102 protein-coding genes and 1 pseudogene (2 of these 103 cut by a window edge) are annotated in these 112,077 nt (G+C 64.2%); 52 read left to right on the plus strand and 51 right to left on the minus strand.

Annotation, left to right across the window (positions count from 1 at the left end; all coding sequences use genetic code 11):
* Together C4S71_RS05570 and zapE are read left to right on the plus strand one after the other, a co-directional pair.
* On the plus strand, positions 1 to 226 hold the final stretch of the coding sequence (locus tag C4S71_RS05570; RefSeq protein WP_086508162.1) for a GNAT family N-acetyltransferase. It extends 248 nt beyond the left edge of the window; only the last 226 of its 474 coding nucleotides appear in the window; its start codon lies off the left edge, out of view; it ends in the stop codon at positions 224 to 226.
* Positions 223 to 1,359 carry a cell division protein ZapE gene (zapE, locus tag C4S71_RS05575; protein WP_086508155.1) on the plus strand — a complete coding sequence of 379 codons (1,137 nt, stop codon included), beginning with the start codon at positions 223 to 225 and terminating at the stop codon, positions 1,357 to 1,359. The genes C4S71_RS05570 and zapE overlap by 4 nt, the downstream gene beginning before the upstream one ends.
* Here zapE and C4S71_RS05580 read toward each other — a convergent pair.
* Positions 1,356 to 2,402: an SPFH domain-containing protein gene (locus tag C4S71_RS05580; RefSeq protein ID WP_086508163.1), complete on the minus strand. Its 1,047-nt coding sequence runs from the start codon at positions 2,400 to 2,402 to the stop codon at positions 1,356 to 1,358. The genes zapE and C4S71_RS05580 overlap by 4 nt on opposite strands.
* A gap of 84 nt (positions 2,403 to 2,486) precedes the next feature.
* A complete protein-coding gene (locus C4S71_RS05585) occupies positions 2,487 to 2,939 on the minus strand; it encodes an NfeD family protein (RefSeq protein ID WP_086508156.1) in 453 nt (150 codons plus the stop codon).
* A gap of 103 nt (positions 2,940 to 3,042) precedes the next feature.
* On the opposite strand from C4S71_RS05585, the gene copM reads away from it, so the two are divergent.
* The 4 genes from copM (at position 3,043) to malG (ending at position 7,588) form a co-directional block, all read left to right on the plus strand.
* Positions 3,043 to 3,588, plus strand: a complete 546-nt coding sequence (copM, locus tag C4S71_RS05590; protein WP_103968479.1) for a CopM family metallochaperone — start codon at positions 3,043 to 3,045, stop codon at positions 3,586 to 3,588.
* Between the two features lie 221 nt (positions 3,589 to 3,809).
* Positions 3,810 to 4,997 carry a maltose/maltodextrin ABC transporter substrate-binding protein MalE gene (malE, locus tag C4S71_RS05595; RefSeq protein ID WP_103968480.1) on the plus strand — a complete coding sequence of 396 codons (1,188 nt, stop codon included), beginning with the start codon at positions 3,810 to 3,812 and terminating at the stop codon, positions 4,995 to 4,997.
* A gap of 61 nt (positions 4,998 to 5,058) precedes the next feature.
* Positions 5,059 to 6,672, plus strand: a complete 1,614-nt coding sequence (gene malF / locus C4S71_RS05600) for a maltose ABC transporter permease MalF (protein ID WP_103968481.1) — start codon at positions 5,059 to 5,061, stop codon at positions 6,670 to 6,672.
* Between the two features lie 25 nt (positions 6,673 to 6,697).
* Complete coding sequence (malG, locus tag C4S71_RS05605) at positions 6,698 to 7,588, plus strand: maltose ABC transporter permease MalG (RefSeq protein WP_086508159.1); 891 nt, start codon at positions 6,698 to 6,700, stop codon at positions 7,586 to 7,588.
* A gap of 69 nt (positions 7,589 to 7,657) precedes the next feature.
* Here malG and C4S71_RS05610 read toward each other — a convergent pair whose 3' ends face one another.
* The 8 genes and pseudogenes from C4S71_RS05610 to tdh form a co-directional block, all read right to left on the minus strand.
* Complete coding sequence (locus C4S71_RS05610; protein ID WP_103968482.1) at positions 7,658 to 8,500, minus strand: ankyrin repeat domain-containing protein; 843 nt, start codon at positions 8,498 to 8,500, stop codon at positions 7,658 to 7,660.
* 9 nt (positions 8,501 to 8,509) lie between these two features.
* Positions 8,510 to 9,571, minus strand: a complete 1,062-nt coding sequence (locus tag C4S71_RS23070) for a Tle-like phospholipase domain-containing protein (protein ID WP_479688558.1) — start codon at positions 9,569 to 9,571, stop codon at positions 8,510 to 8,512.
* Positions 9,572 to 9,589: 18 nt separating this feature from the next.
* Positions 9,590 to 11,620, minus strand: a pseudogene (locus C4S71_RS22690) (type VI secretion system Vgr family protein); the annotation flags it as partial.
* Positions 11,621 to 11,795: 175 nt separating this feature from the next.
* A complete protein-coding gene (ugpC, locus tag C4S71_RS05620) occupies positions 11,796 to 12,911 on the minus strand; it encodes a sn-glycerol-3-phosphate ABC transporter ATP-binding protein UgpC (RefSeq protein WP_103968484.1) in 1,116 nt (371 codons plus the stop codon).
* On the minus strand, positions 12,899 to 14,575 hold the full coding sequence (locus C4S71_RS05625; RefSeq protein ID WP_086508167.1) for an alpha-amylase family glycosyl hydrolase: 1,677 nt from the start codon (positions 14,573 to 14,575) through the stop codon (positions 12,899 to 12,901). Before C4S71_RS05625 ends, ugpC begins: the two co-directional genes overlap by 13 nt.
* Positions 14,576 to 14,704: 129 nt before the next feature.
* Positions 14,705 to 17,410, minus strand: coding sequence for an HTH-type transcriptional regulator MalT (malT, locus tag C4S71_RS05630; RefSeq protein ID WP_103968485.1), 2,706 nt, complete (start codon positions 17,408 to 17,410; stop codon positions 14,705 to 14,707).
* Positions 17,411 to 17,530: 120 nt separating this feature from the next.
* A complete protein-coding gene (kbl, locus tag C4S71_RS05635; RefSeq protein WP_103968486.1) occupies positions 17,531 to 18,721 on the minus strand; it encodes a glycine C-acetyltransferase in 1,191 nt (396 codons plus the stop codon).
* A 1-nt stretch (position 18,722) separates the two neighbouring features.
* Positions 18,723 to 19,751 carry an L-threonine 3-dehydrogenase gene (tdh, locus tag C4S71_RS05640; protein ID WP_086508170.1) on the minus strand — a complete coding sequence of 343 codons (1,029 nt, stop codon included), beginning with the start codon at positions 19,749 to 19,751 and terminating at the stop codon, positions 18,723 to 18,725.
* Positions 19,752 to 19,979: 228 nt separating this feature from the next.
* On the opposite strand from tdh, the gene C4S71_RS05645 reads away from it, so the two are divergent.
* Genes C4S71_RS05645 through C4S71_RS05655 form a run of 3 tightly spaced genes read left to right on the plus strand, consistent with a single transcriptional unit; the run spans position 19,980 to position 22,546 of the window.
* Positions 19,980 to 20,564 (plus strand): helix-turn-helix domain-containing protein, encoded by a 585-nt coding sequence (locus tag C4S71_RS05645; RefSeq protein ID WP_234240582.1) that lies wholly within the window; start codon positions 19,980 to 19,982, stop codon positions 20,562 to 20,564.
* A gap of 49 nt (positions 20,565 to 20,613) precedes the next feature.
* Positions 20,614 to 21,390: a trimeric intracellular cation channel family protein gene (locus C4S71_RS05650; protein ID WP_086508172.1), complete on the plus strand. Its 777-nt coding sequence runs from the start codon at positions 20,614 to 20,616 to the stop codon at positions 21,388 to 21,390.
* 43 nt (positions 21,391 to 21,433) lie between these two features.
* A complete protein-coding gene (locus C4S71_RS05655) occupies positions 21,434 to 22,546 on the plus strand; it encodes a DUF3541 domain-containing protein (RefSeq protein ID WP_103968487.1) in 1,113 nt (370 codons plus the stop codon).
* On the opposite strand, the gene C4S71_RS05660 is transcribed toward C4S71_RS05655, so the two are convergent.
* The 4 genes from C4S71_RS05660 to C4S71_RS05675 are packed head-to-tail and all read right to left on the minus strand — an operon-like array spanning position 22,532 to position 27,768.
* On the minus strand, positions 22,532 to 23,332 hold the full coding sequence (locus tag C4S71_RS05660; RefSeq protein WP_160113358.1) for a PEP-CTERM/exosortase system-associated acyltransferase: 801 nt from the start codon (positions 23,330 to 23,332) through the stop codon (positions 22,532 to 22,534). The two genes, C4S71_RS05655 and C4S71_RS05660, sit on opposite strands and share 15 nt — an antisense overlap.
* On the minus strand, positions 23,313 to 26,150 hold the full coding sequence (locus tag C4S71_RS05665; RefSeq protein WP_103968488.1) for a bifunctional diguanylate cyclase/phosphodiesterase: 2,838 nt from the start codon (positions 26,148 to 26,150) through the stop codon (positions 23,313 to 23,315). Before C4S71_RS05665 ends, C4S71_RS05660 begins: the two co-directional genes overlap by 20 nt.
* 36 nt (positions 26,151 to 26,186) lie before the next feature.
* Positions 26,187 to 27,386: a hypothetical protein gene (locus C4S71_RS05670; protein WP_200825235.1), complete on the minus strand. Its 1,200-nt coding sequence runs from the start codon at positions 27,384 to 27,386 to the stop codon at positions 26,187 to 26,189.
* A complete protein-coding gene (locus tag C4S71_RS05675; RefSeq protein ID WP_103968591.1) occupies positions 27,355 to 27,768 on the minus strand; it encodes a hypothetical protein in 414 nt (137 codons plus the stop codon). The genes C4S71_RS05670 and C4S71_RS05675 overlap by 32 nt, the downstream gene beginning before the upstream one ends.
* 511 nt (positions 27,769 to 28,279) lie before the next feature.
* Between C4S71_RS05675 and C4S71_RS05680 the strand changes: the two genes are divergently transcribed.
* Positions 28,280 to 28,999: a DUF3581 domain-containing protein gene (locus C4S71_RS05680; protein ID WP_103968490.1), complete on the plus strand. Its 720-nt coding sequence runs from the start codon at positions 28,280 to 28,282 to the stop codon at positions 28,997 to 28,999.
* 39 nt (positions 29,000 to 29,038) lie between these two features.
* Here C4S71_RS05680 and C4S71_RS05685 read toward each other — a convergent pair whose 3' ends face one another.
* On the minus strand, positions 29,039 to 29,926 hold the full coding sequence (locus C4S71_RS05685) for a universal stress protein (protein ID WP_160113359.1): 888 nt from the start codon (positions 29,924 to 29,926) through the stop codon (positions 29,039 to 29,041).
* A 67-nt stretch (positions 29,927 to 29,993) separates the two neighbouring features.
* Positions 29,994 to 31,055 carry an acyltransferase family protein gene (locus tag C4S71_RS05690; RefSeq protein ID WP_103968492.1) on the minus strand — a complete coding sequence of 354 codons (1,062 nt, stop codon included), beginning with the start codon at positions 31,053 to 31,055 and terminating at the stop codon, positions 29,994 to 29,996.
* Positions 31,056 to 31,195: 140 nt separating this feature from the next.
* Between C4S71_RS05690 and C4S71_RS05695 the strand changes: the two genes are divergently transcribed.
* Together C4S71_RS05695 and C4S71_RS05700 are read left to right on the plus strand one after the other, a co-directional pair.
* Positions 31,196 to 32,113, plus strand: a complete 918-nt coding sequence (locus C4S71_RS05695) for an alpha/beta hydrolase (RefSeq protein ID WP_103968493.1) — start codon at positions 31,196 to 31,198, stop codon at positions 32,111 to 32,113.
* Between the two features lie 99 nt (positions 32,114 to 32,212).
* On the plus strand, positions 32,213 to 33,445 hold the full coding sequence (locus tag C4S71_RS05700; protein ID WP_103968494.1) for a DUF3422 domain-containing protein: 1,233 nt from the start codon (positions 32,213 to 32,215) through the stop codon (positions 33,443 to 33,445).
* 7 nt (positions 33,446 to 33,452) lie between these two features.
* On the opposite strand, the gene C4S71_RS05705 is transcribed toward C4S71_RS05700, so the two are convergent.
* Positions 33,453 to 34,613 carry an MFS transporter gene (locus C4S71_RS05705; protein WP_086508182.1) on the minus strand — a complete coding sequence of 387 codons (1,161 nt, stop codon included), beginning with the start codon at positions 34,611 to 34,613 and terminating at the stop codon, positions 33,453 to 33,455.
* 107 nt (positions 34,614 to 34,720) lie between these two features.
* On the opposite strand from C4S71_RS05705, the gene C4S71_RS05710 reads away from it, so the two are divergent.
* Positions 34,721 to 35,050, plus strand: coding sequence for an antibiotic biosynthesis monooxygenase family protein (locus tag C4S71_RS05710; protein ID WP_086508183.1), 330 nt, complete (start codon positions 34,721 to 34,723; stop codon positions 35,048 to 35,050).
* Between the two features lie 36 nt (positions 35,051 to 35,086).
* On the opposite strand, the gene C4S71_RS05715 is transcribed toward C4S71_RS05710, so the two are convergent.
* Positions 35,087 to 38,683 (minus strand): S41 family peptidase, encoded by a 3,597-nt coding sequence (locus C4S71_RS05715; protein WP_235014210.1) that lies wholly within the window; start codon positions 38,681 to 38,683, stop codon positions 35,087 to 35,089.
* A 196-nt stretch (positions 38,684 to 38,879) separates the two neighbouring features.
* Between C4S71_RS05715 and C4S71_RS05720 the strand changes: the two genes are divergently transcribed.
* Positions 38,880 to 40,163 (plus strand): acyltransferase family protein, encoded by a 1,284-nt coding sequence (locus C4S71_RS05720; RefSeq protein WP_160113360.1) that lies wholly within the window; start codon positions 38,880 to 38,882, stop codon positions 40,161 to 40,163.
* Here the strand turns inward: C4S71_RS05720 and C4S71_RS05725 are convergent.
* Positions 40,050 to 40,928, minus strand: coding sequence for an alpha/beta fold hydrolase (locus tag C4S71_RS05725; protein ID WP_103968497.1), 879 nt, complete (start codon positions 40,926 to 40,928; stop codon positions 40,050 to 40,052). The genes C4S71_RS05720 and C4S71_RS05725 overlap by 114 nt on opposite strands.
* Positions 40,925 to 42,502 (minus strand): alpha/beta fold hydrolase, encoded by a 1,578-nt coding sequence (locus C4S71_RS05730; protein WP_235014212.1) that lies wholly within the window; start codon positions 42,500 to 42,502, stop codon positions 40,925 to 40,927. The genes C4S71_RS05725 and C4S71_RS05730 overlap by 4 nt, the downstream gene beginning before the upstream one ends.
* Positions 42,503 to 42,731: 229 nt before the next feature.
* On the opposite strand from C4S71_RS05730, the gene C4S71_RS05735 reads away from it, so the two are divergent.
* Entirely contained in the window at positions 42,732 to 43,154 is a 423-nt protein-coding gene (locus C4S71_RS05735; RefSeq protein ID WP_086508188.1) for a CBS domain-containing protein, read from the plus strand.
* A 118-nt stretch (positions 43,155 to 43,272) separates the two neighbouring features.
* Here the strand turns inward: C4S71_RS05735 and C4S71_RS05740 are convergent, their stop codons facing one another.
* Positions 43,273 to 44,223 (minus strand): diacylglycerol/lipid kinase family protein, encoded by a 951-nt coding sequence (locus tag C4S71_RS05740; RefSeq protein ID WP_103968499.1) that lies wholly within the window; start codon positions 44,221 to 44,223, stop codon positions 43,273 to 43,275.
* A gap of 402 nt (positions 44,224 to 44,625) precedes the next feature.
* Between C4S71_RS05740 and C4S71_RS05745 the strand changes: the two genes are divergently transcribed.
* Entirely contained in the window at positions 44,626 to 45,822 is a 1,197-nt protein-coding gene (locus tag C4S71_RS05745; RefSeq protein ID WP_086508190.1) for an alcohol dehydrogenase catalytic domain-containing protein, read from the plus strand.
* Complete coding sequence (locus C4S71_RS05750; RefSeq protein WP_103968500.1) at positions 45,819 to 46,862, plus strand: proline racemase family protein; 1,044 nt, start codon at positions 45,819 to 45,821, stop codon at positions 46,860 to 46,862. Before C4S71_RS05745 ends, C4S71_RS05750 begins: the two co-directional genes overlap by 4 nt.
* Positions 46,863 to 46,879: 17 nt before the next feature.
* On the opposite strand, the gene C4S71_RS05755 is transcribed toward C4S71_RS05750, so the two are convergent.
* The 3 genes from C4S71_RS05755 to C4S71_RS05765 are packed head-to-tail and all read right to left on the minus strand — an operon-like array spanning position 46,880 to position 49,281.
* Positions 46,880 to 47,884 (minus strand): ion transporter, encoded by a 1,005-nt coding sequence (locus tag C4S71_RS05755; protein ID WP_103968501.1) that lies wholly within the window; start codon positions 47,882 to 47,884, stop codon positions 46,880 to 46,882.
* A 50-nt stretch (positions 47,885 to 47,934) separates the two neighbouring features.
* The gene (arfB, locus tag C4S71_RS05760; protein WP_086508193.1) at positions 47,935 to 48,348 is read right to left on the minus strand and encodes an alternative ribosome rescue aminoacyl-tRNA hydrolase ArfB; all 414 of its coding nucleotides are present in this window, start codon (positions 48,346 to 48,348) and stop codon (positions 47,935 to 47,937) included.
* 39 nt (positions 48,349 to 48,387) lie between these two features.
* Positions 48,388 to 49,281 (minus strand): LysR family transcriptional regulator, encoded by an 894-nt coding sequence (locus C4S71_RS05765; protein ID WP_103968502.1) that lies wholly within the window; start codon positions 49,279 to 49,281, stop codon positions 48,388 to 48,390.
* Positions 49,282 to 49,439: 158 nt separating this feature from the next.
* On the opposite strand from C4S71_RS05765, the gene blaOXA reads away from it, so the two are divergent.
* On the plus strand, positions 49,440 to 50,228 hold the full coding sequence (gene blaOXA / locus C4S71_RS05770) for a class D beta-lactamase (RefSeq protein WP_103968592.1): 789 nt from the start codon (positions 49,440 to 49,442) through the stop codon (positions 50,226 to 50,228).
* Positions 50,229 to 50,276: 48 nt separating this feature from the next.
* Here blaOXA and C4S71_RS05775 read toward each other — a convergent pair whose 3' ends face one another.
* Positions 50,277 to 51,044, minus strand: a complete 768-nt coding sequence (locus tag C4S71_RS05775; RefSeq protein WP_103968503.1) for a DUF1499 domain-containing protein — start codon at positions 51,042 to 51,044, stop codon at positions 50,277 to 50,279.
* Between the two features lie 193 nt (positions 51,045 to 51,237).
* On the opposite strand from C4S71_RS05775, the gene C4S71_RS05780 reads away from it, so the two are divergent.
* From C4S71_RS05780 to C4S71_RS05825, 10 genes are all read left to right on the plus strand, one after another.
* Positions 51,238 to 52,821 carry a BCCT family transporter gene (locus C4S71_RS05780; RefSeq protein ID WP_103968504.1) on the plus strand — a complete coding sequence of 528 codons (1,584 nt, stop codon included), beginning with the start codon at positions 51,238 to 51,240 and terminating at the stop codon, positions 52,819 to 52,821.
* Between the two features lie 96 nt (positions 52,822 to 52,917).
* Positions 52,918 to 53,241, plus strand: a complete 324-nt coding sequence (locus C4S71_RS05785) for a thioredoxin family protein (RefSeq protein ID WP_086508197.1) — start codon at positions 52,918 to 52,920, stop codon at positions 53,239 to 53,241.
* A 72-nt stretch (positions 53,242 to 53,313) separates the two neighbouring features.
* A complete protein-coding gene (locus C4S71_RS05790) occupies positions 53,314 to 53,793 on the plus strand; it encodes a DUF3618 domain-containing protein (RefSeq protein WP_103968505.1) in 480 nt (159 codons plus the stop codon).
* Entirely contained in the window at positions 53,790 to 54,182 is a 393-nt protein-coding gene (locus C4S71_RS05795; RefSeq protein WP_103968506.1) for a copper resistance CopC family protein, read from the plus strand. The genes C4S71_RS05790 and C4S71_RS05795 overlap by 4 nt, the downstream gene beginning before the upstream one ends.
* A 148-nt stretch (positions 54,183 to 54,330) precedes the next feature.
* A complete protein-coding gene (locus C4S71_RS05800) occupies positions 54,331 to 55,182 on the plus strand; it encodes a PRC-barrel domain-containing protein (RefSeq protein WP_103968507.1) in 852 nt (283 codons plus the stop codon).
* 202 nt (positions 55,183 to 55,384) lie between these two features.
* Positions 55,385 to 56,017: a PRC-barrel domain-containing protein gene (locus C4S71_RS05805; RefSeq protein WP_160113361.1), complete on the plus strand. Its 633-nt coding sequence runs from the start codon at positions 55,385 to 55,387 to the stop codon at positions 56,015 to 56,017.
* 139 nt (positions 56,018 to 56,156) lie between these two features.
* Positions 56,157 to 57,452: a M20/M25/M40 family metallo-hydrolase gene (locus C4S71_RS05810; RefSeq protein ID WP_103968508.1), complete on the plus strand. Its 1,296-nt coding sequence runs from the start codon at positions 56,157 to 56,159 to the stop codon at positions 57,450 to 57,452.
* A 69-nt stretch (positions 57,453 to 57,521) separates the two neighbouring features.
* The gene (locus C4S71_RS05815; protein WP_160113362.1) at positions 57,522 to 57,920 is read left to right on the plus strand and encodes a copper resistance CopC family protein; all 399 of its coding nucleotides are present in this window, start codon (positions 57,522 to 57,524) and stop codon (positions 57,918 to 57,920) included.
* Between the two features lie 3 nt (positions 57,921 to 57,923).
* Entirely contained in the window at positions 57,924 to 58,808 is an 885-nt protein-coding gene (locus C4S71_RS05820; RefSeq protein WP_200825237.1) for a CopD family protein, read from the plus strand.
* 33 nt (positions 58,809 to 58,841) lie between these two features.
* Positions 58,842 to 59,180, plus strand: coding sequence for a hypothetical protein (locus tag C4S71_RS05825; protein ID WP_103968509.1), 339 nt, complete (start codon positions 58,842 to 58,844; stop codon positions 59,178 to 59,180).
* 21 nt (positions 59,181 to 59,201) lie between these two features.
* Here the strand turns inward: C4S71_RS05825 and C4S71_RS05830 are convergent, their stop codons facing one another.
* Complete coding sequence (locus tag C4S71_RS05830; protein ID WP_086508207.1) at positions 59,202 to 59,414, minus strand: DUF3820 family protein; 213 nt, start codon at positions 59,412 to 59,414, stop codon at positions 59,202 to 59,204.
* 175 nt (positions 59,415 to 59,589) lie between these two features.
* Here C4S71_RS05830 and C4S71_RS05835 point away from each other — a divergent pair, with 175 nt between their 5' ends.
* The 5 genes from C4S71_RS05835 to C4S71_RS05855 all read left to right on the plus strand — a co-directional run bounded on the left by C4S71_RS05835 (position 59,590) and on the right by C4S71_RS05855 (position 65,046).
* Complete coding sequence (locus tag C4S71_RS05835) at positions 59,590 to 60,615, plus strand: SDR family oxidoreductase (RefSeq protein WP_103968510.1); 1,026 nt, start codon at positions 59,590 to 59,592, stop codon at positions 60,613 to 60,615.
* Positions 60,616 to 60,871: 256 nt separating this feature from the next.
* A complete protein-coding gene (locus tag C4S71_RS05840) occupies positions 60,872 to 62,032 on the plus strand; it encodes a GGDEF domain-containing protein (RefSeq protein WP_103968511.1) in 1,161 nt (386 codons plus the stop codon).
* Between the two features lie 104 nt (positions 62,033 to 62,136).
* Positions 62,137 to 62,451, plus strand: coding sequence for a helix-turn-helix domain-containing protein (locus C4S71_RS05845; protein ID WP_103968512.1), 315 nt, complete (start codon positions 62,137 to 62,139; stop codon positions 62,449 to 62,451).
* The gene (locus C4S71_RS05850; protein WP_200825238.1) at positions 62,426 to 63,721 is read left to right on the plus strand and encodes a type II toxin-antitoxin system HipA family toxin; all 1,296 of its coding nucleotides are present in this window, start codon (positions 62,426 to 62,428) and stop codon (positions 63,719 to 63,721) included. The genes C4S71_RS05845 and C4S71_RS05850 overlap by 26 nt, the downstream gene beginning before the upstream one ends.
* 116 nt (positions 63,722 to 63,837) lie before the next feature.
* The gene (locus C4S71_RS05855) at positions 63,838 to 65,046 is read left to right on the plus strand and encodes a DUF1835 domain-containing protein (protein WP_103968514.1); all 1,209 of its coding nucleotides are present in this window, start codon (positions 63,838 to 63,840) and stop codon (positions 65,044 to 65,046) included.
* Here the strand turns inward: C4S71_RS05855 and C4S71_RS05860 are convergent.
* A complete protein-coding gene (locus tag C4S71_RS05860; protein WP_103968515.1) occupies positions 65,032 to 65,445 on the minus strand; it encodes a VOC family protein in 414 nt (137 codons plus the stop codon). The genes C4S71_RS05855 and C4S71_RS05860 overlap by 15 nt on opposite strands.
* A gap of 107 nt (positions 65,446 to 65,552) precedes the next feature.
* Positions 65,553 to 66,020, minus strand: a complete 468-nt coding sequence (bfr, locus tag C4S71_RS05865) for a bacterioferritin (RefSeq protein WP_086508214.1) — start codon at positions 66,018 to 66,020, stop codon at positions 65,553 to 65,555.
* Between the two features lie 281 nt (positions 66,021 to 66,301).
* Between bfr and C4S71_RS05870 the strand changes: the two genes are divergently transcribed.
* Positions 66,302 to 66,784: a metallophosphoesterase family protein gene (locus C4S71_RS05870; protein WP_103968516.1), complete on the plus strand. Its 483-nt coding sequence runs from the start codon at positions 66,302 to 66,304 to the stop codon at positions 66,782 to 66,784.
* A 12-nt stretch (positions 66,785 to 66,796) separates the two neighbouring features.
* Here C4S71_RS05870 and C4S71_RS05875 read toward each other — a convergent pair whose 3' ends face one another.
* A complete protein-coding gene (locus C4S71_RS05875) occupies positions 66,797 to 67,624 on the minus strand; it encodes an SDR family oxidoreductase (RefSeq protein ID WP_103968517.1) in 828 nt (275 codons plus the stop codon).
* A gap of 120 nt (positions 67,625 to 67,744) precedes the next feature.
* On the opposite strand from C4S71_RS05875, the gene C4S71_RS05880 reads away from it, so the two are divergent.
* Positions 67,745 to 68,686, plus strand: coding sequence for a LysR family transcriptional regulator (locus tag C4S71_RS05880; protein WP_103968518.1), 942 nt, complete (start codon positions 67,745 to 67,747; stop codon positions 68,684 to 68,686).
* 4 nt (positions 68,687 to 68,690) lie between these two features.
* Here the strand turns inward: C4S71_RS05880 and C4S71_RS05885 are convergent, their stop codons facing one another.
* Positions 68,691 to 69,308, minus strand: coding sequence for a LysE family translocator (locus C4S71_RS05885; protein WP_103968519.1), 618 nt, complete (start codon positions 69,306 to 69,308; stop codon positions 68,691 to 68,693).
* A gap of 212 nt (positions 69,309 to 69,520) precedes the next feature.
* On the opposite strand from C4S71_RS05885, the gene C4S71_RS05890 reads away from it, so the two are divergent.
* Positions 69,521 to 69,835 carry a hypothetical protein gene (locus C4S71_RS05890; protein ID WP_103968520.1) on the plus strand — a complete coding sequence of 105 codons (315 nt, stop codon included), beginning with the start codon at positions 69,521 to 69,523 and terminating at the stop codon, positions 69,833 to 69,835.
* On the opposite strand, the gene C4S71_RS05895 is transcribed toward C4S71_RS05890, so the two are convergent.
* Positions 69,836 to 70,225, minus strand: a complete 390-nt coding sequence (locus tag C4S71_RS05895; RefSeq protein WP_103968521.1) for a GFA family protein — start codon at positions 70,223 to 70,225, stop codon at positions 69,836 to 69,838.
* 183 nt (positions 70,226 to 70,408) lie between these two features.
* Here C4S71_RS05895 and nfsA point away from each other — a divergent pair, with 183 nt between their 5' ends.
* A complete protein-coding gene (gene nfsA / locus C4S71_RS05900) occupies positions 70,409 to 71,140 on the plus strand; it encodes an oxygen-insensitive NADPH nitroreductase (RefSeq protein ID WP_103968522.1) in 732 nt (243 codons plus the stop codon).
* Positions 71,141 to 71,158: 18 nt separating this feature from the next.
* On the opposite strand, the gene C4S71_RS05905 is transcribed toward nfsA, so the two are convergent.
* Positions 71,159 to 71,935, minus strand: coding sequence for a helix-turn-helix domain-containing protein (locus tag C4S71_RS05905; protein WP_103968523.1), 777 nt, complete (start codon positions 71,933 to 71,935; stop codon positions 71,159 to 71,161).
* Between the two features lie 72 nt (positions 71,936 to 72,007).
* Positions 72,008 to 72,541, minus strand: coding sequence for an Mpo1 family 2-hydroxy fatty acid dioxygenase (locus C4S71_RS05910; RefSeq protein WP_235014214.1), 534 nt, complete (start codon positions 72,539 to 72,541; stop codon positions 72,008 to 72,010).
* 95 nt (positions 72,542 to 72,636) lie between these two features.
* Between C4S71_RS05910 and C4S71_RS05915 the strand changes: the two genes are divergently transcribed.
* Entirely contained in the window at positions 72,637 to 72,999 is a 363-nt protein-coding gene (locus C4S71_RS05915; protein WP_235014216.1) for a DUF427 domain-containing protein, read from the plus strand.
* Positions 73,000 to 73,069: 70 nt separating this feature from the next.
* Positions 73,070 to 73,285: a hypervirulence associated TUDOR domain-containing protein gene (locus C4S71_RS05920; protein WP_103968525.1), complete on the plus strand. Its 216-nt coding sequence runs from the start codon at positions 73,070 to 73,072 to the stop codon at positions 73,283 to 73,285.
* Positions 73,286 to 73,301: 16 nt separating this feature from the next.
* Here C4S71_RS05920 and C4S71_RS05925 read toward each other — a convergent pair whose 3' ends face one another.
* The 4 genes from C4S71_RS05925 to C4S71_RS05945 all read right to left on the minus strand — a co-directional run bounded on the left by C4S71_RS05925 (position 73,302) and on the right by C4S71_RS05945 (position 76,368).
* Complete coding sequence (locus tag C4S71_RS05925) at positions 73,302 to 74,486, minus strand: MFS transporter (protein ID WP_103968526.1); 1,185 nt, start codon at positions 74,484 to 74,486, stop codon at positions 73,302 to 73,304.
* A complete protein-coding gene (locus tag C4S71_RS05930; protein ID WP_103968527.1) occupies positions 74,483 to 75,049 on the minus strand; it encodes a TetR/AcrR family transcriptional regulator in 567 nt (188 codons plus the stop codon). Before C4S71_RS05930 ends, C4S71_RS05925 begins: the two co-directional genes overlap by 4 nt.
* A 199-nt stretch (positions 75,050 to 75,248) precedes the next feature.
* Complete coding sequence (locus C4S71_RS05935; protein WP_086508236.1) at positions 75,249 to 75,584, minus strand: hypothetical protein; 336 nt, start codon at positions 75,582 to 75,584, stop codon at positions 75,249 to 75,251.
* A 445-nt stretch (positions 75,585 to 76,029) separates the two neighbouring features.
* Positions 76,030 to 76,368, minus strand: coding sequence for a helix-turn-helix domain-containing protein (locus C4S71_RS05945; RefSeq protein WP_103968528.1), 339 nt, complete (start codon positions 76,366 to 76,368; stop codon positions 76,030 to 76,032).
* Between the two features lie 155 nt (positions 76,369 to 76,523).
* On the opposite strand from C4S71_RS05945, the gene C4S71_RS05950 reads away from it, so the two are divergent.
* From C4S71_RS05950 to C4S71_RS05965, 4 genes are all read left to right on the plus strand, one after another.
* Complete coding sequence (locus C4S71_RS05950; protein WP_103968529.1) at positions 76,524 to 77,543, plus strand: Acg family FMN-binding oxidoreductase; 1,020 nt, start codon at positions 76,524 to 76,526, stop codon at positions 77,541 to 77,543.
* A 72-nt stretch (positions 77,544 to 77,615) separates the two neighbouring features.
* The gene (gene trxC / locus C4S71_RS05955; RefSeq protein ID WP_103968530.1) at positions 77,616 to 78,050 is read left to right on the plus strand and encodes a thioredoxin TrxC; all 435 of its coding nucleotides are present in this window, start codon (positions 77,616 to 77,618) and stop codon (positions 78,048 to 78,050) included.
* A 115-nt stretch (positions 78,051 to 78,165) separates the two neighbouring features.
* Positions 78,166 to 79,320 (plus strand): Fic family protein, encoded by a 1,155-nt coding sequence (locus C4S71_RS05960; RefSeq protein WP_086508239.1) that lies wholly within the window; start codon positions 78,166 to 78,168, stop codon positions 79,318 to 79,320.
* Positions 79,321 to 79,356: 36 nt separating this feature from the next.
* Complete coding sequence (locus tag C4S71_RS05965; protein WP_200825239.1) at positions 79,357 to 79,698, plus strand: cupin domain-containing protein; 342 nt, start codon at positions 79,357 to 79,359, stop codon at positions 79,696 to 79,698.
* Positions 79,699 to 79,716: 18 nt separating this feature from the next.
* Here the strand turns inward: C4S71_RS05965 and C4S71_RS05970 are convergent, their stop codons facing one another.
* Together C4S71_RS05970 and hmuQ are read right to left on the minus strand one after the other, a co-directional pair.
* Positions 79,717 to 80,370: a 5'-methylthioadenosine/S-adenosylhomocysteine nucleosidase gene (locus C4S71_RS05970; protein ID WP_103968531.1), complete on the minus strand. Its 654-nt coding sequence runs from the start codon at positions 80,368 to 80,370 to the stop codon at positions 79,717 to 79,719.
* A gap of 27 nt (positions 80,371 to 80,397) precedes the next feature.
* Entirely contained in the window at positions 80,398 to 80,730 is a 333-nt protein-coding gene (gene hmuQ / locus C4S71_RS05975; RefSeq protein WP_103968532.1) for a heme-degrading protein HmuQ, read from the minus strand.
* A gap of 159 nt (positions 80,731 to 80,889) precedes the next feature.
* On the opposite strand from hmuQ, the gene C4S71_RS05980 reads away from it, so the two are divergent.
* Both C4S71_RS05980 and C4S71_RS05985 read left to right on the plus strand, forming a co-directional pair.
* A complete protein-coding gene (locus C4S71_RS05980) occupies positions 80,890 to 81,294 on the plus strand; it encodes a GFA family protein (protein ID WP_103968533.1) in 405 nt (134 codons plus the stop codon).
* 87 nt (positions 81,295 to 81,381) lie between these two features.
* Complete coding sequence (locus C4S71_RS05985) at positions 81,382 to 82,653, plus strand: virginiamycin B lyase family protein (protein WP_200825240.1); 1,272 nt, start codon at positions 81,382 to 81,384, stop codon at positions 82,651 to 82,653.
* Here C4S71_RS05985 and C4S71_RS05990 read toward each other — a convergent pair.
* Positions 82,613 to 84,346 (minus strand): PilZ domain-containing protein, encoded by a 1,734-nt coding sequence (locus C4S71_RS05990; protein ID WP_103968534.1) that lies wholly within the window; start codon positions 84,344 to 84,346, stop codon positions 82,613 to 82,615. The two genes, C4S71_RS05985 and C4S71_RS05990, sit on opposite strands and share 41 nt — an antisense overlap.
* Before the next feature lie 133 nt (positions 84,347 to 84,479).
* The gene (locus tag C4S71_RS05995; RefSeq protein WP_234240663.1) at positions 84,480 to 87,050 is read right to left on the minus strand and encodes a sensor domain-containing phosphodiesterase; all 2,571 of its coding nucleotides are present in this window, start codon (positions 87,048 to 87,050) and stop codon (positions 84,480 to 84,482) included.
* Between the two features lie 354 nt (positions 87,051 to 87,404).
* Between C4S71_RS05995 and C4S71_RS06000 the strand changes: the two genes are divergently transcribed.
* From C4S71_RS06000 to C4S71_RS06010, 4 genes are all read left to right on the plus strand, one after another.
* The gene (locus tag C4S71_RS06000) at positions 87,405 to 88,418 is read left to right on the plus strand and encodes a sensor domain-containing diguanylate cyclase (RefSeq protein WP_200825241.1); all 1,014 of its coding nucleotides are present in this window, start codon (positions 87,405 to 87,407) and stop codon (positions 88,416 to 88,418) included.
* A 71-nt stretch (positions 88,419 to 88,489) separates the two neighbouring features.
* On the plus strand, positions 88,490 to 89,353 hold the full coding sequence (locus tag C4S71_RS06005) for a DUF6544 family protein (RefSeq protein ID WP_103968536.1): 864 nt from the start codon (positions 88,490 to 88,492) through the stop codon (positions 89,351 to 89,353).
* A gap of 340 nt (positions 89,354 to 89,693) precedes the next feature.
* Positions 89,694 to 91,061, plus strand: coding sequence for a hypothetical protein (locus C4S71_RS22280; protein WP_146064584.1), 1,368 nt, complete (start codon positions 89,694 to 89,696; stop codon positions 91,059 to 91,061).
* Complete coding sequence (locus tag C4S71_RS06010) at positions 91,058 to 91,918, plus strand: DNA adenine methylase (RefSeq protein WP_103968537.1); 861 nt, start codon at positions 91,058 to 91,060, stop codon at positions 91,916 to 91,918. Before C4S71_RS22280 ends, C4S71_RS06010 begins: the two co-directional genes overlap by 4 nt.
* A 319-nt stretch (positions 91,919 to 92,237) precedes the next feature.
* Here C4S71_RS06010 and recD read toward each other — a convergent pair whose 3' ends face one another.
* The 3 genes from recD to recC are packed head-to-tail and all read right to left on the minus strand — an operon-like array spanning position 92,238 to position 101,994.
* Positions 92,238 to 94,580: an exodeoxyribonuclease V subunit alpha gene (gene recD, locus C4S71_RS06015; RefSeq protein ID WP_103968538.1), complete on the minus strand. Its 2,343-nt coding sequence runs from the start codon at positions 94,578 to 94,580 to the stop codon at positions 92,238 to 92,240.
* Entirely contained in the window at positions 94,577 to 98,359 is a 3,783-nt protein-coding gene (gene recB, locus C4S71_RS06020) for an exodeoxyribonuclease V subunit beta (protein WP_103968539.1), read from the minus strand. The genes recD and recB overlap by 4 nt, the downstream gene beginning before the upstream one ends.
* Positions 98,356 to 101,994 carry an exodeoxyribonuclease V subunit gamma gene (gene recC / locus C4S71_RS06025; protein ID WP_103968540.1) on the minus strand — a complete coding sequence of 1,213 codons (3,639 nt, stop codon included), beginning with the start codon at positions 101,992 to 101,994 and terminating at the stop codon, positions 98,356 to 98,358. Before recC ends, recB begins: the two co-directional genes overlap by 4 nt.
* Before the next feature lie 170 nt (positions 101,995 to 102,164).
* Between recC and C4S71_RS06030 the strand changes: the two genes are divergently transcribed.
* Together C4S71_RS06030 and C4S71_RS06035 are read left to right on the plus strand one after the other, a co-directional pair.
* On the plus strand, positions 102,165 to 103,157 hold the full coding sequence (locus tag C4S71_RS06030; RefSeq protein WP_086508273.1) for a 5'-nucleotidase: 993 nt from the start codon (positions 102,165 to 102,167) through the stop codon (positions 103,155 to 103,157).
* Positions 103,154 to 103,768, plus strand: a complete 615-nt coding sequence (locus C4S71_RS06035; RefSeq protein ID WP_086508274.1) for a flavin reductase family protein — start codon at positions 103,154 to 103,156, stop codon at positions 103,766 to 103,768. Before C4S71_RS06030 ends, C4S71_RS06035 begins: the two co-directional genes overlap by 4 nt.
* Positions 103,769 to 103,821: 53 nt before the next feature.
* Here C4S71_RS06035 and C4S71_RS06040 read toward each other — a convergent pair whose 3' ends face one another.
* From C4S71_RS06040 to C4S71_RS06050, 3 genes are all read right to left on the minus strand, one after another.
* On the minus strand, positions 103,822 to 104,358 hold the full coding sequence (locus tag C4S71_RS06040) for a helix-turn-helix domain-containing protein (protein WP_103968541.1): 537 nt from the start codon (positions 104,356 to 104,358) through the stop codon (positions 103,822 to 103,824).
* 194 nt (positions 104,359 to 104,552) lie between these two features.
* Complete coding sequence (locus C4S71_RS06045) at positions 104,553 to 104,843, minus strand: EF-hand domain-containing protein (RefSeq protein WP_103968542.1); 291 nt, start codon at positions 104,841 to 104,843, stop codon at positions 104,553 to 104,555.
* Between the two features lie 175 nt (positions 104,844 to 105,018).
* Positions 105,019 to 105,618, minus strand: coding sequence for a 2-hydroxychromene-2-carboxylate isomerase (locus tag C4S71_RS06050; protein WP_103968543.1), 600 nt, complete (start codon positions 105,616 to 105,618; stop codon positions 105,019 to 105,021).
* Positions 105,619 to 105,864: 246 nt separating this feature from the next.
* Here C4S71_RS06050 and C4S71_RS06055 point away from each other — a divergent pair, with 246 nt between their 5' ends.
* The gene (locus tag C4S71_RS06055) at positions 105,865 to 108,006 is read left to right on the plus strand and encodes a methyl-accepting chemotaxis protein (protein ID WP_103968598.1); all 2,142 of its coding nucleotides are present in this window, start codon (positions 105,865 to 105,867) and stop codon (positions 108,004 to 108,006) included.
* Between the two features lie 95 nt (positions 108,007 to 108,101).
* Here the strand turns inward: C4S71_RS06055 and C4S71_RS06060 are convergent, their stop codons facing one another.
* From C4S71_RS06060 to C4S71_RS06075, 4 genes are all read right to left on the minus strand, one after another.
* Positions 108,102 to 109,085: a TAXI family TRAP transporter solute-binding subunit gene (locus tag C4S71_RS06060; RefSeq protein WP_103968544.1), complete on the minus strand. Its 984-nt coding sequence runs from the start codon at positions 109,083 to 109,085 to the stop codon at positions 108,102 to 108,104.
* Positions 109,086 to 109,157: 72 nt separating this feature from the next.
* Positions 109,158 to 109,592, minus strand: a complete 435-nt coding sequence (locus C4S71_RS06065) for a carboxymuconolactone decarboxylase family protein (protein WP_086508279.1) — start codon at positions 109,590 to 109,592, stop codon at positions 109,158 to 109,160.
* Positions 109,593 to 109,619: 27 nt separating this feature from the next.
* The gene (locus C4S71_RS06070) at positions 109,620 to 110,567 is read right to left on the minus strand and encodes a D-2-hydroxyacid dehydrogenase family protein (protein ID WP_103968545.1); all 948 of its coding nucleotides are present in this window, start codon (positions 110,565 to 110,567) and stop codon (positions 109,620 to 109,622) included.
* Positions 110,564 to 112,077: the 3' portion of a TRAP transporter permease gene (locus tag C4S71_RS06075; protein ID WP_103968546.1), read on the minus strand. Its footprint extends 448 nt past the window's final position; only the last 1,514 of its 1,962 coding nucleotides appear in the window; its start codon lies off the right edge, out of view — the gene reads right to left on this strand; it ends in the stop codon at positions 110,564 to 110,566. Before C4S71_RS06075 ends, C4S71_RS06070 begins: the two co-directional genes overlap by 4 nt.

The raw sequence follows: 112,077 nt of genomic DNA on the forward strand, positions 1-112,077 counted from the left end.
CTGGCTGGCCTCGGTGTTCGTGCTGCCGGAGTGGCGCGGGCAGGGCATCGCCGCCCGCCTGATTCGCCGCGTCGAGGAGGAAGCCGTGGACAGCGGCTTCAGTCAGTTCTACCTCTACACCCCCGACCAGCAAGGGCTCTATCGCCGCCTCGGCTGGCAGGAACTCGAGGAACTGAGCTACCGGGGTGAGGCGGTCACCATCATGCTGCGCCAGCTCGAGGCATGACGGCGGCCTCGCCGCTGACGCTCTATCGCGAGGCGGTAGAGCGCCAGGGTTTCGCTCCGGATGCGGCCCAGCAGCGCGCTGCGGCTCGGCTCGATGCCTGTTTCCAGGCGCTGCACGACGAGGGTGCTGCGGAGCAGCGCAGGGCCGTACCCGGCGTTTATCTATGGGGGCCGGTGGGGCGCGGCAAGACCTGGCTGATGGACGGTTTCCATCGCCACCTGCGGGTGCCTTCCCGGCGCCTGCATTTTCATCACTTCATGCGCTGGGTGCACCAGCGCCAGTTCCAGCTGAGCGGCACCGCCGATCCTCTCTCCGCACTGGCGCGGGAGCTGGCATCCGAGGTGCGCGTGCTCTGCCTCGATGAGCTGTTCGTCAGCGACATCGCCGATGCCATGCTGCTCGGTCGCCTGTTGCAGGCGATCTTCGAGCATGGCGTGGTATTGGTGTGCACCTCCAATCAGGCGCCGAGCCAGCTCTATGCCGACGGCTTCAACCGCGAGCGCTTGCTGCCGGCCATTGCCGCCATCGAACGCTGTATGGAGGTGGTGGAGCTGGACGGCGGCTTCGATCACCGCCTGCATCCCGGACGGGGGTGTCAGCGCTATTGGATAGCGGAGCCCGGCCGGCCGAGCGCTCTCACCGGCGTTTTCGCGCGCCTGAGCGAGGGCCAGCCGACGAGCCGAGAGCCCATCGAGCTGGGCCATCGCCGCATTGCGGTGGAACGGCGCAGCCAGCGCGTGGTGTGGTGTCGCTACGCCGAGCTGTGCGAGCAGCCGCTGGCCGCGCTCGACTTCATCGCCCTGGCCGACGAGTTCGATCACGTCCTGCTCAGCGAAGTGCCGCGATTGAGCGACATCGCCGCAGCGGGGCGTATCGCCCGTGGCACCGAGGATGGCGCCGAGCGCATCGAAACCGGGGAGCGGGAGCTGCCGCCGCTGTCGCGACGCGACGATGGCGTGCGCCGCTTCATCGCCCTGGTCGACGAGTGCTACGACCGCCGCGTGCCGCTCCATATCGAAGCCGAGGTCGCCATGGACGAACTTTATGCCGATGGCTACCTGGCCTTCGCCTTCCGGCGCACCCTCAGCCGGCTGCAGGAAATGCAGCTGGCGAGGTTTGGGGTTGGCGCTTAGCTGCTGGCCGCTCCTCCGACGATGCCGCTGCGAAAGCCGCTCTGACGCTCGCTGTCGCGCAGGTGCTTCGCCACGGTGTCTTCCGGCGAGCCGGCCATTTCGCGGAACATGCCCATGGAACCGAGTAGGGCGGAGGATTCGTAGGGCACGAACACCCGCTCGCCCTCCTGGGCCATGGTCGGCAGCGCCTTGATGTAGCTCTGGCCGAGCAGGTAGCCCACCACGGTGCGCTTGTGCTCGTCGCTGTCGCCGATGGCGCTCAGCACCAGCTTGATCGACTCCTGCTCGCCCTGGGCGCGCAGAATGGCCGACTCCTTGTCGCCCTGGGCATTGAGGATCGCCGATTCGCGCTGACCCTGGGCCTTGGCGATGGCGGCGGCCTTCTCACCCTCGGCTTCGGTCACGGTGGCGCGGCGCTTACGTTCGGCGGCCATCTGCAGGCGCATGGCGGTTTCGACCTCTTCGGGCATGGCGATGTCCTGCACCTCGACCCGTGAGATCTTCACCCCCCACTTTGACGCGGGCTCCTCCATGGCGGCCTGGATTTCGTTGTTGACCTCGGCGCGGGACTCGAACAGCTTGTCGAGCTCCATCTTGCCCACTACCGAGCGCAGGGTGGTCTTGGCCAGCACTTCCACCGCCTGGCTCATGTTCTCTATCTCATAGACGGCACGGCGCGGGTCGATGATCTGATAATAGAGCGCCCCATTGATGCGTACCGTGACGTTGTCGGTGGTCACCACCGGCTGGCCGGGGAAGTCCATCACCGTCTCCCGGCGGTCGATCCTTGCCTCGTTGGTGGTGATGGGAAAGTACTCCTCGCCACGCTTCTGGTAGCGGATCATGGTGATGGCACGAGGCTGCTCGATGAACGGAATGATGATGTTGATACCGCTCTCCAGCAGGCGATTGAACGAGCCGAGGCGCTCGATCACCATCACTTCCGACTGGCGTACGATCACCAGCCCCTTGGCGATGATCAGGATGCCGATGATGACGACGATGAGGGCGATCAACAGCCCGGGATTGATAGGTAGGTCCATGTTCACGTTACGACTCCTTGTGTCGACGAGTGTGATCCTGACGCTTGGTGGAGCGTAGCGCCCAACGCTGTGGAACGGGTAGGTTCAGCCCTGAGGCACGTGGCTGACGACGGCCGTAGTGCCGTCAAAGTGATGGAAGATCACCAGCGAGCCTTCTGGCAGCTCGGTTTCGCCGGTTTCGGCCACGCGCAGGCGGTAGAAGTCGCCGTTTATCTTGACGCCGCTGGCGCCGTCGAAGTCGCGTTTCAGGGTGGTATAGGTGTGGCCTTTCTCCACGCCCGTGCCGGTGGTGCCGTAGGCCACCCCGGCGGGCGAGAACCACGGGCGGATCACCTTGACCGCAAGCGGGATGAGAATGCCCGAGAACACTCCCATGGCAAGCAGTTGCCAGGGCAGCGTAAGGCCGAGTGCCGCCAGCGCCGAGGTCAGGGCGGCAGCGACGCCCAGCGACAGCAGCACCAGGCCACCGGAGGAGAGTTCGGCCAGGCCCAGCAGCAGGGCAATGGCCAGCCAGATCAGGGCGGGGTTCCAGTCCATGGTAGTCTCGGTAATGAATTGTTTCCCGATGCGCCGCTGCAATGCACTGCGCGGCGCTTGGTTCTATCGTAGTCGTACGACTCACATGGTAAAGGAGAGCAGCATGTCGCACATCCTCACGATACGTACCTGGTCGGCGCTGGCCGTCGTTCTGGCCGGCAGTGCCCTGCTGGCCGCCCCGGCCCTGGCGGCGGAAGAGGAGGCTCAGGCCCAGGAGCAGATCGAGCAGGCCGAGCCGCAGCAGGACGCTGAGATCGACGACGAGAACGAGGCCGCCGATGACGACGAGGCCAACGATGACGAGGCTGATGAGGCCAGCGGCGACGAGGAGGAGGCAACCGAGGAGGACCACGCCCACGTTCATGAGCCCGACGAGCACGCCGACAACGAGGCCGTGCAGGCCTACCGTGAGGTCAATCGGCGCATGCACGAGGACATGGCCGTCGAGTTCACCGGCAACCCCGATGCCGATTTCGCCCGCGGCATGATTCCGCATCACCAGGGGGCCATCGACATGGCCAATGTCGTGCTGATGCACGGCGAGGACGAGGCGATTCGCGACCTCGCTCGCGAGATCATCGAGGCCCAGGAAGAGGAGATCGCCTTCCTGCGCGACTGGCTGGCCCAGCACGGCTTCGAGGCCGAATAGGCAACATCGAATGACTTTCAGCGGGCGGCATTCCCCATGCCGCCCGCGCTGACCTTCGCGATACGCCCGCTGCGCTTCCCGCTACGCCCCACCCATACGCCACCGCTACGCCCCCCGGGGAGGAGGACGCCGCCGCCGCGATTGGCGAGGCTGCATGTGTTCGCTATCGCCGTGCCGCAAGGGCACCGGCGTCGATAACAACAACCCGGAGGTTTCAACTCATGCATCGGACACGCCACGGTGTGCTTCTTCCCGTGCTGGTCGCGCTCGGCAGCGGCCTGGCTTTCTCCACCTATGCCTTCGACGGCGATCGGCTGACGATCTGGATGGGTGACAACAAGGGCTACGACGGCATCCGCGAGGTGGCGCGCCAGTTTGCCGACGACACCGGCATCGAGGTGCGGATCGTCAACCCCGACAACCTCACCGACCGCTTCCAGCAGGCTGCCGGCAGCGGCCAGGGACCGGACATCGTGATCTGGGCCCACGACCGCATCGGCGAATGGGCGCAGAGCGGCCTGCTGGCACCCGTTTCGCCCTCCAGCGACTTCCGCGAGCGCTACTTCGACTTCACCTGGGACGCCACCCTGTGGAGCGGCGAGCACTATGGCTACCCGATCTCGGTGGAGGCGCTGGGGCTGATCTACAACAAGGCGCTGGTCGAAACGCCGCCGGAGAGCTTCGCCGAGCTTGCGCAACTCGATGCCGAGCTGGCCGAGCAGGGCAGGAAGGCGATCCTGTTCGACTACGGCGAGCCCTACTACGGCTGGACCCTGCTCGCCGCCAACGGCGGCTATCCCTTCCGCCAGACCGAGGAGGGCTTCGACGTCGACGACATCGGCGTCAACAACGAAGGGGCCCTGCAGGGCGCCGAGCTGCTGGTGGAGCTGATCGAGAGCGGCGTACTGCCGCGCGGCACCGACTACAGCATCATGGACACACGCTTCAATCGCGGCGAGGTGGCCGCCATGATCAGCGGCCCCTGGGCCTGGAGCAACCTGGAGCAGAGCGGCATCGACTATGGCGTGGCGCTGCTGCCCAAGGTGGGCGAGGAGCGCGCCAAGCCGATGTTCGGCGTGATGGCGGCGATGATCAACACCGCCTCACCCAACGACTTCCTGGCCGTGGAGTTCCTCGAGAACTACCTGCTCAGTGAGGAGGGCATGCGTACCTTCAACAGCGACGGCACGCTGGGGGCGGTGGCGCACATTGCCTATCAGCAGGAGCTGGAGAGCGATCCCAACATCGCCGCCACTCTCGAGAACGCCGAGCTCGGCATGCCGATGCCCAACATTCCCGAGATGGGTGCCTTCTGGGCCGCCATGGAGCCGGCGCTGCAGAACATAGGCAGCGGTCGCCAGTCGCCTCGCGAAGCCCTGGATGCCGCGGCCCGCCGCATGCGCCAGTAACGAACCCGCTCGATGCCTCGGCCGGCGGCAGGCGCCGCCGGCCCGGCCCAGGACGCTACCCATGTACACCACCAATGCTTCCCGGGGGCTGCCGCGCCATCGCTCCCGCTATCCCGCCGAGCGCTACACCCGCTGGGCACTGCGCAGCCTGGTGGCAGCGCTGGTCTTGGCTCTGCTGTGGCTGGTGCTGGCCTTCCATCTCAACGGCCAGCCGATCTTTGCCCTGCTGTTCTTGGTGCTCGGCGCCGCGCTGGGGGTGGTCTTCACCCGCCGCACGCTGATGAGTCACCGCTACATCTTTCCCGCCGTGGCCAGCATGGCGCTGTTCGTCATCTTTCCGCTGCTCTACACCGTCGGCATCAGCTTCAGCAACTACAGCTCCAGCAACCTGCTCAGCGAGGAGCGGGTGCGCGCTCAACTGCTGTCGCGTACCTATCAGGAGGAGAGCGCCACCTTCGGCTTCCAGCTCTACTCGAGTGACGAAGGCGTGCGGCTCTATCTGGAGCGGGAGGGGGCTCCACCCACGACTGGTGAAGCGGAAGCCGAGCTCGAGGAGGCGCTCGAGGGCGTCTCGCGCTTCGTCACCGGGCCGCTGTCGCTGCAGGACGGCGAGCGTCGCCATGTCGCCATTCAGCCCGCCGCGGGAGAGCCGGTGGGCGAGCCGCTGCCCATGCGCGAGGTGATCGCCTATCGCACTGCGTTGCAGAATCTGGTACTGGCGACGCCGGAAGGGCTGGAACTGCGCATGGCCGGGCTGCGCCACTATGCGCCCATGCTCGACCGCTATGAAGTCCGCGCTGACGGTAGCCTGTACGACCGGCGCGACGATTTCCTGTTGACCGCCGATGGAGAGACGGGCTTCTTCGTCACCGAGGAGGGGGAGCGCATCACCCCGGGCTGGCCGGTGGCGGTGGGCCTGGACAACTATGCACGGATATTCCTCGACCCCGATATCCGCGGCCCCTTCATCCAGATCTTCGTCTGGACCTTCGCCTTCGCCGGGCTCACCGTGCTGTTCACCCTGATCGTCGGCTTCGTGCTCGCCTCGCTGCTGCAGTGGGACCAGCTGCGTGGCAAGGCGCTCTACCGCACCCTGCTGATCCTGCCCTACGCAGTGCCGGCGTTCATCTCGATCCTGATCTTCAAGGGCATGTTCAACCAGCACTTCGGCGAGATAAACCTGATCCTCGACGCCCTGTTCGGCGTGCGTCCCGACTGGTTCACCGATCCCTGGCTCGCCCGCAGCATGCTGCTGATCGTCAACACCTGGCTCGGCTACCCCTACATGTTGCTGCTGTGCATGGGGCTGATCCAGTCGATCCCCAGGGACCTCTACGAGGCCTCGGCGGTGGACGGCGGCGGCCCGCTCACCAACCTGTTCCAGATCACCCTGCCGCTGATCATCAAGCCGCTCACGCCGCTTTTGATCGCTTGCTTCGCCTTCAACTTCAACAACTTCGTGCTGATCGCGCTGCTTACCGGCGGCAACCCCGACATCCTCGGCGCCAGTACCCCGGCGGGCACCACCGATCTGCTGGTGAGCTACACCTACCGCATCGCCTTCCAGGACGCCGGGCAGAACTTCGGTCTGGCCGCCGCCATCGCCACGCTGATCTTCCTGCTGGTGGCAGGGCTGGCGCTGCTCAACCTGCGCCTGGCCAAGGTCAGGGTCTGATTCGCAAGGTCACAGGAGAATCGTCATGGCCATGGTTCAACCCCGCTCTCTTCGCTGGCGCAAGCTGGCGGCGCATCTCGCCCTGATCGGCTTTCTCACGCTGATCCTGTTCCCGCTGCTGCTGGTGATCTCGATCTCCTTTCGCGAGGGCAACTTCGCCACCGGCAGCCTGATTCCGGAGCGCTTCTCGCTGGAGCACTGGTCGCTGGCTCTCGGTATTCCCTGGGAGCGCGCCGACGGCACGGTGGTGCAGCCACCGTTTCCGGTGCTGCTGTGGCTGTGGAACTCGGTCAAGGTGGCGATCGTCTCGTCGCTGCTGATCGTGCTGCTCTCCACCACCAGCGCCTACGCCTTCGCCCGCATGCGCTTTGCCGGCAAGGGGCCGATCCTCAAGAGCATGCTGATCTTCCAGATGTTCCCGGCGGTGCTCTCGCTGGTGGCGCTCTACGCCCTGTTCGACCGCCTGGGACAGTTCGTCGGCTGGCTCGGCATCAACACCCATGGCGCGCTGATCGTCGCCTCGCTGGGCGCGGTGGCGCTGCACATCTGGACCATCAAGGGCTACTTCGAATCGATCGACGGCTCGCTGGAGGAGGCCGCCATGGTCGACGGCGCCAGCACCTGGCAGGCGTTTCGCTACATCCTGCTACCGCTGTCGCTGCCGATCCTGATGGTGGTGTTCATCCTCGCCTTCGTCATGAGCATCATGGAGTACCCCATGGCCTCGGTGCTGCTGGTGGATGAACACAAGCTGACCCTGGCGGTAGGCGCCCAACAGTACCTGGCCGACCACAACCAGCGCTGGGGCAACTTCGCCGCGGCGGCGGTGCTCTCAGGCCTGCCGATCACCTTGGCCTTCCTGATCTGCCAGCGCTGGATCATCGGCGGGCTCACGGCGGGGGGCGTGAAGGGCTAGCCGCGGCATTGCGCCAGGGCTCGAACGCCCGCTCGGCTCTGCCGGCGGGCGTTGCTTCGCCGCCGATTCCTAGCGGTCGTGACCGGGCGGCACACGCGGCGTCAGCCCCTCGGCGCGCATCTGCTCGCGCACCTCGACGGGCGAGGGCGGGGGAAATTCGACGCCGCGCTCGATCATCATGTCGCGTACTGATTTGAGGCCTTGGCGAATGTCACCAGGAGGCAAGCGCTGGAGCCTGTCATATACCACCCATGCAGGAGTAACTCCTGTCGCTAACCGAGTATCTAACCTCGCTCCGTTTTCGAGTAGATATGCGGCTATTTCTGGCTTGGTTCCTAGACAAGCATCATGAAAAGCGGACCTGCCTATACTGTTTTGGCTATCAATATCGGCACCGTACTCAATCAACAACCTAATATGTTCCAATGTTCCACTTGTAATAGCTCGGTGAAGAAGGGGAGTGCCGTCACTTGATTCGTCATTGGCAGGTAAGCCACCTTCAAGCATTGCACTCAAGTAACGAGTGTCAGGACTCATCAATGCTGCCCCAAGCGGGGTGCGAGCTTCGGCTCCTTCCATCGGACTTTCACTGGGGTGGACGCCCAGCTCGACCAAGGTGCGTACGGCATCGGGATTCTGCTGAAGCAGGGCGAACCACATCAGGGTCATCTGCTGCTCGCCCCTGGCAGTAAGATCGACCCCATCGGCCCCGTGGCGCAGCGCCGCCATATCGTTGCGTTCGATGGCTCTGGCCAGCTCGAGATGTGGGCCGCTGAAGAGCTCGCCGGCGGTGTGAGTACGTGACATGGTCAATCCCTGAGTTGGCTGGCAGCCGCTGGCAAGGAAGAACAGTACCAGCAACAGAAGTGAGTGATAGCGTGAGTGAAAAGGGCGCTGTGGCTTGGTCTGCATGATGTCTCCCTACGTGCAGTGATGTCCCGTGGCTCCGGCCAGGATACCCTGATCCATCGACTTCTGGGCCTCCAGCCCCTCGATGACTTGCACCATGCTGTGACGCTCGATCGGATTGATGCCCCGGCCGGGAAGTCGATAGGGCGTGCCCACCGCATCCGGCATCAGCGTGGCCAGCAGGGTACTGCCGGCGGCTCCGGCAAAAGCGCCGGTGCCACCGCCCAGTGTCGCGCCCACCCCGGCCGCAGCGAGCGTGGAACTCAGCCGCCGCTCCTGCAGCAGTGTGAGTATCTCTCCCGCGACGCGGAAGGCCTGGATATTCTCAGGCCTGGGCTGATGCAGCGTGCCGCCATAGCGTTCCACGGTATTGGGATGCAGACCTGCGGAGTTGAATGTCGTTGCGGGCAGGCCGCTTGCGCGTGAAGTGGCGGAGACTAGACCACCCCCGAGAGAGTGGCCTGCCAGATGTATATAAGATCCACCTGTCGAAAGTGATTCTCCTATCTTAACTGCCCTTTCATAATAATCTGACGGCAGATTGAGCCCTTGAGCTATGTTGTTGCGGATATCTTCCCGGTTCGAGAAGTCCGTGCCCCTGAAACCAATTGCCGGTGCCAAGGCGTTTCCAAAGACATCTGGGTCAGGTAGATACAGTCCGCCTCTGAAGGAGCTCTCTTCGGGATACAGGTCAGAGGGGGTTAACCCCAATTCTTCCAATAGCTCTGCATCCTTGCTGCTATCCCCCCAGCCCACCGGCACGGGCTGGCTAGGGTCGTAGACATGCTGTGCCAGCCGGGCGTGCTCCACGGCGACGTTGTTGCGCGCGAAGCGCTCGGTGGTGGCGGCCAGGGTGTCGCGGGGGCCGCCCGGAGGCATGGCGTCGAGCTGGTTTCTGGCGGCGGCGATCTGGCCCTGACGGCACTGCCAGCGTGCCGCCTTCTGGCGTCTGGCCTCCTCCAGGTCGTCTAGGCTCGAGTCTGCCGTATCGTCGCTATCTTCAAGCTCGACCTCGCCTTGCCCCGCGGCGGCGACGGCCATGGCCGCCGCCATGAAGCCACCCATGAGCGGCATAGCGCCGGATTTGAGCGTCACGTCCTCGCTCGCTTCCGGTGTGGCGGCACCCGGCAGCAGCGCCGCTGCCGCCCCTTGCCCGCTCCCCGAGCCGGGGCTACCTCCGGAGTTGATCTTGACCTGGGCGCCGACGATGGTGATGCCGCTGGGGTCGAGCTTGAGGAAGCTGCCGCCGGCCTTGAGGGTGATCTCGGCGCCGGCGTCGATCACGGTCTTGCTGCCGGCCTGGTGGTGGATCTCCTGGCCGGCTTCGACGAGCTGGGCGCGGGCGGTCTTTTCGTGGCGCGTGGCGCCGACGATGAGGTGGTCGTCGCCGTCGACCTTGAGGTGGCGCTGGCCACGCACGGTGAGGTGGTCGTCGGCGTGAATCTCGCTGATGCGGTTGCGGTGTACGGTGAGATGGCTGTCGTAGCCGATCTCTTCGGTGCGGTCGTTGTGGGTCAGCAGTTCCAGGTCTTTCTGGGCGTGCAGCCAGATCTGCTCCTGGCCGGCTTCGTCATCGAAGCGCAGTTCGTTGAAGCCTTCGCCCTGGTGACTCTGGGTGCGGATGACGGTGCGGGTCTTGTGCGCCGGCAGTTCGTAGGGCGGTGTACTGACGGCGTTGTAGATCCGTCCGGTGATCAGCGGTTGATCGGGGTCGCCCTCCAGGTAGCTGACGAGGACCTCATGGCCGATCCTCGGAATCGCCATGCTGCCGTAGCCGCCACCGGCCCAGTCCTGGCTCACTCTCAGCCAGGCGCTCGGCGCTCTTTCCGCGGCTTCGCCTTCAGCCCCGGCGGTATTGGGCTCGGCATAGCGATCCCAGGGGAACTGCACCTTGACCCGGCCGTGCTCGTCGCAATGGATCTCTTCGCCTTCGGGGCCGACGACGAAGGCGATCTGGGGGCCGTCGACCCGAGGGCGGGGGTTGGGCTCGGGGCGCCAGGCCTGGTCGGCGGGCATCAGCACCAGTTCGTTGTGGTACTTGGTCATGCCGTCTTGATCGGTTTGCTCGCTGCCCTGAACGAAGCCGTCCTCTTCCAAGGCCTGGGGCTGCTTGCCGTGGTGCACCACGCCGAGCACCTGCCAGTCGCGGTTGAGCTCGTCGAGGTCATGGTCGGTGAGCGTGAAGCGGGTACCCGGGGCGAGTTCGGGCAAATCGCTCTCGGCATCGGCGGTGTTGGCACCGCGACGCAGCGCTTCGAGACGAATGCGAGTGAAGGCCTGGCCGGAGGCATCGGCCTTGTAGCGCCCGGGGTAGTCGTAGTGCTCGTAGTCGCTTCGCTGGCCGTGAGCTTCTAGATCGCGTGCGGCGTGGTCGTGCAGCTGGCCGTAGGCAGGTTTCTTGAACGAGTAGTCCTTGAGCGTGGCCGAGGCCGGGGCGACCCGGGTATGCTGCTGCAGCTTGCGCACATGACGGGCCGGCGGCGTGCCCCCGGCGCGACCGTGGTAGGTACGCTCGCCCAGGTGGCTCAGCACCTGGGGCGCGTCGGCGAACACCAGGCGGTGGGCGGCGCTGGGTGTCTCGCCACCGGTCTCGAAGAACTCATGAAAGTAGAACAGCCCCTCTTCGGCGGCCAGACGCTCGACGAAGGCAAGATCGTCTTCTCGATACTGCGTGAGGTACTCCCGAGGCTCGGGTTCGCGGGTGGCGGCGAAGGCGAGATCGGTCAGGCCGTGCTCGTCGCACAGGGTGTTGAGCACCGTGAGCGGCGAGACCTCCTGGAAGATGCGCGAGTTCTGGCGCAGGCCGAGGCGCCACAGGGCGGGACGGATCTCGATCCGGTAGAAGGTGTGGCGGTGGCCGCGGTCGCCACGGGCGAACTCGCTGACGATGCCGTTCACCTGGCGCAGCATCTCGTCGTCCTGCCAGATCGTCAGGGTGGCCTCGCGGTCGAGGATGTCGCGGGCGGAGAGGCTGCCGTTACGGCTGGCGAAGCGCACCGTGAGCTTGAAGGGGGCGGAGAGCCGTTCCCGGTGGGTGAACTCGATGACCGCCAGGCCCTCGGTATCGGGCGAGCTGGCATCGGCGAGCTGAAGGGTGAAGTGAAGTCCGTTTTCAGAGGCCATGCTTCCTCCTGGAGGCGTACATGGCCGAGTTACAGCAGATGCTGTGCCAGTATTTGGCTAATAAAGTAAAAACAAGGGAATAACAGAGAGGAGGTCCAAAAGGCTAAGTGGACTCAGGCAATCCATTGCCTGAGGCGGGCAAGAAGTTGCCCGTTGGGCAAGTTCTTGCCCGTGCTCAATGAGTGACGCCGGGAACCCGTACCTGCCGCGGACAGGCCGTGCCGTCGGCGGCGAACAGGTGGCAGCGCTCGCCGGAGAGCCCCAGCTCGACCGCCTGGCCGTCCTCCAGGTGGGTCAAGCCGTCGAGGCGCTGGGTCAGGGTCTCGCTGACGCCCTCCACCCGCAGGTGGGCCAGTGTCTCGTAGCCGAGCCTTTCGGCCACCATGAGCCTGGCCGTCAGTCGCGCGTCGGCGTCGGCAGGAGCAACGAAGTCCTCGGCGCGCACGGCGAGGGTGGCCTTGTCGCCCGCACGCAGCCGGGCGCCGTCGACCGCCACGGCCAGCGTCGCGCCGTCGGGCAGGCGTACCGAGGTGCGCTGACGACCGGGATCTAGCACCTCGACCGGTATGACGTTGATGCGCGGCGAGCCGATGAAGCGCGCCACCTCCAGCGTGGCGGGGAAGTGATAGAGCGACAGCGGTGCGCCGACCTGGGCGATGCGGCCGCCGGCCAGCAGCACGATGCGGTCGGCCAGGGTCATCGCTTCCACCTGGTCGTGGGTCACGTAGATCATGGTGGCGCCCAGACGCCGGTGCAGCTCGGCGATCTGCACCCGCATGTCGACCCGCAGAGCGGCATCGAGGTTGGAGAGCGGCTCGTCGAACAGGAACACCGCCGGCTCCTTGACCAGGGTGCGGCCGATGGCCACCCGCTGGCGCTGGCCGCCGGAGAGCTCCTTGGGCTTGCGTTCGAGCAGCTCGCCCAGATGCAGCATCTCGGCGGCATGCTCCACGCGACGGCGGATCTCGGCCTTGTCGGTGCGGGCGAGCTTGAGGCCGAAGGCCATGTTCTCGGCCACCGTCATGTGCGGGTAGAGCGCGTAGGACTGGAACACCATGCCGATGTCGCGCTCCTGGGGCGGCACCTCGTTGATGCGCTCGCCGTCGAGGCGCATCTCGCCGTGGCTGATGTCCTCGAGGCCCGCGATCATGCGCAGCAGGGTGGACTTGCCGCAGCCGGAGGGGCCGACGAAGACGACGAACTCGCCGTCCTCGATGGTCAGGTCGATATCGCGGGAGACCTCGACCCCCGCGTAATCCTTGCCGATGCCGGCCAGTGTCAGACGTCCCATACGATCTCCTCCTGTGCCGGACAGCGGGCGATAGCGATGCCGCAGGGCGGCAGCTGCACCTCGCCATTGGCCCAGACGCCGTTGACCAGCGCCGGGGCGTCGTCGAGCGGACGCGCTTGCCGCGGGGCGGGCAGGGTACGCGGCGCGTCGCTGAAGTTCAGTGCGACCAGAAGGCGCTCGTTGGGCGCGCGCGCGGGGTGGTGGCGCTCCAGGCACAGCACCTCGTCGCGTACCGGGTGATAGCGAACCTCGCCCTTCTTCAATGCCACGTGTTCACGGCGGAAGGCAAGGAAGGCGCGGTAGGCATTGAGCAGCGAATCGGGCGCTTCGTCCTGGTGCCGCATGGCCAGCTCCAGATGGGCCTCGGGTACCGGCAGCCAGGGCTCGCCCTGGGAGAAGTCGCCGTGGCGGGTGTCGCCACACCAGGGGTGGGGCGTACGGCAGCCGTCGCGCCCCTTGTAGGCCGGCCAGAAGGTGATACCGGCCGGGTCGACGAGCTGCTCCAGGGTCAGCTCGGCCTCGGGCAGGCCCAGCTCCTCGCCCTGGTAGAGGCAGACGCTGCCGCGCTGGGTCAGCAGGAAGGCGAGGTAGAGACGCAGCCTGTCCGGGTCGTCCTGGGCCTTCCAACGCGTCGCCAGGCGCGGCACGTCGTGGTTGCCCAGTGCCCAGCACGGCCAGCCGTCGCCGATCTTCGCTTCCATGGCGGTCATCGTCCGATGCAGGAAATCGGGGTCGTGGCGCTCGCCCAGCAGGTCGAAGGAGTAGGCCATGTGCAGGCGCTTGTTGCCTTGGGTATAGGCCGCCATCACGTTCAGCGAGTCATCGTCGCCCACCTCGCCGACGCTGGTGGTGCCGGGATACTCGTCGAGCAGGGCGCGCAGCTTCTCGAGGAAGGCCAGGTTCTCCGGCTGGGTCTTGTCGTGCAGGTGCAGCTGGTAGCCGTAGGGGTTGTCGGGGCGCACGCCGAGAAAGCCTTCCGCCGCATCGCTGCGCGGCGGGTTGTCCACGAGCTCACCGTGGGTGCAGAAGTTCACCGCGTCCAGGCGGAAGCCGTCCACACCGCGATCGAGCCAGAAGCGCACCTCGTCGAGAACGGCCTCGACCACCGCCGGGTTGCGGAAGTTGAGATCGGGCTGGCTGTCCAGAAAGTTGTGCAGGTAGTACTGGCAGCGCCGGGTGTCCCACTGCCAGGCGCTGCCGCCGAACACCGACTGCCAGTTGGTGGGCGGCGAGCCGTCGGCCTTGGCCTCGGCCCACACGTACCAGTCAGCCTTGGGGTTGTCGCGGCTGCCCCGGCTCTCGCTGAACCAGGGGTGACGGTCGGAGGTGTGCGACAGCACCTGGTCGATGGTGACCTTGAGCCCGCGGGCGTGAGCCGCTTCCACCAGGCGGTCGAAGTCGTCCAGGGTGCCGAAGATGGGATCGACGCTGCGATAGTCGGCCACGTCGTAGCCGAAGTCCTTCATCGGCGAGGTGAAGAAGGGCGAGATCCAGATCGCGTCGACGTTGAGCGACGCGATGTAGTCGAGTTTGTCGATGATGCCCGGCAGATCGCCGATGCCGTCGCCGTTGCTGTCCATGAAGCTGCGCGGGTAGATCTGGTAGATCACCGCGCCGCGCCACCAGTCCTGTCCCTGTCTGCCGAAGAGGTGCTGTGCGTTCATGCCTTGTCCTTGTCGTCGTGCCTTACGAAGAAACGTAGGGTCGATGGTGACGCCATGGGCAGTGCAGGGAATCCTCTACGCCCCGGCACAGGGGAGGCGTAGTCGGGGGGCGGAGTCCGGCCGCTTTGCCTACTCCCCCTGGATGCGCGACAGCAGCTCGCCGGCCAGAGCGATGGCCTCATCGCGGCGGCGGATGTTCTGTTTCTGGTAGAGACTGCGAATATGGGTCTTGACCGTAGTGGGGGCGACCGAGAGCTGCTCGGCAATCTGCTCGTTGGAGAGCCCGGCGTGTATCAGGCCGAGAATCTGCCACTCGCGACGGGTCAGCGGCGAAGTGCGGATCAGCTCCGGCACATCGGGTCGCGAGACGATGTCGTCGATCACCGAGTCGTCGAGCATCAGGCGCACGGCGCGACCGAACTCGCGCTGACGGCGGGCGAGGTCGAGCAGTCGTTCGGCATGACCGCGGGCCAGCGGTTCCAGCTCGTGCTCGGCCAGCAGGCGTTCGAGCATCTCCGGCAGCGGCCGACCCAGGCGCAGGAAACTGCCGGCCAGCGCCGTGCGGGTGGCGAGCGTCAGTGCCTGGCGGAGATGCGCCAGCGCTTCGGCGTGCCGGCCGCGCTGCCACTCCAGCCCGGCCAGGCAGATTTGGTTGCGATTGGCGTCGGTGGTAAGCCCCAGTCGCTCGGTCTCGTGCTCCAGCGCGACGAGCAGCGCTTCGGCCTCATCGAAGCGGCCGAGCAGAATCATGGCGCGTGCATGATTGCGCAGGTTGCATTGGGCGAAGTGATTGCTGGCCTGTGCCGGGTCGCCGGGAGGCGCCTCCTGCAGCCAACGGGCCACGGCGTCGAGATCGCCGTTGGCCTGCCACCAGGCGAGCAGGGTGGCATGGGCGTTGGCCTGCCAGTCGATGTGATAGTTGCCCTGCACCAGGATCTTGCGCATGCGGCGGATATGGTCGGCGCACTGGGCCTGGTCGCCCCGCGACAGTGCCACCTTGGCCAGGCCGATGTGGCATTGCAGGGTCCAGCGCTCGCCCTGGGTGTCGAGCACTTCGATGCCTTTCAGCGCCGCCTGCTCCGACGCTTCCAGGCGCTGCCACTCCCACAGCAGCTGGCTGCGGATGCGATAGAGGAATTCACACACCGGCAGGCGGTCGAGGCCGGCGTGTTCGACGTGGGCGATGGCGCGTTCCTGCACGTCGAAGGCGGCCTGCAGGCGGCCCTGTGCCACCAGCGTCTCGGACTGATGGCACAGCGCCCACAGCAGCATCTGCGCATCGCCGACACGATTGGCTTCCCGCTCCACGCTGTGGATGCGCTGCAGCGACTCGTCCAGGTAGCCCTGCACGAAGCGCGCCTCGGCCAGTATCGCCGCGGCGGTCAGCGGGGTCGTGGCCAGATAGCGGGGCGGCAGGGTCAGGGCCTGTTCGGCCAGTGGCGCCGCCCGTTCGGCGTCGCCCTCGTTGATCGCCAGCTGCGCCCGTAGGGTGGCGAACTCGGCGGCCAGTTCGGCCCATTCGGGCAGCTCGAGCTGCGCCTCGATCCAGCCGATGGCCTGGCGGGTGCGGTCGAAATGATACTGGGCATGCGAGGCCCAGCCGTGCAGCAGGGTGAGCCGGGGAGAGTCGACCAGGCGGGTATCGCCGAGCGTGGCGAGCCCGCGTGCCAGCAGTGAGAAGTGGCCGTTGGCCAGCAGCCCGGGCCCTTCTCGCTCGAGCAGCTCGGCCAGCGGTTCGGGGGCTTCGGCTTCGATGGCCTGGGCCAGCGCCAGGGCAGGGTTGCCCAGGCGCAGCCAGGCGGTGCTGGCGCGCTGATGCAGCTCGTGCTGTGTCGTCAGACTGAGCTCGTGGCGGCGGTGACGCAGGTAGCCGGCGAACAGCCGATGAAAGCGAAACCATTGCGAATGAGGTTCGATACGCTCGAGGAACAGACCGGCCCGCTCCAGCGCCTCCAACCGCTGCGAGAGTCGCTCGCCCTCCAGCAGCCTGGCGACCAGATTGGGCGAGAAGCGCTCGAGCACGCCGAGCTGCAGCAGCAGCTGGTGGTCCTGTTCGTCGATACAACGTGCCAGCAACTCGTCGAACCAGGCGACGAAGTCCGGATGGCTGCCATCGAGTCGCTCCAGCAGGGTATCGAAGGAGGCCAGGGTGGTGGTGCGCTCGATCAGCCAGGCCAGTGCCAGCGGCCACCCTTCGGTGCGGCGTAGGGCGCGCTCCAGGCTGACCCGGGTCGGGGGCAGGCTGAGCTGTTCGGCGCACAGGGTCTGGGCCTCTTCCGCATCGAAGGCCAGCTCGCTCAGGCCGATCTCCTCCAGTTCGCCGCGTAGCCGGAGTTCCGGCAGGCCCAGGTCGGGGCGCGTGCGCGAGGCGAGGGTCAGCGTCAGCCAGGACGGCTGGTGGCACAGCCAGTGGCGCAGGCACTCGAGGATCTGCGAGTGCCGGACATGTTGGACGTCATCCAGCACCAGCCGGCCGGGTGCGGACTGCTCCGGCAGCAGCGCCAGCCAGGTCTCCATGGCTTCGGCCAGGCTGCCGGCCACGGGCAGCTCGAGCGTGTGGCCGAGCTCACGGCACAGGCGGGTCAGCGCTTCGCGAAAATAGACGGCGAAGCGGCCCGGTTCGTCGTCGCGGGCGTCCAGACACAGCCAGGCCGAGGGTTGCTCCAGTTGGGTCAGACGCTCGGCCAGCAGCGTGCTCTTGCCGTAGCCGGGCGGTGCCTGGACCATCAGCAGGCGGACCCGCTCGCTGAGCGCGAAGCAGTCGTTCAGCCTTTCTCGGGCCACGACGGTGTCAGGCAGTGCAGGCGGGCGGAGCTTTTCCAGGAGAATGGTCATCGAAAACCGTCGCTGAACCGTTTCAGTTTCCAGTATGACGGCTGGCTCGTCGCCTTTGGGCGCTCTGCGACCAAGGTCGTAGCCAAGGCTGGCCAGGCTCTGGCCCGGCCAGCCAGATCGCTATAGCCCTAGGCGCTCCTTGACCCGACCGAAGGCGGCCAGGGCGAATTCCAGATCGTCGCGGCTCAGCGCGGCTGACATCTGGGTGCGGATGCGGGCACGCCCCTGGGGCACCACCGGGTAGGAGAAGGCGATGACGTAGACGCCCTCCTTGAGCATCTCCTCGGCGAAACGGGCGGCAAGTCCTGCGTCGTACAGCATCACCGGCACGATGGGGTGCTCGCCGGGCAACAGTTCGAAGCCCAGCCGCTCGAGCCCCTCGCGGAAGAAGGCGGTGTTCTCCACCAGCCGGCTGCGCAGCTCGCGGGACTCGGCGGCCAGCTCGATCGCCTTCAGCGCGCCGGCGACCACCGGTGGCGCCACGGTGTTGGAGAACAGATAGGGGCGCGAGCGCTGGCGCAGCAGCTCGATCACTTCGCGCTTGCCGCTGGTGTAGCCGCCGCTGGCGCCGCCCAGCGCCTTGCCCAGGGTGCCGGTGGTGATGTCGACTCGATCCATGCAGCCGCGATACTCGTGGGTGCCGCGACCGCCCTCGCCGAGAAAGCCGGTGGCATGGCAGTCGTCGAAGTGCACCAGGGCGTCGTAGCGCTCGGCCAGGTCGCAGATTTCGTCGAGCCGGGCAATGTAGCCATCCATGGAGAACACGCCGTCGGTGGTGATCAGCTTGAAGCGCGCACCGTCGCGGTCGGCGGCCTTGAGCTGCTCTTCCAGGTCGGCCATGTCGTTGTTGCGGTAGCGGTAGCGCCGGGCCTTGGAGAGCCGCACGCCGTCGATGATGCTGGCATGGTTGAGCTCGTCGGAGATCACCGCGTCCTCGGCGCCGAGCAGGGTCTCGAACAGCCCGCCGTTGGCGTCGAAGCAGGAAGGGTAGAGGATGGTGTCCTCGGTGCCGAGAAAGTCGGTCAAGCGCTGTTCGAGCTGCTTGTGCAGGCTCTGGGTACCGCAGATGAAACGTACCGAGGCCAGGCCGTAGCCCCACTCTTCCAGGCCCGCCTTGGCGGCCGCGTTGACCTCGGGGTGCTGGGCCAGTCCCAGGTAGTTGTTGGCGCACAGGTTGAGCACTTCTTGCCCGGCACTGATGCCGACATGGGCGCCCTGAGGCGTGGTCAGCTGGCGCTCGTGCTTGTACAGCCCGGCCTGGCGAATGGCGTCGAGCTCGCCCAGCAGATGCTGCTTGAAAGCTCCGTACATGTCATGACTCCCAGTTGAGAACGACCTTGCTCGCTTCACCGCTCAGCATGGCATCGAAACCTTGCTGAAACTCTGTGTAGGGCAGGCGATGGGTGATCACTGGCGAAATGTCGAGGCCGGAGTCGATCATCACCGACATCTTGTACCAGGTCTCGTACATCTCGCGGCCGTAGATGCCCTTGAGCGTGAGCATGTTGAAGATCACCGTGTTCCAGTCGATGGCCATCTCCTCGGTGGGAATGCCGAGCATGGCCACCTTGCCACCGTGGCACATGTTGGCCAGCATGTCGCGGAAGGCGGCGGGACTGCCGGACATCTCCAGGCCAACGTCGAAGCCTTCGGTGAGCCCCAGTTCGCGCTGAACGTCGGGGAGCGTCTCGTGGCGCACGTCCACGGTGCGGGTGGCGCCCAGGCGCTGGGCCAGTTCGAGCCGCCCAGGGTTGAGGTCGGTGACCACCACGTGGCGCGCGCCGGCATGGCGACACACCGCCGCGGCCATGGCGCCGATCGGCCCGGCGCCGGTGATCAGCACGTCCTCGCCGAGCAGGTCGTACTGCAGTGCGGTGTGCACGGCGTTGCCCAGCGGATCGAAGATGGCGGCCACGTCGAGGTCGATGCCCGGCTTGTGCTCCCACACGTTGGACATCGGCAGCGCCACGTACTCGGCAAAGGCCCCCGGTCGGTTGACCCCCACCCCGCTGGTATGGGCGCACAGGTGGCGGCGCCCGGCCAGGCAGTTGCGGCAGCGCCCGCACACCACATGACCCTCGCCAGAGACGATCTGCCCCGGGTGGAAATCGTTGACGTTGGAGCCGACCTCGACGATCTCGCCGACGAACTCATGGCCCACCACCATGGGTACCGGGATGGTCTTCTGCGCCCAACTGTCCCACTTGTAGATGTGCACGTCGGTGCCGCAGATGGCAGTGCGCTTCACCTTGATCAGCACGTCGTTGATGCCGACCTGTGGGTCCGGCACCTCTTCCAGCCAGAGGCCGGGTGATGCCTCTTTCTTGATCAGTGCTTTCATGTGGCTACCTTCCTGACTTGTGGTTGGAGGGTTCAGGCGGTTGAGGAGCGATAGGTGCTGGCAATTCCCTGTATGAGGTTTAGTATGAGGGAATGAATTCCAGTATTGCAGAATAAGTCCATCTTGCAAGATTTTTTTCCTTCATAGTGGAAATGGCGCAAGGCCCGCTACCCTAGGCCGGTCCATTTCCATGAAGGGAAACCTCTTTGGGTATAGGGGAAAAGTGAAGTGAGTGACACCACGATGGCAGACGAAGGGCAAACGGAGGCGGGAAGCCTGCCGAGCCGGGTCATCGAGCTGCGCAAGAAACGCGGGCTCACCCTGGAGCAGCTGGCAGCGGCCTCCGGCGTCAGTCGCTCCATGCTCAGCCAGATCGAGCGCGGCAAGGCCAACCCGACGCTGGCGGTGACGCTGCGTATCGCCCAGGCCTTCGGCATGAACATCGGCGATCTGGTCGACCAGCCGTGGACGGCGTCGCGCATCGAGGTGGTGCGCGGCGACGATGCCAGCCAGCTGTTCCGCGACGACCGGGATTGCCGCATCCGCACCCTCTCGCCGCTGCACATGGAGAAGAACGTGGAGTTCTACGAGGTGCGCCTGGCCCCCGGCGCGCGCCTGCTGAGTGCGGCTCACTTCGAGGGCACGCGCGAGCTGCTGACCGTCACCCAGGGGCAGGCGCGAGTCGTGGCAGGGGAAAATCGCTGTGAGCTGAGCCCTGGCGACTCGGCGCATTACCATGCCGACCTGGAGCACGTCATCGAGAACTGCGGTGAAACGGAGCTGGTGAGTTTTCTCGTCGTGACCTATCAGTGAAAGCGCAGTAGTCTGCCCAGCATTGCCATCTGCATTGCAGGAGAACGACTTGACGGCTCTGGTGTACTGGCTGGACATGGCGGGCGTGGTGGTCTTCGCCCTGTCGGGGGTCATTCTCGCCTGCCGCTCGCGCATGGACCCCTTCGGCATGCTGGTGCTGGCAGCGGTCACCGGCATCGGCGGCGGCACCTTGCGCGATCTGGTGCTGGGCGTACGGCCGGTGTTCTGGGTCGCCGACCCCACCTATCTGTGGGTGATACTCGCTACCGTCGGCCTCTCCATCGTCGGTTTTCATTACATCCACCGCCTCTCACGCAGCTTCCTGCCGATTGCCGATGCCTTCGGCCTGGCGCTGTTCACGGTGATCGGTGCGCACAAGGCGTTGCAGCTCGAGGCGCCCGGCGTGGTGGCGGTGTTGATGGGGCTGTTGACGGGGGTGGCCGGTGGCATGGTGCGCGACGTGCTGGCACGCCGTGTACCCATGGTATTGCGCCAGGAGGTGTATGCCACGGCCTCCATTGCCGGTGGCATCACCTACGTGGGGCTGGGAGCGCTGGGCGTGCCGGTCGGCGTTGCCATCGGCCTGGCGCTGGCAGTGACCCTGGGGTTGCGCCTGGCGGCCATCCACTGGCAGCTCACGCTGCCGGTTTTCGCCTGGGTCGTGATCCGTCCGCCGCAAGAGGCTCAAGCATCGGCTGACCCGGGCGCCGAGCAAGGGGTACCCCAAGGTGGGCCGCCGGCACAGCTCAAGCCCCGCACCAAGGTCAGGGTGCGCATGATCTCACCCAGTCAGCAGCGCAGACAGCGAGACAAAGAGAGTGACTGAATCGAGACCAAGGCGAGCTCCAGAGGCAGCGTCACGTCTGCTCATGGGCTGGCTCACCGTGCTGCTGGCGGCGTGGCTGGCGGGCTGTGCCATCGAGCCCCTGCATGATGGACCGGCGCGCGATGAACAGGCTACCGCGCAGGCGCTCCGGGCCATCTATGAAGACGCCCTGCCGGCCATGCCCCTCGACAAGCAACGCCATTATGCCCAGCGGCTCTACCGCATCAGCGGTGATGCGCGCTATCTCGAGCCCCTCGAGGCGCATGGGCGCCTGCTCTTGAAGCAGCTCGGACGCGACATTGCCGGCCTCGAGACGCCCGGCTTCGCGGCGACTCGTACTCGGGAGGTGATGGCGAACTACCCGCAGCGTACCGCCAGACAGCGCGCCCGTGGGGCCATGCTGGCCCAATGGGGCGAGATCGCCTTCGGCCGGCAGCTGCTCTTTCGCCTGATTCAGGCGGACTACTACGGTCTGCTGGACACATTACCCGAGCATGAACGTGCGCTCGACTACCTGGCCAGCCTGGAATGGCAGCGCTTTCTGACCGACCCGGAGGTGATGAGAATCTATGCCGCCCAGGTGGCGAATCAGGCTCATTTCCTTCATCAGCTCGGCATCGTCGATCTGCGGGACGACATGGAAGCGGCGTTCCAGTCCGTCTATCCGGCCGATGCCGTATCGGCCTTGAGCGAGCGTGACTACCGTAACCGGCTCTACGGCATGACGCACATGGTGATCGCCGACAGCCGCTACTATCAGCGTAGGGTATCGGCCGAGCAGCATGCCTGGATCCTTGCAGCCTTCCGCACCGAGATCGAACGCATTCTGGACGAGGCCACGGAGGACATCATGGCCGAAGTCGCGCTCAGCTTTCTGCTGGCTGGCCTGGAAAGCGACCCGACGGTAGCGCGGATACGCCGCCACCTGATGCAGGCCGTGGACCCTCGCTCGGGCATCATCCCATCGCCGGACGGCGATACCGACCTGGAGCGTGGCGAGCACCGCAACGTGCTGGCGATCATGGTGCTCGGCTGGCCGGGGCAGCTGTATGCCGGCCCCGACCTGTCACGAAGGCTCCACCAGCCCCGTGAGGTTCCGGCCGGCCAAGGCATGAGGCAACGTAAATCGCACGTCGCAGTGCTAGAGAACGTTTAGTTCATTCGTCAGCTGCGGGGCAATAGACTCCTTGATATGCCAATAGAGTGGTTGCAGCGGTGCTTGAAGGTCCCTTTCTGCATCACGCTGGTCGATATAGTAGGCCGCCCTAGGCCCGCAGTAGTCGATCACGTCTCCGACCTGGCGGAACTGCAGCCCGGAGATTTTCAGCAGTCTAGCGAAACGAGGCTCCATCATGGCAAAGACCTGATAACGACCGACCAGGCCGACTACGGCTGTGGCAGCCAGGAACAGGCTAAGGGTCACCAGCGGTGAGGGTGGGGGCAACCGGTTCTTTTCCAGCAGTTGAAGGTCCTGCTCACGCAGCCCGAGAGCACAGTCACGCGAACGGCGAAAATCGGGATGCACGGCAAGTCGCGAGACCTCGCATAGGCAGGAGCGCTCGAACTTACTCGGGTGAAGTAGTGGATCGGTCAAGCCGTGGGCACAGCTTTCTTCCAGCGGCAGTAGCCGTTTATCCGCCGGGTCGCTGCTCGCCAGTACTACTCTCAGGCAGCCCGCATCCCTTTTGCTGGTGGTGTGGTGAAGCAGACAGAGAATGGCATGCCGGTCATGCGCGTCCTTTTCGAAGGGGATATCGGCATTTTCGCCCAAACGATAGTTGAGCTCCTCACGGAAGACCTTGTGGCGAAGCGCATAGGCTCGGTAGCGATCGACCTTGGTACGGGCGATGACGAAGCGATATTGCTCGATGAAATCTCGGACTTGGTCATCCAGGGCAGCTTCCGTTCCAGCAGAGTATGAATCACGACGTGGTGTCTCCATGTGATACTCCTGGGATGGCATCTGACAACAAGGCGGGTCGGCCAAGGTGATAACCCTGCCCGTACTCAATACCGTAGGATGACAGGAGTGGAATCAATGCCTCCTGATCGACGAATTCGGCGATGGCTTTCTTGCCGAAGCCAGTGGCGATATCGGCAATGGCCTTGACGATGACCTGACTCTCCGTATTGGTCAGCAGGGTGCGAATGAAGGCGCCGTCGATCTTGATGAAATCGACGGGCAGCTCGCCGAGATAGTGGAAACTGCTGAAGCCGACACCGAAGTCGTCCAGGGCCGTGCGACAGCCAAGGTCGCGCAGGGCCTGAAGAACGCCGCGTGCGCTGGAAAAATCGGTGACGGCAGCGGTCTCGGTGATCTCCAGAATCAAGTAATGGGGGTCTGCACCGCTGGCAGCCAGCTCCTCGACGAGAAACTGCTTGAGCCCTTCGTCGTGCAAGGACTGGCCCGACAGGTTGACGGAAAGACTGATGCCCTGCGCCTGCACGCGGCTCAAAGCGCGCAGACTGTGGCGTAGCACCCAGCGGTCGATCTGTACGACCTGACCGCTGCGCTCGGCCACGGGAATGAAATAGGCCGGTGAGATGAGAGCGCCCTTGGGGCCCAGCATGCGCAGCAGCACCTCGTAGTGCCGGACATCGCCGTCACTCAGGCGCATGATCGGCTGCACCATGAGCTCGAAGCCTTCCTCGTCGATGGCCTGACGAATGCGCTCCACCCAGTAGACGCGCTCCTGCAACTCGTCCTTGGCGCGCTCCAGCGTCGAGAGCAGGTGCCAGCGCTGGGCGCTGCTCTCCTTGGCCTTGTACATGGCCAGGTCGGCGTTGGCCATCAAGTCGGCGGGATTGTCGCCGTGGATCGGGAACAGCGCGATACCGAGGCTGGCCGTGGCCCGGTGGCGCTGGCCGCCGGCATCCAGGCCGGTGCCGTCCAGCAGCGGCGTGATCTGCTTGGCGATGCTGATGGCTTTGCGGGTATCGGCGCCCTCCAGCAGCAGCGCGAACTCATCGCCACCCAACCGCGCAATGATGCCGCAATGGCCGAACTCCTGGAACAGGGTATCGGCCACCATGCGCAGCAGTCGGTCGCCGGTGTGATGGCCGCTGAGTTCGTTGACGTCCTTGAAGTGGTCGATGTCGAGCAGCAGCACCGCCCCGTTACGCCCGCGCTGCGTGACCGCGCCCAGCGCCTCCTGGAAGTAACGTCGGTTGTAGAGTTCCGTCAACGGGTCGCGCTCGGCCAGCCAGGTGAGGCGCGCCTCGGCCAGCTTGCGTTCGGTGATGTCGAGCCCGACCGAGATACGTGCCGCGCGGTCATCGCCGCGCGTTGCCAGCGGCGCGTGATACCAGGCGATGGTGCGCTGACGCCCATCCGCCGTCACCAGGCTGCGCTCCTCCTGAGATGTCACTTCGTCAGTGCCAGTGCTTGGGCGGGGGGTGAAGACATCGTCGAAGCGGCGGCCCAGGAGTCGCTCCTCCTGCATCGACAGGGTGGAAAGCGCATAGTCATTGACGAGGGTGATGCGATCCTGGTCGTCCTGGGTCACGATGAAGACCCGCGCCGTATCCAGCAGGCTGCCGACGAAATCGCGCTCACGGGCCAGCTCCTCGACCCGTTCGGCCAACTGCTGGCCGCGTGCCGTGACTTCGTGTTCCAGCGCCTCCAACTGGTCGGAGAGGGCCAGCGTCGTGCCTTCCAGAACATCGATCTCATCTTCGAGGCGTTGGTTCGGTGGCGGAATCGCGCTGCGGGCTTCGGCGAAGCCGCCGTGAGCCAGCGCGGGGAGCACCCCCGCCAATCGGCGCAGTCTGGCCATGGGCTGCAGCAGAATCGCCAGCAGCAGCAGCTCGGCCGCCAGCCAGCCACCGATGCCTACCAGCAGCAGGCTACGCGTGTTTTCCTGAATGGCGCGTATCTGATGGGTGATATCGGCGGCCAGAAGAAAGAAGCCGCTACTGCGACGAGCCTCATCGGCCTCCATGCGCACGGCGGACAGCTCGTAATCGCGGCCCCGATATTGCAGGCGCAGCGGCGTCTCGAGAATGTCGCTGAGCATGCCTGTCTGCGAGGCCTGGCGAAGCAGCGGAAGATAGTGCTCCGGGCGGGTCATGGCCACTAAGTGGCCGTTCCAGTTCGTCAGGTGACGGTCGGGCATGGCCTCCACCTCGCGCCCCCCGGTGATCAGCAGGGCGACATCGCTGCCGGATACCTGCTGGGCCTGGCGGGTCACGTCGGCCAGGGAGCGAGACAGTATCACCATGCCGACGCTTTCGCCGCCAACCAGAATGGGCACCGCCGCATACTGGCGACAGTCGTTGGCACAGCGAAGCGCCGAAAGTGGAAACTCGGTTTCCATCACCTGGCGTACCCAGTCCTGAACGGGGCGCTCCTTGTCGGCCTGTCCCTCCCCCCAATCGGCCAATTGGCGGCCCTGGGCGTCGAACACCAGTATCTCGTCGATGCCGGCTTCGAGTTGCAGCGTGGGCCACTGGGACGTCAGGGAGTTTATCAGCGCTTCCTGGTCGTTTCCGTCCAGGGCCGGCCCCAGGTCAGGGGAGGCTGCCGTCAGGGCAGCGATCTGCTGCAGGCTCACCTCGGAGCGCTGCAGGGCCAGCTGTATCTCACGGACTTCCCGGTCGTTGCTTTCCCTGCGGCTCTCCTCGAACTGGCGGGTCAGGTTGGCATGGCCGAGCCAGGTGAATAGTCCCGCCAGCACCAGCAGCAGCAGACTGCTCAGCGCCAGCACTCGCCAGGTCAGGCTGAGACGGGGCCGTCGTGCTTGGGAATCGGAGCGGCTCATGCGGACAATCCCTGACCGGTTCGGTGATCGGAGGCTTCAGAAGCGCAGCGAGAGCTGGAATAGCAGCATGTTCCAGCGCTGGCGAGTGTCAGTCGGGTCTGGCTCGTCGCGCAAGGGCAGCCAACCGGTGCCATTGACATGGTGATATTCAGCGGCGAGCAGCACTCGGGGATTGACACGCCACTGTAAGCCGACGGTGATGTCATCGGCGAAGCGTGTATGAGCCGGGCCTCGTCCCTGGGCTTCAAAGGACCGTCCCGAGCGGTCGTTGCGGTCGCTGACCAGGCTGTCGTAACGCACCAGCCATTGCCAGTCATCAAGGAAGCGACGTGTATACTGCACGTACCAACTCTCTCCCGTGACGTCTGAGCTGGGCAGTGGGCCAGTGTCTGTGGTCGAAACCGAGCGCAGAGCGAACTCACCCGTCAGAGCCCAGTGTTCCTTGTCGTATTGAAGCGAGAGAATCCAGGGTTGGAAGTTGAGTTGTCCCTCGTTCGGGCCCAGTTCGAGGTCCAGGTTCACGTCAGCCGCACTGATGGCGGCCGTGAAGTTGCCCCCCGAGTGTTCATAACGAATCTGTCCGATCGACGAGGTGCTGCCGCTGACGTTCACGCCGAGTTGAGCCGGGTATAGCTGACTGTCCAGGTCGCGGGTTGTCGGTACTCCCACACCGGCGATGAAGCGCAGCGTACCATGGGGCAGTCGTTCTTCGGCGTAGACGCTGACTCCATCGGCGGAGAGACCGAGCGAGCGGGTACGGTCGAAGTAAATGGATTGGGGTAACAGTATGCTCGGGCGGGTAAAGGCGACGTCCCGGGTCTGATTGTAGAAGCCGAAAGGGTTCTTGAACCGCCCGAGTTGGATGCCCAGGGTTCGCTGCTGGTTGGAGAAGGGTTGGTAGTCGATGACGCCGTAGTCGAGCGCCGGCCTGGCGTCGCTGCCATCGCCGCCGGCTCGACGGCTGAGCACCTGTGCCGCTAGCAGTACGTCGTGCCTTGGCCGGATCGAAGCATTGGCGCCTATCTCGGTGTACTTGAGGCTGCCGCCACTACTGCTGCTGGGGCCGAAGAAGTCATTATGGTCGGAGACGACGTACGCCTGACTCAGGAACCCGTGCAGCTGCAAGGTATCCATGATGCCCTCTGCCGCCGCGGCCGGTGCCCAGCCCAGGGCCAGCATCAGCAGCAGCGAGCGCGAGCGACGGCTACTCCATGGTAACGACTTGGACTCGATCATCCAGATACTCCCTTTCCAGATACCCAAGGGCGCCAGGCGTGGTGGCGACGCGTTCCAGCATCTCGATCTGATTGTCGACCTGACTGGGTGCCTGCCCTGTACCCGAGAAGACCATACGGTCCCAGGCCAGCTGAAGCTGATGCGGATATACCGTGAGCCGCTCCTTGGCGAAGCGGGCATGAACGGGATGGTTGTTGGGCAGTACGAAGACGCGAACGGCTTGCCCATCCGGCCAGCTGCGCTGCCGCATGGCAAAGATGGCTCGAGTGGTGTCGCGGGTCAGGGCGGTGTTGGCCACCTGAGGGTGGGCGATGAGCACGACCTGACGCTCCTCGGCATGGACCGACGGAGGAAGAAGTGCCACCAGCAGTGGCAAAAGCATCAAACGGATCACCCCGGCCACGCGCCACCTTCCCGAAGGTTGGGCAGATGCGGCGTGGCGAGTGCGAACGGCTGCGACACGATGCCGTCAGACAAGACGACTCTCATGCCTGGCCCATTGGCAGCGGCGGAAAGCCAGGACTTCATGAGCGTATCGATAATGATATCCCCCGATCCCCCTTGCCGAGCTCCACCCCTCTTCCCGGCAAGTCATGCTCCCTGATGATTATGTATCGTACTTTAGCCTCTGGGTGTCGTTGCACAATATAGGCATTTCACCGCCGTGACGAGACCGCCACGGGCCATGGCAGTCATGATGCCACCGACATCTTCTCTGCACAGTAACATAGATTCAACGGGTTATGTGCGGCCGGGCGAAGCGCAGCGCAGCCACGGTCAGCCGACAAGCGCTCTTGCTGTGCCCTGCCCGGCCTGAAGGGGCCTCGTCGAGGAAAAAGTATGGCATCATCGCTATCTTGAGGCATTCCAACCAAGGACAGGCCAGAACTCTCATGTTTCTCGATCCTTACCATACCCAGACGGGCTCACGCGTGCGCATCTCTGCCCAGCAGGCAAGTGACTTTGCCAAGCGCATTGCCGGCGACTTCAACCCGATACACGATGCCGATGCCCGGCGTTTCTGCGTTCCCGGAGATCTACTCTTTGCCCTGGTTCTGAGTCGTTTCGGCCTCTCGCAGCGGATGGATTTCCATTTTCGCAGCATGGTGGGTGACGGCACGCCGCTGAGTCTCGAGGAGAGCGACTCGGGCCAGGTGGAGGTCAAGGACGATGAGGGCAAGCAGTACCTGGAGGTCGGGCGCTCCGGCGCCGAGAACCACGATGCTGCCGCCGTCGAGGCCTTCACGCGCTGCTACGTGGCCTTTTCCGGGAAGAACTTTCCCCACGTGCTCAAGCCACTGCTCGAAGAGCAGGGCGTGATGTTCAATCCCAAGCGACCGCTGGTGATCTACGACAGCATGGGCTTCTCGCTCGAGCGCACCGACCTGACCGGCCCGACCCTGGAGCTGGTCGACTCCCGCCTGGAGGTCAACGGCAAGCGCGGCGACGTGAAGCTCGAGTTTCGCATCACCGACCGCGGAGAGGTCGTGGGCAGCGGATCGAAGAAGCTGGTCGTCAGCGGGCTCAGCGAGTACGACCCGGCGGCCATGGAGGCCATCGTCGCCGAGTTCTACCGGCTCAAGGCTGCCTACGAGAGCGCGCAGGAGGCCTGAAGGAAGTATCGAGGGCACTGAGCGCTGCACCATGCAGCGCTATACCATGACGGTTACCGGGCAGTGGGCCAGGTCGATTACGCGATGGCTCACGCTGCCGACCAGTTTTTCATGCAGAGCGCCCAGCCCACGGCGGCCCATGACGATGACGGGATTGCCGGGAAGGCCGTGGGCGAAGTCGGTGATCGCTACCGCATAGTCCTCACCCACCAGCATGCGAGTGGCGATGCCGGCCGGGACTTCCCCGAGGTGCTGGCGTGCCTGCTCGAAGATCTGCTCGGACTCGCCGCGCTCCTCCGAGGTGGGCTGTGGCGTGTCTGCCGGACGGCAGTACAGCAGTTCCACCGAGGCCCCGGCACGTCGCGCCAGCTCTCCGGCCAAGGCGGCAGCGCGGTTGCTGTGTCGGGAACCATCGATCGGCAGCAGCACGCTGTCCATGCGCTCGCCGCTTGCGGTGGCTTCGGGGTGAACGATGGTGATCGGACAGTCCACCTTGTGCACTACCTCGTTGCTTACGCTGCCCTCCATGAACTTGGCGAAATCGCTGAGGTGGCGCGCTCCGATCACCAGCAGACAGCCCGGCTGGCTACGAGCGTGCTCGATGATGGTACGGGCGGGGTGGCGCACGAAGCCCTTCTCTTCCAGGGTCACTTCCTTCAGCGAAGGTTGGAGGGCCTCGTGCACGAGCCTTTTGGCATGCGTGAAGGCCGCCTGTGCGGCTTCCAGTCGCTGGGAGCGGTCGCGATCCGTCTCGGCGAGGCGGTTGGCCGGCACGTCGCTGAGCTCGGCTGGGTTGAGGGGCATGACATGTACCAACTGCAGCCGTGCCTGCAGCAGTTCGGCGAGCAGTGCGGCATGTCGCGTGGCGGCATCTGCTGCAGGCGAGCCGTCTACCGGTACGATCACGAGTGAAAGAGGCTCACGCATGCGAATTCCCCCGAAGTTCAGTGAGTAAAATGGCTGAACGGCCCATTGACCCTCGCCTTGGCTTAGCCTAGCGCACTTGAGGGGCGGTCGTCTGCTGCTCGGTCGGCACATGCAGGGTCTTGCCGAACAGCATGCCGCCCCAGGGAAACTCGTTGGCAATCCGGCTCAAGGCGATCGAACCGGCCATGCCGACCACGATCAGCAGCAGGGCATAGACGGGTAAGGACAGCGCGACGAACTCACCGGCGAAATCGACGATGGCGAAGAACATGGGATGCGCCAGGTAGATGCCGAAAGAGTAGCGGTTGACGGCTTTCACCATGGGCGTGGCGTGCAGATTGCGCAGACGGGTCACGGCGAACAGCGTGAACAGAATGAAGAGCGGTACCACCCAGGTTTCCTTGGAGGAGTACTCCAGCCAGCCCGGCAGCGTGAGCAGGACGATGACGGCAACGTAGGCCAGCAGCAGCTCCGGTCGCGACAGCCACTTGAGCCAGGGCACTTCTCTCAGATGCTCGGGAGCGAGCTGCGGGTAGTACTTCACCACCAGCATGGCCAGGAAGAACAGGTAGACCCAGCCGAGCGGTGCGATCCACAGCAGGTAGCCCGGCGGTTCGATGCCGAGCCAGCGGGTCAGCCCCCAGTAGGCGATGCCGATGGCGCTACCGATCAGCAGCCAGGGGCCAGGCGGCAGCCAGCGTTCGAGGGCGTAGCGGCAGTAGAGCCAGTAAAAGGCATAGAACTGCATGGCAATGATCAGGAAATAGCCGTGCCAGCCGGCGAAGACGAGGTATTCGGTCAGGTTTTCGACCAGGCCGATCGGTTCCCCCTGACGATGCAGGTTGAGGTACTTCGTCATCGAATAGATCAGGCCGTAGACGAAGTAGGGCACCATCACGTACTGCAGGCGCTTGAGCAGAAAGCCGGAGGGGGGCTGGTTGCCGTAGCGCATCGAGAACAGAAAGATCGAGATGAAGATGAAGATGGGCGTGCCGAGCACGGTCGGGATGCGGGCCAGATCGACATAGACGTTGTCGACATGCTGATTCAGCCGATCGAGAAAGTGAAAGCCGAAGACCGCCAGGCAGCCATAGAAGCGCAGCCAGTAGATTTCTTCGATCCGCTTCATGAATCTCTTGCCTTCCTTGGTCTAGAAAACCCGTGCGAGGAACATCGGCCGTCGACTCAATGTCGGACCATGTCGAGACGGAAAGATTCCATTATCACGCTAGCGAACGTTCGCGCTGCGGCACAAGGAGCAGGAGTGCCATGACGATCAGACATACCCTTGCCGCTCTGCTGGGCCTGGCTCTGCTCTGGATGGGCAAGCTGCAGGCCGGCGAGGTCACCTACCATCGTTTCGCTTCGGAGGTTCTGGGGCGCGACTACCCCTACGCCCTCTACCTGCCGGAAGGCTATCACGAGAGCGAGCAGGCCTACCCCGTCCTGTATCTGTTGCATGGCTCCTTCGGCAGCGAGCGAGACTGGGTCGAGAGCGGTGGTCTCAGGCAGACCGCCGACCGCCTGATTCGCGAAGGGCGTATGCCGCCCATGGTCATCGTCATGCCCGGCAGCGAGAGCTGGTGGATCGACGGCCACAACGAAGCGGCCCGCACGGCCTTTCTCGACGAGCTCATGCCCTACATCGAACAGGCCTGGCGCGTCGTACCGCAGCGTGAGTGGCGCGCCATCGCCGGGCTTTCCGCCGGTGGCTACGGCACCCTCAACTTCATCCTCGAACGTCCCGAGCTGTTCGCCGCGGCCGCGGCGCTGAGCCCGGCGAGCTATCACCCGCTGCCGCCTCGGCGTTCCACAGCGTGGCGGCACCCGGCCTTTCTCGATGCGGCGGGACGGTTCGACGAAGCACTCTGGCAGCGCAGCAACTACACCGCCTACCTGACCGACTACCTGGAGCGGGAGGAGGTCGTGCCGCTCTACCTGAGTGCCGGACATCGCGACCCCTACAACGCCGAGCATCACGCCCGAGTCGTGCGTCAGGCATTGCTCCCGTACCAGCCCGAGCTGGTGACCATGGAAGTACTCAACGGCGGACATACCTGGCGCGTTTGGCGTGCCAGCCTGCCCAATGCCCTGACCTGGGTGGGGCGCTTCCTGCAAGGGCCGGTGTCGCTCGAGACGCTGGCCGAAAGCCGCGTGGCGGAGGAGAAGGTCGCTGAGGCTCCTTGAGCCCTCCCAAGTGAGGGTGGGTGAGGGCCGAAAGCGGGGTTGGCGAAGCGCCCTGCAGACTTTAGTCTCAAGGCTCGCTCCCTTTCAGGCTCTCCTTCAATGCATCCACAGCGCCAACACCTTCACAACGAGCTGCACGCCCGCCCGTCGATCTACTTCGCGGAACCGGCTCATGTCCACCATTACGCCTTCCTCGCCGACGCCGAGGAGCACGCCGGCCTGCTGGCGAGCCTGAGCGAGACCACCGGCCTTGCCTTCGATACCGAGCGGGTTCAGCAGATCGTCACCCTGGATGAGGCGGTGCTGAAGTGGGAGCGGCACACCGAGTTCTCCACCCTCACCCTGATGGTGCCGAAGGTGCCTGATGGCGAGCCCTGGCCGGCGCCGCCGGCCTGGCTGGCGCAGGTCGTGGATGCCTGCAGCGCGACCCTGATCAATGCCACCCTGGTATTGGCGGAAGGCAACGATACCTGGCGGGGCAGCGCCGAGGCCTACGGTTTCGCCGACCCGGCCGGTTCGCAGGTGGGTGGCGGCGATGCCACGGTGTGGGGCGACTTTCGCCTGGATGACAATGGCGTCAATCGCCTGCTGTTGCTCAATGCGGCCCTCAACGCCTTTCGCCTGGGGCGCATGGTGCGCCGCCTGCTGGAAATCGAGACCTATCGCATGATGGCCTCGCTCTCGCTGCCCCTGGCCAAGGAGCTGGCGCTGGAGCTGCAGGCCTACGAGGTGGAGCTGGGCGAGCTTTCCGACCGTAATGCCGAGCAGGCGGAGGCCAACCCGCGCCCGCTGCTGACGGCGCTGTCGCAGCTCTCGGCCCGGCTGGAGCGCAGCGGCAGCCGTTCGCGCCAGCGCTTCAGCGCCACCGAAGCCTATGCGCGTATCGTCTTTTCCCGCATCGAGGAACTGCGAGAGGCGAGGGTCGGCGACTGCCCGCGCCTCGGCACCTTCATCCTGCGCCGGTTTCGGCCGACGGTGCATTACTGCGCGGCCATCCATCAGCGCCAGCAGCGCCTGGCCGAGAGCGCTGCCCGCCTGAACGACCTGCTGCGGACCCGTGCCCAGGTCGAGATCGAAGAGCAGAACACCAGCATTCTCAACAGCCTGAACGAACGGGCCAGTATCCAGCTCAAGATCCAGAAGGCGGTGGAGGGGCTCTCGATCATCGTCATCAGCTATTACATCTTCAGCCTGTTCAAGCTGGGTCTCGAGAGCCTCAAGGGGCTCGGCGTCGAGGTGCAGCCGTACCTGGCGGCGGCCGTGCTCACTCCGCTGGGCGGGTTGATCATCGGGTTGCTGGCGTGGCGGATCTGGCGGGTCAAGCGCCACTGAGACGGTGTCAGTGTCCGCTGCGCCTGACACGCGCACGCAGTACGACGAGGCCCAGGCTCAGCAGGCCGACCAGGGCGGCCAGCAGCAAGGGGAAGGCGCCGGTACCGGCCCGCTCCAGCAGCGGGCCGGTCAGCGAGGGCAGGGTCATGCCGCCGGTACCGCTGGCCAGGAAGATCCAGCCGGTGGTACGCCCGTTGAGGGTCATCAGTTGATGGCTCAACCCGAACAGGATGGGAAAGATGGCCGAGCAGGCCAGGCCGAACAGCAGCGCCACCAGCGGTAGCGGCAGCCACAGGAAGTGCAGCGCCAGTGCACTGAACAGGCCCAGCGCCAGGCAGCCGCGCAACACCTTCCACGGCGACAGCCGCCGCACCAGCGGGATTGCCAGCAGTCGACCGGCCGACAGGGTCAGCCAGAACAGCGTCACCATCAACGCCGCATCGCCCGCTGCCAGGCCGTTGAGCATGCCGTAGGCGGTGATCCACCCGGCAAAGGTGATCTCCAGGCCCACGTAGAGGCCGAACATCGCCAGAAAGATCGCCAGCCGCACGCCGTCGTCGGGTGGTGGGGCGGGGCGGTCGCTTGCCGTGTCGTCCGGTGGGCGCGGGCTCGCACGGCGCAGTAGCGGCACGCAGAGCGCTACCGCATAGAGCGCGACGAACCAGAAGGCCCAGGCGAAGGAGAGCTGCAGGTAGAGCACCGCCACCACCACCAGGGGGGCGAGCATGTTGCCCAGGCCGAAGCAGAAGTGCAGGGCGCTTACCCAAGGGGGCGAGGCCGTGCCGTGATTCCACAGCAGCAGGGTGTTGGCGCCGGCATTGACCGAGACCTCGGCCATGCCCAGCAGGAACATTACGGCCGTGAGCAGCATCAGGGCCGGGGAGAACGGCACGGCGAACAGGCCTGCCGCCATCAGCAGCAGCATGGCCACCAGCACGCGGTGGCCGTCGAAGCGGTCGATCAGCGCGCCGGAGAGCACCGAGCCCAGCATGGTGCCAAGGGCGCGGGCAGTGAACAGGATACCGATCTGTCCCATGCTCGACCCCGTCATCTCGGCCAGGTGCGGCAGCGCCGGCCCCAGCAGGCCGGCACACATGCCGATGGCGATGAAGGTGACGAAATAGGACAGCGTGATCCGAACCTGGGGGGAGGTCGGCAAGATGTACATGAGAACTCCGCTGAATGGCCTTCCCTGGGCGAGGCAGATCGAGTCGCCTCGTTCACTCACGAGCGGTCGAGTATAGTCGGGTTGTGAAACCCAGGGAGAAGAATTGCATGAGCAGCTTGCCAGCCAACACTCCGTCGCCACCCTACTATGCCGTGATCTTCACTTCCATTCGCACCGAGGGAGACAACGGTTACGGCATGATGGCCGAGCGTATGGTCGAACTGGCCGCCCAGCAGCCGGGCTTTCTGGGCATCGAGTCGGCGCGGGACGAGCTCGGCGTGACCGTTTCCTACTGGCAGGATCTGGAATCGATCCAGCGCTGGAAGCAGCAGGTCGAACATCGCGAAGCCCAGCGGCTCGGGCGCAGCGAGTGGTACGCCGCCTACAAGGTGCGTATTGCCAGAGTGGAGAGGGAGTATTCTTTCGGCGATTCATAGCGGACCGCCCCGGCGCCCTGGGCGCCGGGGCGGTCGCTACTCCTCTCCGTCGATGCGCTCGAGCAGGTCGGCCACGGCTTGTTCGAGCTGCCGGTCGCGTCCGGCCACTTCGTCCTGGGGCGTCTGCTCCACCAGCAGGTCCGGCATGGCGCCGTTGTGCTCCATGTCGGTACCGTCGGGCAGGTACCAGCCGCGGAAGGGGCGCCGTACGGTGGCGCCGTCGATCAGCGTATGGCTGTTGGTGGAGATCACCCCGCCGTAGGTCTGCTGCCCCACCAGCCTACCGCGGCCCAGCGTGGTGAAGGCGTGGGCCAGGATCTCGGCATTGGAGTAGCTCTTCTCGTTGGCCAGCATGTTGATCGGCAGCGTATAGCGCGGGGCGTCCAGGCGGTCCTGAGGATAGTGGCCGGTCGCGTCGCGGTCGGCCCCGGCCGGAATGGTGTAGGCGTGCTCGCCGGCCATGATCGAGGTGAGGATGCGGTCGGTGGTGTGTCCGCCACCATTGTTGCGCACATCGATGATCAGGCCGTCCTTGCCCTCTGCCGCGGCATAGAGGTCGCCCTGGAAACCCTCCAGCGAGGTCTGATTCATGGCCTGAATGTGCAGGTAGCCGAGCCGCCCGTCGGAGAGCTCCTCGACGTGGCGCCGGCTCTCCTCGCGGAAGGCGTCGTACTTGAGCCGGGCCAGCTCCGTCAGTCCTATCGTCTGCAGCATGGTGCGATACTCGGTGTAGCCGTCTGCATTCGGACGGTCGAAGGTGACGATGACCTCCTGATCCACCTGTCCGCGCAGGCGCTCCAGCAGTGTCTCGTTCTCTTCGATGGGCCTCAGGCCGATCTCGGTGATGACATCGCCCGGTGCCAGGGGCATGGGGCCGCGGCTGGCCGGTCCTTCGGGAATCACCTCGGTGACGCGAAAGCCGATGCGGCCGTCCTGCTGCGAGACGATTCTCTCGTGCTCGATGCCCAGCCGACCCGAGGGCTCGCGCAGCGCCGATACCGGCCCCGGATTGGAGACGCCCATGTGCGACGCCGCCAACTCGCCCATCAGCCGGTTGGTGATGTCGCTGAACTCGCTCGGCGTGCGCGCACGCCGAATCAGCGCGGCGTAGTCCGCCACCACCTCGGGCCAGTCCAGACCCTTCAGGTCGGTGCGATAGAAGTTCTCGCCGATGACGCGAGCGGCCTCGTGGAATTTCTGCAGCGACTGCTGGCGCAGGTCGATGCGCAGCCGGTCGGAGATGTCCAGGTAGCGGGGAGAGCCGCTGCCGGAGAGGTTGGCCACGCCGACCCGGCCGTTGACGATGTAGACCACCTGCTCGCCGGTGATGTTGAGATGCTGAACGTTGGCCTGCGGTCCGATGCGAGTGCGCTGGCTGCCGTCCCAGTTCATGGCCACCAGCCCTTCGCCGCCGGCGTTGAAGACGTAGCGGTCGCCGCCCGGGGTCATCTCGTTGGCGGTCTGATGCGCCGGCGTGGCCGTCACTCGCTCGATGCGACGCCAGGCGTCGTCCAGCTCGAGCACAGGGGCGTCCTGTGCCGCCTCCTCGGTGTCGCGGTCGTCCGTCACCGGCAGCGGTGAAAGCGCCTGCGCTGCCTCGCGGGCGCTGCGGTAGTAGCTGGTGAGCTCACGCGGGGTGTAGGTCTCGATGTCGCGATCCAGGTAGACACGGTAGAGGTCGTAGTTCTCGCCGGAGCGATTGGAGATGAAGGTCAGCTTGCGGCTGTCCGCCGACCAGCGCGGATTCAGGTCGTTGCGCGGGTGACGGGTGATGTTGACCGGCTCCGCCGAGCCATCCGCCGGCACCACGAAGATGTTGGCGCTGAAGTCGAGATCGTTCTGCGAGTAGGCGATATAGCGGCTGTCGGGCGACCAGCGCCACTGCATGAAGCTGTCCCAACCCTCGACCAAGGCGCGCTCCTCGCCGCTCTCCAGGTCGAGAATCACCAGGTCGCCGCGCCCACGGCGGAAGGCCAGGGAGCGTCCGTCGGGAGAAGGTGAGACGTCGCGGTCGTTGGTTTCCTCGGCCACCACTGGGCTCACATCGAACTGAATGGCGTCGTGCCAGCGGGTCGGGTCGCGATCCGTCGGCAGATCGTCGGGCAGCTCCTCCTCCAGTTCCTCCTCGGGGATGCTCTCCACTTCCACGGCAGGCTCCTGGGGCGGGGGCGGCACGTCGGTGGGATCGCCCGGCTGGGGAATCAGCACCGGGTCCAGAATGAAGCCGGGGTCCTGCGGGGCGAAGGGGTCTTCGGGCTCCTCACCGCGCAGTGCCAGATCGGGGTCGTAGTCGTTCTCCTGCTCAGGCTCGTCGGGCAGGTCGGGGTCAGCACCGGGGCCTTCCGAAGCCAGCGAGACGTTGTGGTCGCCGTCCCAGTGGCGTACCGATGGGCGCCCTCTCGCTTGCTGTCGCTCATGGCTGCGGCGCACTTCGTCCCGGGTCAGCGTCACCTGCGCCCGATAGATCGACTCGGTGCCGTCGTCGTCGTTGACGAAGTAGAGATCGAGGCCGTCGGGGGACCAGGCGAGACTGTGATGGCGAGCGTGGGTGCCGGGAGTGACCAGCAGTGTCGGGCTCTGCTCGTCGACGTGGCGCACGTAGACGCGGCCATAGGCGATGTAGGCCATGGTCTGGCCGTCCGGGCTCAGCGCCGCCTCACTGACGTCGCGGTCGATACGCCGCAGGCTATGGATGTCGCGCCCGTCGTCCGGGGCGCGCAGGGCAATGGGCTCGGGCTCGGCGTCGGGTTGTTCCAGGTCCAGCCTCAGCAGGGTGTCCCACACCTGCAGCACGGCGGTACTGCCGTCGCGGGAGACGTCGAAGTATTCCAGGTCACGGTCGTCGAATTGCGTGAGCCTCTCGATGGTGCGCTCGGCATCCAGCTCCATGCGATAGAGGTTGACGGTCTGGTCTTCGCGGTCGGACATGAACAGCAGCGTGTTCTCGTCGACCCAGCGCGCCATGCCGTCGTCGCCGTCACGCTCGGTCAGCGGTTCGAAATCGTCGCTGCCGAGCTCATGAAGCCAGATGTTCATGGCATCGGGGCCGCGATAGTGGCGACGGTTCCAGTCGTGGTAGGCCCCGCCCCGGGTGAACACGACACGCTGGCCATCCGGGGAGAGCTGCGGTTCGGAGCCGAAGGCGTCGTGCAGCCTGGTATATTCGCCCCCCTCCGGAGAGAGCCGGTAGGGGCGCTGGTCGCGGTATACGTCGGCCTCGAGCATGCCCGAGAAGGTGATCACCAGCTCGCCGCTCTCGTCGAGGCCGATGCTGGGGTTGCGCAGGTGCTGGTCGCCATAAGTGAGCTGCGCGAGCTGGCTGCCGTCGCGATTCATGCGCCACAGGTTGAGGTAGCCGTCGCGCATCGACGCGAACACGACCCACTCGCCGTCAGGGCTCCAACTGGAATGCAGGTCGTCGTAGTTGTGGCGCGTCAGGCGCACCGCCGTGCCGCCGTCCGTCGAGGCGCGCCACAGATCGCCGCGCCAGCTGAAGAGAAGCTCGGAGCCGTCGGGGCTGACGGAGGGGAAGCGTGGCAGGCCGACCTGCCCCGACTGAGCCTGAGCGGCGGCCGATAAGCTTGCCAGCAAACCACTGATGAGCGTCAACAGAGAGGCGCGACGCACCCTCATGTACAGGGGCGTCCGAAGGGCGCGGAGTCCTTGCATTGTCGAACCTGTCCTTAATGCCGATGCCATGCTTCCACAACGTAGCAACGATCACGGCCGACTTCGAATACGAATCGATCGGTGTGGTCTGATGCAAGGCCTTGCGCTAGGCTTTCGCCGAAAGCGCGCGTTTCGCCAACCGTTCAGGGAAGGAGGGGGCATGAGTGACGCACGCGATCCATATCCCGATGCATTGCGTGCCGTTGCGCTATTGATCGTGGTGCTCGGGCACTGGGTTGCCACACTGCCACGAATCGAGAATGGCATGCTGGTGGAGACCGGCCACATCCTCGATGCCTGGCCACCCGCAGGCTATTTCACCTGGATCGTGCAGGTCGTACCGCTGTTCATCTTCGTTTCCGCGGCGGTGAGCTCGGAAGGCGTGTGGGAGCGCTACCGCGCCGGTGACCCGCACTCGCACTGGTGGGCGACTCGGGCGCTGGGACTGGCTCGCCCCACCGTGACCTACCTGGCCGTGCTGTCCGTATTTGTGGGCATCTCCTTCTTCACCCGTGATGGCGTGCTGGGGCCGCTCAATCATTCATTGACCGTGCACCTGTGGTTCCTGCTGATTCTATTGGGCGTTCAACTGGTGCTGCCGCTTTCCGTCTGGGCCGACCGCCGCTTCGGTTTGTGGTCGGCGGCGGCGCTGATCGCAGCCATCGCCGTAGTGGACCTGCTGCGCTCGCGCCCCGCCGCCCTCGAGGAGTGGCTGATACTGGGGCGGTTGGTGACCGCGGAGCACGACTATTTCGCCTGGATCAACACGCTGTTCTTCTGGCTGTTGCCCCAGCAGCTCGGTATCGCCTGGTGGAATGGCCGTTTCAGCGGTCGGCGTACCGGCGCTGCGCTGATGCTGTTCGGGCTGGCCTGGCTGCTGGCCGCCGTCGCCCTTGGCTACCCGCCTTCGATGGTCAATGGCGATGCGGGAGGCGATACCAACCTGCTGCCGCCGACCCTGGCGCTGCTTGGCGTGATGTGGTTCCAAGTAGGGCTGGTAGTGCTCTTCGAGGCGCCGGTACGGCGCTTTCTGCAGCGTCAGCACCTGGGGCGCTGGATGGCGATGATCGGCGCGTTCGGGCTGCAGCTCTACCTGTGGCACAAGCTGGCCGAGCTGCCGGCCGCCTGGCTGGGACAGCGCCTGGGTTGGCCCATCGACGCCGGCATGCCGGGCGAGCCGGGGTTCTGGATCGGCCGCCTGGAGTGGATCGGGCTGTGTGCGCTGATGGTGGTGCCGGTGATGATCGTGGTGTTGCTCTTCGAGCGCTACCGCAAGCAGCATGTCGCACCCGCGACCGGGACGTACCGCATTGTCTCGGGGGGCACGGTGCTACTGCTTGGGCTGGGTGTCAGCCTTGGCTTGGGTGCTCTCCCCGGAGCGCTCATCGGCCTCCCCCTGGTGGCGCTTGCCGCCTGGCTGCTGCGTTCGCCCCGTCAGACCTGACTCGGAGAGCCATTGGCGTATGGCTTCGACGACCCACTCAGGATCGTCGATCGGCAGATCGTGACCGCCGTTGGGGTGGCACTGCAGTGGCCAGCCCCAGCGCTCGGCAATGCGCCGTGAGCAGTGCCACGACACCATCCGATCGGCTTTCGAGGTCAGCACCAGGGTCGGCAAGCCGGGCAGTTCCTGTGGTACGGGAAACCCTCTCGCGGCGGCCAACAGTTGACGCACCAGGTTGGCCTTGCCTACCGGCGCTTCGCGTTGCCAGCGGGCGTAGCGTTTCGCCACGCCGTGCAGGTCGCTCTGCAGCCGGGTGGTCATGCGCAGAATCTCGAGCTCGCGTCGTTCATGACTGAGCGGCAGCAGCAGGGCCATCAGCAGGCGTGGGTATTGCCGTGGGCGCAAGCGCTGGTAGAAAGGGGCAGTGCCGCGCAGGCTCGAGTTGATCAGCACCAGACACGCCACCTCATCGGGAAAACGCTGCGCCCAGCGCAGCGCCACCATGCCGCCCAGCGAGATCGCCAGTACCCGGTGCGGGCCGCGGCTGCCCGCAGCGTTCAACTCACGGCGCAGCGCGTCGACCATGCCGTCGATGTGGGTCGGGCTGGCCTCGCGCCAGAGCACCCCGTTGCCGGGAAGATCCACCGCCCTGGCCGGCTGTTGCAGCACCTGGGCCAGCCGCTCGGGAAAGCCTTCCCAGTGGCGTGCCTCGCGTACCAGACCGCGCAGCAGGATCCAGCCGGGGCCGGGCGCTGGCTCGTTCATGGGCGATTCGCTCCAGTCTTGTCGGCGGGCTCGATCACCCACGGTTCGCGTTCGACTTCGTTGCGGCAGCTGGCGTCGACGGGGTGGTAAGGATCGTCGAGAAATGCCTGGATCATCGTGGAGCGGCACTCGTTGACCGGATTGTGGCCCAAGGCCTGCATTTCGACGTACTGCAGGTTGGGCATGGTGAGCTGCAGGTGCTGGCTCCAGCGTGTGCCGCAGCATGGATCCATCTGACCATGGATCGACAGCGCCGGCGTGTCGCTTATGGGCGGATCGTTGTGTTCGGCTGGCACGTCGCCGTCCTCACCCCACCAGGCGCAGAGCCAGGGCGGCTCGAAGCCCAGCACCGCGGGCTCGCGCTGTACGGCAGCGATGGAGTCATCCTGGCTGGGTCGGTTGCTGCCCATGTCGCTGCATACATGCGCGAGGAAGTAGCCCAGGGCATAAGCGGGAGCCTCTGGCTCAGGGTCGTAGTCCTCGATGCGGAAGAACTCCGCAAGCCGTGAATAATCCCCGGCTTCGACGTCGGCTACCAGGCTGGGCAGCTCGGCATAGTCGGAGGCCAGCGTCAGATAGAGAGTATCGACGAGGGCGGCGCCATCGAAGTACAGCGCTTTCTCACCGTCTTCGCCATGCCCGACATGCGCCACGAAGGGGCGTCTATCCAGAGTACGCCGAGCCCGGTCGAAGGCCTGCATCCAGTTCGGCAACATGTCCCGGCATGCCTCATCTTCCGCAGAGCACAGTGCGAGTACGTCGGTAAAGGTCTGCTTGGCGGTGTAGAGCTCATCGACTGGCGGGCGGTTACGCAGATGATTGAACCAGGGCCAGCCGAAGACGGCGGCGCGAATGCTCTCAGGATGGTACTGGATGAACGAGGCTAGTGTGCCGCTGCCGGTGGAAGAGCCGAAGGCATCGATGCGCTCGTAGCCGAGCAACTGGCGAATTTCGTCTACATCGCGCGATACGGCGTGAGCGTTGTACTGGCTGACGTCGATACCCTCGTCGACCAGCTTGCGGTAGCACGCTTGCACCTCCGCCGTGATGAGGTGCAAACGCTCCATCGGCTCCAGCGAAGCGGTGATGGCTGGCGTGTGGATGATGTTGTGATAGGGCGAGACCGCCGCGTAATCGGGGCACTCCAGGGCTGGCTCGGCGTGAGTGAAGCCGCGATGATCCATGGTTACCAGGGTGCGCTCACCGATGTCCTCGAGCAGTTGCTCCAGATAGTCCCGGTTGTCGAGTGAAGAGTAGCCTGGCCCACCGGGAAAAAAGAAGACCGGTGGCGCTTCGTCAACTGGGGTTTCCGGCTCGATGACGGCCACCGGCATGGAAACCCGATTGCCGTTGGGTTCTTGCCAATTCTCGGGCGCATGAAAGGTGTGGCAGGTCGCACCCAGCGACTCTAGGGCTTCGGTGGGGCATTGCGTGTTTTCCAGACGGGGGAGGCCGTCTTCTTCCACCTGGTCTTGAGCGTGCACCTGGTCTTGAGCGTGGCTCGGTGAAGAGAGAAGTACAATCAGCGGGACGGCCCCAAGCCAGTGCCAGGCGCAAGATTCCCTTCTTTTCATGGCGCTCTCCTTGTTGTTCGCGGGTAGCCGGCGGGCCGGGCTTCGCTAGTCAAGCTAGCAGCCGAAGCGAGGCCGTCAACGCGGATAAGGTGGGTAACTCAAGGCAATAAACAAAGACAGAAATCGTTTTGATGCGTGTGTGGCGCGTAACTACCTTGCAAGAGTAAGGATGACACGCAGGAAGCTGTACGGCCCCGGCCGTACGCCGTTTTTAAGAAGGAGGTGGAACATGCAAGTACGTGAAGTCATGACCAAGCGTCCCGATTATTGCAGTGCCGATGCATCCATTCGTGAAGTTGCCGAGCGCATGCGCAAGGACAACTCCGGGTTCGAGCCGCTGGTGGAGAACGACCGGATCGTGGGCACCGTGACCGATCGCGATCTCACGATTCGCGCCCTGGCCGAAGGCAAGAGCCCGGACGAGAAGGCAAGCAGTGTCGCCACCACCAATGTGCTTTATGCCTTCGAAGATCAGGACGTGAAGGACGTGCTGCGCAACATGCGCGAGCAGCAGGTGCAGCGTCTGGTGGTGCTCAACAACCAGAGCGACAAGAGTCTCGTTGGTGTGGTCACGATCGGCGACATCGCCGACCGCTGCGATGATGACGAAATGGCTCGCGAGATCGCCAATTGCAGCAAGCACTATCACTGAAACTGACTCTGCTCGATATCGCTGAAATTCATGCTCATTATCATTGGGGCGCTGCGCCGAGGTCGGGCCGGCGCCCCAATCGCCTTCGATGGGGCATGGCGATCTACTTCGAGCTGCGTCAGAACGACTTGGGGTTCGGGCGTGCCATGGGTGAGGCATCGTTGGGCGTGTAGTGCACGGCGGGAGCAGCTTCCGGTCGGCCCGAGACCAGGCGGTTGCCCATTACCTTGAGCACACCGTGTCGCGTAAAGGCCGAGATGTTGGCCATGCGACCCAGGCTTTCGCCATCGGCCGTGACCGTGTGGTCGTGGCGCAGCTGAATATGGCACTGGGGCGATTGGAAATGTACCACGGTTTCGTTGGAGCGGGGCGCTTGTCTCAGCAGCCGCGTGGCAAGGAAAGCCAGCAGCACGCGCAGCCATGAATGGTGCCGCACCGCCACCACGTTCAGCATGCCGTCGTCGATACTGGCCTCGGGGATCTCATGCCCGCCGCCGAAATAGGCGCCCGAGGCAATGGCAATGGTCAGCCATGGGCCCTCGACGGTGCGGTCGTCGCACTCGATGCGGCCATGGATGCCGCGTTGCATGCCGAGCCGCTGCGCCAGCGTCAGCAGGTAGCTGAACCGGCCCAGGTGGCGCTTCTGCTCCTGGGAAGCCTTGCGGGCGGGCAGCGTGCCAAGGCCGATGTGAGCGACATTGAGGAAGGCCGTGCCGTTGAGCCAGGCGACATCGACCGCCACGCTCTGCTGCGAGGCCATCAGCCTGCACAGCTCCAGCGGGTCGTCAGGCAAGCCCAGGTTGCGGGCGAAGTCGTTGGCCGTGCCGGAGGGCAGTACGCCGAGAATGGCGCTTCGCTCGATGCAAACCGGTACGACTCGGTTTACCGAGCCATCGCCACCGGCCACCAATACGCGGTCGCCGGGTGCCACCTCCTGCTCCCACTCGGTTTCGCTGAGCCCGCGAACGCGCAGCTCCTCAATACCCGCCGCCTTAAGATAGCCCCGCCAGTACGACTCGCCGTGGCTGCCATCGCCGGCTGCCTTGTTGACGATCAGCCAGTAGTTCATCGGTGTCTCCTTCACCTTGGATCATTCCTTGAACATAAGGATAAGAACTAGGATAGCGAGCTATTGTTCCGCTCGCCTTAGCATAGGTGGAGACGCTTGGGATCGTTATCCAGGTGAAGAAAGAACACCCACTCGGTACCGCTCAAAACAGAAAAAATTCCACGGGTTCAGCGGTATGCAGTGCGGGGCAGGGCATGATTCAATCTGCCCATATCGACACGCCGAACAGGCTGCCCCCACCTCATTCGTTTCCCCTACTCGATGACATGCGGTCGGCGCATTGCGCGTTGGCTGTTCGGCATGTCATTGCCTTGATTCGGGAAAACCGAAGGAGAGGCGAGGAGACGCCCGGGTGTCGAGACCGCATGCTCACATCACGCTGACAGGAGGACCCTCGTGCCCATGGAAAACCTCGCGACTATCCCAGCCACCATGCATGCCATGGTCCTGACCGGCCACGGCGACATCGACAAGCTGGAGTATCGAAGCGATGTTGCCACGCCGCGCCCCGGGCCGGGGGAGGTGCTGGTACAGGTCACCGCCACGGCCAAGAACAACACCGACCGCAAGGCCCGTGAAGGGCTCTACCCGACCAAGGACAAGGGCGAGGTGACCTCCTTCGCCATGGGCGGCGAGCCGACCCTGACCTTCCCGCGCATCCAGGGTGCCGACGTGGCCGGTCGCGTGGTGGCGGTGGGCGAGGGTGTCGCTGCCTCGCGCATCGGCGAGCGCGGCCTGCTCGACTTCAACCTCTACCCCGACGCGCGGCGCGACATCAACCTGACGCCGGACTACTACGGCCACGGCGCCGATGGCGGCTACGCCGAGTACATCGCCGTACCGTCGGACCAGTTCCATCACGTGCCCAACCCGGAGCTCGCTGACGCCGAGCTGGCGGCGATGGGCATGTGCTCCTATCAGACCGGCTACCACATGATGACCTCGGCCAGGGTCGCGGCGGGGGAGCGGGTGCTGGTCAGCGGAGCCAGCGGCGGCGTGGGCGCCGCGCTGATCCAGATGTGCCGCATCGTCGGGGCGATTCCCTATGCGGTGAGCCAGCCCGACAAGGCCGAAGCGCTGCTGGCGCTGGGCGCCGAGGCGGTGATCGACCGCGGCGATCTCTCCACCTTCGTCGAGCGCGTGCTCAAGGCCACCGGTGGGGCGCCCATCGATGCGGTGATGGACCTGGTCGGCGGCGAGATGACCGATCTGTTCATCGACACCATGATCGGCGACATGAAGGCGCGCACCACCTACCCGCGGCTCTCCATCGCCGGGGCCAGCGGCGGCAACCTCAGCGAGATCATGTGGACCCGCATCTATCTCTACCAGGTGCAGATCTTCGGCGTTTCCCACGGCACCCGCGAGGAGGCCGAGCAGCTCATCGAGTGGATTCGTTCCGGCCAGCTCAAGCCGGTGCTGCACGCTGCGTTCAAGCTCTCCGAGCTGCACGAGGCCGAGCGCTACTTCGTCAACCGCGGCAGCAACTACCTGGGCAAGATCGTCGTCGTGCCCGATTCCCAATGGGCCGAGCACGGAGCTCCCTTCGCGCTCGAGGGCAATCTTTTCAAGGGCACCGTTTTCAAGGACGACGCATGAGCCACGAACTGACCCTGCAACTGCTCGACACCCATGCCGGCGGCGACGTCAGCCGGATCGTGATCGGCGGCATCGACCCGCTGCCCGGCGACACCGTGCGCCAGCAGATGGAGTACCTGGAGAACGACGCCGACGGCCTGCGCAAGCTGCTACTGGGCGAGCCCTACGGCATTCCCGAGATGTCGGTGGATCTGATCGTGCCCGCCTGCGACCCCCGGGCGCAGATGGGCTACATCATCATGGAGGTGATGGGCTACCCCATCTATTCCGGTTCCAACACCATCTGTACCGCCACGGCGCTGCTCGAAACCGGGCTGATCCCCAAGCGCGAAGGTATCCAGCACTTCACGCTGGAATCCCCCGCCGGGCTGGTGAAGATCGAAGCGCGGGTCGAGAACGGCGTAGTGGAGGCGATCACCTGTGGCGGTCTGCCGAGCTACATCGACACCCATCGGGCCACCATCCACGTGCCCGAGGTGGGCGACGTGACCTACAGCATCGCCTACAGCGGCGGCTTCTACGCCCTGGTGGATGCGGCCGAGCTCGGCTTCTCGCTCAAGCGCGAGGAGGAGCGGGCGCTGGCCGAGTGCGCTCATCGCATCGTCGAGGCGATCCAGGCGCGCAGCGGCTTCTCACACTACACCCTGGGCGACGTCGGCCCGCTGCCGTTCCTGCACTTCATGGGGCCGGTGGAGCAGATCGCCGACGACTTCTACCGCTCACGCTCGACGACCTACGTGCACCCCGGCGTGATCTGTCGTAGCACCACCGGTACCGGCACCTCGGCGCGACTGGCGCTGATGCACTACGAGGGCACCATCAAGCCCGGCGACCGGCTGGAAACCGTTTCGCTGCGCGAAACCGGTTTCATCGGTCAGTTCATCGAAGCGCGTGAGGCCGGCGGCAAGCACCAGGTGGTGGAGAACACCATCACCGGCAAGAGCTACGTGTTGGCGCGCTCGGAGATCGTGGTCAACTGCGAAGACCCGATGGTGGATTGTGGCGGGGTGCATCATATCCTCAGCGCACGTCACCCCTGAACGCGACTGTGGCGCCGTCAGTCGTAGCGGCGGCGCCACTGCTTGACGGCGATCTGCTCCTTGACCAGTTCGAGCATGTCGACGAGCACCTGTTCGGTCACCCGGTCGGTGTGCTCGTCGACCTGCAGCCAGGTATCGAAGCTGCTGTCGGCGAGGCGTTCCACCAGGGCCGTGAACTCCGGCGAGCGCAATCCCGCCATGGCTTCGTCCACCAGGCGGCAGGCCAGATCGCGCAGGCTCGACTCCATGCTGCGGGCGAGCGTATCGCCCATCGGCAGGCGGCGCAGGCGGCGGATCTCCTGACTTTCCGCCACGGTGCGGCCTACCAGCGAACTGACGTAATGCATGGTCTCCTGGCGGTTGCGCGCGTAGGCATTGCCGGCCATCTCCTCCAGTCGCCGCGACAGCTCGTGAATGAGCTGATGCTTGCGCGGCATCACCACCCGGTCGACGACCCGCGTGGAGAGCGAATCGCTGGAACGGATCTGCTCCTGCATGTTGCCCAGCAGGCGGATCGCCACGCGGTCCGAGAGCTCCTCGAAGAAGATCTCGTAGTACTTGGCATAGACGGCATAGAGCCGCCAGCCGCGCACGTCGATCAGCCCCAGCCGGTGCAGCCGGGTGAGCAGCGAGATCACGCGCAGGATGCGTAGCAGGCGGAAGCCGCCCACCGGGATGCAACCGAGCACGTCGTACCAGTGCACGAAGGGATAGAAGAACCAGCGATGGTAGCGGCGCTCGGCGATGGCCACCGCCCAGCCGAGCAGCACGTCGAGCACGAAGATGGCCACGAACACCAGATCGATCTCGACGAAATTCTCATGGATATGCCGGTCATAGGCGCCATGCAGCCCGGGGGCCACGGTGGCAAAGGCCTCGTTGAGCGGGCCGAGCAGAAACAGCGCGTCGAACAGCAGCAGTGCCAGGTTGGCCACCACCAGCACGATGATCAGCAGGTCCCAGACCAGGTGCAGGCGCTCCAGCGGCGGGCTCAACGGGCGCGAGGCTCTTCTCGACGGCATGGTGGCTCCTTGCACGGCGTTTAGGCTAAAGCCTAGCAGCCATTCCCCTCCTACAACTTTATCTTGCCGCGCAGCGCCTTGGTCTGCCCCTTCTTCGTCTTCTTGTCCATGCGCTTCTGCTTCGAGGCGCGGCTCGGCTTGGTCGGTTTGCGCGCCTTGCGCGTCTTCACCGCTTCCTGGATCAGCGCCTTGAGCCGCTCCAGGGCGTCTTCGCGGTTCTGCTCGTAGGTGCGAAAACTCTGTGCCTTGATCACCACCACGCCCTCCTTGGTGATACGGCTGTCGGAGAGCGACAGCAGGCGCTCCTTGTAGAAGGGCGGCAGGCTCGAAGCGGGGATGTCGAAGCGCAGGTGCACCGCGGAGGCCACCTTGTTGACGTTCTGGCCGCCTGCGCCCTGGGCGCGTATCTGGCTGAGCTCGATCTCGTGATCGGCCAGCTCCACGCTATTGGAGAGTCGCAGCATGTCGGCCTCCTGGCATTGGGTGCGATATCGGGTGGCAGCCTAGGCCTTGCTGCCGTAGGCCAAGCGTACCTCTTCGAACAGCCAGTTGGCGAAAGTCGCCATGGCCGCGCTGAGCTTGCGTGACTTGAGGCGCGTCAGCCAATAGCTGCCCAGTGCGGCGTGAATGTCGAAGGGCTGCACGACCTGGCCGCTGCCCAGCAGGCGGGCAAACATGCGCGGTGGCGCGAGGGCCACCCCGGCCCCCTGAACCGCGGCTTCCATCATGGCCAGCGAAGAGTCGAAAGTGATGCCGCAGGGGCGTGCGGGTGGGCGGGAGATGCCCGCGGCGGCGAACCAGTGGCTCCATTCGCTCTCGCGATAGGAGCGCAGCAGGGTGTGACGGAACAGGTCCGACGGTGCCCTGAGCGTTTCCGCCAGGCGCGGCGCGCACAGGGGAGAGAGCGGCGCATCGAAGAGCCGCTGAGCCTCGAGCCCATGCCAGGCCCCATCGCCGAAGCGAATGGCATAGTCCAGCCCTTCGCTGGCCATGTCCACCCTGTTGTTGTGGGTCGAAATCCGAACTTCGATCAGCGGGTGACGGGCCTGAAAGTGCGCCAGGCGTGGCAGCAGCCAGCCCACTGCAAAGGTGCCTACCGCGCCGACATGGAGAATGTCGCGCACCCTGCCGCCCTCGAGCCGTTCCAGCATGTTCGCCATGCGGTCGAAGGACTCCCGCATCACCGGCAGCAGCGCCTCGCCCTCGGCGGTGATCATCAACCCCCGGGGCAGGCGCTTGAACAGTGCCACGCCCAGGCGTTCTTCCAGCAGCTTGACCTGATGGCTCACGGCCGCTTGGGTCACGTTCAGTTCGTCGGCGGCGTGGGTGAGGCTCAGATGGCGCGCTGCTGCCTCGAAGGCACGCAGGGCGTTGAGCGGCAGATAAGGTCTCGTCATATGCCCAAGCTCAGTTTATGGCTCGTGCAAGATATCATGGTTTGTGTCGCCCTCCAGCCGGCCGCTACTCTGCGCTGCGACGCGTCGTCTTTACCAACAGAACCCTACGACAAGCGGATGGAACCATGAGTATCAAGAAGAAAGCCCTCAAAACATTCATGGCGGGCACGCTGGCCCTGGCGCTGGCACCGGCCAACGCACTGGCCGATGCCTGGCAGGAACGCAGCGACTGGAGCGAGATTTTCCGTGCCAACGAAGCCAGCGGCACCCTATTGGTGGTCGACAAGCGCAACGGTAACGCCGCCACGCTGGTACACGACGGCGAGCGGGCCAGGGAACGCTTCGTGCCGGCTTCCACGTTCAAGATTCCCCATACCCTGTTCGCTCTGGATGCCGGCGTGGCGGAGGATGAGTTCCAGGTCTTTGCCTGGGATGGCGTCGAGCGCAGCATTCCCCCGTGGAATGCCGATCAGGACCTGCGCTCTGGCATGCGCAGCTCGGTAGTGTGGCTCTACCAGCAGTTCGCCCGCGAGCTGGGCGAGGAGAGGGAGCGCCGCTATCTGGAAGCGATCGACTACGGCAACGCCGAGATCGGTGACGACCTCGAGAACTTCTGGCTCGACGAAGGCATGCTGGAGATCTCGGCCGAGGAGCAGATCGAATTCCTCGAGCGTCTCTATCGTAATGAGCTGCCGTTCGACGAGGCCGACCAGCGCCTGGTCAAGGATCTGATGATCACTGCTGCCGGCAGCGACTGGATAGTGCGTGGCAAGACCGGCTGGAGCGGTCAGCTCGGCTGGTGGGTGGGCTGGGTGGAGCGCCCCAACGGTCCGGTGTTCTTCGCTCTCAACATGGAAACCCCCAACCGCATGGCCGACCTGCCCAAACGTCAGGGTATCGTCGACGAGGCGTTGCGTACCATCGAGGCACTGCCGCCGGCGAACTGACCATCGCCCCCAGGGGCCGCCCGCGCTCGTCGTGGGCGGCTTCCAGGCTCAATCGAGGCGTCGCTCGACGGCCTCGAAGTAGGCGCGGATGCGAGCCGCATTGGCGCCTACATCGCCGCGCCCCATACGCGAGGCCGAGCGAACGTCGAGGCGTATGCCGTCGTCGTCTTCGCTGAGGCGGATGACGATGTCGTCCTTGAAGCCGAACCAGGTGGTGGTATCGGTGGCCTCGATGCGGGTCAGGGAGTTGTGGGCCAATTGCCAGCCCATGTCCAGTGCCGCGGCTTCGGCGACGTCGCGGGCCAGATTGAGCGGCACGTCGAGGATCATCGGCTGGATGTCGGGGTAGGCCTCGCGCTGCTGGCGGGCCACCGATTCGCCCGGGTACTCCACGGCATTGGGCGCTGCCTCGCGGGCGGCTGCCAAGGTTTCGAAGGCGGGCGGGTTCTCGGTATCGGTGGTGATGTCGTGTATCGGCGGGGCCGTCTGGGCACGCTGCCAGTGCAGCCAGGGAACGGCGAGCATGGCGGCGGTGGCGACCACCACCACTCCGCCGATCAATGCTGGCTGCAGGCGCCGGCAGAAGGTCGCGGCGATCAGAGCCAGCAGCCCCAGGGCCGCGGCTGCGGCGGATAGATAGACGCCACGGCGCAGCATGTCGAAGGCGCTGCCCAGGGGCAGCAGCTCCAGGCGATAGGCCGGCCCGGCGCCGGCCAGCAGCAGTGCCGCCAGCAGCAGCACCAGCAGGCTGAACCAGGCAAGGCGGGGCAACCATCGGCCACCACGTGGGCGGCGCCGTGAGTTCGGGGTGGACATGACGATGCTCGACTAGCCAGGAATCGATACCTTCAGCATATCCCCTCGGGCCGGGAGTTGCCGTAAGTCGGTTTGCATTTCGCCACCTCCATGCCGCTCACGACTGCTATCGTTTGCATAAGGTTCATGCCAAAACAGCGCATGGAAGCCACGTATTGGCGCGTGCAAGCGCGCCTCGCAGGAGGCAAGGGATATGCCGACTCGCTCCGATTCCGATCGCTACGGAAGTTCCAAGCGGCACAACCTGCTCGGCGTGCCCGTACATCGCGCCGTCTTTCTCTCCTCTGCCACGCTCATCCTGGCTCTGGTGGCCTTCGGGGTCGCCATGCCCGAACGTCTCGAGGCCGGCGCCGAGGCGGTGCAGGACGCCATCTCCCACAATCTCGGCTGGTTCTACCTGTTAGCGATGAACGCCTTCCTGATCCTGGCGCTCTATCTCATTTTCAGCCGCTACGGCAGCGTCAGGCTCGGCGGCGAGAACGAACGGCCGGAGTTTTCCAACTGGGGCTGGTTCTCGATGCTGTTCGCCGCCGGTACCGGTGTGGGCCTGCTGTTCTACGGCGTGGCCGAGCCGGTCTCCTTCTTCGCCGACCCACCCTTCGGCGAGGCCGAAACCGAGCAGGCGGCAAGCGATGCGCTGGTCCACAGCTACTTCCACTGGGGACTGCACGGCTGGTCGATGTACGGCCTGGTGGGGCTTGCGCTGTGCTACTTCTGCTACAACCGCGGCCTGCCGTTGACCATTCGCTCGGCGTTCATGCCGCTGCTGGGCAAGAAGCGGGTGGAGGGGCCCATCGGCAACGGGATCGATGCCATGGCCGCCACCGGTACGCTGATCGGCGTAGCCGTATCGCTGGGCCTGGGCGTGCGCCAGATCAATACCGGCCTGGAGCACGCCTATGGCATACCCGACAACATCGGCGTGCAGATCGCGTTGATCGCCGGCATCACCACGGTGGCGCTGATATCGGTACTCTCCGGCCTGGCCAAGGGCATACAGCAGCTGTCCAAGCTGGCGCTGCTCATCGGCGCCGCCCTGGTGCTCTATGTGCTGCTGTTCGGCCCCACCCAGTTCATCTTCAACTCGATGCTGCAAAGCTTTGGCAATTACATCAACGAGATTCCCAGCCGCGGTACCTTCACCGAGGCCTTCAATCCGCCGGATGCCGAAAGCTGGCAGAGCGAGTGGACCCTGTTCTACTTCGCCTGGTGGATCTCCTGGTCGCCCTTCGTCGGTCTGTTCATCGCCCGTGTCTCGCGTGGCCGCACGCTGCGTCAGTACCTGCTCGGCGTACTGCTGGTTCCCACGCTCACCTCGGTTCTGTGGCTCACGGTAATGGGCGGTTCGGCGCTCTATCGTGAGCTGTTCGAGGCGGCCGGGCTGGTCGACATCGTCGAGGACGAGCCCGAGCTGGCGTTCTTCCTGTTCCTCGACCACTTCCAGATGCCCGAATGGATCGTGACCACCAGCATGACCCTGATGATCGTCACGGTGGCGATCTTCTTCATCACCTCGTCGGATTCCGGTTCGTTGATCATCGACATCATCACCTCCGGCGGCGACCCTCATCCGCCCAGAACCACGCGGATGTTCTGGGCCATCATGGAGGGCGTGGTGGCGGTCATCCTGCTCACTGCCGGCGGGCTGGAGGCGCTGCAGGCGGTGGCGACCATCTCGGGGCTGCCTTTCGTGGTGATCCTGCTGCTGATGTGTACCGGGCTCTACCTGGGGCTGCGACGCAACGAGAACGGCAAGGACGGCCAGGCATCGAGCTAGCCATTGGGCATTGAGCGCAGCGTGCTTCCCTCTCTAGGCTGGTATCAGGCAGGCGTGGAGGGGGAAATACCGGTCCGATGAGGAGTCAAGAAGCCCATGCAGTTCGAATACAGCTCCAATGCGCCGAGTCCCGAGCAGGTGCAGGCACTCGAAGGGCTCACCGTGATCGAGTTCGGCACGCCTTGGTGCGGCTATTGCCAAGTGATCCAGCCAGGGCTTCAGCGGGCCTTGGCCAGGCATGACGACGTGCGACATCTAAAGATCGAAGATGGCCCTGGCCGCCGCCTCGGCCGGTTCTTCCGCGTCAAGCTGTGGCCGACACTGGTGTTCTTGCAGGATGGCGAGGAGGTGGCCCGGCTGGTGCGGCCTGCCGGCGGCGAGGCTATCGAAACCGTGCTGGCCCAAACCTGCGCAACTTGACGACTGCGTGCTTCGGAGCCAGCTTGAAGAGCAAGGGAAGTCAGCGCAACGGTGACGCCAAGGAGGCATGCCATGAGCCGTTATCATCGACACCGGGCCGACGAGCTGGAAGAGGAGATTCGTCGCTCCCGTGCTCATCTCGACAACACCCTGCACGAGCTGGAGAGCCGTCTCTCACCGCCTCGCATCAAGCGAAGCGTCAAGCGTCACCTGCCCCGCAGCAATGGAGCCGGTGCGGGCTTGCTGCGCAACCTGGAGCGCTCGATACGCGAGAACCCTCTGCCGGCGCTGGTCACTGGCGTCGGCCTCGGTTGGCTGGTCGTCTCTCAACTTCGCTCCGGTTCACGCCGGCAGCGCCGGGCCGATTCGTCGGCGGTAGCCGGTGCGAGGATCCCGGCGCGCCAGGAAGCGCCGCAGCGCATGGTGGCCACGCATCTGGGTACCCAGCAGGGGCGCAGCGCCCTCTCTACGCATCGGCCCGACGTGGTCGGCGTGGCCACCCATCTCGGCACCGGCCAGGGCTGGAGCGGCTATGTGTACCCGCAGACATGAGAGGTTTGGCCTATCGCGTCGGAAGCACCAGGGGCATCGGGCATCTTTGCCGTTTCATCGCTCTTGCCATCCTGCTCGGCGGAGCGCCACCGCTCTGGGCTCAGGCCGAGATGGTGGAGTCGTTCCCCGAAGATGGCACAAGGCTCGAACAGGCGCCCGAGGAGCTGACGATACGGCTCGACGAGCCGCTGCGCCTGACGCTGTTTGCGGTATCCGGGCCCGAGGGCATGGTCGAACTCGGTGACACGACCCAGGATACCCTGGCCGAGCGTCATCGTGCCGTGCCGGCGGGTCGCATGGTGCCGGGCGAGTATCGCATCGTCTGGCGCGGCACCGCAGCGAGCGGCACGACCTCGGCTGGCGGGTATCGGTTCGAACTCATGGAGTGAGCCGGGCGGGCCAATCGGCTCGCCGAGAGAATTGCCCGAAGCGTACGCAAGTTGCCGAATCCCAACGTTTCGTTGCGCTGCGTTTCTGGAGCCAGATGGACTGGCTGCATATCTTGACGGTGCGGGGCCATACCAAGGAGGACGTACGATGAAAAGGACATTACTGGCAATTGCCATCGGTGCCATTTCCGCCGGACTGGCCGGCGGTACCCTGGCGCAGGACAACGACATCGAGCTCGATGAAAACGGCAACGTGGGCGAGGAGCAGGCCGCCGAGCCCCGAAATGCACAGGACGAGAACGCTCAGAACGACAACGATGCCGAGACGGACGTCACGGTGGACGAGGAAGAGTTGCCTGACGAAGGTGACGACGCCGAGGACTACGAGGAGCTGTACGACGACGCGCCTGCAGACGCTGAGGCAGCGGATGACGACCAGGAAGCCAACGGCGACGATACCGTCACGGACCAGGAAGGCGACCTGGAACTGGACGTGACCGACGACGAGACCCAGGCCGATCCCGGTGACCAGGCCACTACCGCCGAGCCCGACATGGCGCAGGATGCCCCGGCGGCCGAAGACGGGGACGCGGCGCAGGCCGGTCAGGCCGCTCAGCAGGATCCGGAAGCGGGCTTCGAAGAGATGGGGCCGGGCGACGTCGAGCTGGACCCGTCCATCGCCTCGCTGCAGGCGGGTGAGGTAGAAGGCATGACCGTGGTCAACATGGAGGGCGAGACCCTGGGGCAGGTCGAAAACGTGCTGCGTCACGACGATGCCGGCGACCTTCACGCCGTGCTCTCGGTGGGCGGCTTCTGGATTTTCGGCGGCTCCGACGTTGCCCTGCCGCTGGCCGACATGCGGCTCGAAGGCGAGCAACTGGTGCTGCAGGACATCATCGGTCAGGACGAGCTCGACGATCTTGCCACCGACTACGACGAGGAGCGCTACAGCGAGGTGGATGGAGACATCACTCTGGCTGAGGCCATGGAGCAGCGCTAGTACAGCTGCTGCAACTTGGAAGAAAAAAGGCAAGGCCATCAAGGTCTTGCCTTTCTTTTAACAGAGTATCCGGCAGCCAGGCCAAGCGAAACGAAGCGGCTACGCGCAGTTACCAAATTTTTCTGAAGATTTCTGTGGGTTGGATGGCGTAGCGGCTATGTTCAGGAGGTGGTTACCTGTGTCGACTCTAGGAGGGAGTGTTATGAAAAGGACATTGTTGGCAATTGCTATCGGTGCCATTTCAGCAGGCTTGGCCGGCGGCGCCTTGGCTCAGGACAACGCCGAGGACGAGAACGGCTTGAACGGTGACGCCGCGGTGGGTGAAGAGCAGACCACCATGGATACCCAAAACGATGACGATCTGACGGACGCGCCGGATGACATGGACGAGCCGGACATGGATGAGCCGGACATGGATGAGCCGGACATGGATGAGCCGGACGAGATGGACACCGGCGAAGAAGGCATGGCGGATGGGGACGACCCAATGGCCGCCGGCCAGTTGGACGATGCTCTGCGCGACATGCAGGTCAGCGAGATCGAAGGCATGACCGTGGTGAACCAGCAGGACGAAGAGATCGGCGACGTTCAGAGCGTGGTTCGCGACAACGATACCGGCGATCTGCACGTGGTCATCACCGTTGGCGGCCTGTGGGGCATGGGCGGTAGCGACATCACCCTGCCGCTGGCGGAAATGGAGCTGCAAGACGATCAGCTCGTCACCCGTCAACCCTACGACGAGGACGAACTCGAGGAGTCCGCTCAGGAGTATGACGAGGAGCGCTACAGCGAAGTGGACGGCGACATGACCCTGGGCGACGCCTGGGGACAGTGAGCCGGCCGGCCAGCGTTCCAACGGGAACCGCCTGGCGTTACGACTCGGAGAAGGCAAGGCTTGGCAGCCTTGCCTTTTTATTTGTGCTGCTTTTGGCAGACTACGCTGAAGAGACCCTTCAACCGAGAATGGAAGCGAGATGAGCGATACCGAAAAGCCCTGGGCCGAGCCGATGCCGGAAACGCAGTTCGACCTGATGCGGCGCATCCTGGATGCACCAAGCCCCGTGGGTCTGGAAGCCGCCATGACCTACGGCGTGCTCGAGCCTTACTTCGAGAGTTTCGCCCCCAAGAGCTGGCACCTGCACCAGTTCAAGGGCCATGCCGCGGTGGTGTGGGACACCCACCCGGGCCGCGACGAGCTGTTCAAGGTGATGATCGTCGGTCATGCCGACAAGATCCGCATGCAGGTGCGCAGCATCGGCGACGACGGCAAGGTCTGGATCAACACCGACTCCTTCCTGCCCAACGTGCTGATCGGCCACGAGGTCAAGCTGTTCAGCGAGGATCCCGAAGCACCGGGCCGCTACCGTATCATCCAGGGGGGAACGGTAGAGGCGCTGGGTGCCATCCACTTCTCCGACCCGGCCCAGCGCGAAGGGCGCAAAGGCATCAAGAAGGAGCAGATCTATCTCGATCTGCAGATTCACGGTGAGAACAAGAAGCAGCAGGTGCTCAACCTCGGCGTGCGACCCGGCGACTCGATCATCTTCGACCGCCCCATTCGTCATGGCTTCAGCCCCGATACCTTCTACGGCGCCTACCTGGACAATGGCCTGGGCTGCTTCGTCACCGCCGAGGTGGCGCGCCTGATCGCCGAGGCCGGCGGTACGGAAAAGGTGCGTGTGCTGTTCGCCATCGCCAGCTACGAGGAGATCGGTCGCTTCGGCAGCCGGGTATTGGCCGGTCAACTGGAGCCCGACGTGATCATCGGGGTCGACGTCAATCACGACTACGTGGCTGCCCCCGGTATCGGCGACCGGCGCATGCAGCCGCTGGAGATGGGCAAGGGCTTCACCATGTCGGTGGGGGCTATCGCCAGCGAGCAGCTCAATCGCATCATCGAGACCACCGCCCGGGAGCATGGCATACCCATGCAGCGCGACATCGTCGGCGCCGATACCGGCACCGACGGCATGGCCGGCGTGCTGGCCGCCATCGACTGTGCCGCTACCTCCATCGGCTTCCCCATTCGTAACATGCACACCATCTCCGAGACCGGCAATACCCAGGACGTGCTGGCCGCCATCCACGTGCTGACCCGCACGCTGCAAGCACTGGATGCATTGCCGGACCCGCATCGCGAATTCCTCGACAACCACCCGCGGCTCGATCAAGCTCAGCCACTGACGCACCAGGGTTCGGCGAAACCGGAAGAGCACCAGGCTGCGCCCGCCAGGAAGGCAACGAGTCATCAGCAGAAGCATCCTTCCTGAAGCAGCCGTCGAGGTTAAGGAAGCCGCCAGTCCAGCTCAAAGGCATTCATGATCGCAAAGGAGAAATGCATGAAGCGTGTCGCGACCCTTTCCCCGCTGTCCCAGACACGGCGTGGTGCCAAGCAATTGGCGCTCGCCGCCGGGTGTGCCCTGATGCTGGCCAGCCCGCTGCTATGGGCGCATGCGCATGTCACCGAGACCGAGCCCGAGGCCGGAGCGATCCTGGAGCAGGCACCGGAGCGGCTGGAGCTTCGCTTCGACTCGCCCATCCGCATCACCCAGTTCGACGTCATGGGGCCTGAAGGGGCGGTGGAGCTCAGCGAAGACCCGCTCGGTCCGTTGGCGGAGACCCATGGAGCCGTTCCCGCCGATACCCTGGCGCCCGGCGAGTACGAGGTCGTATGGCGCGGCATCGCCGAGGATGGCCATACCATGTCGGGTGGCTATCGCTTCGCGATTCAGGAGTAAGCGGTGGGATTGACCGGCCTGGATCCTTGGACGGCCGGCCGAGTGCTGGCATTGGCGGGCTTCTACGCCGCTGCGCTGCTGGCGGTGGGTGGGCTGCTGTTCCGCGCAGCCTTTCCCGGCCTGTCGCCCCGCGATACCGTCGTGCTCGACCGCAGCACCTGCATTGCCGCCGGCTGCGGCATCGTCATGTTGCTGCTGCTGTGGCTGCTCCAGGCCGCCTACCTGGGGGGCGGTAACTGGGCCTCGGCCTTCAACCCGGTGCTGCTGGGTATCGTCGGCGAGAGCGCTCAGGGCGAACGGCTGCGCCTGGCCCTGGTGGGGCTGGTACTGCTGCCGGTTGCGCTTTGGCAGGGGGCGCCCCGTGGTGTCCGCTACGCTGTCGGCGCGCTTGGCGTCGTGCTGATCCTGCTGGCTTTTTCCCGCGTCGGCCACACTCGCGGTTCGCCTTGGCAGAGCGTGCTGCTGATGCTGCACCTGGGGCTTGCCTCCTTCTGGGCTGCAGCGCTACCGCCCCTCTACCGCGTGGCTGGCAGCGCTGCATCGGGCGCATCGGCCGAGCAGCTGCTGCGCTTCGGGCGCTTCGGCCTGCTGCTGGTACCGCTGTTGCTGCTCGCTGGCGGCAGTCTGGCCATGTGGCTGATGGGGGGCCGGCCGGGGGCGCTGTTGGACACCGCTTACGGTCAACTGCTCTCGGTCAAGCTGACGCTGGTGATGGGGCTGCTGCTGCTGGGAGCGGCCAACCGCTGGTGGCTGGTGCCCGCCGTGGCGCGTGGCAAGCCCGAGGCGACGCTACAATTGAGGTGCAGTATCGCCGTGGAAGCCAGCCTGATGGTCATGATCGTGCTGGTGGCCGCCGTGCTGCTGACGACCAGTTCGCCGGTGCGGTAGGCTGTCGTCTCACGCGCCGAGTACCGATTCGTCATGATCCAAGATGCCCATTTACCAACCCAGGTCCGACGCCTGCTCGAAGCGGCGCCAGCGGCTACGCTGCCGATGACCTACCAGCAGCTCGCCGAGGCCTTGGGGCTCACTCCGCCGCGGACCATTCAGCGCGTGGCCCAGGCGCTGGAAGTGTCGATGCGCGAAGACGCCGAGCGCGGCCGACCCTTCATCGCCGCGCTGGTGGTCAGCCGGCGCGATGGCCTGCCGGCACAGGGCTTCTTCGAGCTGGCCGCGGCCTTGGGGCGCTTGCCTGCCGAACCGGCGCGACATGCCGAGGCCTACCGCGAGGAGTACCGTCGGGCCCTTGCCGAACGTTAACCCGCACCGGCGTGATACGGATCATGACCGGCGCAGCGGATCGAGCAGGGCGCTCAATCCATTGTGGTCGATCTCGTGCATGAGGTGCAGCAATTCCCCGATCTCGCCGGGTGGGAAGCCCTCGCGGGCGAACCAGTTGAGGTAAGGACCCGGCAGGTCGGCGATCAGCCAGCCTTCATACCTGCCGAAGGGCATCTTTCGGGTGACCAGCTTTTCCAGGTCTTCTGGCTGCACGTCCGCTCTCCTCTCGTTGCGCTGCCGGCTATCCCACCAGTATTCCCGCCAGCGGGCAAGTCGTTGCTGGTTCAAGGAGCAACACACCGTTACCGACCTGGCATTGAATTGTCGAACAGGCAGGCTAGTTTCAAAGCAATCGGCTTGTCATTCACCCAAGGAAGGGAGACTCCGCATGAATCCGGATCGTCCTCACGACCCCACGCGTCGCAAGTTCGTCGGCGGCCTGGCCACCGGTGTGGCCGCTGCCGTTGCCGGCCCCGCCTTCGCCCAGCAGAACGGCGGCAATCAGGCCTCGGCCCAGGGCAGCCCTGAAGAAAGCCCCCTCACGCAGATGCAGGACCCGCGGGAGCAGTTCCCCCGGCCGCCGTTTCCCGAGCAGCCCCAGGAGTGGCCGGGCCTGGCCGGTGAAATGGAGCCGCGGCCCGATCACGGCGAAGAGAGCTACCACGGCAGCGGCAGGCTGGTAGGGCGCAAGGCGCTGATCACCGGCGGCGACTCCGGTATCGGCAGAGCCGCGGCCATCGCCTACGCCCGTGAAGGCGCCGACGTGGCCATCAACTACCTGGAGGTGGAAGAGCCCGATGCCCGCGAGGTGATCGAGCTGATCGAAGCGGAAGGGCGGACCGCCGTGGCCATCCCCGGCGACATCCGCGACGAGGCCTTCTGCAGTGAGCTGGTGGAAACCGCGGTGGAGCGACTCGGCGGGCTCGACATTCTGGTCAACAACGCCGCTCGTCAGCAGTGGGCGGAGTCGATCATGGACGTCAGCACCGAGATCTTCGACGACACCATGAAGACCAACCTCTATGCGATGTTCTGGATCACCAAGGCGGCCCTGCCGCACATGGAGGAAGGGGCTTCGATCATCAACGTCGCTTCCATGGTGGCCGAAGATCCCCCCGAGATCCTGCTCGAGTACAACATGACCAAGGCGGCGATCGTCAACTTCACCAAGACGCTCTCCAAGCAGGTTGCCGAGCGTGGCATTCGCGTCAATACGATCTCGCCCGGGCCGTTCTGGACCCCGCTGCAGCCGAGCGGTGGCCAACCCCAGGAAGTGGTTGCCACCTTTGGCGAGGACTCGCTGATGGGCCGCCCGGGTCAACCGGTGGAGATCGCCGGGGTATTCGTGCTGCTCGCTTCGCAGGAGTCCAGCTTCGCTACCGGTCAAAATTACAGCGCCACGGGCGGCGCATGAGCTTCCGCGGCTGATTTTTCGCACTCACGGCGGTGCCCATACGTTGACCATGAGCATGGGAAAGGCCATTCTCCAAGTAGGCGCCAAGTAACAGAATAGAATGAGAGCGCCACCTAGTACGCAAGGGAGATTGCCCAGAAAACCTGTGCATCGGGCATCGCCATACCTAGCCTGCTCGCCTTGGCGGTGAGTCGGCACCTGTGGCAGACATCCTCCCCCTTGGCACGACGTCGATTCACCGGCAGGAGGGGGAGAGGTGGGTATCGCGACTCGCCTGATAAACGCATTCGATCCATTGCACGAGGCGACCCACGAGGTACGGCAGGCTTTCGCTGCCTGGTGCCTCGAAGGCAAGGTGCTGCAGGTTCGCTACATTGCCTTTCTTACGGCCTTGCTCTATCTGTGCTACGCCACCATTCAGTTCTTCATTGCCACCGAATGGCTCGGGCGGCGCCTCTTCATGCACGGCCTGTTCGTGCCGCTGATGCTGGTGCTGATCGGCAGCATGAGCTTCTCACCTGCACTGCATCGCCCCATGTGGGCACTACTGACCGTTTCGCCCATTCCTTCCGTCTTCGCCAGTCTCTATTTCAATGCAGGGCGGGATGGCTTTCCGCTCTATGCTCCCGAGCTGTACCTGATCCTGATCTGGACGTTTGCCATTTCCGGGCTCATGCTGCGCCAAGCGATGCTGGCAGCGTCGAGCTCGCTGCTGATGATCCTGGCGGCCATGGTGATGTTTCCTCCCGACCCGGGGTTCATCAAACTGCACCTGTTGTACCTTCTGGCTGCCTTCTCTTTCGGCTTTCTGAGTGCCCTGTTGCTGGAAAAGGGCCACAAAGCCATGTTTCTGCAACAGCGAAGGCTGACTCACCTGGCCAGTGTCGATGGGTTGACCGGACTATGGAACCGACAAGAGACCGAAAGGCGCTTCGCCGAGGAGTGCGAGCGAACCGACCGCTACGGGGCTCCCGTATCTCTCATCCTGTTGGATATCGATCACTTCAAGCAGGTCAACGACGATCATGGCCACACCGTTGGCGATACCGTGCTCAAGGAGTTTGCCGCGCTGCTGCGCACTTCCCTGCGCAGCGTCGATCAGGTCGGGCGCATTGGCGGCGAAGAGTTCCTGATCGTGCTGCCGGAAACCGGCCTGCAGCAGGCTCGAGCGGTAGCCGACATGCTGCAGGAGCGGATCAATTGTCACCGTTTCGAGACCGTTGGCCAGTGCACGGCCAGCTTCGGCGTGACGCAGTACCATCCTGAAGAGGGTCGGCTCGCCGTGATCAACCGCATCGACCGCGCCCTGTACCAGGCCAAGGCGCAGGGTAGAAACCGCATCGAGATCCTGCCCTGCAGCGTTGAGCGGTGCAGGGCCTGTGCGGCAGTTCGGAGTGTGTCAGAGAAGCGGGCGTAAACGGCGCTCGCCCTACTTTCAGCGGTGGCTGGCAGCCATAGCAAACACTATGCTATGTAGCATATAAGTTGCTTTCTTACCCTTTATGCAGCATATGTGATGCCATGAACCTTCTTGAACAGTATCGTCAGCGGCGGCTGGCGCTTCATCTCACCCAGCATGAGCTGGCTAGTCGAACCGGTATGGTGCGCCAGCAGTATCAGCGCCTGGAGCGTGGCGGCAATCCGCGCCTTAACACACTCGAGCTGGCGGCGGATGGGCTCAATGCCAGGCTCATGCTGATTCCCATGGAGAAGTGGCACGCCGTTCAGGCGTTGCTGAAAGGTGAGACGAGTGAGAGTACGGGCCTTGATGCCGATCCTTGGCAGGGCCTGTTGGGTGACGATGAGCCTGATGAGTCGGATCGCGATGGCAGATGACTCAGTCGAAATGCTTCACCTGGAATTGCATGGCCGCCGGGTGGGCTATCTTGCCGGCTACCGCAGCGGTCGCAACGTCATGGTCTTCGACGAGGCCTGGCGATTCGATGCCTCGCGCCCTACGCTGTCGCTGACCTTGCACCCCCAGTTTCCTCGCTCGGGTGAGCTGATGCAGAAACCTTGGATCCGCCAGCAGCGCCTGCACCCCTGGTTCTCCAATCTGTTGCCAGAAGGAGCGCTACGCGACTGGCTGGCCCAGCGGCTCAGAGTGCATCCGGATAACGAATTTCCTCTGTTGGCGCGGCTGGGCCACGACCTGCCCGGCGCGCTGAAGGTTTCACCCGTAGCTCCCGACGACATGCCGGACTGGGTACTCGGTCATCGACGCAGTGTGACGCCGGTACGCCAAGTCACTGAGGTAGGCGGTGGTTTCTCGCTTGCCGGTGTGCAGATGAAGTTCTCGATGCGTGAACGCGATGGCCGCTTTCATTTCGGCCATGCCGACGACCTCGGCGACTGGATCGTCAAGACGCCCTCGACCCGCCATGTCCACCTTCCCGAGAACGAAGCCACTGCAATGTGGCTGGCCCAGAGCGCGGGCGTCGAGATACCGGAAATCCGCCTGATTTCGCTAAATGCCCTCGAAGGCTTACCGGCGATCAATCTACCCGAGGAGCAGGTTGCCTATGCCATACGACGTTTCGATCGTGACGGGGAGCAACGTATTCACGCCGAAGATATGGCGCAGGTCCTGTTTCGCTATCCGCATGAGAAATACGATGGTCCCAACTACGAGCGATTGGGTCGTCTGATACGTGAATACACCGATGACGGCTTGGCCAACGTCCAGGCCTTCGTCCGTCGCCTGCTGGTCGACATTCTGCTGGCCAACGGAGATGCACACCTCAAGAACTGGAGCCTGTTCTATCCTGATCGGCATACGCCGCGTCTGGCACCTGCCTACGATATCGTATCCACGTTGGCTTACCTGAAAGGCGACCACCAACTGGCGCTCAATTTAAATGGCAAAAAGGATTGGTATTGGCTGGGTGAGGAGGATTTTCGCCGCTGGTCCGAGAAAGTCGGTATCGCCTGGCCCGCCATTCGTACGGTGATCGATGACACCGTCGAGCGCGCCCGCGCCCAATGGCCACGGCAGTTGGAGGCGATGCCCATGGCCGAAGCGCACAAGGCCACCCTCAAGCGACATTGGCGCAGCCTGGCGCCGGAATGGCGAATTGACACCCGCCCCTCAGCCGCGCGAGGCTAAGGGCAGCGCCGCAAGGCGTCCCCGTCCGCGGAAAGGGCTGCGCCCAACGCTTCAGATTGCCGATACCATACGACTCCCGGCCTGTCCGGCGGACACAGGCGCATGGAGGGAATCGTATGTCTTCAATGCCCCGGCCAGACGCCACGTCGCACGGTCGCTTCAATCTGGAACAGCAGCGCAAGCGTGCCAAGGAACTGCTCAAGGCCGCCCGGGCCGACGAGCCAGACGCGCTGGCGCATATTCTTCGGCACATCCCGCCGCGCGAGACGCCGCTCAAGCTCGTCGATACCCAGTTCATCATCGCCCGCGAATGCGGCTTTCCCAGCTGGCCGAAGCTCAAGGCACATATCGAGGCGCTCGACTTTTCTCGGCGCAAGGTCGCCGAGCGCGGCGATCGCGACATGGCCACGCTGCACATTCGCTGCGGCTCGGATATCGAGCACAGCCTGCGCACTGTCGGCTTCGGAGGCGATTTCCTTGAGTTCTCCGATCCATTCTGCATCGGCCCGCTGCGCGATCTCTCGCCCACGGAGCTCATGACCCTGCGCGCCCGCTTCCTGGCGGAAGTGTCCGGTATGGCCGAGGGGGACGTTCTGGCCCGGCTGCGCAAGGGTTACGCCGCACTGGACGATCTCGAGCGCTATGAACGCCTCGTGCTGTGGTTCGAGCATGACAGCTACGACCAGCTGATCCTGGCCTACCTGCTTTACCGGCTGCGTGCGCGCCCAACCAAGGCAAGGGTCGAGCTGGTGGCAGTGGAGTCGGTACCCGGCGTGGAGCGCTTCATCGGTCTCGGCCAGCTCGCTCCGGACCTGTTGGCGTGGTTGTGGCAGTGGCGCCGCCCGGTGGAGGCGCCGCTGCTCGAACTGGGCACTCGGGCGTGGCAGGCGTTGACTGCCGACGGCCCCGAGCCGCTGCGAGCGCTCGTTGCCAGCGGTACGCCGGCACTGCCGATGATGGGCCGCGCGCTGGCCCGCCACCTGCAGGAACGCCCCGCCGAGGAGAGCGGCTTAGGCCTGACCGAGCGGCTGACGCTGGAGATCGTACGCGACCACGGCCCGTTGTCGGTGGGCAAGGCGTTCTCCTACCTCATGCGTGAGTACGAGCCGCTGCCCTATCTGGGCGACCTGATGTTCTGGTGGCTACTGCAGCCATTGCTCGCCGCACCGCAGCCGTTGCTCGCCATCAGCGAAACCCACCGCGAATGGCCCCATCGCTTGCTCGCCCTGACCGAGCGGGGGCGTGCGGTGATGGAAGGGCGAAGCAAGCGGTTGACCGGTGACGTCAGCGGGGGTGACGTCACCCCGGGCTCATGGCGTGTCTGAAGGTATGGCCGCCGGGTCCATCCAGAACGACTCCCAGACGTGCCCGTCGGGGTCCGCCAAGGCGCAGCTGTACATGAAGCCGTGATCCTGGCGCGGGTTGATATCGGCCGTGCCGCCATTGGCGCCGGCCGTCTCGTTCATGGCATCCACCGCCGCGCGGCTCTCGCAGGAGAGAGCCAGCATGACCTCGCTGGAGTCGCTCGGTGGAATCGGGCGGTCGGTGAAGGTGCGCCACTTGGCATGGGTGAGCAGCATCACGTGGATCGTCTCGCTCAGCACCATGCACGCCGCCGTCTCGTCGGTGAAGTGAGGGTTGTTGGTAAAGCCCAGCGCCTCGTAGAAGGCCATCGACCTCTCGAGATCGGCAACGGGCAGATTCACGAAGATCATGCGCGACATGGCAAAGCTCCATCAGACAGGGAAGAGGGGCGTACTCCTCAGTATCGGATGGAGCGGGGCGATTTCGACAGCGGGGGAAAGGCGCCCGTCGGGCGCCTTGGCTCGTATTACATCTGCGAGAGCAGGTAGTTCGGCTTGCCCAGCATCTTGATCAACCGCAGCTGCTGCTCCAGCCAGTGGGCGTGATCCTCTTCGGTGTCGGCCAGCAGCCCGAGGAGCACATCGCGGGTCTGGAAGTCGCGCTCCCGCTCGCACAGGGCGATGGCGTCCTTGAGGGCATCGCCCACCTCGTATTCGAGCTGGAGGTCATTGGCGATCATCTCCTCCACGTCGCTACCGATGCGCACCGGGGTGCGGGTGTGGATGTCGGGCTTGCCTTCCAGGAACAGGATGCGCTCGATCAGCAGCTTGGCATGGCCCTTTTCATCGTCGAACTCGTGGGCGATGCGTTCGTAGAGCTTGGTGAGCCCCCAGTCGGCGTACATCTCGGAGTGGAGAAAGTACTGATCCATGGCGGCGAGTTCCGCTGCCAGTAGGCCGTTCAGGGCGTCGATGATCTCTTGGTTGCCTTTCATGCGTATCCTTCCCTTGGCGCGATCGCGAATGAGCTCATCCTAGGGTGAATCTTGTGATCGGTCAATTTGCCTTGAAATTCAGTCGTTTGATGATTCTTGCTTACGATTCGCATTTGGTTCGGTAGTTGAGATGAACCTTCTCAAGGGCAACACTGACAAGATACCGGCGAAACGAAGCGCAACAGGAGTGCCCATGACGACACGGAACCTCGATGTCAGAGGCCTGGACTCGGGTGAATGCCCCGTCGGCTTGTTCATACGGCTCGTCTGGGAATAGCACGATGCACGCCGTTGTCAGCGAGCGGCCGGTCGGGGTCATCAGCGATACCCACGGCTTGCTGCGCCCCGAGGCGCTCACCCTGCTCGAGGGCTGCGAACTCATTCTGCATCTCGGCGACGTGGGCGGGGGCGATGAAGACGCTGCCCTTCTCGAACGACTGGCCGAACTGGCGCCGACCTTCGCGGTGCGCGGCAACATCGACAGCGCCCCCTGGGCCGAGGCGCTGCCGCCGACGCTGGATCTCAGCGTCAACGGCTGGCACCTGCACCTCGTACATATCCTGCAGGACTTCGACCCGGCCACGCCCTGCAATGCGGTACTTCACGGCCACTCTCACAAACCGCGCAACGAGTGGCAGGATGGCCGGCTGCTGTTCAATCCCGGCGCCGCCGGCAAGCGCCGCTTTCGCCTGCCCATCACCCTGGGCAAGCTGTGGGCCGACGAGCGCGGCCTGCGGGGCGCCATTCTGCATTTGCCGCTGTAAAGCCGAGCTAAGTCAGTCGGCATCGGCCGCAAAGGCCACGTCGCGCTGCGCCTCGAGCATCTGAAGCCGCGCTTCCAGCGCCTGCTTGATGCCCGTATACGCTGAACTGCCGAGTGCCAGCCGCATGGGTGGTCGTGCCGCGTCGGCGGCAGCGATCATGGCCTTTACCGTTCTTTCGGCATCGCCCTTTATCTCGAAGCTGCCGTCTGCCACGGCGCGCCTGACATCGCCCGCCGGCGTGGCCTCATAGACCGCCATCGGCGTGCCGTACACGAGCCCTGTGGCGAAATCGGTCGCGGTGGGTCCCGGTTCGACAATGATGAAATCGATCCCGAACGGCGCCACGTCCTGCGCCGTCGCTTCGACGAAGCCCTCGATCCCCCACTTGGTGGCGTGGTAGAGCGAAAAGTTGGGGTAGGCCTTCTGGCCGCCTTCGGAGGAGACCTGCACGATGCGCCCGCCGCCCTGGTCGCGCAGGTAGGGCAATACCGCGCGAATGAGCTGAATCGAACCGGTAAGGTTGGTGGCGATCTGGTGATCGATCTGCTCGTCGCTGAGCTCTTCGGCGGCACCGAAGAGCCCATAGCCAGCGTTCGATACCACCACATCGATCCTTCCCATACGCTCGAAGGCCTGGCGGGTGATCTCGCGGATCCCGGCCACATCGGTAAGATCGAGTTTCAGCACCAGCAGGCGCTCGCCATGGGCCTGCTGCAGTTCGTCGAGCACGCCTTCCCGGCGCAGCGTGGCAACCACGCGATCGCCACGCGCCAACAGGTGTTCCGTCATCAGACGGCCGAGGCCTGAAGAGGCGCCGGTAATCAACCATGTCTTGCTCATCGTTTCGTTCCTTCCTTCGGGTGGAGTGACGAAACCATGCTGGCGTTTCCGATTGGAATGCAGAAGTAGGCTACTGTTGTATGTACTCGTGAGAGAAATTCACCAATGAGCAAGCCAAGCATGTTTAAGCCAAGCATATCCAAGCCAACCCTGGCCGATCTGGAAGCCTTTGCGGTGGTGGCTGCCGAACGCAGCTTTCGGCGTGCCGCTGACGTCATCGGTGTCTCACGCTCGGCGCTGAGCCACCGCATGCGGCATCTGGAAGAGCAGCTCGGCGTGCGGCTGCTGCATCGCACCACCCGCAGCGTTTCCGTGACCGATGCCGGCAGTCGGTTCCTGGCGCGTATCACGCCCACCTTGAGTGAACTGAACGCCACGCTGGATACCCTCGCCGACGACCGCGGCGAGCCCGGCGGCGTGCTGCGCATCAACGCCAGCAGGGCAGCGGCCCGGCTGCTGCTTGCCCATATCGTGCCGGTTTATCTGCGCCGCTACCCGGCGGTGGAGCTCGATCTCGTCAGCGAAGGGCGGCTCGTCGACATCGTCGAGCAGGGCTTCGATGCCGGGGTTCGGTTGGGCGAGGCGGTCCCCCAGGACATGATTGCGGTGAAGCTGGGCGGTGCCATGCGCTTCCTGGCGGTGGCCTCGCCGGATTACCTGCGCCGCTTCGGCATGCCAAGCGTTCCCGACGACCTGCACAAGCATCGCTGCATCCGCCAGCGGCTGCCCAGCGGCAAGCGCTATCGCTGGGAGTTCGAGCGGCGAGGGCAGGAGATCGCCATCGACGTTCCCGGCGCGCTGACGCTCGACGACAACGAACTCATGGTCGAAGCGGCAGCCGACGGTCTCGGCATTGCCTACGTGCCCGAGATCGTGGCCAGCGAGCGTCTCGCCTCGGGGCAGCTAGTGGCGTTGCTCGAAGCCTGGAGCCCGCCGTACCCCGGCCTGATGCTTTACTACCCTGGGCACCGCCACGTGCCCGCGGCACTGCGCGCCTTCATCGATCTGTTGAAGGTGTCGGATATCCCCGCGGGAGGCCAACTAGGCATTCCCGAGAGTTAAGGGCTTACTCCCGCCTTGCCACCAGCAGGCCGATGCCGGCGCTTGCCAACAGGCTTGCGCAGGTGCGGTTGAACAGCCGGCGCATGGCGGGGCGCGAGAACCAGTGGCGTAGAAAGGCGCCGAAGCAGGCATAGCCGATGATGGCCACCCATTCGAGTACCAGGAACAGAGCGCCCAGGATCAGGAACTGGAAGGCGACGTCGCCGCCTGGCGTAACGAACTGAGGCAGGAACGCCGTGAAGATCAGGATCGCCTTTGGGTTGCCGGCGGCGAGCAGGAACTCCTGGCGGCTCAGGCCCCAGAGCCCCATCGGGGCGGCGGCCATGTCCTCGTCGCCACTCTCGGCGCCCCACAGCTGGAAGGCCAGCCAGAACAGATAGCCGGCGCCGAGCACCTTGATGAGCAGGAACAGCTTTTCGGAGGTGTAGAGCACGGTGGCCAGACCCGAGGCGGCGAGGGCGATCATCACCACGAAAGCCGTCAGGCGCCCGATGCCGGCCAGGCAAGCCATGCGCACGCCATAGCGCTTGGCGTTGCTCATGGAGAGCAGATTGTTGGGGCCCGGTGCCATGTTCAGAGCGAAGCAGGCCGGCACGAAGAACAGCAGGGTCAGCAAGTCCATATGGGCCACCAGAGGGCGCGGTTCGGCTTTCGATTCTGCAACAGCAGTGTCAGGCACGACAACCTAACCGTGTGGCTGCCGCTGGCCTCAGGCACTTTTTGATATACGCCTTTGCCGCAGAGGCGTACCGGCTGATCAGAGCTAGAATGAAAGACGAAGCCCGCAACATAAGCGGGCTCTGACTACGAAAAATACGCAAGGGACCACATACCATGACTCAGCGACTGCTCGTCCTGCTGGTTGCGCTCCTCTTCTCGAGTGCCGCCCTTGCCAGCCTGCTACCCACTGAAGCCACCCAGGCAGGCTACTCCGATTCCTTCCATCCTCAGGCCCAGCTTCTGGCCGCCTTGGAGAGCACGAACGAAAGCGCCCAGAACGAACCCTGCGAGTCACGCGCCGAGCAGGATGCGTTCTGGCTGGCGCAGGGCTGCTGTCGTGTGTGCCGTACCGGCAAGGCCTGCGGCAATTCCTGTATCAACCGCAACTACACCTGCCGTCAGCCGCCGGGCTGTGCCTGCAATGGATAGCTAGGCTTCGCGTCCCGTGGCATCGCGGTCGCAATCATAGCGCTTCATGTACGGGAACGGCGGCAGCCAGGCCTCGCGGCGTACGACCCAGCTCTCATAGGTGGGCATCAGTTGATCCGGGGTATCCAGGGTGCCCAGGTGCACTTCGATTTCGTCGTCGGTACGGGCGAAAACGGATGAGCCGCAGCGGGGGCAGAAGAAGCGCCCGTTGTAGGCGCGCGTTTCGCCTTCTATCGCTACCTCCGCCTGGGGGAACACCGCAGAGGCGTAGAAGAGCGCGCCATGGTGCTTGCGGCAGTCCAGGCAGTGACAGATACCGACCCGGTACGGGCGCCCCGACGCCACGACTCGAACGTTGCCGCAAAGGCAACCGCCGGTGTATTGCTCCATGCTAGGCCCCCTTGTTATCGACTGACCGTTCAGCAGAAGTGGGCTGAGTGCCCTTCAGAAGTGATAACGCAAGGGTAGCGCTTTCTCTGGAACACGCCTGAAACCATGCCTGCAAAAATGCAAAGCGCGCGGGAATGAAAGATAATAAGCAGGTTAACGAATAACAGGCACTCGCGAGGCGACATGAATCCCACCATCGAACTGCTGAAATCCCATCGCTCGATTCGCCAATTCACCGACCGCAAGATTCCCCATGAGCTGCTGGTCGAGCTGATTCGCGCCGGTCAGGCTGCCGCGACCTCCAACCATGTGCAGGCCTACACCGTGATTCACGTGAAGGAACCGGCCAACCGCGAGAAGATCGCCGAGCTGGCCGGCGGGCAGTCGTACGTGGCTACCGCTTCCGACTTCCTGGTGTTCTGCGCCGACATGAAGCGGCCCACCGAGGCGGCGGAACGCAGCGGTGCCAATGTCATACGCGGCATGACCGAGCAACTGGTAGTGGCCAGTGTAGATGCGGCCCTGATGGCTCAGAACGTGGTCATCGCCGCCGAATCCGAGGGGCTCGGCATCTGCTACATCGGTGGCATCCGCAACAACCCCCAGGCCATCAGCGACCTGTTGCACCTGCCCGAGCACGTCTACCCGGTGTTCGGCTTGTGCCTCGGCTATCCGGCTGCCGATCCGGACGTCAAGCCGCGCCTGCCGGTGGAGGCGATCCTCAAGGAGGACTATTACACCGACGACAGCGAGCTGGTGGCCGCCTTCGACGATGCCATGCAGAGCTACTACGGCGAACGCCGCGGCGGCAACAAGGACTCCAACTGGTCGAAGAACCTCACCCCGCTGTTCAGCAGCAAGCTGCGCGCCCACATGCGCGAGTTCCTCACCAAGCGTGGCTTCGAGATGAAGTGAGCCAATCGCCGCTGCCGCTCAATCAGCTTCGCTGCAGCGGCAGATACGAAACTCCCCCGTACCGATATAGGCCGAGGGCAGGGCATCGAACATATCGCGGGCCGTGCGCACCAGGTGCGGCTGGTCGTAGAAGCCGGCTTCCGCGGCCAGGGTGGAGAGGGTCATGCCCGGCTGCCAGCGGGCCATGGCGCGGGTGATCTTCAGGTACAGCAGGAAGCGTCGCAGCGTCACGCCGGTCTGCTCGCGAAACAGATGCGTGAGTCGCGAGGCGGAGATGCCGGCGCGTTCGGCCAGCGCCGCGGCATCCAGCCGCTCCGGCAGGGTCGCGCGCAAGTGGTGGCAGATATCTGCGATGCGCGCATCCAGCGGCAGTGGCGGCCCGCCGGTAGCGGCCAGATATTGCGCCAGATTGGCTGATAGGCTGCGGCAATCGGCGCTGTGGGCCAGTGCCCAGGCCTGTTCCTCGGCCAACGGCAGATCCATGCTGGCTCGCCCTGCCAGGCTGCCTGCCAGGCTGCCTGCCAGGCGGCGCCAGGCATCGCTGTCCGGGTCGAGCTGGGCCACCAGCATGGTGGTTTGCCCCGGGTTAAGCGCCTGGGGTACGTCCGGTGCCACCAACGCCGCACGGGTTAGGTGGCGCGAACTGTTCACTTCCAGCTCGAATGTCCCATCCAGCCCCAGCAACAGCGATGCGCTGACGTGCCGGTGCACCCGATTGGCCGGCAGGTGGCCGAGCAGCATCCAGCGGTCGTGCCAGAGGTAAAGGGTGCCGCGTACCGGCGAGATATCCGTCACAGGCGATCCGTGGCAATCAGCAAATAAAGCCGAGGATACGCCATTCAGGAAGCGGACGCCGATACGGTCGGTTCAATGCCCGGCCGGGCGCGGCACGCGCAGACCCAGTCTGTGCGCCACTTCGAAGGTGACGAAAATCGGACCGATCAGCAGAAAGACCACATCTTCGACGAACGACGGTTTCTTGCCTTCCACCTTGTGCCCCCACACCTGCAACGCCCATGCCGCCACCCAGACGATCAGCGAGATCCAGAACAGCGACCACCCCGCGCTCAGGATGGCGAGAATGCCAACCACTGAAATGGCGAACCAGGCCACCATCATCAGCAACACGCCGAAGGAGAGGCGCAGATAGACCAGGCCGGCCAGCACGCCCAGCAGGGTGGCGCCATTTACCCACTCGGCGGCGCCGCCATCCAGGCCCAGCCAGCGACCAAGCGGCACCAGCCACAGCAGCCCCAGGGTGGAAAACAGAATGGCCGGCACGCAGACGATATGTACCCACTGGTTCACCGGATGGCGATGGCTCTCGCCGTAGTCGTCGAGAAATTGCTGCAGGCTACGCATGGTCATGTCCTCGTTGTTCTTGGCAGGGGTCATGCTCATGCTAGGCGCACCAGAGGGCGCTGCCTTGTATGTAACTGCTGGCATGCCGGGGGTTTCGCTACCCCATGGTAGGCTATGCTGAGGGCGTGAAATACATGAAGTGCGAACCCTCAGCGATGACCTCCACCGAGCCCCGTATCACTCTGAATCCGCAGCAGCACCGAGTGCAGGTATCTATCGGCGGCACCTTGCTTGCCGATACCACCCGCGCTCTCGAGCTGCGCGAACGCGGCTACCCGCCACGGCTCTACGTTCCCCGCGAAGACGTGCGAATGGAGCGGCTGACCCGCTCCGAGACCGTGACCCACTGCCCGTTCAAGGGCGATGCCGCCTACTTCTCGTTCGGCGCCAATGCCGATGTAGCGTGGAGCTACGAGCGGCCGCTGGAAGGCATGGAGACGATTGCGGAATACCTGGCATTCGATGATGCCAAGGCCGTCGTGACAGAAGGCCAGTAGACAGTAGGCCGCGGCGGTCTGGGCTATGCTTCAGCTCGTTGATCATTCCCCAAGGAAGGAGGGGTGGACCATGGCCAAGCGTTTCAAGGTAGGCGATCACGTGAGCTGGAACTCCGAGGCGGGCCGGGTGAGCGGCAAGATCATCCGCGTTCACACTCGGGATACGGAGTACAAGGGACACAAGCGCCACGCCAGCGAAGACGAGCCGCAATACGAGATCAAGAGCGACAAGACCGATCACATTGCCATGCACAAGGACTCGGCGCTGACCAAGATCGGTCACTAGCGCTCTCGACGACTGACTACCCCGGCGCGCGCGAATCGGCGGCGACTCTCTCTTTCAGCAGCCACGAACCCAGCCCGGCGACGGCAAGGCCCAGGGCGGCGAAGAGCAGGAAGGTGGTGCCATGGCCTTCTGCCCCGACCAGCCAGCCGGCCAGCGGGGAGCCGGCGACCTGGCCGACCGAGGTGGCGAGCAGTGGCAGCACCGGGCCGAAGGCGGGCGCCTCTTCCATGATCTCGATTCCCCTGACCAGATAGAACCCGGTCAGGGTCATGTACCCGGCGCCGAACAGGGCCGCAGAAGCAAGGGCGAGAGGGAAATGGCCGGGGGCAAGGGCCAGCAGAACCAGACCGGCGGAGAGCGCCACCAAGCCAGCGGCATGGCTGAACACCGACCCGAATCGCGCGATGAGATCGCCGGCGCTGCCACCTGTCAGCCCGCCGAGGCCGACTGCCAGCCACATCCAGGCGGTCTGGCTCGATCCCAAGCCCCCGGCGGCGATCGCCGCATCGGGAGCAAACACCCAGTAAGCTGCACTCACGCACCCCATGCCGGCGGCCAGGCCGCTCAGCCGAGTGATGGCGTGCCACTGCTCACGGCTCACCGGCAGGGCCGCAAGGGAAGGCAGCGATGACTGGGCAGGGCGGTCGTCCCGGGGCAGGAAAAGGAAAGCCGCCAGTGCGCCCAGGGCCGCCAAGACGGCGAAGCCGACATAGGCGCTGCGCCAGGCCTCCGCCCAGATCAGCACCCCGGGCATGGCCAGCGCGATGCCCACGCTGGTGCCCGCGTTGATGGTGGCATTGACCCTCCCACGCAGCCTGGATGGCACGACCCGGGAAACCGCTTCCGCCATTGCCGGTGAGGAAAGGCCGGTACTGATACCGCAGATCAGCACGCCGACGGCCAGCAGCAACGAGGAAGGCGCCAGGGCGATCATGATCAACCCGATCCCGGCCAAGGCGGCCGCCGCGATACCGGCTCGGCGAACCCCGAGGTGCTGTGTCACCCAGGGGGCGGCGAGGATGGCAAAGACGAAGCTCAGGAACGGTAGAGCACCGATCACGCCGGCCATGCTCGAAGAAATCGACAGTTCGTCGCGCATCGCAGGCAGGAACAGGCCGAACACGAAGCGGGCCAGCCCGTAGGTGATGGCGATGACCCCGCTGCCGAGGGCGGCCATGCCAAGAGCGGAAAGGGGCCTCATGAGCTCACGCTCCGAGCCTCGTTGAGCAGGGCATCGACCACCGCCCGGGTGTCAGACAGAGCTGGCTGCATGCCCAGTAGCACCACCGCCGTGTTGCTGCCCTCCAGTACCACGAAGAGGCGTCGCGCCAAGTCGGCGTGATGATCCAGACCATCGCGTGCCACAGCGGCTTCGATGCGTGCCAGCAGGTCACGCTTGGCGGAGATCGCCAGCGCATGAACCTCGGCGCTGTGCTCGGCAAACTCACCCATTGCCTTGACCATGATGCAGCCATGCTGGCTGCTGTGTTCTAGCCAGCGACCGTGTGCATCGACCAAGGCGCGTGTCGCCTGGCCCGGCGGGGCGGCGGCAGTGGCCGCATCGAGACTGGCGACGAAGCGCTCATGGCGCGCCTGCAGTACCGCCGCGACCAGCGCCTCCTTGGAGGCGAAGTGGTTGTAGAGTGTCATGCGTACCACCCCGGCCGCCGCCACGATGCGGTCGATGCCGGTGGCATGAAAGCCCTGCTCATAGAAAAGGCGCTCGGCCGTGGCGAGCAGATGGTCGCGCTTGGAAGCGGGCATTGGATGGCGCTCCTGAATCTCGATATCTATATAGACCGATCTATCTAAAATAGAGTCTATCTAAGACCAGCAGAGCGTGGTGTGTCAATGCAAAGCAGAAGGGCCGCTTTCCTCGGGAAAGCGGCCCTTCACGTCAAGACTTGCTTATCAAGCAGTCGGCACTCTCTGGTCGACGTGCTGGTAAATCCTTTGTCGGTCCCTAGGCGGCGCCCGACTCCCGGAAGTGGTGCCAGGCATGGTGATAGAGCACGCCGGCATAGCCGTTGCGCTGAATGACCTTGAGAATCTTGGCGGGGTTTTCCTCATCCAGGGCCTTGTGCAGTTTCGCCCGCTGCTCTTCGTCCAAGGCCTCGTACCAGTGGTAGGGCTTACCCTGGGCATTACTATTCTCGGCCTTGCGCATCAGGTCCATTTCGATACGCCCGCCGTGTCGATACAGGATATCGTAGCCTTCCTGTAGCTGGGTCGCCGGCACGTCGCACGGCTTTTCGAGACCTTCCAGCACGTTGTAGTAGTAGTAGCTCAGCGGTTGCATGTGGCTCCTCCAGCGGTATGCCGTTGCGTGTCTCTACCAACCAGCTTCCTACCCCCATCCTGCCTGAGGCAAGGCGGAGGGCTCAATGGAAAAAATGTTGCTATCCGCACGCACTCGGGTGACATGGCGAAGCCGCGCGAGCGAGGCCCACCTCACTCCGAATACCCCTCCAGCGCGAAAGGATTGAGAAACTGCCTGCCCCAGAGGAAGGCGCGGTCGACCGAGCTCAAGCCGACCTCATCGCAAACGCTATCCCACTGCGCCCGGATCGAGGCGAGCTGACGGCCGATGATGTCTTTTACCTGAAGAGGTCGGTGCTGGATGAGAGCTTCGCCACCAGCTTGCGATTCTGGTCATTCAACAGCGCCTTGGGACGGGCGCCGCCGATGCTGCTGCCGTGTTGAATGGCTGATTAGGCAGCCACACCCAAACATAGGCACGTTGGCTAGAAGTCATCGTCGAGGGGCTCATGCTGCTGACGGCGGGCGCGTTTGGGAAGCAGCGCCAGCCGTTCCAGCTGGGTAGCGGACTCGCGTTTCAGGGCGCCCGTGTCGTCGGTGAATAGCGATACACCGACCAGCGCAGCCGCTTCGAAGTAGGTGCCGATGGCAACCCGGGGAGAGCCTTTGGCAATCTGGCGAATCGTGACAACGCCAACGCCCACTCGCTCGGCGAGTTCGTCTCGGGTCCACCCCTTATGTAGACGCCCCTCTTCGATCAGTCCGGCGAACAGGCGCAGCGAGAGGGCAGCATGGGGGCTGAGCGTCACATGTCTCGTTTTCATTCCGATACTATAGTGTCGGTTAAGCGCTTTAGCGATATTTTAATGTCGGTTCTGGCTTCTGAGCACTCACCAAGCGCCACTTGGATCCGAATCCATTAAACTGAGGCAAGCAGAGGGGCTTCGTCAGGGTGGGTGGAGCAGGGTGGGGGCAGACGATGAACTACAAACAGGTAGTGGCGAGTCTGTGGCGCCATGGTAATGGGCAAACGGCCGATCATGTCGCGCGGCTGAACGAACTCATTCGCTATGCCACTCTGGCTCCTTCCGGCCACAACACCCAGTGCTGGCGCTTTCGCGCCACCGACGAGGCCATCTCCATCCTGCCGGACCTCAGCCGGCGTACCCCGGTGGTAGATCCGGACGACCATCACCTCTACGTCTCGCTGGGCTGCGCCGCCGAGAACCTGAGCCTGGCGGCACGGGCGTTCGGCATGCAGGGCGAGGTTACCTTCCATGCCGAAGGGGCGGGGGAGGTGCATGTCACGCTGACGCCCTACCAACCGGAGCGCTCACCGCTGTTCGAGGCGATCCCGGCGCGGCAGTGCACCCGCTCCGACTACAACGGCTTGCCCGTTACCGACCAGGAGCTCTACCTGCTCCAGGGCGCCGGAACCGGAAATGGGGTCTCCATCAGCCTGCTGACCGAGCGACCGGCGATAGAGCAAGTGCTGGGATTCGTGCTCCAGGCCAGCAGCCGGCAAATCGCCAATCGGGCATTCAGGCAGGAGCTCGAGGCCTGGATCCGCTTTGGCGAGCACGAGGCGCTCGAAGCCGGGGACGGCCTCTTCGCGCGTGCGATGGGAAGCCCGGCCACGCCGCGCTGGCTGGGCAGATGGCTATTCCGTGCCCTGTTTCGGCAAGGTATCGAGAACGCCAAGGTCGCCCGCCAGGTGCGCAGCTCCGCCGGCATTGCCGTGTTCATCTCGCAAGCCGACGACAAGGCGCACTGGGTGGAAGCCGGGCGCTGCTATCAGCGTTTCGCCTTGCAGGCGACGGCACTCGGTATCTGCAACGCCTTCATCAACCAGCCGGTCGAAGAGACCAGCGTGCGCCCGGCGTTCGCCGAGGCCCTGGGTATCGTCGGTGGGCGTCCCGACCTGGTGGTGCGGTTCGGCCGGGGCAAGGCGATGCCGCGCTCGCTGAGGCGGCCGGTGGAAGCGGTCCTTATCCCATAGCCCTGCTTGGCTTTACTTCCAGCCCTGATGCCTCCATATCCTCACCAACCCTGTCTATCCCGGAGCCCAGCCATGTCCGACTCCCTGCATCTGGCCTGCCCCCACTGCCTGGCCATCAATCGCGTGGCCACGGCGCGTCTGGCCGCCTCGCGCTGCGGCAAGTGCAAACAGCCAATGTTCACCGGGGCGCCGCTGGAGCTCACCAGCGCCAACTACGCGGCGCTGATCGAGCGCAGCGAACTGCCGGTGGTGGTGGACTTCTGGGCCGGCTGGTGTGGCCCCTGCAAGATGATGGCGCCGGTCTTCGCCCAGGCCGCCGCCGAGCTGGAACCGCGCATCCGCTTCGCCAAGCTCGACACCGAGGCGGAACCGGGCCTGGCCGGTCGCTTCGGCATTCGCAGCATTCCCACGCTGATCGTGTTCAAGCAGGGGCGTGAGGTCGCCCGCCAGGCCGGGGTGTTGCAGGGCTCACAGCTCAAGCGCTGGCTCGAGCCGCACCTGGTCTAAGCCAGACCAGCAATAAGCCTTGGTTGACCCTTGAGCCGAATGAGACGACAATTCGGCTCATATAGTGAGCCGAATAATTGGGTTATTCGGCTCACCAGTCATTCAGGGTACCGCCATGAACGCTTCAAACACGACGCCACTCTGGATCTGGCAGCAACCCGACTGGCCCGCTTTCCACTGGCGGGCCGCCGTGATCCAGCCTCGCCTTCAGGAAGCTTGGCGGTCTCTTGGGATGCTGCTGGGCAGGGTAGGCGCCCTCCCGGGCGACAAAGATCCGGCAGTAATGCTGGATACGCTGCTGCAGAACATCATTACCTCCTCGGCCATCGAAGGAGAGCGCCTTAATGCCGCCTCGGTACGCTCCTCCCTGGCGCGACGCCTCGGTGTGGCGGGCGTGGCGACGGCTGTGTCATCGCGTTCGGAAGGCATGGCCGACATAATGATGGATGCCATCGGCTCGCCGGATACGGCGCTGACCCGCGAGCGGCTCTTCCAGTGGCATCGCTGGCTTTTTCCCGATGCCGAGACATCGCTGGTCAGGCTGCGGGTAGGGGAATGGCGGGGCGAAGAGCCGATGCAGGTCGTCTCTGGCCGTCTCGACAAGCCCAAGGTGCACTTCGAAGCCCCACCTCGCCGGGTGCTGGAGGACGAAATGGCTGCCTTCCTGGCGTGGTTCGACACGAGCCGCCACGACCCGGCCCTGGACCCTCTACTGCGTGCCGGTGTTGCCCACTTCTGGTTCGTGACCCTGCACCCCTTCGAGGATGGGAACGGCCGCCTGGCCCGCGCCATTGCCGACCGGGCCTTGGCCCAGGCCGACCGACAAAGCATCCGCCTCTATACCATGTCCGCTGCGATATTGGCTGAGCGGCAGGACTACTACCGGGTGCTTGAAACCAGCCAGCGTGGTACGACGGATCTCAGCGACTGGCTGGCCTGGTTTCTCGATATCCTGCTGCAAACCTTGGAAGATGCTCTCGCCGGCATCGAGCGTACCTTGGCCAAGACACGCTTCTGGCAGCGATTCGCCGAAGCCGGCCTGTTGCCGGAACAGGTCAAGGTGCTCAATCGTCTGCTGGATGGAGGGGAGCGAGGCTTCGAAGGGGGGATCAGTGCTGCCCAATATCAGAAGGTGGCCAAGGTCAGCAAGGCCACTGCCACCCGCCATCTTTCCGACCTGCTGGCCAAGGGCTGCCTGGAGAAACTTCCGGGGGGCGGGCGAAGCACGCGCTACCGAGTGACGGGCTTCGGCCCGCCCCTTGTCCAGTGAGCGGATATGGGCCTTTAACCTTACCGCGGAGAAACCATGATGGAGCGCCTAATCCCATCGGCTGTATTGAAGACGTTGCAGGACAACAACGGTGTGCCCTTTGCCGAGGTATTCCGACACGGCTCGCTCCAAATCGAGATTTACAAGCCGGAAGGAGTGGATCGCCAAATGCCGCATACCCGAGACGAGGTGTATGTCGTCATCTCCGGCTCGGGCCATTTCGTCAACGGTGACACCCGACAGCCCTTCGAGGCCGGTGAGGTGCTGTTCGTGCCGGCGGGCGTCGTCCACCGGTTCGAAGACTTCACCGACGACTTCGCCACCTGGGTGTTCTTCTATGGCCCGGAAGGGGGCGAAGCCGCGTCGGAAGCTACCTGACCCGGCCACCCATGAGAGTCAGCGATCCAACAGCCCCTCGGCCAGCGCCACGCCGAGCCGATCCATGGCGGTGGCCAGCTTCTCGTCGATGACGTGGAGGTACTCCGTCCAGTCATTCACGTGGTGCAGCTCCGCCTTGCCGTCCGAGATGCCGCGCAGCACGATCAGCGGCACGTTGAAGCGCATGCAGGCGCGCAGGCAGGCGTAGCTCTCCATGTCCACCATATCCGCCGCGATGGCGGCATAGGCTTCGCCCGAGACGATATTGGCGCCGGTGGAGAGCGTGGCCTCGGCAATGCCGGGAATGCGCAGCGGTAGGGGCAGGATCGCCGGCAGGTCGAGGAAGGGCGTAATCCCCTTCTCGAAGCCCAGCGGTGAGGCGTCCATATCGCGGTAGGCAATGGAGGTCGCCTGATAGATCTCGGTCTGCTCCAGCACCCGGCTGCCCGCCGAGCCCAGCGACACCACCAGGTCCGGCAGGCGCCCCTGCTGGGCGTGCGCGGCAAGCGCCGCGGTGAGCTCAACCGCAGCTTCCACCGGGCCGACGCCGGTCATGAACGGCGCGAAGCGCTGCCTGAGGTGCGGGCCGTACTCGGCCTCGGCGGCCATGGCGAAGAGCACGTCGTGGCCGCCCAGGTGGGTGAGCGGCGGCGTACGCTGCGCCGCTCTCATGCGTCGATCCTCATGCGTTCCATGGCCTCAGGCATCGCTATCGTTGCCGACCGTCTGGATGACATCGAACCCTTCGAAGTTGGGCGGGCCCAGGTAGAGCCCCTCGCGCTTGCTCTGGCCGGCGTTGGCGTGGGCCTTGCGGAACGCCTCGGAGTGAGTCCAGGCCTCGAAGTCCTCCCGCGAGCGCCAGATGGTGTGCGAGGCGTAGAGCACGTGGTCCTCCTTCTCCGGGCCGCGCAGCATATGGAACTCGACGAAGCCGGGCAGGCCCTGCAGATGGGTCTCCCGCTCCAGCCAGATCTGCTCGAACTCCTTCACTCGCTCGGGATTGACCCGAAAACGGTTCATGGCGATGAACACGATAAAGCTCCTTGTGGTCGGCGGCTGATGGTCACCGAACGACGATGACACCGACGCCGGTAGGGGGCAAGCGCAGGGATGTACTCCATACCATTGGCGAGCGTGGCGGCCGATAGCGAAACGGGTATGGTAAGCGAAAGCCACCGGGAGAAGAGGCCGATGCACAAGGGAAGCTGCCTATGCGGCAAGGTGGAATACGAATACCGCGGCGAGATCGATGAAGTCTCCATGTGCCACTGCAAGCAGTGCCAGAAGGCCCAGGGCTCGGCCTTCGTTGCCGTGGCGCCCATCCGCTCGGCCGAGTTTCGCATCACCCAGGGCACGGAGTACCTCAAGGAGTATCGCGCCACGCCGGGCAAGGTAAGGGTGTTCTGCGCCGAGTGCGGTAGCCCGCTCTATAGCGCCCGCGACGACCTGCCCGAAGCCAAGCGACTGCGGCTGGGCACCCTGGATACTCCGGTAACACCCGGCAAGCGCTACCACGCCTGGGTCTCGTCCAAGGCCGAGTGGTACGAGCTTGCCGACGAGCTGCCCAGGTTCCCGCAAGCCGCGCCGAAGCGCTGATCCAACCGATATCCTGGCGTCGCTTGTTGGGCTGCCCGGGGTTATTGGCTACGCTCAGAGGACTTCGCCGCCACCGAGAACAACCACATGGCTCGCAGAACGCTTGGTTCCGTGTTCCTGGCAGCTGCGCTTTGCCACCCCTTCGCAGCCTACGCGCTGCCGGACGGGGAAGGCCGGGAAACGGTAGAAGCCGTATGCGCTGCCTGCCACGGCGTCAACCTGATCGAACGCAGCTCAGGGTACACCCATGAGGAGTGGGACTTCCTCGTCTCCACCATGATCGACCTGTCGGACGCTCCCGAGCGGCAGGACGAGATCCTCGGCTATCTCGCCGAGCACTTCCCGCCCAGCGATAATCGGGCCGCAACGCCCGCCGATGGCCCGCTGAGCGTCCAGTTCGAAGAGTGGAAGGTGCCCACGCTGGGGCAGCGCTCGCGCGATCCGGTCGAAGCGCCGGACGGCAGTATCTGGTGGGTAGGGCAGTGGCTGGACATTCTCGGCCGGCTCGACCCCGAGACGGGCGAGATGGAGGAGTTCGCGCTGCCCTCGGGAGCAAGGCCCCACTCGGTCAACATCGGCCCCGACGGTGCAGCCTGGTACACCGGCAACCGCAACGCCACCATGGGGCGATTCGACCCGCAAACCGGCGAGATCACCGAATACCCCATGCCCGACGAAGCCGCGCGCGATCCGCACACCGCCGAGTTCGCCGAGAACGGTATCCTCTGGTTCACCCTGCAGCAGAGCAACATGATTGGCCGGTTGGACCCGGAAACCGGCGAGGTGCAACTGGCCACCAGCCCGCGTGAAGGCTCGCGACCCTATGGGCTGAAGATCGCTGCGGATGGCACCGTGTGGGCTTCCTGCAACGGGGCGAACTGCCTGCTGCGCGTCGACCCCGAATCGATGGAAGTGAGCGAGATCGCCTTGCCCGAGGCCGGCACCACGGTGCGTCGACTCGATATCGACGAAGACGGCATCATCTGGTGGGTCAATTCCGGGCTGGGCCGGCTGGGGCGTTACGACCCCAAAAGCGGCGATATCCAGGAATGGGACTCGCCCAGCGGCCCGGACTCCCACCCTTACGCCATCGCCGTGTTGGACGGGGCGGTTTGGTACAACGAAAGCGGCGTGCGGCCGGACATGCTGGTGCGCTTCGATCCCGAGGCGGAATCCTTCCAGAGCTGGCCGATCCCCTCAGGCCCGGTACATGCCGGTATCTTGCGCCACATGCGCACCACCCTCGACGGCGAAGCCCTGCTGATCCATCAGAGCGGCACCAACCACATTGGCAGAGTGAGCGTGGAGAACAGTGGTTCTACACCTTCACGACCTTCAATCCGTAATCAGCGGGATTGACAATGTCCTCGAGCTTACCGATCTGAGAAAAGTCGCTTTTTGTAAGCACACTACTGATGTTGGTCTCAGGAAAGCGCAGGTTCTTGACGACGTGGACTTGGATTGGCATACCTTTGCCGTCGATATCCATTACCCAGGCGAGAAAGCCACCCGAGAACTTGGCCAGGCTACCGATCGGATACAGCCCATACACTTGAATGTATTCCACAAGCACCGTCTTGTCGTAGGCAGTATCTGCTTCATGGATCTTTCGGTAGGCATCGAGTGGTGAGCGTGGTGGTACGCCGTTACGCGCATGCATCAGCTTGTTGATCGCTTTGATCACCGCGACCAAACGAATCAGCTCAGAGAGCTGCTCGCCGCGCTTGCCCATCGGATAGCCGGAGCCGTCCGGACGCTCGTTGGCATTCTCGATCACATCGCGGCAGGTTGGGCTTGGCTCCCACCCAAGTTCGTGCTGCTTGTCGCGTAACACAGTCACATGACCCCTGAGTATCGCCTTCTGTGCCGGGTTCATGTTCACCTTGAGTGACGGTAGCTGTGCACTGACCAGTAGTGGCTTGCCCATGGTGTGCATCAAGGCGCCCAGTATCGCCTCACGCACCTGGGGATCATGTGGGTCGCGCAGCATCATGAAATCCGCCAACTGGCCAGCGACCTGGACTGCATGCCTGACCCAGTCGGGTTCGTCGCGCAGGAACGCCAGGGCATACAGTAAGGCCTTGCGGTCCTGTTCCACCAGGTAGCGCAGCGTGTCGACGCAATCATAGAAAATTTCGCTGGGGAACAGGTTACGCGTCTTCATGTACATCAACCCCACCTGGAGCTGATGGGCCACGTTCATCACGCCGCGCTCCATGGGCGACTGGCGAGTGTGCTTCTCCTGCTCCTGGGCTTCTCGTTGAAGTATCTTCTTCTCCTTGGCCCCTGGGATGAACAGCGGCGAGTGTTGGGTCATCTTTTCGTTGGACCCGGTGCGGTAGGCGGCCTCTCGCTCCGATTCATTCACGTACCGGAACAGGGCCTCTGTCTGGGGCATCGTCAGGTGGATGAACTGAACGCCGACCGCGGCATATCCATGGTTACCGAAGGGACGGATATGCCGGATCGTGCCTTCAGCGAAGAAGCTCTCACCGTTGGGGAATTCCAATGTGACCCCCGGAATGTCCTGGTCCACGCCAAGTGCGATGCTATCTGCCAAATCAATGTCGACCATGCAGCCGCCCACCGACAGGTTGCGTAGTCGGCCTGGTATGTTGAGTTCATGCAAGTAGACTTCGAGGCTGACGCGGGTCTGCATACCGAGGATGAAGGGAATGCGTACCGCTCCCCGATTCTCATGCACAAACACCGATTCGGGTAGCTGGCACTCCAGACGATACGATGTACTGTCCGTCTTAAGCAGCTTGGCGGCTACGTTGGTGAGGCTGTAGGTCTCGCGCTCGCTGGTTTGTGGGCCCTTCAGAGCTTCCAGGTCGAAGCTCAAGCTTCCTTTGGTGAAGTAGTGCTCCAGATTTCCATCACTGTATTCGGCTTCCAGCACCAGATGGCCACTATCCAGGTCGAGCTCGGTGACCTCAACGGCCAAGGCATAGGGCATGGCCTTGGAGTACAGCGAAAACTCGTGCTTGTGTTGAAGTAACGAGCGAATGACTTGTGCTGCGGGGTTGCCGGGACGGGGAGCAATAGCCATGGCGTATCCTGCGTATGGCGTCGGAGGGATTTAGTTATTGTTATTAAACGGAAAAATTGCGGCTGAGAAAAATAAGGCTCGCTAAGTAAACTATGGTATGCCTAATTCAAGGTGTCAATCAATGATGGTGTCGTCATTCATCAGCGGGAAGTCGATCCGGTAAGGCCATGAGGTCCGCCAGGGGCATGGGGCGGGCGAACAGGAAGCCCTGTAACAGGTTGCAGTTGCGACGGATCAGGTCCTGCTGCTGTTCACGCTCCTCAACGCCTTCGGCGACCACCACCAGATCCATATGATGGGCCATGGTGATGATGCCCTGGACGATGGCGGCATTACTACGGCTGGTGAGGATGTTCTGGATAAAGGCGCGGTCCAGTTTGATCTTATGGATGGGCAGGTCGCGCAGGTAGCTAAGGCTTGAGAATCCGGTACCAAAATCGTCGATAGCGACCGTGATCCGCATACCACGCAGTCTGCGGATCATCTCGATAGCCAGTTCAGCACCCACCATCAAGATACTTTCGGTCATCTCCAGCTCGAGGAGTTCGGGCGGCAGGCCCGTTTCGTCCAGGATGTCTTGTATTTCATCGAGGAAACCATCGCGGTGGAATTGCAGCGACGAGATGTTGATCGCCACCGGAAATATACGCTCCCCCTTTGCGAGCTGCCCGGCCAGGCTCTGGCACGCCTGTCTCAGAACCCAGCGGCCCAGGGGAATGATCTGGCCGGTTTGTTCGGCGATAGGAATGAAGATTCCAGGAGAGACCATGCCATGTGTGGGATGGTGCCACCTGACCAGGGCCTCGACGCTGCGAATCTGGCCACTGACGGCATCGACCACCGGCTGGTAGTAGAGCTCGAACTGGTTTTCACGCAGCGCGGTATGGAGGTCATGGCGCAGCATTACGTGCTCGCTGGTGTGCCCAACCCCTTCTCCCTGGTACCACTGCCAGGTGTTGCGTCCCTGCTTTTTTGCCGCCTCTACGGCCAGGTCGGCATGCTGTAACAATTCTTGAGCCTGGTGAACGTCTTCGTCGCTGCAAGCGATGCCAATGCTTGTACTGATGTGTAACGCGCGGCCGTCGATCTCGAACGGGTGTTCCAAAGCATTGAGAATGCGCTCAGCGGCGTCCATCACTTCTTCTCGGGCCCTGAAGCCAGGCATCAGAAAGACGAACTCATCTCCGGTGAGGCGGGCTAGGGTGTCAGTGTGGCGAAGCAGCTGCCGAAGGCGGTCGGCGACGGCCATCAGCAGTTGATTGCCGACGGTATAACCCAGTCCATCGTTGATTGCCTTGAATCCATCGAGATCGAGGTGCATCACCGCTAGCAGTTTCTGGTTCTCCCGGCTCACTCGGAAAACATGCTCGAGGCGATTCTCAAGCGCGGGTCGGTTGGGCAAGTCAGTGAGGAGGTCGTGTGTGGCCTGATGAGCAATCTGGGCCTCTTGGTTCTTCTGCTCGGTGATGTCCTCCAGGATGCCGATGAAGTGGGTGCAGCGGCCAGCCTCGTCAAAGACGGGATTGATGGCCAGTCGATTCCAGAAAGGTGTGCCGTCCTTGCGGTAATTCAGCAGCGTAACCTGCACCTCGGTACGATCCACCACGCTCTGGCGGATCTTGCCGATGGCCGCGGGGTCGGTTTCATTACCTTGCAGGAAACGACAATTTCTGCCCAGCACATCGTCCGGGGTATAACCCGTAATACGGTAGAAAGCCTCATTGGCATAGACGAGCGGCAGGTCGTGCCGGGTGGCATCGGCCATGAGGATCCCGTTGGGACTGGACTGGATGCCTCGCTGCAACAGCCTCAGCTCGGCTTCCTGACGCTTGCGCGCCGTAATGTCATGACAGATGCCGTAGACGCCGATGATGTCGTCTTCGACAGTCACTGGAAAGTTGGTGACTTCCACATAGTAGGTATGGCCGTCGGCATGGACACCCATGGTCTCGTAGTGACGCGAGGCACCTGCCTTGGCGGCATCGAAGGCCGTCTGGGTCAGCTCGCGATAGTCGGGTGCGACGAACTCGTTGAAGTGGCGGCCGATCAGGGCCCCCGCCGGGTAACCCGTGATCCGTTCCAGGGCGGCGTTGCCGCGCTGGAAGCGGCCCTCGAGATCGAACTCATAAACCCCGTCTGGATGATTCACGAACAAAGAACGGTGCCACTCGGCCAGGGTACGGTGATGGCGGCTGTCACGGTCCCTGATAACCGCCAGGGCGATCAGGGCGGCAGCCTGGATGAGCCGTCGTTTGCTGAGTTCGCTGGGAGCCCTGGCCTCTGGGTAATAGGTGCCGAACGTCCCCAGCAACTCGCCCTGAGTGGTAATCACTGGGCTCGACCAGCAGGAGCGAAATCCTTCGGCAAGGGCGGCATCACGGAAGGCCACCCAGCGTGGATCCGCCTGGATGTCTTCAGTGATGACCTGGCGACGCAGGTAGGCAGCCGCACCGAACGAGGCAGTCGAGGTGTCGACGGGAACATTCTGGAGCCGTTCCCAATAGGCTCGAGAGAAGCGCTGGCTGGGCATCAGACTGAGCGAGCTACGTGCCGGATCGAAGCGCATGAAGGCCACTACGGCACCGGGAAGCTGGATACCGATCCAGTTGGCAATCGCATCCAGTGTCGTCTCCAACGGCGCCTGCTGGGCGATCAATTCATGTATATCTTGCTGAACTTCCAGCAAGGCAAGTTCGTCCGTCACGCGTATGTCTCCATGTACCTCGCTCCCTGGCTTCAAGAGGCTGGCATTCAAGAGCAGCGAATACCGTAGGAGGTGGTTAGGCTAGGCAAAGTCGCTGCCGGAGCACAAGCAGGAAAAGCCCGCCGTGAGGAACTGGCTTGTGCCTATGAATCGGGCGCCGAGCATGAAGCGGTTGCTCGACGCTACCCCAGCTACCTTAGGTCGGCAGCTGCCAGAATTACTTTAAGAAAAATTACGCGACTGGTGCTTAGGACGATATTGGCAGTCACGGAGCACCCACCGGACAGGCTGGCGACACTTGCCAGGTCAGGTGGTTGCTGTAAAGGTAGTGTAAACCTCGCCGCGGGTGATCGCATGACACTTGAAGCCCCTCAGCAGACACTGCAGTCCTTCCACGATGGCCTGATGGGGCATCCGCTGATTCGCGAGCTGTGGAATCACTTCCCCGAGAACATGTTCCTGGTACGTGTGGAAGAGGACGGCCACTTCACGGTCGAGGCAGCCAACCCGGCGCAGATCGATACCATCGGCCGTGAGTGCCTGGGCAAGCCGCTGCCGGCCTTCATGCCTGCTGCTACGGCCGAGGCGATCTATGCGCGCTACCGTGAATGCGTGGCGCGGAACAAGCCGATGCGCTATCAAGAGCATGCCGCCTTCTTCGATGAGCATGGCAACGAGCAGTACGGTTACTGGCTGACGCTGATCGTGCCGCTGCACAATGCTGACGACGACCCGCAGCGCGTCACCCATCTTTTCGGCATCTCTCAGAACGTAACCGAGCTGCACCAGGCCCGGGATGCGCTCGAACGCCATAATCAGGTGCTGGAAGCGCGCGTGGAGCAACGTACCGCTGAATTGCAGCATGCCAACCGCGAGCTCAGACTGCTCAACGGCCAGCTTGAGGAGATGGCCACCCGCGACTTTCTTACCGGCTGCTACAACCGCCGCCATATCGAGACCCTGGGCCAGCGCGAAATCGAGCGGGCATGGCGCTACGGCACCGCGCTCAGCGTGTTGATGATCGATCTGGACGCCTTCAAGCAGGTCAACGACACCCAAGGGCATGGCGCAGGGGATGCCGCGCTCAAACGCGTTGCCGCGAGCCTGCAGAGCGCCTTGCGTGCAAACGACCTGCTGGGCCGCTTCGGCGGCGATGAATTCTTGATCCTGCTACCCGAAAGCAACAGCGAAGACGCTCGCGCCGCCGCCGAGCGCCTGCAGCAGCAGACACTTGAGCTGGCTGCCATCTCGATTAGCGTGGGGATTGCCACCCTGCGCCGCGATGACAGCCTGGAAAGCCTTACCGGCCGCGCTGACCAGCGGCTACTCGCAGCCAAGCGGGAGTATCATCGAGTAGCGTCTGATTAACGCATTCCACGAGAAGGTGACTGCCTCTGAAGGCTGAAACGGGAACGCCAGCGGAGCGAAGGAGCAGGCGAATGGCATACCTGGCAACGGCCGTAACCCTGCCGCTGGCGCTGTTACTCACCGGCGTGATCGCCATGCAGGCCTGGCGTCTGGCCGATAACCGTGCGATGGAGAATTCCTGGGCATGGCTGCAAGCCCAGGCGCCCGCCACCGCCGAAGCGTTCGATCCCGCCATGGTGGAAGGCCTTCCCGACGCCGCCCGGCGCTACTTCCTCTACACCATCGCCCCGGGTTCGCCGCTTCACGTGGTCAGCGAAATCCATATGACCGGCGAGATCGGCCTCGGTAGCAAGGAGGCACCCGGCTACCGTCCCATGCAGGCCCGACAGATCCTTGCCCCACCACACGGCTTCATCTGGCGACTCGAACGAGCCGGCGCCGGCCTGATGCAGATGAGTGGCTCGGACGGCATGGCGAACGGCCGCTCCTGGACGCGCTTCTGGCTCAACGGCACGTTGCCCGTCGCCAGGGCAGGGGGCGACGACAACCACCTGCGCGCCTCGTTCGGTCGAGCCGTGGCGGAAGCTGCCTTCTGGGCCCCGGCAGCTCTGCTGCCCCAGCACGAAGTGCGCTGGGAAGAGACCGGCGAGCCCAACCTGGCACGCGCGATCATCACCTACGGCACGCTGGAACAAGCCATCGAAATCGCCGTGGCCGAGAACGGCCAACCGCGCTGGGTACAGTTCCAACGCTGGAGCAACGCCAACCCCGAGAAGGAGTGGCGACTCCAGCCCTTCGGCGGCTACCTGGATGATTTCCAGAACTTCGAAGGCTTCACCCTGCCCACCCAGGTCGAGGCGGGCAATCACTTCGGCACCGAGGCGTACTTTCCGTTCTTTCGAGTGCGGGTGGAGGAGCAGTTGCTGGTGCCATAGCGCATCGGCTTCGTTTGGTTGCGTAGATTCGATGCACGGGAAATGTCATGCTATGGGCTTTGAGATTGATGCTCGGCCTAGCATGACGATACAGTTTTGGCTTTACTCGAATCGTATTCCCAATACAATGCATCTCTGATGCACGGTGATAGTGGCAGGTAAGGGTGGGGGGATGGCTTTCAGGCAGGTTAGATTGAAAAGCATAAAAATGGTTGATAGATGCTGTAGGGCTATGTCTTGAAAAGCTTTAGCTTTTTGAGTTGCTAAGACGAGGTGCTTGCCATCCCAGAGAAAGGCAGCAAGTTTGCAGTATGTGGTCATTTTTTACGGGGGGAGTGATATGAAAAAAAATTATACTGAGCGCACAATAAAAATTAGTAATATTTTATTGGATTTGGAAAATCCAAGATTTCCCCCCGTAAATGATCAGCGTGAAGCAATACGAACCATGTTGAGGGACCAAGGCGCCAAAATTGTTAACCTGGCGTCAGATATTTACCAAAATGGACTTAATCCTAGTTCCAAATTAATTCTATTTGAGGATGGGGGTAAATACATTGATGGTGATGGTAATCGCCGGGTGACAGCGCTGAAAGTATTGGAAACTCCATCACTGGCGGACGCTGATCCTAAAATAAGGAAAAAAATTAATTCAATCCTCAGGACGAGAGGAGAAGTTCCGACAGAAGTTGGCTGTGTGATATTCAAAAACCGCGAGGAAGCTAAGCATTGGATATCAATCAATCATAGTGGTCCGCAGGATGGAAAAGGGCAAATACCTTGGAATCCTGAGCAGAAAAATCGTTTTGAGGGTAATTTCACGATTGGACTGCAGGCTTTGGACTTGCTGGTTAATAATCAGCTTATATCTGATGGGGACAAAGAAAGGGTAAACAAAACAACTCTTGATAGAGTGTTGAGTTATAGAAGTGTTAAGCAAAGGCTCGGCATTGAAAAAAGCGGAGAGGGTTTTTTGTTTGGAGATGCTGACAGCTTGAAAAAAATTGTTTTGGCTTTGCGGGATAAAAAAGTTGATGAGGTGTATACGGCAGAAAAAGGAGCTGCCTTTGTTGAGAGTGTTTTAAATTGCGACTCCAGCGTCTTTGGCTCATGGGATGCCGATAGAAACGCTGAGGCCGGTGGAAATGGAAATACAAACTTTCAGCCTAGTTCTCGGGGAGGTGAAGCTTACGAAGGACAATCGAGCTTTAACCATGCGGGAGCCAAAACTGCCTCAGCAGAGGAAGAGGCTGGAGGTAAAACAGCTCAATCAAGGACTAGAAGGAAGGACAAACAAGGGTTAGTGGTTTTCGGTGGCTCCCTTTCCCTTCGCTCGGGTCATATTAATAATCTTTATAGGGATATAGAGCATATTTATGAATTGTATAAAAGCAAAAAAACAGCATTCAGTAACGATTTCGTTGTCATTTTTAGAATGTCATTGCGCATGCTTGCCGAGACAGCTGGTCGAGAAGTTGGAAAAGATTTAAAACCATTTTTAATGGACAATTTTGATCAGGCAAAAAAAAGTTTGAGCGATGACGAAAAAACTTCCTTGTCAAGTCAGAGCGTGGAGAAAGGAAAGATCGTTCAACTTTTCCAAACAGGTGCGCATGATTATTCAAATTCGAGAAATGAAGAGCAGGCTGTAGCTCTTTCTGTTATTCTCGGTGCTATTCTGAGAATAACTCACGGGAGGGAGTCATGAGCGTCGCACACTCTCCTTTGCGGTATCCTGGAGGAAAAAATTGTATATTTCCTTTTGTTTCTAGTTTGATTTCGGAGAATAACTTAAATGGTTGTAGATATATTGAACCCTATGCTGGCGGTGCAGGCCTAGCGCTTCGCTTGCTGTATGAAGAATATGCAGAAAGTATAGTGATTAACGACTTGGACCCATTGGTTTATGCTTTTTGGAGCATATGCACTGCACAAGCGGATCGCTTGATGGACTGGATTGATAAAACCCCTGTGACAGTAGAGTCTTGGCGTAATTGTAAGGAAATTCTTCGCCGTTCAGGAAGTGTGGACAGTTTTAGTTTAGCCAGTTCCTTTTTCTTTTTGAATCGAACGAATGTCTCCGGTGTATTAAATGGAGGGGTTATTGGTGGGCTGAGTCAAGCAGGAAAGTATAAAATAGATGCCCGATTTAATAAAAAAGAGCTAATACGCAGGATTGATAAAATATCTCGGTTCTCCAGTCGTATCCATGTTGCCAACATGGATGGTGTGAATTTAATAAAAAATTTTCATGGATACGCTGAAAACACCTTCTTGTATCTGGATCCGCCATATTATGAGAAGGGCTCAAATCTCTATCTTAATGCGTATAAAGAAGAAGATCATGAACGACTTTCTAACCATGTGAAGAAGCTTTCAACTCCTTGGCTTTTGTCGTATGACAATAATTCTTTCATAAATAGCCTGTATCATTCATTTGAAAAAAGAGCCTATAGACTACAGCACTCAACCTCTAATAAAATCGGTGATGAAGTGTTGATTTTTTCAGATAAAATTAGTTTTAATAACTCTCTTGGAAAATTAAAAATGGTCGTGCCTGTGTAATTTTATAGATTGTGGGGTGTAAGTGTTTAAACGGAGCTTAAAGAAAGCATATTGTTCCTAATGGGTTCCTGTTTTTACAGTAATGATGCCTGTCTTGCAGGCCTTGCTGCGTCTTAGATTCTTTTGTCAGTTTTAGGGGGCTGAACTTGCGATGTACCACCTTTTTGTCGTGGCCATAGTCGTTTCCTCATGGTGTTACAGCCGAGCGTCAGACACTCGTTCTATAACCCACGGGGGGCACTCTGACCACTTTGCTTTTTAGCGGCTGACTGTCAGGTAAATACCTTCATACTTCATATTAGTTAAACGCCACCATGCTTTACACGGCCAACCCACTCACCCTGACCACCTCCCTTGTCACAGCCTCATCCAGCATGCCGCGCCCCGTCTCCACCAGCGTCAGCCAGTCCCTGGCGCGGGTGATGCCGGTGTAGATCAGCTCGCGCGTGAGGATGGGGTTGGGGGCGTCGGGGAGCAGCAGGGTGGTGTGCGTGAATTCCGAGCCCTGGGATTTGTGTACCGTCATGGCGAACACGGTTTCCACCGCTTGCAGGCGGCTGGGCAGTACCCACTTGATGTCGCTGCTGCCGTCGCTGGCCGGAAAGGCGACGCGCAGCAGGGTACGGCCGGGCGATTCGCTTGCGCTGCGGGCCTCGGGCACGGCGAGGGTGATGCCGATATCGCCGTTCATCAGCCCCAAGCCGTAGTCGTTGCGGGTGACGAGCACCGGGCGACCTTCAAACCAGCCCTGTTCCAGCTCCAGGTCGCTGGCCTTGAGCCAGCCGGCGCGGCGCAGGGCGCGGCCGATGCGCGGGTTCAGCCCTTCGATGCCCCAGGGGCCTTTCCTGAGTGCGCACAACAACTGGAAGTGGCCGTGGGCGGCGAGTACCTGGCGGGCCCAGTCGTCGTAGGGCTGGCGTGCATCGCCTTCGCCGAAGAAGGGCTGGGCGGGCCGCGCTGCCTGTATCACGTCCAGGTAGTGGGCGTAGCCGCGGGGCGGTGCGATGGGCTCGCCGCGGCGGTCGTGGCGGCCTTCGCCGCTGTCGGTGAATCCGGCGGGGTTGCCGTTCACCACCAGGCGATCCAGCGCCGGGTCGTCGGCGTCCGCCAGGGCGAGGCGGGCGATGTCGGCGTAGCGTGACTTTCCATCGGTGCCGAAGATCTCACGTACCGCGCGTTTCTTTTCCTTCTGTGCCTCTTTCTCGTTCTGCTCAGGAGCGAGCGGGCGATTGACCGCTTCGGCGAGCTGGCCGATGCCGCTCTTGGCATCGAAGCGGTGGCTCACCCGCAGCATGGCGATGGCCTGGTCCAGCGGCTGGCCGCCTTCGTCGTGGTAGCGTTCGGGAATCGGCGTGCCGGTCACCCGTTGCAGCCAGTCGCAGGTGGCCGGGGTGTAGTGGCCGCCTTCGGCGCGTTGGCACAGGTCGCCGAGCACGGCGCCGGCCTCCACCGAGGCGAGCTGGTCCTTGTCGCCGAGCAGAATCAGCCGCGCCTTGGGCGGCAGGGCGGTGAGCACGGCGGCCATCATCTCGATATCCACCATCGAGGCTTCGTCGATCACCAGAGCGTCCAACGCCAGCGGGTTGCCGGCGTGGTGGCGGAAGTGGCGGGTATCCGGCCGTGAGCCCAGCAGCCGATGCAGCGTGGTCACTTCGGTGGGAATGCTGTCGCGCAGAATTGAGATATCCACACCCTGTTGGCCCACGGCGGCGGCCAGTTCCACCAGCGAAAGCCCCTGCACCTGCTTGGCAATGGATTCGTTGAGCCGTGCGGCGGCCTTGCCGGTGGGGGCGGCCAGGCGGATGCGTAGCGGGCGCGGGGCGGTGCCGGCGGGTGCGGTTTCGCCCAGAGCGAGCGCCTGCAGCAACGCGAGCAGCTTGACCACGGTGGTGGTCTTGCCGGTGCCGGGGCCGCCGGTGATCACGGCGAAGCGCGAGCGGCTGGCCAGCGCACAGGCGGCCTGCTGCCAGTCGAGTTCATGCCCCGGGGTGAAGAGTGCCGCCAGCGCCCGGGCCAGGGTGACGGTATCGGCTTCTGCCTCGGTGGTGGCAGTAAGTCGGCTGCCGATAAGGCCGCGAATGTCCTGCTCGTACTGCCAGTAGCGGCGCAGGTAGAGCCGCACGTTGCCGTCGCGCTCGCTGCGCACCAGCGGAGTGTTTCCCGGTGGTTCGTTGCCGTCCGCCACCAGGGCGGGGTGGTGCAGGGCAGCATGCCAGGTGGCGAGATCCAGCTCGGCCAGCAGGTCGCTGGGCAGCGGCGGCGGGTCGCTGAGGTCGTCGCCTTCCGGCGGCAGCGAGAGCGCCAGGTCGGGGGCGGCGAGAGTCTGGGCGAGATCGAGGCACACGTGGCCGCGACCAAGCTGATGGCTGGCCAGCGCCGCGGCGAGCAGCAGCAGGGGCGGGGTGTCGTTCACCTCGCGCTGGAAGAAGCTCGCCAGCGCCCGATCCAGCGCGCGCAGCCAGCCGCGCTCCACCCAGCGGTCGAGCAAGGCGAACAGCGCCTGGATGTCGTGAAGCGCGGCTTGGTGCGGTTCCGGCTCGGCTTGGGGCGGTTCAGGTTCGGCGCCCTCGTCGGCTGCCTGGCGGCTGCCTGCTGATTCCTCTCCGAGATCGGCGAACAGGTCCGGGGTAGCGTCGTCGTGGTGCTTGCTGCGCTTGCTCATGCCGGCGCCTCCGTGGTGGTGCGGGTGCCTGCCGCTCGGGCGTCGCCCTGGAACAGTGCGTCCAGCGCTTCGATCAGTTCCCGCGGGGGGCGCTCGGCATGTACGCCGCGGCTCTCCGCATTGGCGCCCCTGAGAAAGACGGTGAGCGAGCCGCCGATATGCCGGTCGTAATCGTAGCCTGGTAGGCGCGCCTTGAGCAGCCGATGCAGGGCCAGCAGGTAGAGCGCGTACTGCAGGTCGTAGCGCTTGGCGGCCACCGCCTGGCGCATGGCCTCCTGGCTGTAGGCGCTGTCGTCCGGCCCCAGGTGGTTCGATTTCCAGTCGGCCACGTAGTAGCGCCCATCAAATTCGAACACCAGATCGATGAAGCCCTTGAGCATGCCGTTGAGAGTGTCGGCATCCAGCGCGGGGCGGGGCAGGCCGGCACCCGAGCCGTTATCCGGGGTTGCCAGTGTGTAAGCACTTACGAGGGCATCCAGCCGACGGGTGTCGACCTGGCGCGAGGCGAACCAGAACTCCATCTCGACCTGATAGCTCGTCAGCGCTTCGAGCCTGAGGCTGCCCGCGCCGTTGGGCAGCGGCAGCGGGGCGGCGAGCAGGGTGCCGAACCAGGCGTGCAGGGTGTTCAGCCACGGCTGCCAGCCGCGCACCTGGCAGCGCCGCGCCAGGGTCTCCTCGCGCAGGGCCGGGTCGCGGGCCACGCGGGCAAAGCCGTGCTCGCCGGCCCATTCCAAAATCCCATGAAGAAATGTCCCAGGCCCTGGGCCTCGGGGGAACCGATGCAAGGAAGGCAACGGTTCGCTCTGGCCGCTGTCGCGGGGCTCTTCCAATACCTCCAGCGCGGTGGCCTCCATGGCGGTAGCGGGTTCCGGCAGGCTGCCGCTCCGCTGCGCTTCGCTGTCATGGGGCTTAACAGGTGAGTCAGTTCTTACTGGGGCGCTGGCCGATTCGACGCTGACGATCTCACCGGAGAGGCGCAGCGCCGAGTAGCTGGCGATCCACCAGTGCTCCCGAGCGGGGCGCGTGGGGGAGCGTGCTTCGCCCAGGGCGTCGTCGCGCTCGGTTTGGCGAACGATCTGGGCGTGAGCCGGCGGCGCCGGGGCGATCTCGATGGCGACGCAGTCGCCCTTGAGCCTGGCGAGCGCTTCGCTGAATCCGGTTGGGCCGAGCAGGTCGCCGTTGGCCAGCAGTTGGCCGATGGCGCTGCCTTCGCCGCCCTTGAGCGGGGCCATGCCGAGCCAGGTGGCGTGGCGCGCGCGGGTCAGCGCCACGTAGAGCTTGCGCAGGTCCTCGCCCAGGCGTTCGCGGTCGACGGTGGCCAGGGTCTCCTCGTCGGCTTCCAGGCTGATGCGCAGGCGGCCCTCGGCGTCGTGCCAGCGCAGCGGCGAGTCGTCCTTCTTCGTCGGGCGGTGGTTGCAGATGAAGGGCAGGAACACCAGCGGGTACTCCAGCCCCTTGGACTTGTGAATGGTGATGACCTGCACCAGGTCGGCGTCGCTCTCCAGGCGCAGCTTGTGGGTGTCGCCGTGGCCTTCGGGGTTGGCGATGGCCTCGGCGAGAAAGCGAATCAGCGCGTGTTCGCCGTCGAGCTCCTGGCTGGCGTGTTGCAATAATTCCCCTAAGTGCAGCAGGTCGGTAAGTGCTCTCTCACCGTCGCTGGCAGGCCCCCAGGCGAGCAGACGCGTAGCCACGTCGAAGTCGTGGATGATCTTGCGCACCAATGGCAGCACGCCCTGGCGCTGCCATAGCCGGTGGTAGTCGCGGAACTGCAGCACGCGGCCTTCCCAGGCCAGCTCGTCTTCGTTCAATCGATCCAGCGTGGCGATATCGAGTCCCAGCACCGAGGTGGCCAGGGCGGTACGCAGCAGCCTGTCGTCGTCGGGTGCCGCACAGGCGCGCAGCCAGGCGTCGAGCTGAGGAGCGACCGGCGAGGCGAACACCTTGTCCTTGTCCGAGAGGTAGACGCTCTTCACCCCGCGCCGGGCCAGCGCCTGACGGATCGAGCGCGCCTCGCCCAGGCCGTTGACCAACACCGCCATATCGGAAGGCTTGAGCGGCTGCAATTCACCCTGCTCGTTGCGGAAGCCGGCACTGCCGCTTAGCCCCTCGTTGAGCAGCTCCACCATGGTGGAGGCGCAGCGCTCGGCCATCTCCTGCTGGTAGGCGGTCTTGGAGAGCGGTTCGTCGCATTCGAGCTGCCACAGGGTCATGGCCGGCAGGGGCTGGCCCTGGCGGGTGAGTGAGTCCTTGCGTCCTTTGGCGCCAACCGCATTGAAAGGAACGGGGTTTTCCTCGGGCGAGTTGAACAGGAAGGCGCCGGGCGGGTGCGCTTCGGCAAATGCGAAGCAGCGGTTCACCGCCTCGACCATCTCGCGGCTGGAGCGGAAGTTGGTGCCCAGGGTGACGTGGCGGCCTTGGGTGTCGCGGCGGGCGCGCAGGTAGGTATGGATGTCGGCGCCGCGGAAGGCGTAGATCGCCTGCTTGGGGTCGCCGATCAGAAAGACGCCGCACTCCGGGCGGTTCTCGCGGATGCGGTACACGCAGTCGAAGATGCGGTACTGCACCGGGTCGGTGTCCTGGAACTCGTCGACCAGGGCGACCGGGAACTGGCGGCGGATCTGTGCGCCCAGCGCCTCGCAGTTGGGGCCGGTGAGCGCCCGGTCGAGATGGGTGAGTAGCTCGTTGGGGCCCATCTCGGCGCGGCGTTCCTGCTCGCGGTCGAGCCGCGCCCGGCACCAGTGCACGGCGTGGGTGAGCAGGTCGGCGTAGGGATCGGGCAGGGCGTTGAGTTCGTCCTGGAGCTTTTCCAGCGCGGCCAGCGCCGGGTGATCCGGCGGCTCGCCCTTGAGCCAGATATCGGCCATGCCCTGGGGCGTGAGGCGCTTCCAGGCGGCGTCGGTCAGGCCGGGCCAAGTGGCCTCCCCTTGGCACCATTCACGCAGGGCGCCGAGCCAGTTGGCGCGGCTCTTGGCGTTGAAGCTCTGGCCTTTGAAGGCCTTCTGCTGGGCGGCCTCTTCGAACAGCTCCTCGCACTCGTCCACCCACTGGGGCCAGGGGGCCTTGAGCGGGGCCAGGCGCTCGGCGGTCTCGCGGCTGGCGTTGGCGATGGTCTCGGCTGGGGGCGGGGCGTGCTTGTTCAGTGCCTCGGCTTCGGGCATCAGGCCGCGCACGGCGGCGTGGAGCTGCTCGGGGGTACTCCAGTGGCGCACCACGGTGGCCAGCTCGTCGAGGTTGAGCGGGTAGTAGAAGCTGCGCCAGTAGTCGCGCACCACCTCGAGCTCCAGCTCGGTCTGGTCGTTTTCCAGGTTGAGCGAGAACAGGCTGCCGCTGTCGAAGGCGTGCTCGCGCAGCATGCGATAGCACCAGCTGTGGATGGTGGAGACGGCGGCCTCGTCCATCCATTCGGCGGCGAGCTGCAGGCGCCGGGCGCAGGCGGGCCAGGTGGCGGGGTCATATTGAGCGCGTAATTGAAGCAGCAGATCGTCGCCCTCGGCACCTTGCGCCGGTTGCAGAAACACATTGGCCGCCTCCACCAGCCGCGCGCGAATCCGCTCGCGCAGCTCCTGGGTGGCGGCGTTGGTAAAGGTGACGACGAGGATCTCGGGCGGCGTGAGCGGGCGTTCGAAGGCGGCATCGTCGTTGGCCGAGCGGGCGCCGAGTACCAGGCGCACGTAGAGCAGGGCGATGGTGAAGGTCTTGCCCGTGCCCGCGCTGGCTTCGATCAGGCGGCTGCCGTGAAGCGGAAACGACAATGGATCTAACTGCGTGACCTCGCTCATGCCTGGCTCCCCGATGTATTCTTCCCGCTCTGTTTCTTGTCACCCTCTTTCTTGTCGCCTTTCACGGCCAGATGCACCGGGGCGAGCAGGCGCTCGGTGAGTTCGGCGAAGCCGAGCTTGTCCTGGCGGGCTTCATAGAGCGCAGTGAAGCTGGGCCAGCGGTGGGCGAGGTAGGCGTTGCGGCCCGCCTCGCCGGCATTGAAGTCGTCGCCGTTGTAGGTGCTGGCGGCGGCGCGCCAGGCGTCGCTGTCGCGCTCGGTATCGGGCGTTCCCAATTTGCTCAGCCACACGAAGGCGGTGTCGCAGGCCAGCGGCAGCGGCACCTGCATGCCGGCCTGCCAGGTGCGGACGATCTCGCGCAGCTGCAGGCGGGCCGCTTCCGGATCTAGGGGCGGCAGGGTGACGTGGCCGGCCTTGGAGAGCAGCAGGCTGGTCATGGGCCTGTCGTTTAGATGGCCTGCCAGGTGCGCGACCCAGTGGCGCAGGATGTGCGACCAGCGGTACTTGCCTTTCTTCACCAGGCTGCTGCTGGCGAGCACCAGGCGGCAGCGCTCGCCGGTGGCGCTCTCGCGCAGTTCGTCGAGCCAGTCTTCGAGGGGCGGGGCGCCGGGCACGTCGAGCTGCACCGGCTCGGGCTCCTCGATGGCGTGGGGCCAGGCGTCCAGCGCTTCCTCGTAGGCTTCGAACAGCGCGTCCATCGGTTCGCTGAGCTGTTCGCGCATGCGCTCGCCGAAGGCACCCATGGCCAGTACGCCTTGACCCTGCAAACGGTCGAGGGTGTCGAGCAGCACGGGCAGGCGCTCGCGGCCTTCGTCCACGGCACGGCGCTGCTCGCGGATCAGCAGGTCCTGTAGCTGCCAGTTGGCGAGGCCGTCCAGGTCGAAGGGCTCATGATCGAGGCTGACGATGTCCTCGCGTTCCAGGAAGACCTTGAGGCGCGTGGTGAAGAAGGCGCGGGCCGGGTCTCTCAAGAAGCTCCCTAGCTGCGTAATAGTCAGCGGGGTGTCCTGCGTGTATGGCGTCAGGTCGAGGGGCGCTGTTTCCGGTGCCGCTTCGCCGTGCACCTCGCGCCACTCGTGGGCGAAGGTGAACAGCCGCCGGGCCGAGATGCTGCGCTCGGTCTGTTGTGCCGCGCTGGGGAAGTAGGTGCGGCTGAACGGCTGCAGCGGGTGCTCGGTGGTGAGGGCGGGGAGCAGGTCGCTGCCATCGCTTGTGCGCCAGCCGGCCTGTAGATGATCGCGCAGCTGGCCGACCAGCACCGAGGGCGGCTTCTCGCTGTTGTCGACGATGCTGCGGCCCACCCAGCTCACGTAGAGCTGCTCGCGGGCGGAGAGCAGCGCTTCCAGGAACAGGTAGCGGTCGTCCTCGCGGCGCGAGCGGTCGCCGGGGCGGTAGTCGCCGTTCATCAGGTCGAAGTCCATCGGCGGGTGGCTGCGTGGGTAGTCGCCATCGTTCATGCCCAGCAGGCACACCCGCTTGAAGGGAATGGCGCGCATCGGCATCAGGGTGGCGAAATTGACCGCACCGGCCAGGAAGCGCTGCGACAGGCTCGGCTCGTCGATCTGGGCCAGCCAGTGCTCGCGCACCACCGAGAGCGGCAGCTCGCGGGTCAGCCCGGCCTCTTCGGCGCTCTCCTGCCAGCTCTGCAGCGCCTGTTCGAGCTGGGACAGCATCAGGCTGTCTTCCGGCGCTTCCGCCAGAAAGCTCGCTTCCAGCAGGGTGCGCAGGCGCGCTACCCAGCCGACCACGTCGGTGGGCTCGCGCAGGCGGCGCCACTGCTGTTCCAGGGTTTCCAGCAGCGCGGCCAGCGGCCCGGCCAGCGCCGCTTCCAGCCCGCCGATGTCGTCGAAGGGTTCGATGCCCTGCCACGGGCCGCTGGCGGCCTCGCCCACGGCGTAGCCCAGCAGCAGCCGGCGCAGGCCGAAGGCCCAGGTGTTCTGCTCCATGCCGGCGGGCAGGTCGAGGCTGCCGCGCTGGCCGGCGTCGAGCCCCCAGCGGATGCCGGCGCCCTCGATCCAGCGGCGCAGGGTGGGCACGTCCTGCTCGTCGATGCTGAAGCGGGCGCGCAGGGCGGGCACGTCGAGCAGGTCGAGCAGGTCGCTCACCGAGAGGCGCAGCTCCGGCAGGCGCAGCAGTTTCTCCAGCGCGATCAGCAGCGGCAGGCGGTGGCGGCTGCCCTGGTCGGAGAGGGTGAAGGGGATGTAGCGCGGGTCGTCGCGTTCCAGCTGTCCGAATACCGCCTGAACATGCGGAGCGTAGTGGTCGATATCCGGCACCATCACGATCACGTCGCGGGGCTTGAGCTTCGGGTCGGCGCTGAAGGCGGCGAGCAGCTGGTCGTGGAGAATTTCCACTTCGCGCTGGGGGCTGTGGGCGGCGTGGAAGACGAGGGAGTCGTCGTGGTTCGGGTCCACCGCCGGCCAGGTCTCGCGGGTCTCGTGCAGCGGGCGCAGCTCGCGGATGTCGTCCTGCAATTGCTGCAGCAGCCGGCCGTGGCCTTCGCGCACGAAGGGCTCGAACAGGTCGATGCGCAGCGAGTCGGCCCGGAACAAGGCCTCGTACTGCTGGGCGTCGTCGTGCTCGTCGAGCAGGCGCAGGTAGTCGCGGCCCTGCTTGCCCCAGGCGGCCAGCAGCGGCTGGGCGTGCAGGTGCAGGCTCTCGGCTCCGTCATCACTGGCGTCGCCAACGCCGAGCACGTCGAGCCGTTCGGGCATGCCGGCCTTGCGCCGCTGTCGGTAGCGCTGGGCGCGGAGCAGGTCCTTGTGTTCGATGATGTCGGCCCAGTAGTGCTGGCAGGGGTTGTGCACGCACAGCACCACCTGGCAGCAGCGGGCGATGGCGGCCAGGGCTTCCAGCGCCTGCTGGGGCAGCGAGGAGATGCCGAACACCATCACACGCCGAGGCAGGCCGGGGGGGCATTCGCCGCCGTGAAGCTCACGTGCGGCGGCGAGAAAGCGCCGGTGCACCATGGCGCGGCTGGAGGCCACTCCGTCGTCGCCCACGTCCTCGGCAACGCTGTTCACCACGGCCCGCCACAAGGCCGGTTGCCAGCGCTGGGAGTCATCCAGCGGGCGGGCTTCGCCGCGGGCGGAGATCAGCACGTCCTCGCCGCGAGCCCAGGCCTCGAGCCAGTCGGCGCGGTACACCTGGTACTGGTCGAACAGGTCGGCCAGGCGCTCGGCGAGCTGATGGTGCTTGCGCAGGTCGCTGTCGCCTTCGAGGAAGCGGCGCAGCGGGGCGAACTCGTCACGCGGCATCAGTTCCGGCAGCAGGCGCAGCAGTCGCCACAATAGGCGTGACTTGTCGAAGGGCGAGGTGGCCGGCACCGCGTTGGGGTCGCCCTCTACATGGTTGAGCACCGCACGGTAGGCCTGCCACAGGAAGCGCGCCGGCAGGGTGACGTCCAGCGCGGCGGCGATGCCGCTGCCGCCGTCGGCCTCGTCGGCGGCCAGCGCCAGCTTCATCCACTGACCGATGCCGTTGCTCTGCACCAGGATCGTCTCGTTCTCCAGCGGTGCCAGCGGGTGGCGCTTCATCCACTCCACCGCTACGCCGCGCAGATCCTCCAGGCGATTGCCGTGAACGACCATGAAGCCGGGGGTGAGCGTATTCTCCTGGGAAGCGGCGAACGGCATGGCGGGTCCTTGCTGCAAACTTGAATACAGTTTTGCAGTTTTACAGGTTTACGCTTTTACCGTCATGCGCTTCCAAGCCGATACGCCGATACGGATAGGCGCTTGTCTGGCAGGGAGCGCTGAGGCATGGTCTGGAGATCGTGCATTGCACTTCTTCATCAGGGACGGCCATGGCCTACGATCTCAGCGAACGCTTGGTAATCGGGCTGGCATCCAGCGCCTTGTTCGATCTGGAGGAATCCGATCGGGTCTTTCGCGAGCAGGGCGAGGCGTCCTATCGCATCTATCAGCGTGACAACGAGAACAAACCGTTAAGCACTGGCGTTGCCTTCCCGTTCATCAAGCGACTGCTGTCGTTGAACGAGCTGAGCCCGGACAACCCGCCCATCGAGGTGGTGCTGCTTTCACGCAACGATCCGGAAACCGGGCTGCGGGTCATGAAGTCGATCGAGCACCATGAGCTGGGCATCACACGGGCCATCTTCCTGCAGGGGCGTTACCCCCATCGCTTCATTCCGGCGTTGAACATCAGCCTCTTTCTGTCTGCCAATCGCCAGGACGTCGATCAGGCAATCCTGGCCGGGCATCCGGCGGGGCAGGTGCTGTCGTCGGGCGATCTCGACCTGACCGACGAGGAGGAGCTGCGCATAGCCTTCGACTTCGATGGCGTGCTGGTCACCGACGAGTCCGAAACCATCTACCAGCAGCAGGGGATCGAGGCGTTTCGCGAGTACGAGCGAGCCAATGCACAGGTGCCGGCGGAGGCGGGTTTGCTGGCCGTTTTCCTGCGCAAGCTGGCCCACATCCAGATGCTGGAAAAGCAGCGCGAAGAGGAAACGCAGGGAGCCTATCGACCCAAGGTCAGGGTCTCCATCGTCACCGCCCGCAACGCGCCGGCCCATGAGCGGGTCATCCATACCATGCGCAGCTGGGGCGTGACCGTCAACGAGGCCTATTTCCTCGGCGGCATCGCCAAGGAGCATGTTCTCGGCATCATCAAGCCGCATATTTTCTTCGACGACCAGGCATCCCATCTCTCGGCCACCAGCGATATTCTGCCGTCGGTGCATGTGCCGTTCGGTCAGCTCAACCAGGGTTTGGGTGTGAGTGAGGAAAGCGCCGTTCGGTCTGGCCATTCATCGCTGGAAGAGGATCATTCATGAGCGACTATCTGTTGGAAGAGTCACCGCTGAGCAGCGGCGCCATCTATCGATTGTTCTGCGGCACCATCTGTCCGCGCCCCATCGCCTGGGTCTCGACGCATGATCGCGACGGTAACACCAATCTGGCGCCGTTCTCCTTCTTCAACGTGGTGAGCGTGGCGCCGCCTGTGCTGGGCTTTTCGCCGCTGCTCAACGGCGAGGGTCAGCCAAAGGACACCATTCGCAACCTGGAGCAGGTGCCGGAGTGCGTGGTGCACATCAGCGGCGAGGCACTGGTCAACGAGATGAACGCCACCAGCGCCAGCCTCCCGGCGGGAGAGGATGAGTTCGCCCTGGCGGGGCTGGAGAAGGTGACCATGCCGGGGCTGTCGGTGCCGCGGGTGGCGGCGGCGCCGGTGTCCTTCGGCTGCCGGCTGCGCGAGATCGTGCGCTTCGGCGACCAGCCCATGGCGGGCTGTCTGGTGCTGGCGGAGGTGGTGTCGATTCACATCGACGATGCCATCTGGAACGGCCGTCACGTGAGCGTCGAGGCACTCAAGCCCATCGGGAGGATGGCGGGCAGCGACTATGCCCGTACGACCGACCTGTTCGGGCTGGAGCGGCCGGCGTAGTCCGACAGAGTGAAGGGCCGCTCTGGCGTCGTGACGGGACCGCGATGGCCCGCTCACTCCGCGGGGCCCTGGGCGTGCAGGCGGCGCCAGCGCTGCGGGGTCATGCCCAGCCGGCGGTGAAAGTGGCGGGTGAAGTGCGATTGGTCGTAGAAGCCGCAGTCGCGAGCGATGCTTGAAAGGGGCTCGTCGCTGTTGCGCATCAGTTCGCAGGCCTTCATCAGGCGTCGTCGCGTCACGTAGGCCAGCGGCGGCTCGCCGAAGGTGTGCGTGAAGGCGTGTGAAAAATGGCTGAGGCTGAGACGGGTCTGGCAGGCCATGTCGGTGACACGGATCGTCGAGCCCAGATGCTGTTCGACGAAGGCCATCACGCGTTTGACCTGCCAACTGACCAAGCCACCGTGCAAACACGGCTTCGGGCCGGCTTCCGGTGAGGGCTGGGCGAGCAGGTTCATGGCCTGCACCAGGCTGGCGCGTGCCGCTTCCTGATTCATGGGCAGGGCGGCTTCGGCGGCATCCAACAGCTTTAACAATTGATCCCGCAGCTCTACCAGGGCGGTAGGTGGGGCGTGCCTGCTCGTAAGCGGAATCATCACATTGCTCCCGAACGATTCGGAAGTCCCGGTGGCGACGGCTGGAGAGGTCGCTCGGTGGCTTGGTCTGGGTCGAAGTCCGATAAAGTATAGGTCAGAGCCGACGAACGCCCGACCTCAAACTCGCCGCGTGAGCGAAGTGAAAAATTTCCTATCGACACGGACGCCTGAGCATTCGCGTCGATAGGAGCACCTCAGTGATCCTTGTGGTGATCTTCGTACTCTTCTCGGGAGAGCAGGCCATCCAGGTTGCGATCCAGGGAGCCGAAGCTGGCGGCCATGGAGGCTCGAGAGGCTTCGGTAGCGGAAATATACCCGTTATGGTCGGTATCGATTTCATCGAAGCTGCTCACCACGTTAGGACGCGAGCTGGTGCCGATTTGCGCGGTCTGGAAGAGGTTGTCCTCCGGAGAGGGACGCTCCGCCAGCGCGGCGCCCGGCACCGCCGCCAAGGCAAGGCAAAGTGCGATAATGGACAGTTTCATGACGACCTCCTGTCACGTTCGAAGCGGATGATCGAACCGACGAGCTGATCTCGTCGCCTTGATCATGGCGCCATGTGACCGCCCAGGATTGCCCGGACTGGCTGCGTTTGGCACGTTTCTGCTGTGTCAGGAGGTCAGCATCGTTTGGCCTGATGCTGATGCTTCGCCGTCGGGTTCAGAGCGCTCCGGTGAGCTTCTTCTCCACCAATTCCAGGCGGTCCTGACCCCAGAACGGCTCGCCTTCCACGTCATACCATGGAACGCCGAAGCAGCCGGCGGCGATGGCCTGCTCGCAGGCCGCGTCGAGTCGCTGCTGCCCTTGACTCTCCGACTCATCCAATAGCGCCTGGCCATCCAGGCCGCAGGCATCGGCGATCTCACGCAGGGTGGTGAGGTCGGCGATGTCACGCTCCTCGACCCAGCAGGCTCGCAGTATGGCAAGCGAGAGCTCGGCGATGTCGTGCCCCCGGGCCTTGGCAGTCAGCGCCAGACGCGCTGCCGGGCGGTCGTCGGTGGGGAAGTGCTTCGGCTCGACGTTGAGTGGAACGCCATGGACCTGCTTCCAGCGTTTCAGCTCCACCAGTCGGTAGGCCTGACGCTCGGGCGCGCGCTTGGGCAGCGGAAGACCACCTGTTCTGGGGAAAACCGCGCTTATCGTGACCGGCACGTAGTCGATGGTGGCGCCGTGACGATTGGCGATCTCGCCGAGTCGTTCGTGGCCCAGGTAAGTCCACGGCGATACCAGGCTCAGATAGTAGGTGATGGTTTGCGACATGGGCGCGTCCTCAGGTCCGTTGCGTAGGGTTTTCTGAGGCTAGCGCGCACTGAGGCCGGTGTCTCGCTCTTGTATTCATAGTGAATACGGCGCGACCAGTAAGGAGCGGGGGTGAAGCCGCAACCTTGCGAGCGCCGCTCGTGTCGCAAACGTCGAGCATGCAAGTCGCTTTAATCGTGAGGCCGCGCTCTTGGAAGCAGTATGTTGAGACCTTGGTCAGTCTTTCTAACTACAATGGTCAACTTCATGCGCTTACGATTCCGCTCCCTGCGACTGCTCGTCGTCGCCCTGGCCGGTGCGTGCCTCTTGGCCGTAACGGCTGCCCTGGTAGGCTATTCCCTGGTGTCAGCTTCGCGCACCCAGGACGTGGTGGCCGAACATACCCAATCACTGCTCGAAAGCGGCATCGATGAGCGGCTCTCCTCGCTGGCCCATGTCCAGGCCCAGCGTATCCGCAACGAACTGGACCGTGCCCTGACGCTTGCCAGTCAGCTGGCCCATACCAATGCCCTCATGGGGATGCCTGGTGAAGATGGACGTCCCCAACTGCGTCTGGGCCGTAGGGAGCTCTCCCAACTGGTGCGTCACACGGTGGTCGAGAATCCCGAGTTGCTGGACGCCTATATCGGCTGGGAGCCCAACGCCTTTGGTGTCGATGCCAGGTATGTCGATACCGGGTTTGCCGAGGGTAGCGGGCGCTTCCGCCCCTGGTGGGTCCGTGAGGCCGATGGCAGCATGCGCCTGGGCGTTCTCACCGAGGAGAACATGGAGAGCGAGGCGCCGCTGGGCAACGGCATGCGCCGGGGCGAATACTATCTCTGCCCGCGCGATACCTTGGCGCCTTGCATCATCGACCCGGCAGCCTACGACTATGCGGGAGTCATGCGTATGGTCACCTCCTTCAACGTGCCCATCCTCGTGGCGGGGGAGTTCCGCGGGATCGCCGGTGTCGACATGTCGGTGGATTTCACTCAGGAGTTCCTGAATCAGGCCAACCAGGAGCTTTATGACGGCGCCGGCGAGATGGCGCTGGTCGCTTCGCTGGGCAGCGTGGCGGCTTATACCGCCGATGACGACTCCTTGGGCGATGCGGCCGGTCAGGTGCTGGGCGATGCGGTGCAACAACGCATTCTCGAAGCCCAGCGCAGCGGCGAGATGCAGCGGATAGAAGATGCCGACGGCATGCTCGAGCTCTACCTGCCCTTCAGCGTCAGCGACGACCAGGCACCTTGGGTGCTGCTCACTCGCCTGCCGCGGGAGGTGGTGCTGGCCGAGCTGGGGGCTCTGCAGCGTACCTTGGGCGACCAGCGCCGCGAGCACTTGCTGGGCATGGGCCTGGTGGGTCTGCTGGTCGCCGGTCTTGGCCTGATCGCGATCTGGCTGGTGGGCGGCGGCATCGCCAGGCCACTGCGAGAGTTGGCCGGGCGCATGCGTGAGATTGCCACCGGCGATGGCGACCTTACCCAGCGCCTGCCGGTCGAAGGGCGCGACGAGAGTGCCGAACTGGCCATCCAGTTCAACGCCTTCGCCGACAAGATCCATGACGTGCTGCTCGAGGTGCGTGTAAGCAGCGAGGCAGTGCGTGTCGCTGCCACCGAGATCGCCAGCGGTGGCCTGGACCTGTCGCGGCGTACCGATACTGCCGCCGCCAGTTTGCAGCAAACCTCGGCCTCGATGGAGGAGATCACCAGCACCGTGGAGCACACCGCCGAATCCGCACGCGAGGCCAATGGCCTGTCGCAGACGGCCTCCGACGTGGCTGTGCGTGGCGGTGAGGTGGTATCCCGGGTGGTGGCGACCATGGATGAGATCTCCGAGTCTTCACGCAAGATCGCCGAGATCGTCTCAGTGATCGACGGTATCGCCTTCCAGACCAATCTGCTGGCTTTGAATGCCTCGGTGGAAGCGGCCCGTGCCGGCGAGCAGGGGCGCGGCTTCGCGGTGGTAGCCGGCGAAGTACGCCAACTCGCCAGCCGTTCGGCGGCGGCCGCGAGCGAGATAAAGGCACTGATCGAGGCTTCGGGGGCCAAGGTGCGTGACGGTACCGAACTGGTCGGTCAGGCGGGTGCCACCATGAGCGAAATCGTGGCCAGCGTCTCCCGGGTGAGTACCGTGCTCCAACAGATCACGGCGGCTACCAGCGAGCAGAGCGACGGCATCGGCCAGGTCAATGTGGCGGTCGCCGAGCTGGACCGCATGACCCAGGAAAACGCTGCCCTGGTCGAGCAGTCGAGCGCCGCCGCCGAACGGCTCGAGGAGCAGTCGCTGCGCCTGGCCGAGGCGGTGGGGACTTTCACCTTGGTCAATGCTGCCAGCGAGGCCCCGCTATGGAGCCCCGCTGCCCTGCTGCCGGCAGATGTTCGCCAGGTCGCAGAGGAGACGTGGTGACCGTGACGCTGCCGGCGCTCTCGTTCGTGGCGGCTGGGCTGGCTGCATGGGCGGCCGGCCGTGTCGTTTGACGGGACAAGGCCGGTCGTTGCCGATTACTCGGCTTCCGGCGGCACCAGCTCATCCGGTACTTCGATGCCGATCTCGCGGTAGTAGCGCAGCGCGCCGGCATGCAGCGGCGTGGCGGTGTTCTCCACCGAGATTTCCGGCGTCATGCCCTGGGCCGGGGCGAAGGTCTGGCCCAGGCGCTCGATGCTCTCCCAATAGGCGCGGGTGAACTCGTAGGCGGCATCTTCGGAGAGATCGCTGGTGGCGGCGATGCCGATGTAGGTGCCGAGGGTGGTGGCCGCCGGCATGTCGCGGTAGGTGCCCTCGGGGATCTCGGTGGCGGAGAGGAACGGCAGCGCCTCGGTGGCGGTGGCGACCTGCTCGTCGGTCAGCGAGAGCACCCGCAGCGGACGCGAGGAGTGCACCTCGGTGAAGGCCGGAATCGGCGGAATGCCGTTGTAGCTGAAGCCGACGATGCGCCCGTCGACCACGGCGTCGGCGGCGTCCGACATGCTCATGCGCTGGAAGTCCGGCGCGATGCCCAGGGCGTCGAACACCAGCTCGGTGATGTACTCGCCGCCGCCGCCGATGCTGCTGGGGTTGAAGCGCGCCCCGTCCAGATCCTCGAAGGTTTCGATGCCGCTGTCCTGGCGCACCGCCCAGTGCATGGTTGAAGGTGCCACCCACAGCACCATACGCATCTGGTCGATGGCATCGTTCTCGTAGCGCCCGGTACCGGTGTAGGCCTCATAAGCCCCGGGAGCGTCGATCAGGCCCAGGTCGATCTCGCCGCGGCCGAGGCGAATGGCGTTCTCCCGCGAACCGCCGGTCTCGCGCACCGAGACCTCGAGGGGCGAGTCGGCGCTGACCAGCCGCGAGAGCTCCGAGAAACCGAAGTACCAGCCGGAGGCGGCCGGCGCCACGCCGATACTGACGGCCTCCTGGGCTGCCGCCGGCGCGGCCAGGCCGACGGCGAGCGCCGCCGCGGCAAGCGGCTTGAGGGCAGGCTGGAGTGAGCGGAACATTTTCATGGCGTGTACCTCCTTGCTTGTCGTTGTGTTGTGGCTATCGCTTGTCGTGGCGGTCATCGCTTGTCGTGGTGGTTATCGGCCCTGCTCTTCGCGATAGGCAGCGATCACCTCGCGGGCCACGCGCAGACCGTCGATGGCGGCAGGAAAGCCGCAGTAGGGCACGCACTGCAGCAGCACTTCGCGGATCTCCTCCTCGCTGCAGCCGTTGTTGAGCGCGCCGCGCAGGTGCACCTTGAGCTCATGAGGGCGGTTGAGCGCCACCAGCATGCCGATGTTGATCAGGCTGCGGGTGGGGCGGGCGAGCCCCGGGCGGTTCCAGATGTCGTTCCAGCAGTTGCGCGTGACCAGCTCCTGCATCGGCCAGCTGAAGTCGTCCACCTGGGAGAGCGCGGCATCCACATAGTCATCGCCCAGCACTTCGCGGCGAGTGGCGAGCCCTGCCTGATCGAGACTCTGTTGACGTGAGGTATTGGCCTGGCGTGAGGGCCTGTCTTGACGTGAGGTCATGGGGTGTCTCTCCTTTGCGTTGCCCGTTCACTCGGCCAGGTTCTTCACCGGCCGGCCCGCGTCGAAGGCCAGCAGGTTGTCGAAGGCATCGCCGAAGTAGAGCTCGTAGCTGTCCTTCTCCACGTAGCCCAGGTGGGGCGTGGCGAGGAAGTTGGGCAGCGCGAGCAGCGGATGGCTGGTCACCGGCTCCTCGTCGAACACATCCACCGCGGCGCGGCCCGGGCGGCCTTCGCGCAGCGCGGTTTCCAGCGCCCCCGGGGCGATCAGCGGCGCGCGGCTGGTGTTGACCAGCAGCGCCGTGGGCTTCATGCGGGCCAGATCCTCGGCGCTGACGATGCCGCGGGTGTCGGCGTTCAAGCGCAGGTGCAGGCTGAGCACGTCGCTGCGCTCGAACAGCTCGGCCTGGCTCGCTGCCACTTCGAGGCCGGCCTCGGCGGCGCGGGTACGGGTGCCCTCGCGGCCCCACACCAGCACGTTCATTTCGAAGGCCTGGCCGTAGCGGGCGATCAGCTTGCCGATCTTGCCGTAGCCGAAGATACCCAGCGTGCGACCCTTGAGCCCGTTGCCCAGGGTGCGCTGCCAGCGGCCGGCCTTGAGGTTCTCGAACTCCTCGGGAATGTGGCGCATGGCGGCCAGCACCAGGCCCCAGGTGAGCTCGGCGGCAGCGTAGGGCGAGCCGGTGCCCGCCATCACGGTCACGCCGTGGCGCTTGCAGGCGGCCATGTCGACGTGGGCCGCACCGCCGCCGGTCTGGCTGATCGCCTTGAGATTGGGCAGCCGGGCCAGCAGCGACTCGGTGATCGGCGTGCGCTCGCGAATCAGCACCAGGGCATCGGCGTCCCGGAAGCGCTCCACCAGGGCGTCCTCGTCGGTCACGGTGTCGTCGTAGATGGTGACCTCATGCCCCTCGAGCTTGGCGAAGGCATCCAGGTGGCGCACGCAGTCCTGGTAGTCGTCGGGAATCACGATCTTCATGGGGCAGGCTCCTTGCTGGCCAGGGGTGAAGAAGAGGCTCCTAATGTGCTGCGGTTGAGGCGATATTGCCAGGCCCATACAGCGCCGATCAGGGCGATGCCCAGCGCATCGGTTACCAGCTGGCCGCTGATCAGCATCAGCGCCGCCGCCAGCAGCAGGCCGCGCTCCAGCCACGAGCAGGGGCGCAGGAAGTAGCCGATGGTGGAGGTCGCCAGCGCCGTGATGCCGAGCACGCCGCTGCCCACGGCCAGGGCGATCTGCAGCCCGGTGCCGTCACCCAGCAGCGGCGGGTGGTAGATGAACATGAAGGGGATCAGGAAGCCGCCCAGCGAGATCTTGGTGGCGGTGAGGGCGGTGCGGAACCAGTGCGAGCCGGCAATGGCGCCGCCGATGTAGGCGGCCAGCGCCACCGGCGGGGTGACCCCGGAGAGAATGGCGAAGTAAAGGATGAACAGGTGCGCCGAGAGGCTCGGCAGGCCGGCCTCGATGAAGGCCGCCGCCACCACCGAGGCGGCCAGCATGTAGGCGGCCACGGTGGGCAGGCCCATGCCGAGGATGATCGCCACCACCATGGCCAGCAGCAAGGTGATCAGCACGTCGCCACCGCTGACGATGAGGATCACCGAGGAGACCTTGAGGCCGAGGCCGGTGAGGCTGATCACCGCGGCGATGATCGCCACGCTGCCGATGATCACCGCGATCATGGCGGCGGTCATGGCGCCGGCCTCCAGGGCGGCGGGCAGCGACTTGACGCGCTCGACGAAGGTACCCGGGCTGCGCCAGGAGAACAGATAGAGCGCCATGGCGGTGAAGTAGGCCGCCACGGCGGCGGTGGTCGGGGTGTAGCGCATCACCAGCAGCGTGATCAGCACGATCAGCGGGATCACCAGGGTCTCGATGTTGTAGAGGCCCTGACGCAGGGTGGGCCGCTCGGACTTGGGAATCGGGTTGAGGCCCAGGCGCTTGGCCTCGAAGTGCACGCTCATCCAGATGGCGAGATAGAACAGCAATGCCGGGATCAGCGCGGCGCTGATGATGTTGAGGTAGCTGGTCGAGATGACGTCGGCCATGACGAAGGCGGCCGCGCCCATGATCGGCGGCAGAATCTGCCCGCCGGTGGAGGCCGAGGCCTCGGTAGCGGCGGCGAAGCGCGGGCTGTAGCCGTTCTTCTTCATCAGCGGGATGGTGAACACCCCGGTGGTGGCGACGTTGGCCGCGGTGCTGCCGCTGATGCTGCCGAACATGGCGCTGCACAGGGTGGCGGCCTTGGCCGGGCCTCCCGACATGCGCCCGGTGGCGGCATTGGAGAGGCGCATGAAGCTGTCGCCGCCGCCGGTGGTGACCAGCAGGGCGCCGAACATGATGAAGATGACGATCACCGTGGAGGAGGTGCGCATCAGGCTGCCGTAGACCCCGGTCGGGCTCATGTAGAAGGTTGCCACCAGGTCGTCCCAGCGATAGCCGCCGTGCCCCCACACGCCGGGCAGATGGTTGCCGAAGGCGGCGTAGG

Source organism: Billgrantia desiderata (assembly GCF_900108215.1).
Lineage (GTDB): Bacteria > Pseudomonadota > Gammaproteobacteria > Pseudomonadales > Halomonadaceae > Halomonas > Halomonas desiderata.

Excerpts from the sequence above, each read along its gene's own strand:
- C4S71_RS06060 (WP_103968544.1), bottom strand. The coding sequence starts at position 109,085 with ATGAAAATGTTCCGCTCACTCCAGCCTGCCCTCAAGCCGCTTGCCGCG.
- C4S71_RS05885 (WP_103968519.1), bottom strand. The coding sequence starts at position 69,308 with ATGGACTTGCTGACCCTGCTGTTCTTCGTGCCGGCCTGCTTCGCTCTG.
- C4S71_RS05980 (WP_103968533.1), top strand. The coding sequence starts at position 80,890 with ATGCACAAGGGAAGCTGCCTATGCGGCAAGGTGGAATACGAATACCGC.
- C4S71_RS05690 (WP_103968492.1), bottom strand. The coding sequence starts at position 31,055 with ATGAAGCGGATCGAAGAAATCTACTGGCTGCGCTTCTATGGCTGCCTG.
- zapE (WP_086508155.1), top strand. The coding sequence starts at position 223 with ATGACGGCGGCCTCGCCGCTGACGCTCTATCGCGAGGCGGTAGAGCGC.
- bfr (WP_086508214.1), bottom strand. The coding sequence starts at position 66,020 with ATGAAAGGCAACCAAGAGATCATCGACGCCCTGAACGGCCTACTGGCA.
- C4S71_RS05685 (WP_160113359.1), bottom strand. The coding sequence starts at position 29,926 with ATGCGTGAGCCTCTTTCACTCGTGATCGTACCGGTAGACGGCTCGCCT.
- C4S71_RS05805 (WP_160113361.1), top strand. The coding sequence starts at position 55,385 with ATGAAAAGGACATTGTTGGCAATTGCTATCGGTGCCATTTCAGCAGGC.
- recD (WP_103968538.1), bottom strand. The coding sequence starts at position 94,580 with ATGAGCAAGCGCAGCAAGCACCACGACGACGCTACCCCGGACCTGTTC.
- C4S71_RS05680 (WP_103968490.1), top strand. The coding sequence starts at position 28,280 with ATGTTTCTCGATCCTTACCATACCCAGACGGGCTCACGCGTGCGCATC.
- C4S71_RS06010 (WP_103968537.1), top strand. The coding sequence starts at position 91,058 with ATGAGCGTCGCACACTCTCCTTTGCGGTATCCTGGAGGAAAAAATTGT.
- ugpC (WP_103968484.1), bottom strand. The coding sequence starts at position 12,911 with ATGGGACGTCTGACACTGGCCGGCATCGGCAAGGATTACGCGGGGGTC.
- C4S71_RS05870 (WP_103968516.1), top strand. The coding sequence starts at position 66,302 with ATGCACGCCGTTGTCAGCGAGCGGCCGGTCGGGGTCATCAGCGATACC.
- C4S71_RS05730 (WP_235014212.1), bottom strand. The coding sequence starts at position 42,502 with ATGAAAAGAAGGGAATCTTGCGCCTGGCACTGGCTTGGGGCCGTCCCG.
- C4S71_RS05880 (WP_103968518.1), top strand. The coding sequence starts at position 67,745 with ATGTTTAAGCCAAGCATATCCAAGCCAACCCTGGCCGATCTGGAAGCC.
- C4S71_RS05860 (WP_103968515.1), bottom strand. The coding sequence starts at position 65,445 with ATGTCGCGCATGATCTTCGTGAATCTGCCCGTTGCCGATCTCGAGAGG.
- recB (WP_103968539.1), bottom strand. The coding sequence starts at position 98,359 with ATGAGCGAGGTCACGCAGTTAGATCCATTGTCGTTTCCGCTTCACGGC.
- C4S71_RS05750 (WP_103968500.1), top strand. The coding sequence starts at position 45,819 with ATGAGCCACGAACTGACCCTGCAACTGCTCGACACCCATGCCGGCGGC.
- C4S71_RS06040 (WP_103968541.1), bottom strand. The coding sequence starts at position 104,358 with ATGATTCCGCTTACGAGCAGGCACGCCCCACCTACCGCCCTGGTAGAG.
- C4S71_RS05790 (WP_103968505.1), top strand. The coding sequence starts at position 53,314 with ATGAGCCGTTATCATCGACACCGGGCCGACGAGCTGGAAGAGGAGATT.
- C4S71_RS05740 (WP_103968499.1), bottom strand. The coding sequence starts at position 44,223 with ATGAACTACTGGCTGATCGTCAACAAGGCAGCCGGCGATGGCAGCCAC.
- C4S71_RS05655 (WP_103968487.1), top strand. The coding sequence starts at position 21,434 with ATGGGCTGGCTCACCGTGCTGCTGGCGGCGTGGCTGGCGGGCTGTGCC.
- C4S71_RS05785 (WP_086508197.1), top strand. The coding sequence starts at position 52,918 with ATGCAGTTCGAATACAGCTCCAATGCGCCGAGTCCCGAGCAGGTGCAG.
- trxC (WP_103968530.1), top strand. The coding sequence starts at position 77,616 with ATGTCCGACTCCCTGCATCTGGCCTGCCCCCACTGCCTGGCCATCAAT.
- C4S71_RS05930 (WP_103968527.1), bottom strand. The coding sequence starts at position 75,049 with ATGCCCGCTTCCAAGCGCGACCATCTGCTCGCCACGGCCGAGCGCCTT.
- C4S71_RS05855 (WP_103968514.1), top strand. The coding sequence starts at position 63,838 with ATGTCTTCAATGCCCCGGCCAGACGCCACGTCGCACGGTCGCTTCAAT.
- C4S71_RS05890 (WP_103968520.1), top strand. The coding sequence starts at position 69,521 with ATGACTCAGCGACTGCTCGTCCTGCTGGTTGCGCTCCTCTTCTCGAGT.
- C4S71_RS05660 (WP_160113358.1), bottom strand. The coding sequence starts at position 23,332 with ATGGAGACACCACGTCGTGATTCATACTCTGCTGGAACGGAAGCTGCC.
- arfB (WP_086508193.1), bottom strand. The coding sequence starts at position 48,348 with ATGCTGCGACTCTCCAATAGCGTGGAGCTGGCCGATCACGAGATCGAG.
- C4S71_RS05800 (WP_103968507.1), top strand. The coding sequence starts at position 54,331 with ATGAAAAGGACATTACTGGCAATTGCCATCGGTGCCATTTCCGCCGGA.
- C4S71_RS06005 (WP_103968536.1), top strand. The coding sequence starts at position 88,490 with ATGGCATACCTGGCAACGGCCGTAACCCTGCCGCTGGCGCTGTTACTC.
- C4S71_RS05625 (WP_086508167.1), bottom strand. The coding sequence starts at position 14,575 with ATGAACGCACAGCACCTCTTCGGCAGACAGGGACAGGACTGGTGGCGC.
- C4S71_RS05935 (WP_086508236.1), bottom strand. The coding sequence starts at position 75,584 with ATGCAACCGCTGAGCTACTACTACTACAACGTGCTGGAAGGTCTCGAA.
- C4S71_RS05925 (WP_103968526.1), bottom strand. The coding sequence starts at position 74,486 with ATGAGGCCCCTTTCCGCTCTTGGCATGGCCGCCCTCGGCAGCGGGGTC.
- C4S71_RS05725 (WP_103968497.1), bottom strand. The coding sequence starts at position 40,928 with ATGAACGAGCCAGCGCCCGGCCCCGGCTGGATCCTGCTGCGCGGTCTG.
- C4S71_RS05985 (WP_200825240.1), top strand. The coding sequence starts at position 81,382 with ATGGCTCGCAGAACGCTTGGTTCCGTGTTCCTGGCAGCTGCGCTTTGC.
- C4S71_RS05910 (WP_235014214.1), bottom strand. The coding sequence starts at position 72,541 with ATGAGCATGACCCCTGCCAAGAACAACGAGGACATGACCATGCGTAGC.
- C4S71_RS23070 (WP_479688558.1), bottom strand. The coding sequence starts at position 9,571 with ATGCCGCTCATGGGTGGCTTCATGGCGGCGGCCATGGCCGTCGCCGCC.
- C4S71_RS05950 (WP_103968529.1), top strand. The coding sequence starts at position 76,524 with ATGAACTACAAACAGGTAGTGGCGAGTCTGTGGCGCCATGGTAATGGG.
- C4S71_RS06070 (WP_103968545.1), bottom strand. The coding sequence starts at position 110,567 with ATGAAGATCGTGATTCCCGACGACTACCAGGACTGCGTGCGCCACCTG.
- recC (WP_103968540.1), bottom strand. The coding sequence starts at position 101,994 with ATGCCGTTCGCCGCTTCCCAGGAGAATACGCTCACCCCCGGCTTCATG.
- tdh (WP_086508170.1), bottom strand. The coding sequence starts at position 19,751 with ATGAAAGCACTGATCAAGAAAGAGGCATCACCCGGCCTCTGGCTGGAA.
- C4S71_RS05945 (WP_103968528.1), bottom strand. The coding sequence starts at position 76,368 with ATGAAAACGAGACATGTGACGCTCAGCCCCCATGCTGCCCTCTCGCTG.
- kbl (WP_103968486.1), bottom strand. The coding sequence starts at position 18,721 with ATGTACGGAGCTTTCAAGCAGCATCTGCTGGGCGAGCTCGACGCCATT.
- C4S71_RS05815 (WP_160113362.1), top strand. The coding sequence starts at position 57,522 with ATGAAGCGTGTCGCGACCCTTTCCCCGCTGTCCCAGACACGGCGTGGT.
- C4S71_RS05585 (WP_086508156.1), bottom strand. The coding sequence starts at position 2,939 with ATGGACTGGAACCCCGCCCTGATCTGGCTGGCCATTGCCCTGCTGCTG.
- C4S71_RS05990 (WP_103968534.1), bottom strand. The coding sequence starts at position 84,346 with ATGGCTATTGCTCCCCGTCCCGGCAACCCCGCAGCACAAGTCATTCGC.
- C4S71_RS06055 (WP_103968598.1), top strand. The coding sequence starts at position 105,865 with ATGCGCTTACGATTCCGCTCCCTGCGACTGCTCGTCGTCGCCCTGGCC.
- C4S71_RS05920 (WP_103968525.1), top strand. The coding sequence starts at position 73,070 with ATGGCCAAGCGTTTCAAGGTAGGCGATCACGTGAGCTGGAACTCCGAG.
- C4S71_RS05720 (WP_160113360.1), top strand. The coding sequence starts at position 38,880 with ATGAGTGACGCACGCGATCCATATCCCGATGCATTGCGTGCCGTTGCG.
- C4S71_RS05850 (WP_200825238.1), top strand. The coding sequence starts at position 62,426 with ATGAGTCGGATCGCGATGGCAGATGACTCAGTCGAAATGCTTCACCTG.
- C4S71_RS05895 (WP_103968521.1), bottom strand. The coding sequence starts at position 70,225 with ATGGAGCAATACACCGGCGGTTGCCTTTGCGGCAACGTTCGAGTCGTG.
- C4S71_RS05705 (WP_086508182.1), bottom strand. The coding sequence starts at position 34,613 with ATGTACATCTTGCCGACCTCCCCCCAGGTTCGGATCACGCTGTCCTAT.
- C4S71_RS05965 (WP_200825239.1), top strand. The coding sequence starts at position 79,357 with ATGATGGAGCGCCTAATCCCATCGGCTGTATTGAAGACGTTGCAGGAC.
- C4S71_RS05665 (WP_103968488.1), bottom strand. The coding sequence starts at position 26,150 with ATGAGCCGCTCCGATTCCCAAGCACGACGGCCCCGTCTCAGCCTGACC.
- C4S71_RS05915 (WP_235014216.1), top strand. The coding sequence starts at position 72,637 with ATGAAGTGCGAACCCTCAGCGATGACCTCCACCGAGCCCCGTATCACT.
- copM (WP_103968479.1), top strand. The coding sequence starts at position 3,043 with ATGTCGCACATCCTCACGATACGTACCTGGTCGGCGCTGGCCGTCGTT.
- C4S71_RS05700 (WP_103968494.1), top strand. The coding sequence starts at position 32,213 with ATGCATCCACAGCGCCAACACCTTCACAACGAGCTGCACGCCCGCCCG.
- malE (WP_103968480.1), top strand. The coding sequence starts at position 3,810 with ATGCATCGGACACGCCACGGTGTGCTTCTTCCCGTGCTGGTCGCGCTC.
- C4S71_RS05745 (WP_086508190.1), top strand. The coding sequence starts at position 44,626 with ATGGAAAACCTCGCGACTATCCCAGCCACCATGCATGCCATGGTCCTG.
- C4S71_RS05795 (WP_103968506.1), top strand. The coding sequence starts at position 53,790 with ATGAGAGGTTTGGCCTATCGCGTCGGAAGCACCAGGGGCATCGGGCAT.
- C4S71_RS06030 (WP_086508273.1), top strand. The coding sequence starts at position 102,165 with ATGGCCTACGATCTCAGCGAACGCTTGGTAATCGGGCTGGCATCCAGC.
- C4S71_RS05670 (WP_200825235.1), bottom strand. The coding sequence starts at position 27,386 with ATGATCGAGTCCAAGTCGTTACCATGGAGTAGCCGTCGCTCGCGCTCG.
- C4S71_RS05970 (WP_103968531.1), bottom strand. The coding sequence starts at position 80,370 with ATGAGAGCGGCGCAGCGTACGCCGCCGCTCACCCACCTGGGCGGCCAC.
- C4S71_RS05845 (WP_103968512.1), top strand. The coding sequence starts at position 62,137 with ATGAACCTTCTTGAACAGTATCGTCAGCGGCGGCTGGCGCTTCATCTC.
- C4S71_RS05810 (WP_103968508.1), top strand. The coding sequence starts at position 56,157 with ATGAGCGATACCGAAAAGCCCTGGGCCGAGCCGATGCCGGAAACGCAG.
- nfsA (WP_103968522.1), top strand. The coding sequence starts at position 70,409 with ATGAATCCCACCATCGAACTGCTGAAATCCCATCGCTCGATTCGCCAA.
- C4S71_RS06050 (WP_103968543.1), bottom strand. The coding sequence starts at position 105,618 with ATGTCGCAAACCATCACCTACTATCTGAGCCTGGTATCGCCGTGGACT.
- C4S71_RS05715 (WP_235014210.1), bottom strand. The coding sequence starts at position 38,683 with ATGAGGGTGCGTCGCGCCTCTCTGTTGACGCTCATCAGTGGTTTGCTG.
- C4S71_RS05765 (WP_103968502.1), bottom strand. The coding sequence starts at position 49,281 with ATGACGAGACCTTATCTGCCGCTCAACGCCCTGCGTGCCTTCGAGGCA.
- C4S71_RS05735 (WP_086508188.1), top strand. The coding sequence starts at position 42,732 with ATGCAAGTACGTGAAGTCATGACCAAGCGTCCCGATTATTGCAGTGCC.
- C4S71_RS05960 (WP_086508239.1), top strand. The coding sequence starts at position 78,166 with ATGAACGCTTCAAACACGACGCCACTCTGGATCTGGCAGCAACCCGAC.
- C4S71_RS05610 (WP_103968482.1), bottom strand. The coding sequence starts at position 8,500 with ATGCAGACCAAGCCACAGCGCCCTTTTCACTCACGCTATCACTCACTT.
- C4S71_RS05780 (WP_103968504.1), top strand. The coding sequence starts at position 51,238 with ATGCCGACTCGCTCCGATTCCGATCGCTACGGAAGTTCCAAGCGGCAC.
- C4S71_RS05580 (WP_086508163.1), bottom strand. The coding sequence starts at position 2,402 with ATGGACCTACCTATCAATCCCGGGCTGTTGATCGCCCTCATCGTCGTC.
- malG (WP_086508159.1), top strand. The coding sequence starts at position 6,698 with ATGGCCATGGTTCAACCCCGCTCTCTTCGCTGGCGCAAGCTGGCGGCG.
- C4S71_RS05755 (WP_103968501.1), bottom strand. The coding sequence starts at position 47,884 with ATGCCGTCGAGAAGAGCCTCGCGCCCGTTGAGCCCGCCGCTGGAGCGC.
- malF (WP_103968481.1), top strand. The coding sequence starts at position 5,059 with ATGTACACCACCAATGCTTCCCGGGGGCTGCCGCGCCATCGCTCCCGC.
- C4S71_RS05875 (WP_103968517.1), bottom strand. The coding sequence starts at position 67,624 with ATGAGCAAGACATGGTTGATTACCGGCGCCTCTTCAGGCCTCGGCCGT.
- C4S71_RS06045 (WP_103968542.1), bottom strand. The coding sequence starts at position 104,843 with ATGAAACTGTCCATTATCGCACTTTGCCTTGCCTTGGCGGCGGTGCCG.
- C4S71_RS06000 (WP_200825241.1), top strand. The coding sequence starts at position 87,405 with ATGACACTTGAAGCCCCTCAGCAGACACTGCAGTCCTTCCACGATGGC.
- C4S71_RS05710 (WP_086508183.1), top strand. The coding sequence starts at position 34,721 with ATGAGCAGCTTGCCAGCCAACACTCCGTCGCCACCCTACTATGCCGTG.
- C4S71_RS05775 (WP_103968503.1), bottom strand. The coding sequence starts at position 51,044 with ATGTCCACCCCGAACTCACGGCGCCGCCCACGTGGTGGCCGATGGTTG.
- C4S71_RS06065 (WP_086508279.1), bottom strand. The coding sequence starts at position 109,592 with ATGACCTCACGTCAAGACAGGCCCTCACGCCAGGCCAATACCTCACGT.
- malT (WP_103968485.1), bottom strand. The coding sequence starts at position 17,410 with ATGACCATTCTCCTGGAAAAGCTCCGCCCGCCTGCACTGCCTGACACC.
- C4S71_RS05825 (WP_103968509.1), top strand. The coding sequence starts at position 58,842 with ATGATCCAAGATGCCCATTTACCAACCCAGGTCCGACGCCTGCTCGAA.
- C4S71_RS22280 (WP_146064584.1), top strand. The coding sequence starts at position 89,694 with ATGAAAAAAAATTATACTGAGCGCACAATAAAAATTAGTAATATTTTA.
- blaOXA (WP_103968592.1), top strand. The coding sequence starts at position 49,440 with ATGGCGGGCACGCTGGCCCTGGCGCTGGCACCGGCCAACGCACTGGCC.
- C4S71_RS06035 (WP_086508274.1), top strand. The coding sequence starts at position 103,154 with ATGAGCGACTATCTGTTGGAAGAGTCACCGCTGAGCAGCGGCGCCATC.
- C4S71_RS05835 (WP_103968510.1), top strand. The coding sequence starts at position 59,590 with ATGAATCCGGATCGTCCTCACGACCCCACGCGTCGCAAGTTCGTCGGC.
- C4S71_RS05675 (WP_103968591.1), bottom strand. The coding sequence starts at position 27,768 with ATGCTTTTGCCACTGCTGGTGGCACTTCTTCCTCCGTCGGTCCATGCC.
- C4S71_RS05695 (WP_103968493.1), top strand. The coding sequence starts at position 31,196 with ATGACGATCAGACATACCCTTGCCGCTCTGCTGGGCCTGGCTCTGCTC.